Below are 113,936 nucleotides of genomic sequence, written 5' to 3' on the forward strand. Positions count from 1 at the left end.
GCTCGAAGGCCAGGGCGGCGAACTCGGCGATGTCCTCCAGGGTGATGATCTGGAGGGGCTCGTCCGGCGGGAAGATGTGCCGGTGGACACCGTCGGCGAGCCCGTCCAGGCCGATGCCGGGCGCGACCCCGAGGTAGTTCGTCATGAACCGCACCGGGCGCAGCACGGTCACCAGGGGGATGCGTTCGCGCAGGTACTGCTCGACGCGGCGCTTGGCCGGGGCCGCGAACGCGCTGCCGGTGGTCGACGCGACGCCGGTGAACACCACTTGGCGGACTCCCGTGGCCGCTGCCGCGTCGGCCAGGGCCCGGCCGCGGGTGAACTCCGGTTCCGGGTCGCCGCCGGCCGGGCCGTAGGTGACCGGTGGCACCGCGAACAGAGCGGTGGCGCCCTCCAGGGCCGGTGCCAGGCCGGCCGGTTCGTCGAGGTCCGCGAGGGCCAGTTCGGCTCCCGCGTGCGCGAGTGCGACGGCGGCGGGCGCCGCGGTGTCCCGCACCAGCGCGCGTACCGGACGTCCGGCGGCCAGCAGGCGGCGCGCGGTGGCGCCGCCCTGCTTGCCGGTCGCCCCGGTCACGGCGACGAGGCCGTCGGCGGGGGGCCGGGCCGGACCGGCGATGGAACGGACGGGTTCGGCGGTCATGTCGTTCTCCTCCTTCTTCCCCGGGCGCCGGTTGCCGCGGACAGGTGCGGCAGACTCGACAGGTGCGGCAGGTCCAATGGGTCCATGGGGCCATGGGTCCAACGGGTTCATGGGTTCGACAGGTTCAAGTGATGTGACACGTATGACAGATGTGACACGTATGACAGGTGTGGCGGATCAGGAGCGTCAGGGACGAGCCTGGTCCGACAGGTGAGCGCACCGGGGAGCATCTGGAAAACTCCAACCCGTTTGGGGCGGGCGCACAAGGGGTTTCGTGACATGACCACAGTGATCAGCGGCGGTGACCGGGCCGATGCCCGACGCAACCGGGCCAGGGTGCTGGCCGCCGCGGGGAAGGCGTTCGCCGAGCGCGGGCTCGACGTCCCGCTCGGCGAGATCGCGCGCCGGGCGGGCGTCGGCGCGGGCACGGTCTACCGGCACTTCCCGAGCAAACAGGCCCTGCTGGAGGCGGTGTTCGTACAGCATCTGAACGACCTGGTCGCCTCCGGTGAACGGCGGATGGCCCGGCTCGCGCCCACCGAGGCGTTCTTCACGTTTCTGCTGGACGTGGTCGAGAGGACGCACGGGCGTGGGCACCTGTGCGATGTGGTGGCCGCCGACGCGAGCTGGCCCCGCCCGGTGCTCGCGGCGTCCGCGCTGCGCTTCCGGCAGGTGCTGACCGCGCTGCTCCACGCCGCGCAGCGGGCCGGTGGTGTCCGGGCCGGGATCGCTCCCGACGATGTCGTCTCCCTCACCGTGGGGTGCGCCGCGATGCTCGCGGCCCGCCGGGACCGGCCGGCCGGTCTCGTGCTCGTCCGGCTGACCCTGGACGGTCTGCGGCCGTCCTCCGACGTCACGGAACCGGCCGAGTTCCGTGACGCCTCCGGGGTCCGCCGGGCGGCCGCCGCGTCCTGCGAGGAGTGCGGCGCCGCGCTCACGGTCCGGCCCACCGGCCGCCCGGTCCGCTACTGCGGCGCCACGTGCCGTCAGCGGGCCCGGCGCCGACGCCTCGCGGACTGAGCACCGATCGCCGGGCCAGGGCCCGAACGGAGCGAACAGACTGAACGGAGCTGCTCGGCGGACGAGTTGGCGCGGCCGGACGCGGGACCCGTCCCGTGTCCGGCCGGACCGGGATGGCTATGCTCTTACGGGGGGTTCGATGCGAGCATGGTTCGACACCGAGGGTGTGCCGCCCGCGGATCGTCTGGCGGCCCTGGACGAGTTGTTCGTCGGCAGCGACCATCCGATGAGTGTGCGCAGTCCGGACGCGGCGGGGTTCCGCGCCTCGATCAGGGCAGTCGATCTCGCCGCGGTGAACGTGGTCGACATGGCGATCTCGTCGTCGGAGGTCCTGCGGACCGCCCGGATGGTCCGGCAGGCCGATCCCGGGCTGCTGTGCGTCGTGATGGGGACGACGGGTCGGCTGGTGCTCCACCAGGGCGGACGGGAAGCGGTTCTCGGGGCGTCCGACCTCGCGCTCTACGACAGCTCGCGCCCCTTCGGCCTGCGCATCGGCGCGGACGGCGGACAGGCCGCACTGATCCGGGCGCACATCCCCACGGCGCTGCTGGGCAAGTCGGCCGGAAAACTCGGTGAGCTGACCGCCCGGCCCCTCTCCGGGCGCGGCGGATTCGCCGGGCTGCTCGGGCACTTCCTCACCGGGCTCCGTGATGATTCCGCCGTGCACGGCCCCAACGACCTCGCCCGGCTCGCCGTGATCGCCGAGGACCTGCTGCGGGCGCTGGTCGCTCATCACCTCGACGCGGACGCGGGTCTGCTCGAAGAGCCCCGGCAGGGAGGGCTGCTGCCGCGGGTCGAGGCGTTCGTCCAGCGGAACCTGCACGACCCGGAGCTGTCGCCGCGCGTCATCGCCGACGCCCTCCACCTCTCGGTGGGCTATCTGCACCGCCTGTTCAGCGACCGCGAGACCACTGTCGCCGCCTGGGTCCGCCAGTTGCGCCTCGAACGCGCCCGCCGCGATCTGCGCGACGCGGACCTGCGGGACGTGCCGGTCCGCCAGATCGCGGAGCGCTGGGGGTTCAAGGACCACTCGACGTTCACCCGGAGCTTCCGCGCCGCCTACGGCATGCCACCGCGGGACTACCGGCACGGCCTCCCGACCGCCGCCTCCTGAGAGGTGGACGGCCATCGCCCCGGCCCCTCCCGGGACATGGACGGCCACCGCCCCGGGCCCTCCCGGGACGTACGGAACCGGCCGCGGGCCGGGGGGAGCCGGACCGCGGCCGCTGCCGTGCCGTACGGGGTGCGCGTGCGGACGAACGTCAGCGCACCGGCTGCAACTTGTAGGTGAAGGTGCTGATGCCCCCGCAGTCGGCCGGGCCTCCGGTGCGGCCGAGGCTGAAGTAGGACCAGAAGGTGATGGAGGACTTGCCGTCCAGCGGCACCGTCTTGTTGATCGCGTACGTCTCGCTGCGGTCGTGGGTGTCGCCGGGCACGTCACCCGAAGCCGCCTTCGCCCACACCGACTTGTTGTTGCCCCGCAGCAGGTACTGCTCGCCCACGTACGAGGTGACGCCCGCCCGGTAGTACACCTGGATGCTCTTGACCACGATGCTGGTCGCCGTGACGTTGCCGAGCGTCCAGGTCGCGTGCCCCTGGATCCAGGCGTTGTCGAGGCAGCCCTTCAGCTCGGTCTGGTCCAGTTCGGTGTGGCCGGTGTACACCGTTCGCGTACCGCTGCCGATCTTCACCTTGTTGACGAACCCCGGGATGTCCTCGGCGTGTGCCGTGCCGGTGCTCATCATCATGACGAGGACCGCGGTGCCCGCGGCCAGCGCCGCCGACGTGGCCCGCTTCTTCATCATCCGTTCCCCCGTACTCGGTTCGGGCGCCCGCCGGGTGCGGGCCGCCTCCACCGCCGACGCTACGACCGGCCCCCGGGCGTCCGCCTTGACCTCGGGTGTCCTGCCCTTGCCGCTGCGTGCTACGCCGACTCCCGTACGCCGATGGTGTGTTCGCGGGAGGCCAGCAGGCCGGCGGCGAGCTGGACGGCCAGTACGGCTCCCAGGGCGAGCAGGGGTGTCGTCCAGCCGCCGGTGAGGCTGTGGACCGCGCCGAGGCCGAAGGGACCCAGCGCGGCGACGAGGTAACCCGTGCCCTGGGCGAGGGTGGACAGCGCGGAGGCGTGCGCGGCGTCGGGTGTGCACCAGACGATGAGGCTGAGCGCCAGGCTGATCGCGGCGCCCTGGCCGAGGCCGAGCAGGGTCATCCACAGATAGGCCAGGGAGACCGGGGCGGTGGCGAGGCCCGCGTAGGCCACCGCGCACACGACGACCGTGGCGACCACGGCCGGGGCGCGGCCCGCGGGGCGCCTGCCGAGCGCGGGGGTGAGCAGGGAGGCGACGATGCCCGGGAAGGTGGAGAAGGAGAGCATCCAGCCGGACCGGCCGTCGGACATGCCCGAGTCCTGGAGCAGGGACGGTATCCAGGACAGCAGCGCGTAGTAGCCGAGGCTCTGGGTGCCCATGAAGACGGTCACGGCCCAGGCGGTCCGGTCGTGGACCAGTGCGCGCAGGCCGGGCCCGCGCAGGCCCGTCGCGCCCGTGGCGGGCGCCCCTGCCCCGGCGGGCGCGTCGCCGCCGGGGGCGAGCCGGTGATCGGCGGCCTGGGCGGCGCGGCGGCTGCCGGTCTGCGGCAGCCAGAGCAGGAACGCGGCGAGGGCCGGCAGCGCCCACAGCGCGAGTGTGTGGCGCCAGCCGGTCCCCAGGGCGTTCTCCAGCGGGACGGTCAGTCCGGAGGCCGCCGCCGCGCCGACGAACAGGGCGGTCGTGTAGAGGCCCATCATCAGGCCCGAGCGGTGGGCGAAGTCGTGCTTGATCAGACCGGGCATCAGCACGTTGGCGACGGCGATCGAGGCTCCGGCGACCACGGTCCCGGTGAACAGCGCGGCGGTGGACGGCTGGAGCCGGACCAGTACGCCCGCCGTGAGCAGCAGCATCGTCGCGCCCAGCAGCCGGTGCATGCCCCACCGGCGGACCAGCGCGGGGGTGGCGAAGGCGAAGCCGCCGAAGCACAGGACCGGGATGGTGGTGAGCGCGCCGGCGGCCGTGGACGACAGCGGCTGGCCGTGCTCGATGCCGTCCAGGACGGGGCCGACGCTCGCAATGGCGATCCGCAGATTGAGCGCGGCCAGCAGCAGTCCCGCCGCCAGCAGCACCGGGCCGCCACGACGGACGCGGCCGTCCGGGGCGGCGGCCGGGGCGGCGGGCGCAGCGGTCCTTACGGCCGGGGCGGTCGCGGTCGCGGTCACAGCGGCGGCCGGTGCGGCGGGCCGGGACGCGGATCCGGGTGCGGGTGCGGATCCGGAGGTGATTCCGGGGTCGGGGTTCGAGGGCTGTTCGTGCATGGGACCAGTTCACCCGCGACCGCGATCAGCGGTCGACCGTTATTCTGCTTCATTATGCCGATTTTCCGCCAAGACGCCGGGGGGCAGACCCACGACGGAGAGCAGACCCACGACCTGGAGCACCGGGAGCGCACCCCGGTCCACCGTCACGCCCAGGGCCACCTGATCTACCCGGCGCGCGGAGTGCTGTCCGCCTCCGTGTCCGGGCAGACCTGGATCATCCCGGCCAACCGCACCGCCTGGATCCCCGCGCACGTCGACCACTACCACCGGGCGCACGGCCGTACCGACATGCGGGTCGTCTTCGTCACCGCGTCGCTCGCGGTGCAGCTCCCGGACCGGGCGGCCGTCCTGTCGACCACGGCGCTGGCCCGCGAGGCGCTGCTGGCGCTCACCGGTCCGGACGCCGTACCGCGTTCCCGGGAGGCACGGGACCGGCTGCGGCATGTGGTGGTGGACGAACTGGGTCCGGCGCCCGAGGAGCCGCTGCATCTGCCCGAGCCGCAGGACCCGCGCCTGCGCGAACTGGCGCGGATCATGGAGGAGGACCCGGCGACCACGGCCACGCTCGCCGAACTGGGGCGGCTCATCGGGGTCGGTGAGCGGACCCTGAGCCGGCTCTTCCGCGAGGAGATGAGCACCGGGTTCACCCGCTGGCGCACCCAACTCCGCGTCCACCGCGCCCTGGTGATGCTCACCGGGGGCGCGGGCGTGCTGGAGACCGCGCATGCCTGCGGCTGGTCCAACCCGAGCACGTTCATCAACAGCTTCACCGCCCTGGTGGGCCAGACCCCGGGCCGGTACCGCCGCAACCTGCCCCAGGCGTGAGGGGGTGCGCCGCTCCCGCGCGCGGGGTCACGGGTGCAGCACGAGCCGTCCGCGGAGCCCGCCGCTCTCCAGCCGCCGGTGCGCCTCCGCGGCCCGGGACAGCGGCAGGCGGTCCGCGATGCGCGGGCGCCAGGCGGTGCCGGTGAGCAGCCGGACGACGCCGTCCGCGGCGGCGGCGAGGTCGGTGGTGGAGGCGTTGCTGAGGGCGAAGCCGACGATGCTCGCGTCCCGGGTGTAGAGCCGGCCGACCGGCAGCGCCGGTGTCCGGTCCATACCGGCCATCGCCACCAGACGTCCGCCGTGCGCGAGCAGGCCGACGGCGTCGGCGAGTCCGCCGCGCCCGGAGGTGTCGAGGTGGACGTCGAAGCCGCCGGGCGCGGCCCGGCGCAGCCGGTCGGCGAGGTCCGGGGCCCGGTGGTCGACGACCTCGGCGGCGCCGAGGTCCCTCAGCCGGTCGTGGTCGCCGGGCCGGGCGGTGCTCACCACCCGCGCCCCGGCCCCGGCAGCGAGGGCCACGGCGGCGGATCCGACGTTGCCGCCCCCGCCGCCGACGTACACGTGCTGCCCGGCGCTCAGCCGCCCGTGCCGGAACAGGGCGAGCCAGGCGGTGGCCGCCGGGTGGGCCGCCGCCACCAGGTCGTCCGGGGCGATGCCGTCCGGTGCCGGGTAGAGGCGGTCGGCGGCGACCACAGCGTACTCCGCGAAGGACCCCTGACGGCCCGCGTGCCCGAGGCTGTTGCACCACACCGCCTGCCCGGGGGTGTGTCCGGCCGCGCCGGGGCCGATGGCGGCGACCTCGCCGACCAGGTCGCGGCCGATCACGAAGGGCGTCGGCATCGGGGTCGGGTAGGCCCCGGACCGTACGAAGGTGTCCACCGGGTCGGCGGCCACGGCACGGACGCGTACCAGGACGTCGGTGGGTCCGGGGACCGGCACGGGCAGGGTGCCCCAGCGGATGGAACCGGCGGGGCCGGGGCCCGGCACATGGGCCGCGCGCATGGCGTCGGGCAGGGCCATTGAGGGGGCAACTCCCTTGCACTGATGGGTTGTCGGGGCCGGATTCCGGCCGGGGCCGTCCGCGGCCGGGGACGCACCGTCAGGGTGCGGGCAGGGCGGACGGCGAGTGCTGCCCGGCGGGGCGCGGCAGCGGCGTTCCGTCCACGTACAGGTCGACGTGCTCGTTGTAGAACGCCACCAGACCGGCGATGCGGTGCACCTGGACCGTGGGGAAGTCGTAGGCCCAGGCGATGTCCTCGCGGGTCCCGGCGGGGCCGTCGAAGGACCAGTAGCCGCTCGTCGTGCCCTTGTAGGGGCAGGCGGTCACCGTGCCGGAGGCACGCAGCCGGGTCCAGTCGATGTGCGTGCGGTCGAGGTAGTACCGGGTCGGCAGGCCCGTCTCGAAGAGCTTCACGCACTGCGGCGCGTCGGCCAGCAGCACCCCGTCCCGTGCCACCCGCACGGCGCTGGACGAACGCAGCGCGTCCACACGGGAGTAGGGGCTGCGCGGATGGACGAAGACGGGCTCGTCCTCCTCGAACCACGCGTCCAGCGCGTCCCACTCGAAGCGTACGGTGCCGTGCAGCGCCCCGGGTGCGCCGTCCTGCCACACCCATGCCGCGCCGTCGCGCACCTCGGAGCCGACCCGCAGCGCATGGCGCCGCGCGGGACCGGCGCCCAGGGTCTCGGTGCGGTGCTCGTCGATCAGCACCCCGTCGGCCAGATCCTCGACGGGGATGCTGAACTGCGGGTATGCGGGCCACTCCCACACGTACACGGCGCGCCGGGTGTCGAAGACGGTGCGGCCGCCGACCAGGGCCCGGACCCGCCGGGGCACGGGTTCGACATGCCCGGCCGGCACGATCAGGGCGGGATACGACACGCTTTCCTCTGCCATGGGACACCTCTGTCGACTCGTTCCGCACGCCTTAAGCGGCCGCGGGTCCGGCGCCGGGCGCGGGTGCGGGAGCGCCGGGCCGGGCCGGGGTTCCGGTCTGCCGTCCGCATGCTACCGACCCTGACCGGACATACCATCCCGGAACGGTCTCGCGTCCTGCCCCCTTGCCCCAAGTGGCGCGGGTCCGGCCGACCGTATTCCGGCGGCCGGACCCGCGCTCCTGGGCTTCCCGGCGCCGGGCCGGGACGTGTCAGCCGAGGCCCAGCGAGAAGACGTGCAGGTTGCCGTCCTTCGGCAGGGTCACCGACTTGAGCTGCTTGCCGTCGGGGATCTCGTAGGGGCGGGTGGCGAAGACGTACACCGGCTCGCCCTTGCCGTGCGGGGTGTTGCGGTACTCCGTCCTGGCCACCACCGTGTTGCCGTACACGGGGTCGGAGCCGCCGCCCGGCTTGGTCCAGTCGCCGAAGGCGAGGCCGGTCTGCGCCGTGGTGCCGTCGGTGAAGGTGAGCGTGGCGGTGCCCTGGTGGTCGCCGTTGGTGGCCGAGCCGACGAAGACGAGCCGCCGGGCGCCGCCGGTGTCGGCGGCGATGTCGAGCGTCTGGCCGTCCGCCACCGCGTTGTCGGGGCGCCCGGCGGGCGGGCCGGGCCACACGAAGCGGGTCCCGGACGCCTCCACCCGCTGCCCTCCGACGAGTCCGGCGGCGGCCAGCGCCTCACGGGAGTAACTGTTGCCCGCGCCGTCGAAGTCGCCTTCGGCCGGGTTGCCGTCGGCTGCGACGCCGGTGCCCGTGTACGCACCGGCGAGCGCCGCGCTCACACCGCCCTCCGGGGCGACGAGGACGATCGCGGTGCTGCGCACCGGCTCCGTGCCGCGGCCGCCGGTGACGGTCAACGGCACGGCGTAGTAGCCCTGTTGTGTGCCCGCCGCGGCCTTGACCGTGAGCTGTGCGGTGCCCGAGCCGGTGCCGGGGGCGAGCCGGATCCGCCGGTCGCCGGAGACCGTCAGCCCGGCCGGGGCCTTCGCCGTGACGGTCAGGGTGCGGTCGGTGCCGCCCAGCCGCTGTCCGTGCACGGTGAGCGTGCCGCCCTTGCCGCCCGGCGCGACGACGGCCTGGGTGGGCGTCGCGGAGGCCAGGAAGGCGTGTTCGCCGGTGCGGTAGGACGGCGGCGCCGCGTTCGCGCCGGTCGCCCAGGAGGTGTCGGGCTTCGCGGCCAGCGTGAAGTCCAGGCGGCCGCCCTCGCGCACCACCGAGCGCGGCAGGTAGGTGCGGTCCCAGGTGCGTCCGTCCAGCCGCAGCCCGTGCACGTAGGGGGTGCCCGCGGCGGCCCGGGGCGCGCGGATGTCCAGGTCGCGGCCGGTGCCGGGCAGGTCGAGCAGCACCCGCGGGAACAGCGGGCTGTGCACGGTCAGGTCGGCGGTGCCCGGGGTGGCCGGGTAGAGGCCGAGCGCGGCCCAGACGTACCAGGAGGACTGGGCGCCGAGGTCGTCGTTGCCGGGTTCGCCGTCCGGGGTGGGGCTGAAGAGGGTGGTGGCGATCTCGCGCACGTGCTGCTGGGTCTTCCAGGGCTGCCCGAGGTGGTTGTAGACCCAGGGGACGCCGAAGTCGACCTCGTTGCCCGCCCACATGTACGGCTGGTTCGGTCCCGCGTTGAGCTGGGTGAAGAAGGTGTCCAGGCGGGCGGCGGCGGCCGTGCGTCCGCCCATCGCCTCGATCAGGCCCGCGGTGTTCTGCGGCACCAGCCAGTTGTACTGGGCGGCGTTGCCCTCGTCGAAGCCGTCCTGCCCGAACGTGCCCTGCGGCGGCGGCCGGTAGCCCGGCCCGTCCTGGAAGCGGCCGTCGGCGCCGCGCGGCGACAGATAGCCGGTGGCGGGGTTGAGGATGTTCTGCCAGTTCTGGCCGCGCCGGGTGAAGGTGCGGGCCGTGGCCTTGTCGCCCGCGGCGGCGGCGAGCTGGGCGATGGCGAAGTCGTCGATCGCCCATTCCAGGGTGACCGAGGCGCCGACGCGCGAGTGGTCGCCGCGCACCGCGTCGTTGTCGGCGTAGCCGCGCTCCATGTACGCCTCGACGCCCGGCCGTTCCTGGTAGGCGCCCGGGGTGTGGTCCACCGAGGTCGCGCCCTTGACCAGGTACGTGAGCGCGCTCTTGAGGTCGAAGTCGCGGGCCCCGTAGGCGTAGAGGCTGGCGATGAACGGGACGGAGCTGTCGCCGGTCATCTGCCCGGTGTAGCCGTTGGCGACGGGCCAGCGCGGCCACCAGCCGCCCTGTTCGGCGTCGTGCACGAGGGACTGCGCCATGTCACCGGCCTGCCGGGGGAACAGCATGGCCTGGAGCGGGGCGAGGCTGCGGTAGGTGTCCCAGTCGGAGAAGTTGGCGTACTGGGTGTGTCCTGACGGCAGGGTGCGGATCTCGTCGTCGAAGCCGATGTAGCGGCCGTCGGCGTCGTTGAAGGTGTTGGGGTGCAGCAGTGAGTGGTAGAGGAAGGTGTAGAACATCTTCCGCTCGTCCGTGGTGCCGCCGCCGACGCGGATCTTGCGCAGGGCCTGCGTCCACTGGTCCCGGGTGCGGGCGCGGACGTCGCTCAGGCTCCAACCGGGCATCTCGGCGGCCATGTTGGCCTGCGCTCCGGCGACCGAGACGTAGGACATGGAGACCTTGGCGCGGACCGTGCGCCCCTGGCTGGTGTCGAAGGTCAGGTAGGCCCCGGCCTTGGGGGCGTTCGCCGTGTCGGCGCCGGCGGTCACCGAGGTGCCGTCCCAGGTGCCGTGGGCGACGAAGGGGCGGTCGAAGGTGATGGCGTAGTGCAGGGTGTACTCGTTGCCCTTGCCGCAGAAGTTGCCGGTGGTCACCGAACCGCTGACCTGCCGGTCGCCGGTGACCGCGAGGTCGGCCTTCCTGGCGCCGGCCAGGCTGCCGCCGCCCTTGACCAGCACCTGGGCCTGGGTGCTGCCGCCGGTGGCGGCGGGGAAGGTGAAGGCGGCGAGGCCGGTGCGGGTGGTGGCGGTGAGTTCGGTGCGCACCGGTGCGTCGCCGCCGGTGGTCACGGCGTAGTAACCGGCCTCGGCCCGCTCGTCGGTGTGGGTGAACGGTTCGGTGCGGTCCCACGGGGCGGATCCGACGGCGCCCGCGACAGGCAGCAGCGGCACATCGCCGAAGGCGGTGCAGCCGACCGAGGCGTGGTCGAGGCTGAAGCCCTTGATCTTTCCGCTGTGGTACTGGTAACCGGCGTACGAGCCCTCGGTGTCGGGCGAGAACTGCATCATGCCGAACGGGGCCGCCGGACCGGGGAAGTTGTTGATCTCCCCCACCGACTCGCCGCCCCGGCCGGTGCCGATGAGCGGGTCGACGTAGGCGGCGGGATCGGAGACCAGCGCGGTCTCCCCGGCACCTCGCGACATGGACAACGTTGTCATATCGTCGGAGGAAGCGGACGCTCCCGCACCCGCGACCAGCGCCGCCGCGACCACGGCGACGACTGCCGACTGCCTTCTCTTGTGTCTCACATGCGACTCCTGTGCAACGACGTCCGAGCCACCACACGGTCGGTCATGACCGCGCCGGGGTCAAGAGCCGTGCCGCAACCGGTGTGCGGAGCGGCACGGCGGTGGCCCGTTCGGACGCACGCGAGAGCCGTACGCCGGTCAGGGCCTCCCCCGCCCCCGCTGCTCCCCCGGCTCCAGCAACTTGTCGCGGAGGGCGTTGAGTTGGTGGGAGTGTTCGACGGCCGAGGTGTCGTCCAGGGTGGTGAGGGCGAGGACCAGGACGTCGGCGAGGACCAGGCCGGTCAGTGACTCGTTGGTGGTGCCGGTGGGGGTGTAGGGGGCGAGCAGGACCGCCTCGGCGCGGTCGGCGAACGCCTCGCTCAGTTCGTCGGTGATGAACACGACGCGGGCGCCGACCGCGCGGGCGCGTTCGACCAGCACGGTGAGTTCGGCGAGCGGGCGGCCCGGCTGGAAGACGACGACCGCGTCGCCCCGGCCGAGCGGGAGCAGCGCGTCGGCGAGGGCGAAGCCGGTGTCGCCGGCGAAGCGGGCCCGGCGCCCGATCCGGCCGAGCGCGCGGGCGAGGTGGCGGGCGGCGAGTTCGCAGGCGGCGACGCCGTAGCAGAACACCTCGCGGGCCTCGGCGAGCACGGTGACGGCCCGGCCGAGCGCCTCGGTGTCGACGAGCCCGCGGCACTGGTCGAGGCGTTCGCGGGTCTCGTCGAAGACGTCGTTGCAGATCTTGTCGAGGTCCTTGCCGACGTGGGCGATGCGCTGGGCGAGCCGGACGTCGGGGGCCTGGGCGGCGGTGAAGTCGGCGGCCAGTTCCCGCTTGAGGGCCGGGAGTCCGGCGTAGCCGAGGCGCTGGAGGGCGCGGACGACGGTGGCGTTGCTGGTGCCGCTGGCCGTGCCCAGTTCCTGGGTGCTGGCGAACATCACCTGCTCGACGGGGGTGCTGATCAGGTACTGCGCGACGGTCCGCTCGGAGGCGGGCAGCTCGTCCCACAGGTCGCGGACGGTGGCGCGGAGGCGGGTGAGGCCCCCGGGGGCGGCACTGCCCGCTCGTGAAATATCCATTACGCCTCTTGACTCCTACGGTACCGGCGTTACGCTGCTGAACAATTCATTCCGAGGACACCGAACTTCGGAACAGATGTTACAGCGCCTTCGTCCGGGCGCCCCCTCACCCAACCGCTCCGCCGCCCTGTCCTCCCCTGCCCCGTCCCTGTGCCACCCCCGTCCCCGCCCCCCGCCCCCCTTCGTCCCACCCCACGCCCTGCCGAGGAGCCTCCCCATGAAACGCAGCCTTCCGGTCGTCGAGATCTCCGGGACCCCGTCCCAGCGGGGCCGGCAGTACGGAGAGGCCGTCACCGAGCAGTTGCGGACCGCCCTCGGCTACTACGCGGAGGCGTTCGGCGCCTCCTCCGGTCTGACCTGGGACCAGGTCACCGCGCGCGCCGCCCGCTGGCTCGAGCCCGTCCGCGCCCACGCCCCCGACCTGGTGGAGGAGATGCAGGGCATCGCCGACGGCGCCGGTGTCGGCCTGCTGGACGTGCTCGCGCTCAACGCCCGCGGCGAGGTCATCTACGACGACTCCTTCGCCCGGATGCGGGCCCAAGGCGCCGCACCGGAGGAACCCGCCGAGGGCTGCACCTCCTTCGCCGCCTACGGCCCCGCCAGCGGCGACGGCCATGTGTGGGCCGGACAGAACTGGGACTGGCGGGCGGGCGTCGGCGAAACCGTCGTCATGCTGCGCGTCGTCCAGCCGCCCAAGCCCACCCTGATCATGCAGGTGGAGGCCGGGCAGATCGGCCGCCAGGGCGCCAACTCCGCCGGGATCGCGCTCAACGCCAACGGCCTCGGCGGCCGGTTCGACGACGCCGTGGGACTGCCGCAGACCGTGATCCGGCGCACCGTCCTCGACCAGTCGAGCATCACCGACGCGCTGGACGTGCTGTGCACCGCCCGTGCCCACATCGCCAGCAACGCCCTGCTGACCTGCCGGGAGGGCTTCGCCATCGACGTGGAGACCACCCCCGCCGGGCACGGCTGGCTGTACCCGTCGGACGGGCTGCTCGTGCACGGCAACCACTACCAGGCGGGGGTGCCCGCCCGGCTGGCCGCCACCGGCTACCGGCCGCTGTCCCCCGACTCCCTCGTCCGGGTGCCGCGCGCCGAGGAGGGGCTGCGGCTGCTGCGCGAGGCCGCCGCCCCGGAGGAGTCCCGCAAGCTGATCAAGCAGGCGATGTCGGACCACCTCGGCTTCCCGGAGTCGCTGTGCACCCACGCCGATCCGCGCAAGCCCCCGGTCAGGCACTGGTCGACGCTGGTCTCCTCCTGCGTGGACCTGACCGCGGGCGACTACCACGTCACGGCCGGCACCCCCTGCGACCGCGAGTACCAGCACCTCCCCTGGAACCTCTACGACGGCCCCCACGCCTCCGCCTGAACCCCTTGTGAAACCCCTCCCCTTAGCCTCAGCCCCGTCCAGGAGCCCGCCATGAAGCTCACGTCCCGTCTCGCGCCCCTCGGCATCGCCGGCGCGCTGACCCTCACCGCCGCCTGTGCCGGCGCCGACACCGGATCGTCCGAGAAGGCCGCCGGGGTCGACGTCTCCAGGCTCAAGCTCACTCCCACCACCGCACGCGCCGCCGGAGCCGTCGACTCGGTGAACTGGCTGCTGGAGGACGAGCCCGACTCCCTCGACCTCGACACCCAGGGCGGCAGCGCCGGACGCACCGTCCTCAGCAACGTCTGCGAGCGCCTCTACCAGCTCCAGCCCGACATGTCCGTACAGCCGTCCCTGGTGGCGAAGGAGACCAGACCCGACGCCAGGACGCTCGTGCTGACCCTGCGCGACGGCGTCACCTTCCACGACGGCTCCACCATGACCGCCGACGACGTCCTGTTCTCCCTGCGCCGCCACGCCGCCCCGGAGATGGAGCAGTCCGACGAGTTCGAGAACGTCAGCGCGATGGCGAAGACCGGCGCCCGCGAGATCACCGTCCGCTTCAAGCAGCCCGACGCCCTGTTCACCAAGGCCCTCGCGGGCGACGCGGGGCTCGTCTACGACAAGGAGCAGGTGGAGAAGGCCGGGAAGGACTTCGGCACCCCCGGGCAGAAGGACGCGTGCTCGGGGCCGTACGAACTGTCCTCCTGGAAGTCCGGCGACTCCCTCACCCTCACCCGCTACGACGGCTACCACGGCGAGAAGCCGCTGACCGGACGGGTCGTCTTCCGGTGGGCCGAGGACAGCGCCATGGTCAACGCGCTCAGCACCCACGCCGCCGACGGCGCCTACCTCGACACCGTCAGCACGGCCGCCGCCCTCCTCGGCAAGCCCGGCCTGAAGCAGTACTACGGGCCGAGCACGGCCACCCTCGCCCTGATCCCCACCGAACGCGGCGGACTCGCCGACCCCGACATCCGCCGGGCCCTCTCGCTCGCCCTGGACCGCACCGGCATCGCCAGATCCGGCTACGGCGGACTGGTCGAACCCTGGGCCACCCCGGTCGGCTCCGGCGCCTGGGGCTACGAGAAGGCCACCTTCGAGGCCGCGCAGAAGCAGCTCACCGACGCCCCCGCCGAGCCCGACCTCGCCGCCGCCAAGGAATTGGTCAAGAAGGCGAGGACCAAGCCCGACAGCCCGATCGTGATCGGCACCGACAGCACCCAGGGGCGGCTCGTCATCGCCAACGCCGTCCGCGCCGCCCTCACCCAGCTCGGCCTCAAGGCCCGGATCAAGACCGTCCCGAGCGCCACCTACGGGGAGTTCTACGGCGACAAGGAGGCCCGCTCCGGCATCGACGTCCTGGTCGCCGACTGGTACATCTCCAAGAGCGACCCGCTCGGCTTCTACGACAACGGGCTCTCCACCAGCTCCAACAACTGGGTGGGGTACAAGAGTTCCGACTACGACGCCGAGGTGGAGCGGGCGCTGCGCACCATCGACGACGCCGAACGCGCCGCGCTGGTCGTCGACATCCAGAAGCGGTTCAGCCGGGCGGCGGTGTGGATCCCCGTCGCGCAGATGCCGACCGTCCTCGTCCTGAACGGCGACCTCACCGGACCGCCCGCCTCGATGGCGTACCTCTACTCGCCCTGGGCCGCCCGCCTCGGCGCGAAGAAGGGCTGAACCGCCATGCTCACCGCTGTGCTGCGGCGGACCGGACGGCGGCTCGCGGGTCTCGCGGCCACCCTCCTCGCGGCCTCGTTCGTGATCTTCGCCGCCGTCTACGCCGCCCCCGGCGACCCCGCCGTCTTCCTGGCCGGGGGCCGCGACAAACTCACCCCGGAGCGGCTGGCCACCGTACGCGCCCAGTACCACCTGGACGAACCGCTCGTCGTCCAGTACGGGCGCTGGCTGCTGGACTGCCTCCACCTCGACCTCGGCCGCTCCTTCCAGTACGGCGACCAGGTCTCCGACCTGCTGGCCGCCCGCTTCCCCACCACCTTGTTCCTCGTCGCCTACGCCACCGTGCTGTTCGTGGTGCTCGGCGTGGGCGCCGGTGTCCTCGCGGCGGTGCGGCGCGGCACCTGGGTCGACTCGGCCGTGGTCGGCGCCACCACCCTCACCGCGTCCGTGCCCTCCTTCGTCGGCGGCATCGCCCTGGTCGCCCTGTTCGGTGTGCGGCTCGGCTGGTTCCCGGTGACCGGCGGCGGCGAGGGCTTCACCGGCAGCGTCCACCACCTCACGCTGCCCGCCGTCGCCATGGCCCTCGGCGCGCTCGCCGTGATCAGCCGGGTCACCCGGCAGGCCATGACCGACGCGGGCGCCGCCGAACACGTGGCGGTGGCACGGGCGGCGGGCCTGCCCGAACGGGAGATCGTCCGCCGGCATGTGCTGCGCAACGCCCTCGGCCCCATCGTCACCATGTGCGGCCTGGTCACCGCGGGCATGCTCGCCGGGACCGTCGCCATCGAGACCGTCTTCGGGATCAGCGGCATCGGCTCGCTGCTGGTCGGCGCCATCAACAGCCACGACTTCCCCGTGGCCCAGGCCGTCCTGCTGCTGATGGTCACCTCCTACGTCGTCGTCACCACCGCCGTGGACCTCGCGCACCCGCTGCTCGACCCGCGCCTGAAAGCCATGAGGAGCACCGCATGACCGCCGCCGTCCCCGCCGGCGTCCTCCTCCCCGGGCCCCGGCGCCCCCGCCGCCCCTGGGGCGTGAGCGTCGCCGGGACCTTCCTCGGACTCGTCGTCCTGGCCGCCGCCCTCGCCCCGCTGCTCGCGCCCTACGCGCCCGACGCCGTCGACCTGTCGTCCTCGCTGGTCGGCACCACCGGCGCGCACCCGCTCGGCACCGACGCCTCGGGACAGGACCTGCTCTCCCGGGTGCTGTACGGCGCCCGGACCAGCCTGCTCGCACCGCTGCTGCTGCTCCTGCTCGCCGCCGTCCTCGGCGTCACCCTGGGCACGCTCGCCGCCTGGCGCGGCGGCTGGACGGACGCGCTGGTCTCCCGGATCACCGACGTCATGTACGCCTTCCCCGGGCTGCTGTTCGTCGTCCTGATCATCGCCGTGTTCGGCACCGGGATGACCACGTCCGTGGTCGCCCTCGGGCTGGCCTTCGCCCCGACCATCGCCAAGTACACCCGCAGCGTGGCCCTCGCCGAGCGGTCCAAGTCGTACATCGACGCCTACCGCGTCCAGGGTATGGGCGGGCCGCGCATCTGCGTGTCGTACCTGGTGCCCAACCTCGCCCGCTCGATCGTCGGATACCTCGTCGTCCTGTTCGGCGAGGCGCTGATGAGCCTCGCCACCCTCAGCTACCTCGGCTTCGGCGCCCAGCCGCCCAGCTCCGACTGGGGGCTGATGGTGCAGGAGGGCCAGGCCGCCATCGTCCAAGGTGCCCTGCTGCCCGCACTCGTGCCGGGCACCGCCGTCGCCGCCGTCGTGGTGGCCTTCAACGTGGTCGGCGTCTGGGCCGCCGACCGGCTCGGCGCCAGGAGGTAACCCCCGTGCTGCTCGACATCGAGAACCTCACCCTGACCCTGCCCGGCACCGCCCGGCCGCTGCTGGCCGACGTCCGCCTCAGGGTCGGCGCCGGGGAGGTCGTCGGCCTCGTCGGAGAGTCCGGCTCCGGCAAGTCCACCACCGCCAAGGCCGTGCTGGGCCTGCACCCCGAGGACGCGCACGCCGAGGGGCAGGTCCGGGTCAACGGCACCGACGTGCTGTCGCTGACCGGCGCGCGGCTGCGCGAACACCGCTCCCGCAGCGTCGCCATGGTCCACCAGGACCCGCGCTCGGCCCTCAACCCCGTACGCCGCATCGGCGACTTCCTGCTCGAACGGCTCGCCCGCACCGGCCGCCGGGACAAGCGCGCCGACCGCGAGCGCGCCGTCGAACTCCTCGGCGCCGTCGGCCTGCCGGACCCCGCCGGGCAACTGCGCCGGCACCCCCACGAACTCTCCGGCGGCATGCTGCAACGTGTCGTCATCGCGGGCGCGCTCGCCGCCGAACCGGAGCTGCTCCTCGCCGACGAGGCCACCAGCGCCCTGGACGTCACCACCCAGGCCGACATCCTCGCCCTGCTGCGCACCCTGCGCGAACAGCGCGGACTGGGACTGCTGTTCATCACGCACGACCTGCATCTGGCCGCCGCCTACTGCGACCGCGTGTACGTCATGTACGCGGGCCGCGTGGTGGAGGAGCAGCGCGGCGGCAGGCTGTTCGCCGACGCCCGGCACCCCTACACCCAGGGCCTGCTGGCCTGCTCACCCGAACTGGGCGACACGAAGCGGGCGTTGCGCCCGATCCCCGGCCGCCCGCCGTCCCTCGCCGACGCGTTCCCCGGCTGCCCGTTCACCGCGCGCTGCCCGCACACCGAGCCCGACTGCGAGACCTGGCGGCCGGAGCCGGTGGCGGTGGCCGGCGGCGGTACGGCGGCCTGCCGACGCCTCCTCCTCCAGAGCACCGGGAGCGCCCGATGACCCATGCCACCACGACGGCGCCCGACACCGTCCCGCTGCTCGCCGTGGCCGGTCTGCGCAAGACCTACCGGCTGCCCGGCGGCGGCCGGCTCACCGCCGCCGACGACGTGTCCTTCACGGTGCCCCGGGGCGGATCGCTCGGGATCGTGGGCGAGTCGGGATCGGGCAAGAGCACCGTCGCCCGCACCCTCGTCGGGCTGGTGCGGCCCGACCGGGGCACGGTCGCGGTGGACGGCGCGGACCGCACACCGGGCCGCCGTGGGCGCGCCCGGCGCGACCGGCTCGTGCGGGCCCGGGAGATCCAGATGGTGTTCCAGGACCCGTACGTCTCGCTCGACCCGCGCCTGACGGCACGTCAATGTCTGCGCGTGGCACTGCGGTTGCACGGCCATCCCGCGGAGGATCCGCACATCGAGTCCCTGCTCGACCAGGTCGGGCTCGGCTCCCGGGAGGCGGACGCCCGGCCGCACGCGCTCTCCGGCGGCCAGCGCCAGCGCCTCGCCATCGCACGGGCGCTCGCCGTGCGGCCGCGGATCCTGGTCCTGGACGAGGCGGTCGCCGCGCTCGACGTCTCCGTCCAGGCGCAGATCCTCCAGCTCCTCGCCGAGATCCGGCGGGACACCGGTGTCGCCCTCGTCTTCGTCAGCCACGACCTGTCCGTGGTGCAGCACATCACCGACGAGACGCTGGTGATGCGCCGCGGCACGGTGGTGGAACAGGGTCCGACCGGCCGCGTCCTGACCGATCCGGAGCACGCGTACACGCGGCTGCTGCTGGCCTCCGTACCGCGCGAGGGCTGGGACCCGGCGGCGGCGTCCGGGGCCGGGCGGACCGCGGTGCCGGTGCCCGAGGTGTGATCCGCCGGGTGCCGGGCGGTGCGGGCGGCCGGACCCGCACGCGCCGCCCGACCGGACATTCCCCTTCACCCGGGCGGCGCGGAATCATGAAAAACCGTTTCGGCGCATCGGGCGGCACGGGCGGCACTCCAGATATGTTCCGCCCCAGGAGGCCGAACAAAAGATATCCAGCCGAAATCGCGAAAGTTCCCCTTTAAGCGACCGATACATTTACCATCGAGCGAGTGTGCTCGGGTGACGAGGGGGGGACCTGATGGCACCGTTCGTGACCCAGCATGTCCTGTTCCAGGGCGGACAGGTGGACGGCCCTTCGCTGCCCGCGGGTACGCGGCGGAACGCCGAGCTGCTGGCGAAGGCGCTGACCGGGCCCGATGCCGCCGGAGTGGATCCGGACACCTGCCACACGGTCGTCCCCCGGTCCGGCGCGGACGCCCTCGGCCAGGTCGCGGACAACGCGGCCTCGGGGGACGGGCTGCTGGTCTACTGGACAGGGCACTGCCGTCTCGGTCCGGAGGGCCGGCTGCACCTGGCCCTGGACCCGGGCGACGGCCGCCCCACCGAATGGCTGCCCGCCCGCGAACTGGTGAGCACCATGACCCGGTCGCCCGGCCGGGACCGGCTGCTGATCCTGGACACCTGCCTGGTCCCGGGCGCGGCGGAGAGCGTGCGCCGCAAGCTGCTCCAGCGTGAGATCGACCGGTTGAGCAGGGACCGTGTCGCGGTGCTCTCGTCCATCGGCACCTCGCCGTTCGCGTTCGCCGCCGACAGCCACACGCCGTCCGTCTTCACCCAGCATCTGGCCTCGCTGCTGCGGGCGGAGCCCCACGAGCGCCGCGCGCGCATGCGCCTGCCGGAGCTGTACCGGCTGCTGGCGGCGGCCATGCGCGGCAGCGGCTATCTGCGGCCCATGCTGCGCAACGCACAGGGATTCAGCCGGCCGCTGATCCCCTCCGCCCTGCTGGGCCACGCGCAGGGGCGGCCGGACCTGCTGCCGGCCCGGCGGCACTCCGCGGAGCTGGACCAGGTCCTCTCCCGTTACGCCCTGGCCATCGGGGGCCGGCTGCGGCAGACCGCCGGCCCCTGGGACACACCCGCGTACGAGCCGAGCGCCGACGCCGAGACGGTGTACCGGGCCCTGCTGCGCAGCCACTGCGGCTTCACCCGTGACAGCGCCTCGCTGCTCAGGGCCCCGACGTCGCGGCAGCACCTCTTCGACGCGGTGGACGAACTCGTCGAACACGGCCGGAACATGGTCCTGGTCTATCTGGCCTGCCACGGCACGGTGAGAAGTTCCGGCACGGTGCTCGATCTGGCCCTGGAACTGCTGGACGGGGAGACCGTCCTGGCCAGCGATCTGGTGGGGGAGTTACGCAAGACCCGGGCCGAGAAGGTGATGATGATGTTCGACGTCTGCTCGTCGTCCCCGTCGTCGCCTCCGGCCCCGCTCGCCGAGCACTTCGCGCCGCAGGAGCCACGGCCCGGCTTCAGCAGACTCCTCGTGGAGTGGGACACCTCCGCGCAACTCGGCGCGGCGGAGCCGGAGTTCCTGACCGGGACGGACACCGAGGACGACGACCGGTACCCCGTGCCGTGGATGGCCGACCGCCTCCGGGGCAGCGTGGCCCCCTCCGCCGGGAACTGGCGTTTCGACTTCCCCGGCGCCGCCATCACCTGTCTGGACGACGCCGGGCCCGTACGGACCTGGGCGAGCCTCCTGCGGGACAGCATCCCCGGCGATCTGCCCACCCAGCCCGGGGAGGCGCTCTCCTCGATCCTCGACCCCGTACTGCTGGACGAACCCGAGGGCGGCACGGACGAGTCCGGCACACCGCGGTCCCCGGACGCCGGTGTACGGCTGCCGCGCGCACCGCGGCCCCCCGCTCCGGCCCCCGCCCCCTCGCCCGCCGCCGGCCGCCAGGAGTCCGGATCCGGCGGCGAGGGCCCCGCGCCCCGGCGCGGACCGGTGCACCGGGGCCACCGGGCCCGGCTGCGGGTCGCCGAGGGCTCCATGCCGCTGCGGGTCGGACGGCGCTTCCGGGTGACGTTCAACTACCAGCCGGACGGCAGGGACTGGGTCCCCCGGCCGGACGACGCCACCGACGACAACCCCCTCGACCTCACGCTGCGCATAGGAGCCGGCTCGGCGAAGGTCAGCCCGTCCGTCATCCACACCCGGCTGACGGACGACCGCGGAACTCCGCCGGAGGACTTCCGGATCACTCCCCGTACCGCCGAACCGCTGACGCTGCGCATCGACGTGGTGCGCAGTGCCGACGGGGCCGTGATCCAGCGCATCAAGAGCACGCTGGATGTCACCGACGGGGACGGTGCGGAACACTGAACATGCCATCTGACGTCGAACTCGATTTTGAGCTGGACGACGCGTACGAGAACCTTGAGCGACTCCCGCGGTCGCACCCGGGGCGGTTACAGGAAAGAACCATATTCCTGGAATTCGAGGCGACACACGGCGGATACAGTGTGCGGGCCCACGGGCCCGCGCTGCCCTACGACGGCAACGCGCCGTACAAGGGACTCCTGAAGTGCAGCCAGCGGGACGTGGCGGCGGGCGTCGCGAACCTGCACGACCAGTGGGCAGAGAAGGTCGTGCGGCGAAGGGTCGCCGGCCGCTACGTCTACGACGGCTTCCCCGCCCAGACCGTCGGCGCGCGGGACGCGGAGAGCGAACTCGCCACGGTCTGCACCGAACTGGCCCTTGCGGGGCAGTCGTTGTACCGGCTGCTGTTCCGCAAGGGGGACAACGGCCTGAAGCGCCTGGAAGAGGCCCTGGCCCAGGCCCTGCGCAGCGGCCCGCAGACCATCACCGTCACCTCCGAGGACCTCTTCGTCCCGTGGGGCATGCTCTATCTGCACCCCGATCCCGGCGCGCTCCTGAACGCCGGTGCTCCGGGCCAGTGGACCGGCTTCCTCGGCTACACGCACATCGTGGAGCACAACCTCGGCTGCGTCCCGGACTACGACCCCTTCATCCACTACGGGACGGAGCGGCCGAGGGCCAGTCTGCACTTCGACACCCGGCTGGAGAACAGGGACCAGCCGGACACCTGCCCGCTCCAGCCGGTGCGCAACGTCGTCGAGACCCATGCCGACTGCCAGGAGCACCACACGAAGCCGCAGACCTCCGCGTCGCTGATCGCACGGGACTCGGACCACCACGTACTCGTCTTCGGCGCGCACGGCACCGGGGTCCGTACCGACCGCAGAGGGGAGCATCAGGCCAAGGTCGTCCTCAGCGACAACGAGCCCATCTACGCCGACGACATACACGACTGGGCCTGCGACCGGAGCGAACGGCTGAGCAACCCGTTGTGTTTCATGATGGTCTGCGAGGGCGGCCGCGTCGGCATGTACTTCCAGGAGGGCCTGGCGCGACCGTTCTTCGAACTCGGCGTGGGGTGTGTCATCGGCCCGCAGATAGAGGTCAGTACACAGTTCGCCAGCCGTTTCACCTGCCGGTTCTTCGAGGAGTTCTTCAAGGGCGAGTGCGCGGCCCCGGTGATGCGCCATCTCACCCAGGAGTTCATCTCCCAGCACGCCACGCCGCTCGGTCTGGCGTTCACCCTGGTACGGGGTATCGACAGCCGCCTGATAGCCGAGACGGGGAGCCCATGACCGGCGCCGGACCGCAGTGGAACGTGATCGACCTGGACGCGGACGGGCATCTGCTGCGGCCCGGCGGCCGTGGCCGCGTCACCGCCGACGACGTACCCGGGCATCTGGAGCAGCGGCTGGGACTGCGCGAGGACACCACCGACATCTTCCTCTACGTCCACGGCTGGCGGACCTCAGCCGAGCGGGCCGAGGCCGACGCCCGGAGGCTGTTCTCCCTGGTCGAGTCGGTGTGGGACGAGCAGCCCGGCGCGTATCCGCGCATCGACGGCTTCCGCCCGCAGTTCGTGTGCGTACGCTGGCCGTCGGCCGACAGGCGGCTGCCGCTGGACTACCGCACGATCCGCGACCGCACGGCGTCGATGTCCCTGGACGGCCAGGTGCCGCGGATTCTGGGAGCCGTGCTCGGGTACTTCAACGACCACCGGGACATGCCCGAGCCCGGCCCGGACGTCCTGACCGGCTCCTATGGGCAGTATCTGCACTGCGTGGGCCACTCCTTCGGCAGCCGCTTCCTGCTGCACGGCATCCTGGAGGCGACCGAACGCCTGGCCCGGGGCGGCCCCGACACCCTCGCCTGGGACTGGGGGGACAGCGCCTACCCGTGGACCCTGGACAGCCTCACCCTCTTCCAGGCGGCGCTGCCCGCCGACGCCTTCGCACGGGAGCCGTACAGCGCGATCCTCGGGCCGAGCGTGCTCAACGCGCCGGTCGCGATGACCTACTCCCCCTCCGACACGGCCCTCGGCTTCTACCACCGCCGCAGCGAGAAGCAGAACGCCGTCGGGCACCTCGGGGCGACCGCCCCGGCCGGGCAGATCGGACGGCTGACCGTCCACGGCGTCGGCACCCCGTATGTGTTCCCCGAGGGCAAGCGGCTCGTGAACATCGACGCCACGAAGCTGTTCGTCGAGGGCAACCGCGTCACGGGCGGCGCCCATTCGGACTTCTACCGGCCGGAGTCCGCGCACCTCCTGCTCTCGCTGGCGGACGCCGCGCGCTGAGCCGGGAGGGGCGGGCCCCGGCCGGTGCCGGGCCGCCGGGGACGCCGTGCGGTGTCAGCGGGCGCTGCCCAGCGTCCGGTCGTCCTCGGCGCCCTGGAGCATCAGGGTGGTCTCCTCGATACGGCGGAAGCGTCCGTCGGCGGCGAGTTCGGCGAACAGATAGACCTCCATGGCCACGGCCGAGCCGTCCTTCTTGGTGATGTGCACCGTGTGCCGGTCGGCGTAGCGGGTGCCGTCGCGCAGCTCCTCGTGCACCTCGACGCGGCCGCCGTCGACGACGGTGCGCAGGTGGGTGATGTGGTCGAGGAATGCGGCGCGGTCGGCCCAGTCGCCGTCGGTGCGCTGCCGGTAGTCGGGGGTGAAGTGCCGCCCGGCCGCCTCCTCCACGGTGAGGCCGGGGGTGAGGAGCAGGTCGGTGAGTGCGGTGCGGATGTCGGTGCGGGACATGGGTCCACCTTTCCAGAATGCGTGCGCCGCGCACGCTCTTAAGAGGACCCTAGCACCAGAAGCGTGCACCGCGCACGCTATTGTTCCGAGGGTGGAGAACCGAGTGGGACAAGAGATCGCCGACGCGCTCGGCGTGCTGCTCAGACGTACGACGCGCACGAAGCTGCACGGCCGGCTGACCGAGGGCATGGGCGAGGCGCTGGACGAGCTGACGTATCCGGTGCTCAGCGCGCTGGCCCGGACCGGGCCGCGCAGCGCGGCCGACCTGGCGTCGGAGGTCGGTCTCGACCGCTCCGGCGTCACCCGGCGCGCGTCCCGTCTGGAGGCGGCCGGACTCGTCCGCCGGGAGCCGGATCCCGCCGACCGCCGCGCCTCGCTCCTGGTCCTCACCGAGGAGGGCGAACGGACCGTGGGCGAGCTGCGCGAGCGCCTGGTCCGGCACATCGCGCGCAGCCTCGACTCCTGGCCGCCCGAGGAGGCCGAGACCTTCGCCCGCCAGTTGCGCCGCTTCACCGCGGAGGGGCCGTTCTCCTGACGGCCCGTACTCCCGGGAGCCCAGGAGGTCCGGGCGTGCCCGACAGCCCGGACACGGGAGGACCGGACACAGGACCGGGCACAGGACCGGCCCGCCCGACGCGTACGGCGTCGGACGGGCCGGGGAGGGCCGCAAAGGACAGGGGAAGGGACGAGGAAGGGACGGCAGTGGGATCGGGGGCCGGGTGTGCCCGGCCCCCGGGCGGATCAGGCGTCGGCGATCGGGCCGGTGCCCAGACGGATGTGGTCGATGGCCCAGAACCAGTTGTTGCCCGCGTTGAAGACGCGGAAGTTCGCCTTCACCGAGGTGGCGCCGGCCGGGACCGGGCAGGAGAGCGTGACGAGGCGGTTCTCCTGGTCCTTGCCCAGGTTGGTGTTGCCCGTGGCGGCGCTGCTGTAGTGCAGCAGCTGCACCTTCTCGCCGGAGTCGAACTCGACGGTGACCTCGGCCTCCTGCGGGCTCTCCTGCCGGTAGTGGGAGTCGAAGCCGAGGTGCAGGGTGGCGGTGCCCGCGGGCAGGGCCACCGCCGGGCTGGTCAGCGTCGAGTCGAAGCGGCCCCGGCCGGACGGGCTGCCGGTGTCGTCCCAGTCGTCGGGGTCGGCGACGGCGACGACGCCGAGCGAGCGGCTGAACGCGGGCCGGTCCTGCCCGCCGGGGAACCAGAACTGCTTGGACAGGAAGGTCCAGCCCTGGAGTTCCCGGGTGCCCTGCGGCATGCCGGGCGCGTTGGTGACCGTCCAGCCCTTGGGCGCGGTCGGGGTCCAGCCGAGCAGTCCGGGCCGGCTCAGGTCGGCGGCGGGTGCCAGCGCGGGAGCGAGGGACTCGAAGTCCTCCGCGAGCAGGTACCCGGTCAGGACGGGGCCGGTCCGCAGGGGCAGGGACGCCGACACCTGCGTGTCGGTGCCGCGCAGCTTCGCCTTCACGGCCGCCGTGAGCGTGCCGGAGGCGCGGGCCGCGGTGGCGGGGGCGGTCACGTCCCAGCTCAGGGTCGCCGACGAGCGGGCCGGTACCGAGGTGGGCGCGGTGCCCCGGACGGTGGCGCTCCAGCCCGCGGGAAGTGCCGGGGTGGCGGCCAGACCGGTGAGCGGGGTGCCGCCGGCGTTGGTGACGGTGGCGGTCACCGTGGTGGGGCGGCCCGGCGAGAGCACGGTGCCGTCGGTGCCCGGCGAGGCGGCGGGCCCGGCGAGCGTGACGCTCATGGCGGGGGCGACCGCCGTCCGCACCCGTGCGTCGGCCCACCTGAGCAGGCCACCGCCCTCCGCGTGCGCGGCGACGGCCAGCCGGCCCGCGGTGGCCGTGTCGGAGGGCGTGACGGTGAAGCGCACCTCGGCCGACTCCCCGCCCGCGAGCCGCCTGGGGGCCGTACCGGTCTGCTTCACCGACCAGCCGGAGGGGGCGAGCAGCGCGACGGAGAGCGTGTCGAGCCGGCCCCGGTCCTGGTTGCGTACGGTGACGACGACCTCGGTCGGGTTCCCCTGGGTGAACGGCGTGTCCAGGGGCGGCAGCGCGGCGGGCAGGCCGATCGACGCGGACAGCGCGGGGGCGGTGCCGGTCGCCGGGTCGGTGACACCGGGCTCGCCGTCCGCCAGCCGTCCGGTCATCCGGCGCAGGAAGGCCGGGTCGTCCCGGTCCAGGACGGCGATGTCGTACCAGCCGTGGTCCGCGAGGCGGAGCCGGACACCGCGGGACCTGCCGGGCGCGAGGGTGACGGTGTGCACCGCGCCGCCGTGCCGGTGGGCGTAGACCGACTCGCCGACGAGCAGGGTGCGGGTGCGGGAGGAGGAGTTGGTGCAGACGATCTCCGCCTGTCCGGCGGCCGGGTGCTCCACGAGGTACGCGTCGGCGCCCACGCCCGTCCCGCGCAGCTCCCAGGTGGACCAGCCGGGGCCGCGGACCTGGAGGTCGTAGCCGTCGGCGCCGTACTCCACCGTGGTGTCGGTGCTCCTGCGGGCGGCCACCGTCCAGGTGCTCGGGGCGCTGCCGTCACCGGGATAGGCGGTGAACGGGGCGGCCACGGTGCCCTGGTTGCCCAGGTGCAGGCGCAGCCCGGAGCGGGTGAGGGAGGTCCGCAGCGAGAGCCGGTAGGGCAGGGGGCGCGTCCGGCGCGTGCCCTCCTCCTGCCGGGGCAGCGCCTGCTCCTTGGGCGGTACGGGGTTCCAGCGGCCGACGGCGGCGGGCACCGGTCCGGGCTGCTCGACCTGGGGCTGGCGTTGGCCGCGGTGGAAGTCGAAGGCGGAGGTCAGGTCGCCGAACACGCTGCGGCGCCAGTCGCTGATGTTGGGCTCGTGGACGCCGGTCCACTTCTCCAGGAAGCGGATGACGGAGGTGTGGTCGAACGCCTCCGAGCTGACGAACCCGCCCACGGTCCACGGCGACACGACGGTCATGGGCACGCGCGGGCCGGGGCCGACGGGGTTGCCGTTGAACCAGTCGTCGCCGTTGCCGGAGGCCGGCTTGGGCGCGACGGGGGCGGGCACGTGGTCGAAGTAGCCGTCGTTCTCGTCGAAGTTGATGAACAGCGCCGTCTTCGACCAGGTCTTCGGGTCGCTCGCGATGGCGTCGAGGAGGTCGTAGACGAGGTTGGCGCTGCCGACCGGGGTGGAGCTGCTGGGGTGTTCGGACAGCGCCGCGGTCGGCACCACCCAGCTGACCTTCGGCAGGGTGCCCGCCTTGATGTCGGACCGGATGCGGTCGACGAGCGTGTCCGGCTCGGAACGGTAGGCGCCGCGCCGGAAGAGCCGCCGCTCGGCCTCGGTCAGCGCGTCGACGCCCCGCTGGAACTCGGCCAGCGCGGTCGTGCGCTGTGCGACGGTCATGCCCGGAAGGCTGTCGTAGAACTGCTCGGTGGTGGCGTACTTGCCGGTGACCTTGGCGAGGATCTTGCGGCCGATCTCCTTCCACGGCCGGAAGTACTCCACCGCGTTGTCGGTGAAGTTGTCCCACTCCTGGTAGATCTGCCAGGAGACACCGGCGGCCTCCAGACGCTCGGGGTACGTCGTCCAGTCGTAGCCGGCGTGGTTGTAGTCGTAGGCCGCGTTGGTGACGGCGCGGTTGACGCCGTCCGGCTCGTAGCCGGTCTTGCCGGACCACAGGTAGAGGCGGTTGGGGTTGGTCGAGCCGTAGACGGAGCAGAAGTAGGAGTCGCAGATGGTGAAGCGGTCGGCCAGTTCGTACTGGAGCGGGATGTCCTGCCGGTCGTAGAAGGCCATGGTGCTCTGCGTCTTGGCGGCGACCCAGTCGTTCCACCAGCCCTTGCCGCGGGCCTGGTTGGCGTCGGAGAAGCCGTGCGCGAGCGATCCCAGGTACTGGATGTCGCTCTCCTTGCGGCCCGCGTCGACCGCCGCCCGGCGCGCGGAGAACGGCAGCACCTTGCCGCCCTGGGCGCGCGGCTGCTCGAAGACGCTGTCCCCGCTGGGCAGGCGCAGCGGCGTACGGTCGCCGAAGCCGCGCACGCCCTTGAGCGTTCCGTAGTAGTTGTCGAAGGAACGATTCTCCTGCATCAGGACGATCACATGCTCGATGGCACGCAGGCCGCCCCGGGGCATGGGCGCGGCCATCGCCTGGTGCAGGGACGGGGGCAGGAGGGAGAGCGCGGCACCACCGGAGAGTGCGCCGAGGACCTTGCGGCGGGAAACATCAGACATGCGCGGAAGGCTAGATCGCCAATACCGCACCGCATAACCATGCGCGGCAGGATTTCTCCGACCGTTCAGTCAGCGACATCAGATGTTCGCCTGCCGCACCCGGTCCGGGGGAAGCGGCGGCGCCGGGTCCGGGGCACCGTGCGGCCGGTCGGGGGCGGAGCCGTGGCCGGGGGCGGGGTCCAGGTCGAGGAGGGGGCGCAGGGCGCCGAGAACCGCGCCGACGCAGACGTCGCGCACCTGCTCACGGGTACAGGTCTCCTGGGTGAGCCAGTCGACGCACAGGACCCGGACGAAGACCAGCCAGCTCTTCAGGACGCCGGACACGGCCGCGCGGGCGCCCTCGTCCGCGAGCGGGAGCACGGCGAGCAGCCGCGCCCGGAGCGCGTCCAGCTCGTCCGTCATGATCGTCTGGATCACCGGATCGCCCGCGAGGACCCGGTTGGCGGCGAGGACCGCGTTGCGGTTGGCCACGAAGTAGTCGAGGTGGACGTCCATGCCCTGGACGAGCTGTTCCGCCAGGGAGTCGGCGGGGTCGAGCCGGGTCTGCGCGAGCAGCCGGTCCGCCGCCTGCCGGTACACGGCCGCGAACAGGGCGTGCTTGCTGGGGAAATGGCGGTACAGCAGGGCGCGGGAGACACCCGCCTCGGCGGCGACCTGCTCCATCGGCACATCGTCGTACGGGTGCGCGGCGAAGAGCCGCGCGCCGACGGAGAGGAGCTGGGCGCGGCGGGCGTCGGGCGTGAGGCGCTGGCGAGGGGACACGCGCGCAGCTTAGTTGACACACGTCTACTAGTGCACCCACTGTAGGAGCCGCACGCCGACCGGATTCCACCGCGACGACGGGGAGGCCCCCGATGGCCAGGACTCTGCGCGTACTCACCCGGCTGATGGGCTGGGCCTGTGTGGCGATCGGCCTGTATCACGTGGCCCTCGGCAACGCGGCGATCCCCGGGGCCGGTTCGGCGGGGGCGACGGTCGACAGCTGGGGCCGGTTCATGGGATCCAGTTTCGTCGGCTACGGACTGGCCTGGCTGTGGGCGGCGCGGCAGCGTCCGATCCCCGCCCAGGCGGTGCGATGGCTGGCCGGTGTGTTCCTGCTGGGCGGCGCGGGCCGACTGCTCTCGCTCGCCGTGGACGGCCGCCCGCAGTGGTTCCAGCTCGTCCTGACGGTGCCCGAACTCGGCCTGCCGCCGGTGTTCTTCTGGCTGGCGGCGGCGGAGGAACGCGAGCTGAGGGACGCCGCTCCGGCGGGGGCCGAACCGGCGTGAAGCGGCGGCGGGGGCCGGAGGGGGCGGCGTACCGCTCCCTCCCCCGGCGCAGGGTTGCCGGGACGCCACGATGCCGGGACGCTGGGTGACCGGGTGAACGGGTGAGCGGACCGCCTCGCCGCACAGCCCGAGGTGAACCGGTGTAGCTCCAGCAGGAGTTGGCCGCGCTGTCGCTCCGGATGATCTGCGGGTTCGCGCTCGGCGGCGCGGACGCCGGTACGGACGCGGACCGTGTCGTCGCCGCGTTCGAGGAGGTGCTGACCGAGTACCCCGGCCGGCTCTACGGGGCAATGTGATCGGGGCGCTCGCCGAGGCGGGGGAGAGTCCGGCGCGGATCCGGGACACCGTGAGGGTGACGCTGCTCGCCGCCCACCACACCACCGGTGTCGCCGTCTCCTGGACGCCGCACCTGCTGGGCCGCCACCCCGAGGTGGCCGACCGCGTCGGTGCCGAGCTGGACCGGGTGCTCGGCGGGCGCGCCGCGCCCGGCTACGGCGACTTGCGGCGGCTCACGTATCTCGGCATGGTGCCGAAGGAGTCGATGCGCCTGTTCCCGCCCGGCCCGTACGGCGCGCGCGAGGCCACCGGGGACCTGGCCGTCGGGCCGTACGCGATCCCGGCGGGGACGGCGGTGTTCCTGCCGTTCTGGGCGGTGCACCTGAACGCCGCGTACTGGCCCGAGCCGGAGCGGTTCGATCCCGGACGGTTCGCGCCCGGCGCGGCGGCCGGGCGCCCGCGGCTCGCCCACATCCCCTTCGGCTTCGGCCCGCGCGGCTGCGAGGGCGCCGCCCTGGCCACGGTGGAGGCCCGGCTCGTCCTGGCCGTCCTCCTCGCCCGCCTGCGCTTCTCCCCCGCACCGGGACACGAGGTGACCCCGGAGGAACGGTTCGTCCTGTAGGCACGGGACGGGATCCGGATGACGGTACGGCCGCGGGGCCGGTGACCGGCCGTCCGCGGGACCGATGACCGGTCGTCCGCGGGCCGTTCAGGTCGCCGCGGCCTGCGGGGAGCCGGTACGGGCACGGAACGCCGCCGCCACGGAGTCGGTGAGGGTGACCATGGAGCAGGTGTCGGCCAGCCACTGGACGGCCATCGCGTGGTGGGCGGCGGTGCGGTCGGCCACGGCGTCGGCGACGACCACGGGGCGCAGGTCCTGCATCCAGGCGTCGGCCGCGGTGAGCAGGACGTCCGTGCGTGCCGTCGCGCCGACGACCACCAACTGGTCGCGTCCCAGCTCCTTCAGTCGCGACCGCAGCCGGGTCCCGGCGAACGCGCTGTAGCGCTTGGCGGTCAGGACCGTGTCGCCGGTCTGCGGCTGGAGCACCTCGACGACCGCGCGCGCCTCCGCCGCGGCGAACTCGTCCTCCGGCGGGACCGGATCCGGCCGGGCGGCGGCCCGTACGCCTTTCCCGCCCACCTGTCTGCCGGGCGCCGCGGTCACATAGAGGACGGGCACTCCGCCGGAGCGCGCGCAGTGCACCAATCTGCCTATGTTGGCGACGAGTTCACCGACCGGCGCGGTGTCGCGCAGGGCGCGCAGGACGGGCTTCTGCATGTGCTCCACGAGGAGCGCCGAGCGGTGCGGATCGATGGTCCAGCAGGGGCTGTCGTCCGGCACCGGCACCGCGTCGGGCATGCGGTACGGGACGACACTCGACGACGTCATGTCTCGGCCTTTCGGCTCAGGCCGGCATCCGGCCGGTGTGGGAGATGCGGCGCGAGGCCGCGAGCAGGGCGTGGATCTGGGTCCCGACGTGGTCGATGTGCCGTACCGGGGTCCGGAACGGCACACGGGCGTCGCGGTGGGTGCGCCGGTACTCCAGGCGCAGGGTCAGGCCGTAGCGGTCGACGGCCAGCGGGAGCACCCGCCGCACACCGCCCTCGGGGCGCGGGCGGACGAGCCGCAGCAGGCGGGGCACCAAGTCGGCGTGCTCGTCGACGAGATGGGTCAGCATGCCCGCCTCGCACAGCGCCAGCGGGTCGAGTTCGGTCGTCTCCAGCTCCGGGAGCGTCACGTACGAGCGTCCGGCGGCGTCCTCCAGGACGGCCTGCCCGAACTCCATGCAGGTGCTCTCGGTGGCTTCGGCGTCGTACGGGGCGCCCAGCACTCCGGTCAGCGTGACCCGGGCGCGCAGCCGGTCCCGCACGGGCGTGGGGGCGATGTCGGTGAGTTCGAGCCGGACCGGGACCCGCGTGCCGGTCGAGGCGCCGCCGCTCTCGCACGGGGCGTGGAGGTGGAAGTGCCCCATGGCGCCGAGGCCGTCCAGCCGGCGCACCTCGTGGCCGCGTCCGTCGCTGACCACGGTCATCGAGTGGGCGGCGGCCAGGATCGAGCGTACGCGCTCGGCGGCTGACGGCGCGCCGGCACGGCTGAGGAAGTGACGCATCCGGAGTCCTCCGCAACGAATAACTTAGGTTTGCCTAACCTAACCTACCGCACCTTGATCCCGAGGACCAGCGGCATCCCGTACCGGGGCGGCCCGAGGGACGCGCGACCTCCCCTCTCTTGACATGAGCGAGACAATGCGACGAGCGAAGCGGCACAGCCCGGTGCCCCGGTGCCCCGGTGCCCCGGCACGGAGAACGAGAAGACCGCAAAGGCCGCAGAGACATCGGAGAACACGGAGAAGAGGCGGACATGACCCTGTTCGGAAGAAGGCGTACGGCGGCGGGACTGTCGCTCGCCGCCACGCTGCTCACCGCGGCACCCGCGGCGGCCACCGGAACCACCGCACCCGCCCCGGCGGCAGCCACCGCCGGTACGGCAGCGGCCGTCTGCGACCTCTACTGCGACGCCCGCGACCCCTCCGCCGCCATCTCGGAACGCGTCCCGGTGAGCAGCTCGCTCTACGGCCGCAGCATCCGTCTCCACCTCTCCGACAACGATGTCATGGGCTGGGCCTCGATCGACACGGGCGATCCCGGTGACGAGGTCTGGCTCGACCGCAGCTTCGACGGCGGCAGGTCATGGTCCTCCGGAAGCAAGCTCGGCGACACCCGGACACCGGACGGGTCACGTGGCTGGCGGACCCTGATGTACAACGTCGACGACTGGAACACCGCCGGGGTCGGGGCGCTGCGCGCCTGCGGCAAGGCCGGTGACCGGGCGGAGATCGCCTGCACGGCCTGGGCCCGGGTGGACCGCAACGCCTGGAGCCGGGGGACCGCGGCGGCGACGGCGCTGATGATGTCCTACGACCGCGGCACCGGGCTCTTCGGCGGCAACGGCTGGTGGACCGCCGCCAACGCGCTCACCGCCATCATCGACAACGCCCGGGTCAGCGGTATGCCCAGCTACAAGTACGCCATCGCCACCACCTACGACAAGAACCTCCGTGCCCAGGGCGGCGACTTCACCAACGACTATCTGGACGACACCGGTTGGTGGGGGCTCGCCTGGATCGCGGCGTACGACGCGACCGGTGACGGCCGCTACCTCGCCACCGCGCGCGCCGACGCGGACCACATGAACGCCTCCTGGTCGGGCGTGTGCGGGGGCGGGGTCCTGTGGAACAGGACCAAGACCTACAAGAACGCCATCACCAACGAGCTGTTCCTCCAGCTCAACGCGGCGCTCCACAACCGGATCCCCGGGGACACCGCCTATCTGGAGCGCGCGCAGCGGGAGTGGTCGTGGTTCCGGCAGAGCGGGATGATCAACAAGGACCACCTGATCAACGACGGTCTCACCGACGCGTGCGCCAACAACGGGCAGACCACGTGGACCTACAACCAGGGCGTCGTCCTCGGCGGCCTCACCGAGCTGTTCCGGGCGACCGGCGACAGCGGTCTGCTGAGCACGGCCCGTGAACTCGCCGACGCCTCCACCTCCCGGCTGGCGACCGACGGCGTCCTGCGCGAGCCCGGTGAGTCCGACGGCTGCACCGGCGACGGCCCGTCGTTCAAGGGCGCCTACGTCCGCGGACTCGGCAGGCTGGACGCCCAGTTGACCGACCACCCCTACGCCGCGACGCTCGACCGGTGGGCGGACGCGGCGTACGCCAAGGACCGCAACTCCCTCGACCAGTACGGCCCGCACTGGAACGGCGGGGCGGGCACCACCGACTACGGGTGCCAGCAGAGCGTCCTCGATCTGCTCAACGCCGCAGGGCAGTAGGCGCGCGCCGACAGTGGCCGAGAGGGCGGATGGCCGGGAAGGCGGGTGCCCGGACCGGGCATGCCGGTCACCGCGCGGCGTACGCGTCCATGAACATGTCCAGCAGTCCGTCGACCGCGCTCTCGTCGACCGGCAGCGGCGTCAGCAGGTGGCGGTAGTACAGCGCCCCGCACAGCACCTCGGCGGCGAACGTCAGATCCGCGTCCGCGCGCAGTTCGCCGTCGCGCTGGGCGCGGGTGATCCGCTCCAGGGTGCGCTGTTCGGCGGTGCGCAGGAACCGCTCGTACAGCGTCGCCCGCAGCGCGGGGTCGGACTGGGCCTCGGCGATGACCGCGCGGTAGACCTGTCCGATCGGCGGATCGGCGAGGGCGGCGGTGGAGCGCAGGAACTGCTCGCGCAGGTCGGAGCGGATCTCACCGGTGTCGCCGTAGTCCAGGTCCGTCATCCAGGCGCGGTGGAGCGCGTCGAGGAGCAGCGCCGCCTTGCCCGGCCAGCGGCGGTAGACCGTGTGCTTGCCGACCCCGGCCCGGCGGGCGATGGCCTCGATGCTCAGGCCCGCGTACCCGACCTCCGCGGCCAGGTCGAGCGTCACCTGGAGCAGCGCTTCGGTGCGGGCGGCGCCCCGGCGCCGGGGGGCCGGGGGTTCGGTCGCCATGGGTCCGACTTTAACGGCACGCGTCATGCCGTTGACAGGCCCTCGTCCGAGGCCACAGGATGACGGTTCGTACGATCGGCACGCCCCGTGCCGATCTGATCGACCCGACCGATCCGGGCGGGCTGACCGATCCGGGCGGCCCGACCGTTCCGAGCGCACCGGACCGCGACCGGTCCGAGACCGAGGGGACCTCTCCGCATGCCCGTACCCGCCGACCCGACGATTCTCCACCCGATGCCGGGACAGCCGCGGGTGGTGCTGCTCAAACCGCTGGTGAAGTCCCCGCTGATCGAGGTCGGGGAGTACTCCTACTACGACGACCCGGACGACGCCACCGCGTTCGAGACGCGCAACGTGCTCTACCACTACGGGCCGGAGAAGCTGATCATCGGCAGGTTCTGCGCGCTGGGCACGGGGGTGCGGTTCCTCATGAACGGCGCCAACCACCGCATGGACGGCCCCTCGACCTTCCCCTTCCCCACCATGGGCGGCTCCTGGGCGGACCACTTCGACCTGCTCACCGGCCTGCCCGAACGGGGGGACACCGTCGTCGGCAACGACGTCTGGTTCGGCCACGGCGCCACCGTGCTGCCCGGTGTGCGGATCGGGCACGGCGCGATCGTCGCCGCCGGCGCGGTGGTCACCGCCGACGTCCCGGACTACGGCATCGTCGGCGGCAACCCGGCCCGCCTCATCCGCACCCGCTACGACGACCGCGACGTCGCCCGGCTGCTGGCGGTGGCCTGGTGGGACTGGCCCGCCGAACACATCACCGCACAGGTGCGGACGATCATGTCGGGCAGCATCGACGAGCTGGAGGCCGCCGCACCACGCCAGTGACCTGCGCGGCAGTGTGGCGATGCGGTGGTGCGGCGATGCGGCGGGGGCTCGCCGGATTCACCGGGAGCGAGCGCCCCCGGTGAATCCGGCCGGGGGCCGAGGTCAGCAGGTGCCCACTGCGGGGGCGAACGGCCCGCCCAGGGCCGCCCATTGCAGGAGCATGATGGTCTTGGCGTCGGCGATCCGCCCGTCGCGGGTCATGGCGAGCGCTTCGGTGAAGGGCAGTTCGAGGACTTCGATGTCCTCGCCCTCCGCCTCCACGCCGCCGCCCGTCCCGGTGCGGTCGGCCGGGGTGTAGGGAGCGGCGAAGAAGTGGAGGCGTTCGGTGACGGAGCCCGGACTCATGTAGGCGTCGAGGACATGGGTGAGCGGGCCGAGGGCGACGCCGAGTTCCTCGGCGGCCTCACGCCGTACGGCGGTGAGCGGATCGTCCGCGTCGAGCAGTCCCGCGGCCGCTTCGACGAGCACGCCGTCCGGATGGCCGTTGACGTAGGCCGGGTAGCGGAACTGGCGGACGAGCAGGACCCGGCCGCGTGCGGTGTCGTACGGCAGGACGACGGCGCCGTTGCCGCGGTCGTAGGTCTCGCGCGTCTGGGTCTCCCAACGCCCGTCGCGGCGGCGGTAGTCGAAGGTGGTGCGCCGCAGGACGTGCCAGCCCTGCGAGGTGAGTTCGACGTCGCGGACCACGACGCCGGGGTTGCGGTCCAGGTCGCGTCCGGCCCGGTCCAGACCGGTGCGGCCGCGGTGGTCGGGCATGTCGATGCCGGGGCGGGGCACGGGGAGCGGATGGGGCGTCGCTTGGTCGGTCATGACGCGCTACAGTACATGCAGAAACGTGCATGAACAGGAGAGAACGCGAATGCTGGCTGCCGAACGACGCGACCATCTGCTCGGTCTGCTCGCCCGCGAGGGCAAGATCGTCGCCAAGGACGTCGCGGCCGGGCTGGGGATCTCCGAGGACAGCGTGCGGCGCGATCTGCGCGACCTCGCGGCCGAGGGGCTGTGCCAGCGGGTCTACGGCGGCGCGCTGCCGGTCTCCCCGGCGGTGGCCGACTACACCGCCCGCCAGTCGGTGACCCCGGACGGCAAGCGCAAGGTGGCCTCGGTCGCCGCCGCCCTGGTGCCGCCGGGCGGCGCGCTGATCCTCGACGGCGGCACCACCGCCCTCGCCGTCGCCCGCGCGCTCCCCCGGGATCTCGCCTGCACCGTGATCACCCACAGTCCGACGATCGCCGCGGCCCTGCTCGACCATCCGCAGGCGGAGCTGTTCCTGCTCGGCGGGCGCGTCTTCAAGCACTCGGCGGTCGCCTGCGGCGCCGCCGCGGTCGAGGCCGCGCAGAACGTCTCCGCCGACCTCTGCCTGCTCGGCGTCACCGGCGTGCACCCCGAGGCGGGGCTGACCACCGGCGACGCCGAGGAGGCGGCGATGAAGCGCGCCCTCGCCGCACGGGCCGCCGAGACCTACGTCCTCGCGTCCTCCGAGAAGATCGGCACGGCCTCGCGGTTCCGCGTGCTGCCCTGGACCGCGATCACCGGCCTGATCACCGACGCCGACCCCCACGACACGGTCCTCTCCCGGCTCAGGACGCTCGGCGTGGACATCACGACGACCGGCTGACCCCGCGCACCGGACACGCGACCGGCCACGCTCCGCCCCGTGAGCGGACCTGTGCTGGTGGTGGAACGGCCTCCTTCCTGCGAACCTGGGCCCGGCGGCCCGGTTTCCGGCTCCTGAAGCAGCCCGACCGGGCCCGGCCGGGCCGAACTCCGGTGGGGCGGCGGCCCGCCGGCCCGGCCGTGCGACCGGGTGCGGCGGAACGCCGGGCGGAGGCGGGTCAACCTTCCCCGGCTCCGCACCGTCGATCACTGTGGGACCCGGCGGGGCGGCCGACGGCAGGCTCGCCGGATCCGCACGCGTCGCACCACGCGTCGGACACGGGGGAACGAATGCTGCGGATACATTTCACGGACGCCGACTACGCGACCGTCCGGCTGCGTGAGGGCCCGGATGCCATGTGGGAGACCCTGCTGAGTCTCCATGCCCTGCAACAGCCCGACGAGGCCGTGGAGTTCGGGCGCTGGCGGGCGGAGGTGGCCAGGGAGCTGGACCCGGTGGCCGCCGACAGCCTCTTCCCGCTCGCGCCGCCGGTCGGCTACTCGCCGGACTTCCTCACCCCGGCCGGGGCCGAGGGCTTCGGACCCGGTCTGGAACGGGTGCTGGCGACACCGGTCCGGCGCATGGTGCGCGAACTCGGCCGGCTCCGTCCCGCGCGGGCGTCGGCGTCGTACGTACGCGGTCTCGCCGCCGCCGAGTCCAAGCCGCTCCTGCGGCTGCGGGACGCGCTGCACCACTACCACACGACGGCTCTCGCCCCCTACTGGCCGCACATCCGGCAGAGCGTCGGGGCCGAGGCCGCGCTGCGGCTGCGGGTGCGCGAGGAGCGCGGGGTGCGGGAGCTGCTGCGGGGCGTCCACCCGGCCGTCCGGTTGCAGGGGGACGTCCTGCGGGTGCCGTATCCCGGCCCGGACCGCGATGTCCGCCTCGGCGGCCGGGGGCTGCTGCTGGTCCCGTCCTTCTTCTGCCGCAACCGCCCCATCTGCCTGCGCGACCCGGAGCTGCCCCCGGTCCTCGTCCACCCCTTCGCCCGCGAGGCGGAGTGGCGTACGCCCACACGCGGCGGCGGCAGCCGGCCCACCCGCGCCCAACTCGCCGCGCTCACCGCCCTGCTGGGGCGCACCCGCACCCGTGCCCTCGCGGAGATCGGCGCCGGGTGCACCACGGGCGAGCTGGCCCGGCGGCTGCGCATCTCCGCGGCGGCCGCCAGCGAGCAGGCCACCGCGCTGCGCCGGGCGGGCCTGGTGTCGACCGTGCGCAGCGGGCGCACCGCCCAGCACGCCCTGACCGTCCTCGGCTCGGATCTGCTGCACCAGCGGCACCGGCCGCCCCACCCGCACGACCCTTCGGCCACAGCCGAACCATAGGAAAGCCGGTTGAGCGTCCGCCGCCGTGCCGGGACAGTGACCCCGGGGCTGCTCCTGACGAGACGGGACAGCGTGTCGTACGGGGGGTTCCATGCGCGCGAGCGTCATACGCGTCGGCCGGGTCCGGGCGGCGGTGCTCGCCGTGCTGGCCTCGCTGTTCGTCGCCGGGGCGGGGCAGGCGGCGGCGGACGACCTGCCGCCGCTGCCGTTGGGCAGCAACTGCAACCTGGTCAGTGAGACCAAGGCCGGTCCCGGCACCATGGACTTCAGACCGACCGCCCTGCAACCGACGCGTATCGAGGCGCCCGGCGGCACGGCCAAGACGAGCGTGACGGGTACCCGCACCGAAAGCATGACGACCACGGCCACGATCAGCGTGAGCGCCAAGCTCTCGGTCGCCGAGGTCGAGGCGTCGGCCTCGACCGGGCACACGGCCCAACAGAGCCTCACCTACGGGACCGAGGTCCAGCAGAACGTCTCCGTGCGGCCGGGGCAGTACGCCCTGGTCTCCTACGGCGTCTACTCCTGGAAGACCACGTACGCACGGACGTACACGATCCCCGGGTGCAACAAGGACGCCAGTGCCCTCCCCTGGTTCGCGGACTACTCCTACATGTGGGTCCCGATGTACGCCGGCTGGAAGATCGAGTACTTCCCGCCGAACGGTTCGGGCAGCAGCGGCGGCAACCCGCCCAGTCCGGTCACCGTGCCGACCAAGCCGCAACTGGTGACGTCGGTGTACGGGCTGCCCGACGGCACCGTGCTCAACACCAACGACACCCACCGCGTCTACAAGATGGCCGGCGGCGCCCCGATCTGGCAGTCCACCTGCGACGGCGGGCTGTGCCCCGACGCCAGGCCCACCACGCAGGCGGTCATCGACGCCGGTCCCGCGGCGCCGTCGGACGGTGCCACCGTGCAGGACCAGCAAGGTCAGATCTTCAGGTTCGTCGGCGGCGCGCCCATCCACATGGCCACCTGCGACGGCAGCGGCTGCGGCACCCCCGTCAAGGTCTCCACCTGGAGCGTGGCCGCACTCGACCACATGCGGCCCGTACCGGCCGACGGCGCCACCGCCCAGGACCAGCAGGGCCAGATCTTCAGGTTCGCCGGTGGCGCACCCATCCACATGGCCACCTGCGACGGCAGCGGCTGCGGCACCCCCGTCAAGGTCTCCACCTGGAGCATCGCCACACTGGAGCACATGCGGCCGTATCCCATGGACGGCGCCACCGTGCAGGACCAGCAGGGCCAGATCTTCAGGTTCGCCGGCGGCGCACCCATCCACATGGCCACGTGTGACGGCAGCGGCTGCGGCAGCCCGGTCAAGGTGTCCACCTGGAGTGTGGCGACGCTGGACCACATGAACCCGGCGCCGGTGGACGGTTCCACCGTGCAGGACCAGCAAGGACAGATCTTCAAGTTCGCCGGCGGCGCACCCATCCACATGGCCACCTGCGACGGCAGCGGCTGCGGCACCCCCGTCAAGGTCTCCACCTGGAGCATCGCCACACTGGAGCACATGCGGCCGTATCCCATGGACGGGACGACGATTCGGGACCAGCAGGGGCAGATCTTCAAGTTCGTCGGCGGCGCGCCGGTCCACATGGCCACCTGCGACCCGGGCTGCGGTGCTCCGGTCCCGGTGTCCACCTGGAGCGTCTCCCATCTGGACCACATGCTGGCGGTGCCGATGGACGGATCGACCGTGTCCACCGAGAACGGGACCGTCTACAAGTTCGCCGCCGGGTACCCGTTCCGGCTGTCGGGCTGCTCCTCGGACTGCGGCTTCCCGGTGCCGGTCACCCAGTGGAGCGTGGACCACCGCGAGCACATGGCCGACAGGCCGGTGGACGGCATCAGCCTCGTCGCGGCGGACACCGGCACGCTCTACCGGACCAGCGGCGGGTTCACCGACCCGGTGGGACCGTGCCCGCAGACCAGCGGCTGCCAGTGGGCGCCGCGTGTCGACCAGTCCTCGGTGGAGTTCCTCACCGACCCCAGCGCCAACCACGGCCCGCTGTACGGCCAGCTCACCCGGTACGTCAACGGCAGCGGCGACCACTACAGCGCCACCGGTTCCGTGCCGCCCGGCTACCGCGCGGAGGGTCCGCTCGGCCAGCTCGACCTGGTGCAGGAGCCGGACACCCACCCGCTGTACGCCTGCCAGAACGGCGCGGAGGAGTTCAGCTCGGTCCGGGACGACTGCGAGGGCTCGCCCCGCATCGCCCTGCTCGGCCACCTCTACGACTCCCCCGCCCCCGACGGGCCGCCGATGCTCGCGGTGTACCGCTGCAAGGACGGCACCGCCGGGGAGCACTTCGACTCCACCGACCCGAAGTGCGAGGGCAAGGTCCAGGAGAGCCTGCTCGGCTACACCATCGGCTACGGGGCGCTGACCCGGTACGTGCACCAGGGCGCGCCCAGCGACCACTGGACCACCACCCGGGCGGCCGGGGCCGGTTACCGGCCCGAGATCGCCATGGGCATGGTGTCCCTGGTCGGCGGCCCCGGCACCCGTGCCCTGTACAGCTGCCGCAGCGGGAGCGACGAGTTCACCTCGCTCCAGGCCGACTGCGAGGGCGCGACGAAGCTCGCCGGGATCGGCTGGGCCTGGGAGACGCCGGTCGCGGGTGTGCCGAGCCTGCCGCTGTACCGCTGCCGGATCGCGGGCGGCGAGCACTTCGTCTCGCACGACGCGAAGTGCGAGGGCATGCAGCAGGAGACACTGCTCGGCTACGTGGTGGCGCGGGCCGCCGTGACCCGCAGCATCCGGGGCACCGACCACGCCGAGGGCACGGCGGGCCTGTCCGCCGGATACCGGGCGGAGGCCGTGCACGGATACCTGTCCCTGGTCGCCGAGCCGGGCACCAAGGCGCTGTACCAGTGCCGAGCGGGCGGGGACGACTTCACCTCGCTCGACTCCGGGTGCGAGGGCCAGACCGTGCAGGGCACCCTGGGCTACGTCTGGAGCGAGCCGCCCGCCGGGCGGCCCAGCACACCGGTGTACCGCTGCAACACCGGCGGCGGGGACCACTTCGACTCGGTGCGCGAGGACTGCGAGGGACAGCACAGCGAAGGGCTCCAGGGCTATCTGCTGACCACGCCCTGACCACGCCCTGCCCCGGCCCTCCGCCGACCACTCCCCAGCCGGGGGGACCCGCAAAGGAGGACCCGCACCTTCACTGCACCTGTCCGACACCGACCGGCCGTCGTACGACAAGGAGACCGCGATGAGACGTGGGGCACACGCCCGGTGGACCTGGCCGGCCGTCCTGTGCGCGCTCGTCCTGCTGCTCGCCCCGGGCAGCGGGACGGCCGCGGCCGAGCCGCACTCCCCTGGGGCGCCGCTCGCGTACCCCGAGCGCGGCGACTACCGGATCAAGGCCGTCCAGCCCGACGACTGGCCGGACAAGGACGAGATCGCGGGCAACAACACCGGCGGCGTCGCCATGAACCTGGTGTGGGCGCAGTGGCAGCCCACCGTGCAGTCCCCGCCGTGCTCCACCGGCCAACAGCAGTACGACGGCCAGTGCTTCACCGTGCCCGCGCGCCTGGACGACGACATCCGCGACTGGACCGAACGCGGTCTCGTCGTCACCGGCGTCGTCTACGGGACACCGGCCTGGGCCCGGACCGGCAGGACGTGCGTACCCTCGGCACCGGGCATGGAGATCTTCTGCGCCCCGGACCGCGCGAGCGACTACGCCCGTTTCGCGGGCATGCTCGCCCAGCGGTACGACGGCCTGCACGGTCACGGCCGGGTCGCCGACTTCGTCGTCGGCAACGAGGTCAACACCAACACCTGGTTCAACATCGGCTGCGGCCACGGCACTCCGTGCGACACCACCGCGTGGCTCGACGAGATCGCCGCCCTCTACGACACGGCCTACGACCGCATCGGCGCCGAACAGCCCACCGCCCGCGCCTATCTGTCGCTCGACCACTCCTTCGGCAGCGCGCTGGACGCCCCCGCGGCGGCGGAGCCCGTCCTGTCCGGCATGACCGTGCTGCGCGGCCTGGCCGCCCGCGCCGGAACCCGGCACTGGCGGGTTGCCATGCACCCCTACCCGCGTGACCTGCGCAGTCCCGTGTTCGGCCCCGATGACACGCCGTACGTGACCTACGGCACGCTCGGCCATCTCGTGGGCTGGCTGCGCCAGAACTTCCCGGCGAACACCGCGGCCTGGTCGGACGTGCAGCTGACCGAGAGCGGCATCACCTCGGCGGGATCCTCCTCGCCGGAGCGGCAGGCGCAGGCCGTGTGCGACTCCTTCCGGGACGTGCTCGGCACGCCCGGCATCACCAACTACGTCTACCACCGCATGCTCGACAACCCCACCGAGACCGCGGCCGGGCTCGCCCTCGGGCTGCGCGCCCCCGACGGCAGCGCGAAGCCCGCGTGGCGGACCTGGGCCCTGGCCAACCGCGCCGACCTGACACCCGCCCAGTTGTCCTGCGGTTTCGAGGATCTGCCGTACACCCGCCTGGTCCGCGCCCACTCCCCGACCCGCGGCCACTGGGCCTCCACACGTGGGCTGCCCGCCGGGTTCACCGCCGAGAACGCCTGGCGGCTGCTGCGCCACGAGGCGTCCGGCACCCGTCCGCTGTTCGAGTGCCGGGTCGGCGGGCACAACATGGTCAGCACGGAGGCCGGCTGCGAGGGCCAGGAGCCGCTCGGCCCGCTCGGCTACGCGGGTACGGCGCCCGCGCCGGGCACCGTCGCCCTCTACCGGTGCCGGGTCCCGTCCACCGGCGACCACTTCGTCTCCGAACAGTCCGCCTGCGAGGGCCAGTTGACCGAGGGCCTGCTCGGCTACGCCTGGCGGACCTGAGCCGGGCGCCGGGCGGGCCTGAGCCGGGCGGGCCGGGCGCGGGCCGGACGCGGGCAGCCGCGCGCCGCTCCCCGGCTCGCTGACGTACCGTCAGGGCCGCGGCGTCAGCACCTTCGGCCAGTCCAGGCCGCGCACCTTGGCGTCGAGGCCGCCGTCGCAGTACATCAACGTGCCCACGCAGTAACCCGACTTGTCGGAGAGCAGGAAGAGCACCAGTTCGGCGACCTCTTCCGGGCGGCCCGCCCTGGCGGCCGGGACGGACGCGAGGAACGCCTCGATACCGGCGGCGATCCGCGGGTCCTTGCGGCCCGCCCGGGTCATGGGGGTGTCGATGAAGCCCGGTGCGATGGCGTTGAGGCGGATGCCGTCCGCGATGTGGTCGGCGGCGCGGGTGCGCGTGTAGTACGCGATGGCCGCCTTGGTGGCCGGGTAGGTGAGGACACCGCCGTCGTCGGGCAGCTCGTCGGCGAGGGTCCGGGCGGCGTTCTCGTCCCCCGCCAGGCAGGCCGCGGCGAGTTCGGGGCTCCAGCCGGGCTGCGTGGTCATGGAGTTGGAGGAGGCGAGCACCACGGAGGACTGGCCCGCGGCGGCCAGGGCCGGGCGCAGCCCCTCCAACAGGCCGATGGCACCGAAGTAGTTGACGGAGACCAGCAGGCTCGCGGGGCGCCCGGCGCCACCGGAGATCCCGGCGAACGGCACGAAGCCGTCGAGCCGTCCGTCCGCGAGGCGGGTGACCTCGGCCGCCGCGGCGGTCCGGCCCTCCGGGGTGCCGAGGTCTGCCTCCACGTCGGTGCCGCGCAGGTCGACGCCGATGACCCGGTGCCCCTGCTCGGTGAGCCGGGCTGCGATGGAGGCGCCCATACCGGAGGCGGCTCCGGTGACGGCGATGGTTCCCATGAGGTCTTTCTCCAGGGGTTCAGGTCGTTCAGGTCGTTCAGGTGGACAGGTGGAGCAGGTGGGCAGGTGGATCAGGTCGTCGGGGGCGGGGCTGTGCTCGGGGCAGGCGGGCGTACGGTTCAGCGGAGTCAGCGGAGTTTCACGGATCCGCCGTCGGCCATCACGGTCTGCCCGGTCATGTACCGGGAGTCGTCCCCGGCGAGGAAGCCGACGACGGGGGCGACGTCCCGGTCGGGATCGCCGAAGCGGCCGAGCGGCACCGCGGCGGCGGACCGGGCGTACTGCTCGGGGTGGGCCTCGGCCCACTGGGCCACCCCGGCCGTCAGGGCCATCGGGCAGACCACGTTGACCCGGATGCCGTACGGCGCCCATTCGTTGGCGGCCACCCGGCTCAGTCCGCGGATCGCCTCCTTCGCCGCCGCGTACGACGCCTGGTTGGGCTGGCCGTTGAGACCGGCGCCGGAACCGAAGTTGACGACGGACGCGTGGGCGGACTTCTTCAGCTCCGGCAGTGCGGCGAGCATGAAGTTGCGGGTCGCGTACAGACCGGTGTCCATCGCGAGGTCCCAGTCGTCGTCCGTCTGCTCCTCGAACGGCTTCTGGCGCGACACGCTCGCGTTGTTGACCAGGACGTCCAGCGCGCCGAAACGTTCGACGGCGGTGGCCACGGCCGTGTCGGCGACCCTCCGGTCGGACACGTCGCCCCGCAGGAAGACCACGGCGTCGCCCAGTTCCTCCGCGACCGCCCGCCCGGCCTCCTCCTGGAGGTCGACGACGACGACCCGGGCGCCGCGCGCGGCGAACAGCCTCGTGACGGCGGAGCCGATACCGGACGCGCCTCCGGTGACGATGGCCGACCTGCCCAGGAGAGCGGGGGAAGTCATGGTGCGATTCCTTTCACGGGTGCGGCTCGTCGGGACGGCGGCCGCGGGGAGCAGCGGGGCGCTCGCGTGCGGGCGGTGCTCAGCCGGGGAGCTGGGCCCGGCGGCCGGGGGCGGCGGACGACTGCATGGTCATCCCGCCGTCGACGACGAGGAGTTGGCCGGTGAGGTAGCGGGACTCGTCGGAGGCGAGGAACACCATGGTGTGGCCGATGTCCTCGGGGGATCCGAGGTAGGGCAGCGCGTTGCCGTTCCTCAGGCTCTCGATGACGCTGTCGGGGAGGTTGTTCTCCAGGGCGGGGGTCATGACCGCGCCGGGGGCGATGGCGTTGCAGCGCACGTTCTGCGGGCCGTACTGCACGGCGATGGACTTGGTGATGCTGACCACGGCCGCCTTGACCGCACCGTAGGACGTCTGGAGGACGTCGCCGACCAGGGCGGCGACGGAGGCGGTGTTGATGACCGAGCCGCCGCCCGCGCGGATCATGTGCGGGATCGCGTACCGGGCGCCGAGCAGCGTGCTGGTCACGTTGCGGGCGACGGCCCGGTGGAACTCCTCCATGTCCATGCGCAGCAGGTCCAGATCGGTGCGCGGGTTGGTGCCGCCCACGTGGTTGCAGAGCACGTGGAGGGCGCCGAACTCCTTGACGGTCGCGGCGGTCATGTCCGCGATCGAGCCCTCTTCGGTGACGTCCACCGTGACGGGCAGCGCCCGGCCGCCGGCCTGCTCGACGAGCGCGGCGGTCTCCTCGGCGGCCGCGGTGTCGAAGTCGGCGACCACGACCCGCGCGCCCTCCCGGCCCATGAGCTGTGCGGCGGCACGGCCGATGCCGCTGCCCGCGCCGGTGATGACCGCGACCTTGTCCTGGAGACGTTCCATGGGGTTACTTCCTTTGCTGTGCGGGGAGTTGCGGCGGGTCAGCGGGGAGCGCCGACGGCCGGGGCCGGGGCGGTGTCCTGCCCTGCGGCGGGGCGGTGGGCCCGGGGGATGAGGAGGGTGAGGCCGATACCGGCGACGGCGGCGAGCATCGCCACGACGTACGTCATGCGGAAGCCGTGCTCGGACGGCACGGAGACCGGGCCGACGCGCGTGGTCATGGCGGCGAGCATCGCGGCCATCACCGCGCTCGACGAGGACGTGCCGACCGAGCGCATCAGGGAGTTGAGGCCGTTGGCGGACGCGGTCTCGGTCACGGGGACGGCGCCCATGATCAGTGCCGGGCTGGCCGCGTAGGCGATGCCCACGCCCGCGCTGACGATCATCGACATGACGACGATCTGCCAGACCTCCGCCATGAGGCCGAGGCCGACGCCGTAGCCGAGACCGATCACGCACAGGCCGGTCAGCAGCGTCACACGGGCGCCGTGGCGGGCGGTGATCCGGGCCGAGAGCGGCGCGAAGGCCATCATGACCAGGCCGCTGGGCGCCAGCGCCAGACCGGCCGCGAGCACGGACTGGCCCAGGCCGTAGCCGGTGGCGGAGGGCGACTGGAGCAGTTGCGGCAGGACCAGCGACGTCGCGTACATGGCGAAGCCGACCATGAGGGAGGCCAGGTTGGTGAAGAGCACCGGGCGGCGGGCGGCGACCCGCAGGTCGACCAGCGGCTGCGCCACGCGCAGTTCGTAGACGCCCCAGAGCAGCAGGACCGCCGCACCGCCGGCCAGCAGGCCGAGGACGGATCCGCTGGTCCAGCCCCAGGTGCCGCCCTTGGTGGCGGCCAGCAGCAGGCACACCAGACCGGTGGCGAGTCCGATCGCGCCCGGGACGTCGAAGCGGCCCGGGGACTGGTTCGGCGACTCCCGCAGCAGCAGCGCCACGAGTGCGAGGCAGAGCACCCCGAGTGCGGCCGCGACCCAGAACAGGACGTGCCAGTCGGCGTACTGGACGATGGCGGCCGACACCGGCAGGCCGACGGCGCCGCCGACCCCGAGGGCGGCGCTGACCAGGGCGATCGAGCCGCCGACCCGGTCGGCGGGCAGGATGTCCCGCAGGAAGCTGATGCCGACCGGTATGACGCCGGTGGCCAGGCCCTGGAGCGCCCGTCCCGTGACCACCGGGACCAGGCTGTCGGACACGGCGCACAGCACGGATCCGACGACGACCAGGACCAGGCTCGCGATGATGATCCGGCGTTTGCCGTACATGTCACCGAGGCGCCCGGCGATCGGGGTGACCACGGCCGCGGCCAGGAGCGTGGCGGTGACCGCCCAGGAGGCGTCGGAGGCGCCGGTGTGCAGCAGCTCGGGCAGCCTCGGGATGATCGGCACGATGAAGGTCTGCATCAGCGAGATCACGACGCAGCTCAGGGTGATCACGGCGGTGACCGCGCCTGCCCCCGCGGAGCGGACGGTGGTGATGGGCACGAGGCACTTCCTTGGCTGAGAAGGGGCTCACGGACGGTGACGGTGTGGGCGGCGGCACGGAACGCCATCACCTGAGGGATGCGGTGGTTCCGGGGCCCGCGCGACGCCCGCGGCACACCAGGAGCCCGCCGGGCCTTGTGTATGTTACATACACACCATGGCCGGTGCAATGACCGCAAGGACCACGGGCCACGGGCCACGGGCAAGAGCCGGGGACCACGGGCCAAGGGCCGGGGAAGGGACTGCCGCGGCGGGTGGATCACGACAGGGGACACTGGTGGGGCGGAACCAGAGAAAGGGAACACGGCACACATGACGGAGCCGAACGAGCAGGAGCGCCGCCTGGGCGACCTGGAACGGGAACTGACCCTGTTGTCCCGGCATTTCATCGCCTCGCGTGGCCCACGCATCGGCCAGAGCCTCGACCGCTCGGCCTACGTTCTGCTCACACGACTGGAGACGGGCGAACCGCTCACGCTCAAGGAGCTGGCACACACCTTCCAGGCCGATGTGTCCACCATCAACCGGCAGATGAGCGCCATGCTGCGGCACGGCCTCGTCGAGCGCATCGAGGCCACCGCCAAGGGGGGCGCGCGCACGTTCCGCCCGACCCCGCTCGGCCTGGAGCGGCTGGCGGCGGACCGGGCGATCAGCCGGGCCGGGGCCGCCCGGCTGATCGAGGCGGCGGGCTGGAGCCCCGAGCGCACCCAGCAGTTCCTCACCCTGATGATCGAGTTCAACCACGGGATCGAGCAGCTCGAAGGGCTCGCGTGGGACCACGGGGGCGGGACGGGCGGCTCCTCGCCCCGTACGGCCGGGTAGCGCGGGAGCGGTCCGATGCGGGGGCCCCTCGTGGGCCGGGGCCGAAGCCGGGGACGGGGTCGCGCTCCGCACCGGACCGTACGGGCGATACGGACGCTCCAGACGGTACGGGCGGGCGCGCCGGTACCGTCCGGGCGGCCGCTCAGCTCACTTGTCCGCCAGCTGCCCGGCGAACTGCGCCAGCTGGTCCTTGACCCAGGGGTCGTACACCGCGAGCCGGTGGGCGGCCGCCGGATCGAACAGGCGCAGCTGGTCCAGGATCCACCGGTCGATGTGGCGGTGCGGGGCCGACCGCTGGGCGGCCGCCGCGTGGGCGGTCGTCACCGGTCCCGGGCCGGGGCATCCGGCGGGCTGCGAGGTGGCCGCCGTCGCGGAGCCCGCGCCGGCCATGAAGACGCCTGAGGCCGCCACGGCGGCGATACCTGTGGTCACGAGGCGTCGCATCGGCTTGTTCACGGTCGCTCCTCCAGTTTCACTCGGCGGCGGTTCCAAAGCGGAATGAACCGATCCGGTTGGTGTCTCTACCCGTCCCGGCGCGCGCTACACGGATCCGGCCCCCACGGGTCCGGGCAGCCCGGTGTCTCGGCAGGTCAGCGGCTCGGCGGCCCGGTGGCCCGGCAGCTCAGCGGCCCGGCGGGCGATGGCCGGGGCGGGGGGCCCGCGGCCCGGCCGGCTGCCGGAAAGGGCACGCGACGATGGCCCCGGAGTCCGGGTGCGCGGCCTCCGCGTCCCTTGTCCCGCGTCCCGGACGGGCCCCGACAATGGGTCCCTCCCGGACACGGGCGTACGACACGAGACCGAGGAGTGTGCGAGCGGATGCAGGCGCGGGACCAGAGGACGAGCACTCCCGGGACCAGGCAGCCGCAGCCGCTGCCCAGGGCCGCGCGGGCGGAGGAAGCGGCCCGCGCCGCCGCACGGGCGCCGGGCGGACTGTCCCCGGCGGACGTCACGTCGTTGCAGCGTTCGGCGGGCAACGGCGCGGTGACGCGCGCCCTCGACGAGCAGCGGCACACCCACGGGCCCTCCTGTGGCCACGGGGAGTCCGGCGGCCGCGCGGGGTCCGAAGGCCGCGCGGGCGGCAGCGGTCCGGCCGTCGTGCAGCGCCGCAAGCCGTCGCAGGACGCGCCCAAAGAGCACTTCGCGGCCAAGGCCCAGGACCATCCCGAATGGCCGGTGTTCCGCGGACTGATGACGGCGGGCGGCTTCCCGCCGGACGTGGTGGAGAGCGCCTGGCAACTGCTGCTCGGCGGAGTCTCCGAGCAGGAACGGCTGAACACCGGCTCCGCCGACCCGTCCCTCGACCCGGCCGAACGGCGCGCGTACCGGGCCTCGAACACCTGGTACCGCGAACTCGTCGACCTCGTCGGCGACCATCTGCGGATCACCACGCCCACCATGGCGCTGTGGTCCGGCGGCTTCGACGTCAGCGTCTACGCGCAGTCGAAGGGGCATACGTCCCTGGAGTTCACCCGGCTCGGGAAAGTGGTGGACCAACTGGAGCTGCACGCCGACTGGAAGCTCCAGGCGCCGCTGTGGAACGTCCTCTCCCGCGCGTTCGTCGAGCGCGCGACGGGACCCGTCCACGTGTTCCTGCGGGCCTACTCCCCCGACAGCGTCCTGATCGCCCAGGAGATCCCGCAACTGCGCGTCATCCAGAAGGTCAATCCCGCCGTCACCGTGCTGTGGCACCCGCTGTACACCACGGCGGACGGCAAGATCAGGGAGATCTCCGAGGATCTGCGGCTCACCGACGACGCCTCGTACCGCAGCCGCGACAAGTGTGTGGCCCTGATGTACCAGTACCTGCTCCGTTTCCACGACGAGAAGAACACCAAGGCGTCCGTGGCGCACAAGGAGATGCACGAACTCCTGGAGAAGAACGTCAATCCGAAGGCGGACGCGGAGTAGCGGGCCGGGCCGCTCCGTGCGCCCCGGGGTGGAGAGGGAGGAGCGGTCGATCTCCACCCTCCTTTCCACCCGTGGGTCCAGGTGCGGCGGGCCTGTTCGCAGCAGTCTTGAGGGCATGACGACAACAGAGTGGATCACCGACATCGCCCTCATCCTCATCGTCTTCCGGCAGTTGCGGGAGGGCCGGCTCGACCACAAGACCTTCCTGATCCCGCTCGGGATCGTGGCCTTCGTCGCCTACTCGTATCTGGACACCCTGCCCACCGGGGGCAACGACCTGGTGCTGATCGGGGCCCTGATGGGGGCGGGCGCCGTGCTCGGCGTCGCCGGCGGCGTCTACACCCGGATACGGACGGTCGGCGAGCACGCCCTGATCAAGGCCGGTGCGGTGTCGGCGATCCTGTGGGTGGTGGGCATGGGGGCCCGGATGGGGTTCCAGCTGTGGGTCGAGCACGGCGGCGGCGCCGACGACGTCGCCCGGTTCAGCCTCGCCCACCACATCACGAGCCAGGACGCCTGGGTGACGGCGTTCGTGCTGATGGCCGTCACCGAAGTGGTCACCCGGGTCGCCACGATCTTCCTGCGCAGCCGCGCCGTGACCGCGCCCCGTGCCGTGCCCGCCTACGAGCACAGTGCCTGATCATGCGGCCCGCGAGCATGCAGTATGTTCGGCCCGTGACCGCAGCAGCGCAGGGCGCCCCGCCTCCCGGAACGGCAGCGGACCGGGAGGCGGGCCGCCCGCGGTCGCTCCCCGGCCAGGACCCGTACATGCAGTGGCTGCTGACCCTTTCGGTCGTCATCGGGGGGATCCTGACCGTGCGGCCCGTGGGCCTCGACGGCCGGGGGCTGGCCGTCGCCGTCCTCCTCGTGCTCAACTCCGCGGCCCTGCTGGCCCGGCACCTGCCGGAGCACATGGTCCCCCCGCGGTTCGCCCTCCTCTGGCTGGGATCCGGCGTCGTCGCGGCGGTCGCCCTGCTCGGCGTCAGCCGCACCGGCACCGGCTATCTCTTCGCCTTCTTCCTCTGCGGTCACATCGGCTACCGGCTGGAGACCAGGGCGGCCCTCACGCTCGCCGGGACGTGCAGTCTGCTCTGCGGTGCCGTCCTGTTCCTCCGTCTCGGCCCGGGGCACGCCCCGGTGCCCTGGGCCCTCGGCCTCGCCACCGGCGCGCCGGTGCTGATCGGCATCATCAACCGCGGTCAGAACCGGTCCGTGCGGGCGGTGATCGAGGCGGCGGAGTCGGCCGAGCGCGCCGCACGGGCCGAGGCCCGCACCGCCGTCCTGACCGAGCGCGGCCGGATCGCCCGGGACGTGCACGACGTCCTGGCGCACTCGCTGGCCGCGATCAACATGCAGCTGGAGCTGGTGGACGCGCTGATCGAGACCGGTGACCTGGAGAAGGTCAGGGAGGCCAACGACACGGCGCACGGCCTGGTCAAGGAGAGCCTGAAGCAGGCCCAGTGGACCGTGCACGCGCTGCGCGAGGACGCGCTGCCGCTGCGGGAGACGCTGAGCGCGATGGTCGAGTCGTCGGGCCACCGCGACGCGCTCACGGTCACCGGCACCGTCCGTACGGTGCCGGCCCAGGTGACGCAGAATCTGCTGCGGATCGCCCAGGAGGCGCTGACCAACGCCGCCCGGCACGCTCCCGGGGGCGAGGTGGAGGTGGAGTTGGCGTTCGCCGCCTCCTCCACCACACTGAGGATCCGCAACCGCCCCGCCACCCGTCCGGTGAACGCGGGGGCCGGCAGCGGGATGGGACTGATCGGAATGCGCGAACGCGTCGCCCTGCTGGGCGGGACCGTCACCGCCGGGCCGGTCACCGAGGGACCGCACCAGGGCGGCTGGCAGGTGGAGGCAGTGATCCCGGGATGAGCGAAATGACCGACGTGGAGCGGCGGTTGAGAGTGATCGTCGCCGACGACCAGGCCGCCGTGCGGGAGCCGCTCGCCGCGGTGCTCGGGCTGTCCGAGGACATCGACGTCGTCGCGGTCGCCGCGAACGGCCGCGAGGTGCTGACGGCCGCCGCCGCCGGACCCGTGGACGTGGTGCTGATGGACCTGAGGATGCCCGGGATGGACGGCATCGAGGCGACCCGGCGGCTGGGCGAGGAGCATCCGGAGGTGGCGGTGGTCGTGCTGACCACCTTCGCCGACGACGACTCGATCCTGGGCGCGCTGGGCGCGGGAGCCCGCGGCTATCTGACGAAGAACGCGGGGCGCCTGGACATCACCCGGGCGATCCGGGCGGCCGCCGCCGGTCAGTCCGTGCTCGACCGCGAGGTCCAGGACCGGCTGGTCGCCACCGTCCGGGTCAAGGCACCGGCGCCGGGACCGGCCCTCCCCGAGGATCTCACCCCCCGCGAGCGCGAGGTGCTCGCGCTGATCGGCCGGGGCCTGCCCAACCGGGGCATCGCCGAGAAGCTCTTCATCAGCGAGGCCACGGTCAAGACCCACATCAACAACCTGTTCGCCAAAGCGGGGATACGCGACCGGGCGGACGCCGTACGGCGCGCTCTGGACGCGGGCCTGGCCTGACCGGGTCCGCCCGCGGCAGCCCGGCGCCGGACGCCCCGCGGCGGGCGGGTCAGCCGACCACCAGGACGATCTTCCCGCGGGTGCGGCCGGTCTCGCCGGAGCGGTGGGCCTGGGCGACCTCGTCGAGCGGGAAGGTCCGTACGGCGGGGAGCGCGAAGCGGCCGGTCCCGATCAGCTCGCCGATCCCGGCGAGCGCGTGCAGGGCGCGGCCGTCGTCCCCCCGGCTGAAGGTCACTCCGTGCGTCCGGGCTCCGGCGAAGTCGGCGAGCGTGACGACGCGCCGCGGGTCACCGGTGAGCCCGATGAGGTCGGGCAGCACCCCGCTCCCGGCCACGTCGAGCGCCAGGTCGACCCCGTCGGGCGCGAGCGCGCGCACCCGCTCGGCGAGGCCCTCGCCGTAGGAGACGGGTTCGGCGCCCAGCGCACGCACCTGGTCGTGGTGGGCCGGACCGGCCGTGCCGATCACCCGGGCGCCGCGCGCCACCGCCAGTTGGACGGCCGCGGCGCCGACGCTTCCCGAGGCACCGTTCACGAGCAGCAGCCGCCCGGCGGTCACGCCGAGCCGGTCGAGTCCGCGCGTGGCCGTCTCGACGGCGGCCGGGAGCGCGGCGGCACCGGCGAAGCCGACCGACCGCGGGATCGGTGCCCAGTGCGCCAGGACCGCCAGTTCGGCCTGGGCGCCCGCCTCCGCGCAGAAGCCGAACACCCGGTCGCCGACGGCCACGCCCGTGACGCCCTCGCCGATCTCGTCCACCACGCCCGCCGCCTCGTACCCCAGTACCTGCGGCAGCCCCTCGTCCATCAGGCCCGCGCGCTTCTTCCAGTCGCTCGCGTTGACCCCGGCCGCGCGCACGGCGATGCGGATCCGGCCGGGGCCCGGAAGCGGATCGGGGAGTTCCACGATCTCCAGGACCTCCGGACCGCCGAACCGACTGAAACGGACTGCCTTCATCATGTGCTCCGATCTGACCGGCGGACCGGCGTAAGCTGCTTCACGAACAGCGTACGTCACGAACGGCGTTCTTCACGAACAGTGTTCGTACCGCCCAGCGAAAGGTCCGCCCCGATGCCTCCCACCGGCCGCCGCCGCTCGACCCGTGACCGCCCGGCGAAAGCGCCCCTCAGCGAGCGGGCGGTCGTCGACGCGGCCCTGGAGATCCTGAGGTCGCAGGGGCTGTCCGCCGTGTCGATGCGGCGGGTCGCGGCCGCCCTGGACACCGGTCCCGCCTCGCTCTACGTCTATGTCCCGCACCGCGAGGGCCTGCTCCGGGCCATGCAGGACCGCGTCTTCGCGCAGGTCGGACTGGAGACGGCCGTGGACGCCGCGCGCTGGCGTGTGCAGCTGCACGCGCTGCTGGACCGGATGCGCGACACGCTGGCCGCACACCCCGGGATCGCCCTGGCGGCCATCGCCGAACCGCCCACGTCCGAGGCGGCCCTGCGGCTGCTGGAGAACCTGCTGGGCATCCTGCTCGCGGGCGGACTCGCCCCGCAGGACGCCGCGTGGGCCGCCGACACCCTCGCGACGCTGGTGAACCACGCCGCCATCGAGGCCGACGCCCGCGACGGCGGCCACCCGGACCGGGCCGCCGGCCTCCGGCGGCACTTCGCCGCCCAGTCGCCCGACCGGTTCCCCCTGGTCACCGCCCATGCCGCACAGCTCGTCTCCGGCGATCCCGACGAGCGCTTCCATGTCGCCGTGGACGCCGTCGTCGACGGCATGCTCGCCAGAACGGCACGGCGCTGAACCGGCCGGAGAACCGGAAGCGCGCGGCGTGCGTGTTGTGTGGGTGATCAGTGGTGCGGTCCGGGCGGTGGGACGGGAACGGGGAGCGGAGCCGGTGCGATGACCGAAGTGGCGGAGGAAGCACGGGACTCCGGGGCCGGGAGCGCCGGTCCGGGGCTGTGGCGGCAGCGGGACTTCCTGCTGCTGTGGAGCGGGCAGACGGTCAGTGAGACGGGGTCGGCGGTCACCCAGGTCGCCCTGCCCCTGCTCGCGGTCGTGGCGCTGCGGGCGAGCACGTTCGAGGTCGGGCTGCTGACCGCGGCCACCACGCTGGCGTTCGCGGTGATCGCGCTGCCCGCGGGCGCGCTGGTGGACGGCGCCGCCAAGCGCACCGTCATGCTCGTCTGCAATGTCCTGCGCCTGGTGATCATCGGCACGGTTCCGGTGGCGGCGGCGTTCGGTGTGCTGACGATGGCGCAGCTGTACGTGGTCGCGGTGGCGGCGGGTGTGTGCTCGGTGTTCTTCGATGTCGCGTACCAGAGTTATGTGCCCTCCCTCGTCCCCGCCGCACGGCTGATGGACGCCAACGGCAAGCTCGGGACCACACAGGCGTTCGCGCAGCTCGGCGGGCCGGGTCTGGGCGGCGGGCTGGTCGGGCTGGTCGGCGCGGCGGGGGCGATGACGGCCGACGCGCTCTCCTACGCGGTCTCGGCGGCGTCGCTCCTCGGGATCAGGACCCGGGAGGAGCCGCCGCCCGCGCGTCCGGCGGACGAGACGCTGCGGCGCCGGATCGCCGAGGGGCTGAAGTTCGTCCTCGGGCACGGCATCCTGCGCAAGGTCGTGGCGTGCACGGGCACCGCGAACCTGTTCTCCGGGATGAGCACGGCGCTGGCGATGGTCTTCCTCGTCCGGGTGCTGCACGTGCGTCCCGCGCTGACCGGGCTGGTGCTGGCGGGCGCGGCCGTCGGCGGGGTCGTCGGCGGCGTGTTCGCCGGACGGCTCGCCGAGCGGATCGGCTCGGCGCGGATCATCTGGGTGTCGATGCTGGTGTTCAGCGCGCCGCAGGTGATCGCGGCGGCCGCCTGGCGCGGCTGGGGCGTGGTGCTGTTCGCGGCGGGCTGGGCGGTCACGGGATTCTCCGCGATGGTGTACAACATCGCGCAGCTCAGCTACCGGCAGTCGGTGACACCGCCGGAGCTGATGGGCCGGATGAACGCGGCCGTCCGCTGGGTCGTGTGGGGCACGCTGCCGGTCGGCGGCGTCCTCGGCGGGCTGCTCGGCACGCTGATCGGGGTGCGCCCGGCGCTCTGGGTGGCGTTCGCCGGGTCCTGGGCGGCCGGGTGGTTCGTGTTCTTCTCCCCGCTCCGCCGCCTGCGCGACGTCCCGCCGCCGGAGCCCGTGTCCGCTCCGGCGGCGACGAGCTGAGGACGGCCGCGTTCACCGGCACACCCGCACCCCCCCAACCGCACCCTCGCGCGTCGGGTACGCGCCGGTGCGGTCCGTCCGAGTGGGTCGCCGGGCGTCCACGGCACGGTGCCCGGGGTAGCGGTGCCGTGCGGCGCATCCTGGGGCCCCGCCCCGCAGGAGAGGCCCGTGAGTGACTCCAGCCGCCGTATGACGCCGAGGCCGGTCCCCGTCGCGGGCGAGGCCCTTCCCGCGCCCGGGGTCATCGGCATCGGGCTCGCCGCGGTGCTGACGTTCGCGCTGGCCCAGGGCTCGTGGCAGTGGTTCGCCACCTTCATCGGGGTGACACTCCTCGCCGTGGTGCACGCCTTCCAGGTCCGGGGGGAGTGGCGACCGGGGTTCCGTTCGGCGTACCTGCGCGGTCTGATCGCGTACGCCCTGGTCGTCGGGCTGTGCGTGGCCGTCGCCCTCGCACCGCTGCTGCAACGGGCGGCCTGGCTGTTCCCGATGCCGGGCACCCGCGCCGAGTGCGCTCTGATGGGGCGGTACGGAGCCCTCCAGGCGAAGGCCGCGCTGGGAGGGCTGGCCGGAGGTGACGGCGCCGCCCTGGCGTACGCACAGGGTGTCCAAGCCCGCACGGCGGTCGCCGAGTGCCTGTCGGCCACAACGACCCTGTGGCTGCCGGTGTACGGGGTGGGGGCGGCGGTGCTGCTGGGCGCCGCCGCGTGGTTCCGCGACCGGACACGGGCCCGGCGGGCCGCCGCCGGACGTTGAAGTCGCCTTGAAGTCGCCTTCCTGCGCCGCCGGTTCAGCGTCGGCACCGGGCGAGGCCGACCGCCCCGGCCCGCCCGGACGCGGCCCGGACGCTGCCTTCCGCTCCGCCGCCTCCCCGGCCGCCGCGGGCCTGCGCGCACGACACGGCACGCTCGTACAACCAAAGTGCGTGGTCGGTGGTCGGACTGTCCGGGGCGCAAGGGCCGACGCCCCGTTCCGTGCACACAGGAGGAGCGTCTCTTGCTCTCGTCACACACCGGCCGGCGCCGTCTCGGCGCCGCCGTCGCCACCGTTCTCGCCGCCACACTCGCCGCGGGAGCGCTGACCGCCGCCCCGGCGGCAGCGACGGACGCTCCCGTCGCGGCGGCGGGGCCGGACGCCCTGCTCCCGATGGTGCCCGTCACCAGACTGGTGGCCGCCGGTCCGCAGGGCTTCCTGACGTACCTTCCGCACAGCGATCCCCTGGGAAGACTCCGCTGGGTCCGGTACGAGGACGGAGCCACGCGCGACACGCTCTACGACGCGATCGGGGGAGTGGCCCACGCCACCGGGGACACGATCGTCACCGCCAGCGAGATAAGGGGGACCAAGGTGCTGGACGTCTCCACCGGCACCTCGTTCGGCCTGCGTCCGGTCGACGACGGCCTCGACAGCCTCTACGGGGGATACGCGGACGGCGCGCTCTTCGTCCGCGGGGGCACCAGGCTGTGGCTGGAGACGAAGGACGGGGCCGACCGTCCCGTGCGCGGCATGCCGGAGAAAGCCTCGTACACCCTGGTGGTGGCGGGCGACGCCACGCACGGCCTGGTCACCGTCACCACCGCGGAGAGCGGGCGGCGTATCGGTGTCATCGACCTGACCGACGCCACGCTCACCTTCCCCTACCCGTCCCAGGCACGGCACCCGGTGGTGCTCGGGAACCGGCTGGCCTGGCTGGAGGACGACCCCGCGACCCGTACGCTCCGGGTCGTCGTCCGCGACCGGACCACCGGCACCGACACGGTCGTCCCGGTGCCCGGGGTCGCGGCGGGCACGGACCTGGACATCGGCCTGCTCGGCGACTGGGTGACCTACGGGACGGCGGCCCTGCGCATCGGGACCGGCGAGAAGGTCGCACTCCTCGACCGCGCCGACAACGTGTCCGCCGTCCCGGACGGCTCGGCGCAGATCGTGGAGGGCCGCAGATCCGCCGACGGCGACGGCTTCTTCCGCGTCTCGATCGGCGCGCAGGGGCGGCCGGTCGTGCGGCTGCTCGCGCACGCGGGCACCCCCACCTCCGCCCTGCACGACTTCGACTTCGACGGCCGCCCCGACCTGCTGGGCCGCGACGCCTCGGGCGTGCTGTGGCGGGACAGCGCCGGGGACGGACTCCAGCGGGCGCGGATCGGCGGCGGCTGGCAGATCTACGACAAGATCGAGGCCGTCGGCGACGTCGCGGGGAGCGAGAGCCCGCGTTTCCTGCCCGAGCTGGTCGCCCGTGACAAGGACGGGGTGCTCTGGCTGTACTCGGGCCAGGAGAGCGGCAACTTCGACCAGCGCGTGCGGGTCGGGCCGGGCTGGCAGACGTACACCCATCTCAGCGGCGGCAGCGACCTCGACGGCGACGGCCGTCCCGATGTCGTCGCCGTCGACAGGTCCGGCCTGCTCTGGCTCTACCGCAGCACCGGCGAGACGTCCCGCCCCTTCGAGGCCCGCAAGCGCATCGGGCACGGCTGGGACATCTACAACCAGCTCAGCGCCGTGGGCGACCTCGCCGGAGGCCCCGCGGGCGACCTCGTCGCCCGCGACAAGGACGGCGTCCTGTGGCTCTACCTCGGCAAGGGCGACGGCACCTACGCGCAGCGCACCCGGATCGGCGGCGGCTGGCAGGTCTACTCCCAGCTCATGGGCGCCGGTGACGTCGACCACGACGGCCATGCCGACCTGTTCGCCCACGTTCCCGGCACAAAGACCGTCTACCTCTACTCCGGCACCGGTGACTGGCGGCGCCCCTTCGAGGCCCGCACTGTCTCCGACGCCCACACGGGCAACGCGTACAACCACATGAGCTGAGGCAGGCCCCGGACGGGACTCGGGCAGAGGGCAGAGAGCGCGGCCGGTCGACCGGCCGCAGAGGAGAAAGACTCGTTGACACCGCATTCCCTCGCGTTCTACCTGGACGTCATCGCGTCCGGAACGGTCCTCGGCGCCGGGCCGACGGACAGCCCCGACCAGGTCACCGCGATCCTGGGAACCGACTTCGCCGAGAACACCCACGGCAGCGGGAGCATGTGGCGCGACTACGGCATGGTCGAGTTCTTCTGGCAGCGGGAATCGCGCCGTCACCCCTGGGAGGGCCACCACTTCACCGTGCAGGTGCATCGGCTCTCCCGGGGCGGCGGTGTCGTCAACCGCGTGCTGCGCGAACGGTACGGGCGCTTCGGCCGGCATGTCCCCTTCGCCAAGCTGGAGCGGCTCGCGGCCGCGCGCGGTGTGCGGCTGGAGGACGTCCCGAACCCCAACACGCCGACCCACACTCTGCATTGGCAGCCCGCCTCCCAGGTGTCCGTCCTGACACACCGGTCGCCGGTGCCGGGAAACCGCGGGCGCGGCGGCGCGCGCCGCGGCGACGTCCACGCCCTCTCGTCGTCGATGACTGCCGGACAGGTGGCGTTGTACACGTCGCTCCACGGCGGCCGGGACGCGCGGCGCGGGCGGCCGGTCGGCTCGTAGGCGTCGGACGGGTCCGGGCGCGTCGGCGCTGCCGCGTCCACGCCCCGCGGGCGCCTCGGTGTGTCCCCCGCACCGCTCGCCGGAACAGCGGCTACGCAGGCCCGGCGGCCGCCTCGCCGTGTGCCGCGTCCCGCCGCTGTTCGAGCGCGTAACGGCGGGCCAGGGCGTGGAAGGCTTCCTTCGGTTCCCAGTGCCAGTCGGAGGCGGGGTCGAACGGGTGGTCCTGGACGGTCCTGGTGATCGAGTAGCTCGCCATGTCCAGGTCGTGCAGCGGGTCGCCGGGGCGGTGCGGGGCGTCGGGGGTCACGAACTCGAACGCCATCGCCGCGTGGAGGCCCACCGACGAGAAGACGTCGAGGAGTTGCGTGAGGTACGCGGCCTGGGTGCGCTCGCTGCGGACCAGGTGGCCCTTGATCTCCTCGGGCTGCTTGCCGTGGTCGACCACGTCCCAGCCCATACCGGCGGTCTCGGGCGCGCCGACGTAGGCGCAGGTGCCGAACTCGGTGACGGCCAGCGGTTTGCCCCACCGCCGATAGCGCCTCAACTCCCGTACGTAGGAGGTACGGTCGGGAAAGCAGGAGTAGTAGTCGATGCCGACGATGTCGAAGAGCCGCCAGTCGACCTCGTCCTCCTGGGCCGCCGCATAGCTCAGCGGGCCGTGGAACACGGAACGGCCCACCGCCGCGGCCCGCTCGGTGAACCGGTCCAGACGACGCTGCATCGCGACGGGGTCCACCGTGCCCTCCTGGAGATTGCGGATCCGTTCGAAGACGTCGGCCCCCGGCACGATGCCCGGCACGAACAGCCAGAACTCGCAGCCCACGCTCAGTTCCACGGCGGCACCCTGCCGACGCAGTCCCTCCGCGAACCGGCCGGTCTCGGCGAGGTGGTCGAGGATGTCCCGCTCGGGCACGTCACCGAGGGTCGGCTGGAGCCAGATCCGCAGACCTCGTTCCGCGGCCTCGGCGGCCGTGGCCGTGAGGCGTTCGACGCCGTCGCCGGTGACGTCCACGGTGTCGGCGTGCAGCCGGTCGCGGATCGCCCGTATGTCCCTCCGCATCCGGGCCGTGCTGAACGCCGTGGCCGGTGTCCCGCCCTCGCCGGCGGTGTAGACGACACCGCGATGGCGCAGACCGGGCCGCGCCTCGGCCGCCCGCGACGCCTCGGCCGCCTTCCGCGCCTCGGCCGCCCCTGCGGCACCCGCCGGGAGCACGGCCGCGGCCAGCCCCGCGCAGGCCGCTCCGGTGAGAAACCGGGCCCGTGTGAGCCCCAGGTCCCTGTGCGTACGATCCTCTGGCTTCTGCATACGGCCACCCTGCCCACACCCACCGGACGACGCTGTCCGGCAACGGTCCATGGCAGGGGTCCGAAGGTCTACGGCCCGGCCTCCGACGGACCACTCCCCGGGGTCCACAGGTCTAGCCGTAGGTCTATGGGACAGGGCCTTTCGGTCCACGGCGCGGGGCCGTCGGTCCAGCGCACGTAGAGGCAGGTCAGGCCGTGCCGCTGAGTTCGAGCAGGTGCCGCACCGTGCCGACGGGATCCACCAGTTGGTGGAGGTGCTCGCCGGGGAGGTGGGCCACCCGCCAGCCGCGGGCTCGTGCCTCGGCGGCCTGCTCCTCGTACGGGGGGCCGAAGAGCAGGTAGGAGCACGGGTGGTCGTCCCAGCCGTCGGGGACCGGGATGTGCTGCTCGTAGTAGGACAGGGGCAGGGTGGGCTGCTCCTCGACGACCGTCCGCCGTACGGCCGGGTCGGGGAACATGGGCGCGACGTCCGCCTCGTCCCACCAGTCGGTCCAGCGCGGCAGCCTGCCGTCCACCGCCAACGGGCGCAGGAAGTCGAGGAGTTCGGGTGGGGCGACGGGGGTCGCGCCGGTCCGGGCCGGCAGTGCGGCGTCGACGAGGACCGAGGCGGTCACGGGGTGGTCGAGACCTGAGCGGACGGCCGGGAGGAACAGTCCCGCGTTGCTGTGCACCACGAGCACGACGGGAGTGCCGGCCGGTACCTCCCGCAGGTCGTCGCGGACGGCATCCGCCACACGGGGCCAGAAGGGCGGCGCACCGTCGCCGATGTGGAGCAGGGACGGCACTCGCACCCGGTGTCCGGCCGCTTCGAGGTGTCCGGCCACGGGCCGCCAGGTCGAGGGGCCCACGGAGGGGCTGTGCACGAGGACGAAGGTCGGCTGCATGCCATGATCCTGACGCCTGCTCCGGATCCGCGCACGGATCTCGGCTGACAGCAGAACAGCCGTGCGCGGGACGGTGATCCGGGGGTCCGCCACCCCGCCCACGACAGTTCACATTCTTAAGTCAAGGTGAAAGAAAAGCCCTTCCGCCTCCTTGACCGTGACATGACCACGCGGCACGCTTTCGGGAGAGCGCTCTCCCTCCCGGCGTTCTCCTTCTTGTTCTCCCCACTCCCCTCTCCAAGGAGACTGCCCGTGCCCGCAGTTCCCACGGTCGTGGCCCGCACGCCACGACGACACTCCCCACCGGCGCGCGGTCCCGTCGCCGCGGCGCTGGTCGCCGCGCTCGTCGGCGCCCTGCTCGTCCTGCTCCCGGCCACCGCGGCGCAGGCCGCTCCCGTACTGCTCTCGCAGGGCAGGACGGTGACGGCGTCCAGCCAGGAGAACTACGGGACTCCGGCCTCCGCCGCCGTCGACGGCGACCTCACCACCCGCTGGTCGAGCGCCGCCGCTGACCCGCAGTGGATCCAGGTCGACCTCGGCGCCCCGGCCGCCGTCAGCCAGGTGGTGCTGCGCTGGGAGACCGCCTACGCCAAGGCGTACCGCATAGAGCTGTCGACCGACGGCACCCACTGGAGCACGGCGTACTCCACCTCCGCCGGGACCGGCGGCACCGAGACGGCCGCCGTCTCGGGCACGGCCCGCTATGTGCGCGTCTACGGCACGACCCGGGCGACGCAGTACGGCTACTCGCTGTGGGAGTTCCAGGTGTACGGCGACACCGGCGACAGCGGTCCGACCCTGCCCGGGGGCGGTGACCTCGGCCCGAACGTGCACATCATCGACCCCTCGACCCCGGACATCCAGGGCCAGTTGGACACGGTGTTCAAGCAGCAGGAGTCGGCGCAGTTCGGCAGCGGGCGGCACGCGTTCCTCTTCAAGCCCGGCACCTACAACAACATCAACGCCCAACTCGGCTTCTACACGCAGATCGCCGGGCTGGGTCTGCGCCCCGACGACACGACCTTCAACGGGGACGTGACCGTCGACGCGGGCTGGTTCAACGGCAACGCCACGCAGAACTTCTGGCGTTCGGCGGAGAACCTGGCGCTCAACCCGGTCAACGGCACCGACCGCTGGGCGGTCGCCCAGGCGTCGTCCTTCCGCCGCATGCACGTCAGGGGCGGCCTCAACCTGGCGCCCGCGGGCTACGGTTGGGCCAGCGGCGGCTACATCGCGGACAGCAAGGTGGACGGGACCGTCGGGCCGTACTCCCAGCAGCAGTGGTACACCCGGGACAGCAGTGTCGGCGGCTGGACGAACGGCGTCTGGAACATGACGTTCTCCGGTGTGGAGGGCGCCCCCGCGACCAGCTTCCCGAACCCGCCGTACACGACGCTCGACACCACCCCGGTCTCCCGTGAGAAGCCGTTCCTGTACCTGGACGGCAACGAGATGAAGGTGTTCGCGCCCGCGCGGCGCACCAACGCGCGCGGCACCACCTGGTCGAACGGCACCCCGCAGGGCGAGTCGATCCCGCTGAGCAGGTTCTACGTGGTCAAGCCGGGCGCCACCGCGGCCACCCTGAACGCCGCGCTCGCCCAGGGCCTGAACCTGCTGTTCACGCCCGGTGTCTACCACGTCGACCAGACGATCCAGGTGAACCGGCCGGACACCATCGTGCTCGGTCTCGGCCTCGCCACCATCGTCCCGGACAACGGGGTGACGGCGCTGAAGGTCGCCGACGTCGACGGCGTCCGGCTGGCCGGTTTCCTCGTCGACGCCGGACCGGTCAACTCCCCCACGCTGCTGGAGATCGGCCCCTCGGGCGCCTCGGCGGACCACTCCGCGAACCCGACGACGCTCCAGGACGTCTACTTCCGCATCGGCGGCGCGGGTCCGGGCAAGGCGACCACCAGCCTGGTCGTCAACAGCGACGACACGGTCATCGACCACACCTGGGTGTGGCGCGCGGACCACGGCGACGGAGTGGGCTGGGAGACCAACCGGGCGGACTACGGGGTGCGCGTCGACGGCGACGACGTACTGGCCACCGGCCTGTTCGTCGAGCACTTCAACAAGTACGACGTCGAGTGGCGCGGCGAGCGCGGCCGGACGATCTTCTTCCAGAACGAGAAGGCGTACGACGCGCCGAACCAGGCCGCCGTGCAGAACGGCTCCGTCAAGGGGTACGCCGCCTACAAGGTGGACGACTCGGTCGGCACGCACGAGGCGTGGGGCGTGGGCAGTTACTGCAACTACACCGCGGATCCGGGCATCCGGCAGGACCACGGGTTCGAGGCGCCCGTGAAGCCGGGGGTGCGGTTCCATGACGCGCTCGTGGTCTCCCTGGGCGGCAACGGCCAGTACGAGCACGTCGTCAACAACACGGGTGCGGCGACCTCGGGCACCTCGACCGTGCCGTCCACCGTCGTCTCCTATCCCTGATCCTTCCCCTCCTTTCCCGTCCCTTCCTTTCCCGTCCCTTCCCATCCCTTTCCGTCCCGTCCTGCTCCATCCTGATCCGCCCTGATCCGCGGTCCCGGGCCGTACCGCCTCCGGTACGGCCCCGGGCCGCCCCCTGACCCTCCGGGCCGGTCACGACCGCCCCGCCGTCCAGCCCGGAGGGGCCATGCCGTGCCGCGCACCGACCCGCCGGGAGCCTCCGTGTCCAGACCACGCCGCTTCGCGCACATCCCGCCGCCCCGCCGCGCCGCCGTCCCCCTGCTCGCCCTCGGCGCCCTGCTGGCGTCCTCGCTCACCGTCGCGCTCGCGCCGGACGCCCGCGCGGCGGACACCCTGCTGTCCCAGGGGCGGCCCGCCACCGCCTCCTCGCAGGAGGGCGACGGCTACGCCGCCTCCGCCGCGGTGGACGGCGACCTCACCGGCACCCGGTGGGCCAGCGCCTGGAGCGACCCGCAGTGGCTCCAGGTCGACCTGGGCCGCCGGGCCGACCTCAGCCGGGCCGTCCTGACCTGGGAGAACGCCTACGGTAAGGACTACGAGATCCAGGCGTCCGACGACGGCACCGACTGGCGCACGCTGAAGAAGGTGACCGGCGGCGACGGCGGCACCGACGACCTCGCCCTGACCGGGTCCGGCCGCTATGTGCGGATGCAGGGGCTGGCCCGCTCCGGCGGCTACGGGTACTCGCTGTGGGAGTTCCAGGTCTACGGCTCGGCCGGGGGCACCGTGCCGCCGCCCGACACCGGTGCCGTGAAGGTGGAGGGCACCCGGGGCGACTGGCGGCTGACCGTGGGCGGCCGGCCGTTCACCGTCAAGGGGGTCACCTGGGGCCCGTCGGCCGCCGATGCGCCCAAGTACCTCCCGGACGTGAGGGAGATGGGCGCCAACACCATCCGCACCTGGGGCACCGACGGCTCCAGCAAGGCGCTCCTGGACGCCGCGGCGGCCCAGGGCCTCCATGTCATCAACGGCTTCTGGCTCCAGCCGGGCGGTGGTCCGGGCTCGGGCGGCTGTGTCGACTACGTGACCGATACGGCGTACAAGGACAACGCGCTCGCCGAGTTCGCCCGGTGGGTGGACGCCTACAAGAGCCATCCGGCGACACTGATGTGGAACGTCGGCAACGAATCCGTCCTCGGCCTCCAGAACTGCTACAGCGGCGACCGGCTGGAGGCGGAACGCAACGCGTACACCGGCTTCGTCGACGAGGTCGCGAAGAAGATCCACAGCATCGACCCGGACCACCCGGTCACCTCCACCGACGCGTGGACAGGCGCCTGGCCGTACTACGAGCGCAACGCGCCGGACCTCGATCTGTACGCGGTGAACGCCTACAGCGGCGTGTGCAAGGTGCGCCAGGACTGGACCGACGGCGGTTACAGCAAGCCGTACATCGTCACCGAGACCGGTCCGGCCGGTGAGTGGGAGGTGCCGGACGACGCCAACGGCGTCCCGGACGAGCCGACCGACGTACAGAAGGCGGACGGCTACACCCGCGCCTGGAACTGTGTGACGGACCATCAGGGAGTGGCCCTGGGCGCCACCTTGTTCCACTACGGCACCGAACACGACTTCGGCGGCATCTGGTTCGGCCTGGTGCCGGACGGGCTGCGGCGGCTGTCGTACTACGCGGTGAAGAAGGCGTACACCGGCTCGACGGCCGGGGACGACACTCCCCCGGTGATCAGCGGCATGACCGTCTCCCCGGCCTCCTCGGCACCGGCCGGCGGCGAGTTCACCGTGCACGCCGACGTCCGGGACCCGGACGGCGACCCGGTCACGTACCGGATCTTCCTCAGCGGCGCCTACGCGAACGGCGACAAGCGGCTCGTGGCGGCGAAGTGGCGCTCCACCGGGAACGGGACCTTCGCGGTGACCGCTCCGCAGGGGCTCGGGGTGTGGAAGGTCTACGTACAGGCCGAGGACGGGCACGGCAACGCGGGCATCGAGACCCGGTCCGTCAGGGTCGTCGCCCCGCCCGTGAGCGGCACCGACCTGGCGCTGGACCGGCCGGTGACCGCCTCCTCCTTCCAGCCGTCCTACGGCGACTGCCCCTGCACACCGGACCTGGCCGTGGACGGCCGCGCCGACACCCGCTGGGCCAGCGACTGGAGCGATCCGCAGTGGTTCCAGGTCGATCTGGGCGCGTCCCGGTCCTTCCGCACCCTCCAGCTCGTCTGGGACCCCGCCTACGCCCGCTCCTACGAGGTACGGGTCTCCGACGACGGCAGCGCCTGGCGGACGGTGTACTCCACCACCGCCGGTGACGGCGACGCCGACACCCTCGACGTGGCGGCCACCGCCCGGTACGTGCGCCTGGAACTGACGGCGCGCGGCACGGACTGGGGCTACTCCCTGCACGAACTGGGGATCTACGGCTGACGGCCGGGACCGGACCGCCGCACCACAGCCCCCCTCGCCACCGAACACACGGAACACACGGGATACACGGGACACACCGAACACACCGACGCACCGAACGCACCACCCGCGCGGCACATGTGTGGGCGCGGGCCCTCTTCCCACCTCACGGGCAGGAGACTTCCATGAGATCGAGCCCGAAACGGCTTCCCGCGCTCCTTGTGGGGACCGCCCTCGTCGCCAGTGCCCTCGGGGCCGCCACCCTCGCCCACGCGGGCACCGGGGACGGCACGGACGGCCGCGGTGCGCCCGTCGTGGCGGCCGCCGCGCACAGCGGGCACACGACGGCCGTCTCGACCCGGGCGTCCGCCGACGACCCGGACGGCGACGGCTACATCCCGGCCGTGCCGCAGGTCACCGGGGTCACGCCGTCCTCGGCGGACCCGCCGCACCGCTACTTCCACGAGTTCCAGGCCAACTGCTCGGTCACGCACACCGCTCCGGACGACCCGATCGTCTTCCCGGGCCAGCCGGGCAAGTCCCACGACCACACGTTCATGGGCAACACCTCGACCGACGCGTACAGCACCACCGCCTCCCTGGACGGCGGCGCCACCACCTGCAAGGCGCCCGGTGACGCCTCGGGCTACTGGATGCCCTCGCTGTTCGCGGGCGACCGGAAGATCCTGCCGGTCGGACCGCAGACGATCTACTACAAGTCCGGGGTCACCGACTACACCAGTGTGCGTCCCTTCCCCAAGGGGCTGCGGTTCCTGGTGGGCGATCCGATGCAGAGCGCCGCCGACTTCCGCGGGCACCCCGGCTTCGTGGAGGGATGGGAGTGCGGTGACAGCTACTTCAACACCGACTTCCCCGCGAGCTGCCCGGACCGGGCCGATGTACAGCTCAACATCCGTTTCCAGGCGCCCAGTTGCTGGGACGGAAAGTATCTCGACACCCCGGACCACAGGAGTCACCTGGCCTATCCGGTCGTGAAGCCCGGTACCAACGACAACGTCTGCCCCGCCGATCACCCGGTGGCCGTGCCGATGATCGAGTTCAAGATGGCGTTCCCGGTCAACGGTGATCTGAGCCAGGTGCGCCTGGCCAGTGGCCGCGGGTACTCCTTCCACTACGACTTCTTCAACGCCTGGGACGACGCCACGCTGCGGGCGCTGGTCACCCACTGCGTCGTGGGCGGCCTCCAGTGCGACGCCCGCGGCTACGACCAGACGCATCCGGAGGCGGGCGCGGCCCTCGGCGAGGACTACCGGCTGCCCTGACCGCTGCCGGGGCGCGCTGCGCGCAACGGGCCGGTGTTCAGGCGGACTCGCGCACGACCAGCTCGGGCGCGAGGACGACGGACACCGGCTCGGTGCGCTCCCCGCGCACCCGCTCGTCCAGCAGCCGGGCCATCTCGGCGGCCATCCGCTCGACCGGCTGGCGGACCGTGGTCAGCGGCGGGACGCAGGACAGGGCGATCGCGGAGTCGTCGAAGCCGATCACCGCGATGTCCTGGGGCACGCGTGTGCCGCGCTCGGCGAGCAGCCGGCAGGCGCCCTGGGCCATGAGGTCGTTGGCCGCGAACACCCCGTCCGTCCCGGGGTGCCGGTCGAGCAGCAGGGCCGTCGCCGCGATGCCGCTGTCGAGCGTGAAGCCGCCTTCGACGACGGGGACGCGCGGGTGTCCGGCGCGGGCCAGCGTCTCGCGGAACCCGGCGAGGCGCTCCCGGCTCGCCGGGACGTCGAGCGGCCCGGCCACGGTGGCGGGCCGGTGGCAGCCGCGCGCCAGGAGGTGCTGGGCGGCGAGCCGTCCGCCGTGCCGGTGGTCCAGGTCCACATGGCTGAGCGCGACCGGGCGGGCCGGGCGGGCGAACAGCACGGCGGGCAGGCCCGCTTCGGCCAGCAGCGCGGGCAGCGGGTCGTCGGGGTGGGTGGAGACGACGAGTGCGCCGTCCGCGCGGCCCTGGCGGAGGTAGGTGAGCACTTCCCGCCGGTCCTCGGCCGTCTCGGCGAACATCAGCACCGGGTGCATCGAGCGGGGGCGCAGGAAGCCGACGGCTCCCGCCACCACCCGTCCGAAGAAGGGATCGGTGAAGGCCCGGGCGGCGAAGGCCTCTTGACTGTCCTGCGGGGAGTCGCCCGCGCCGGAGACGACGAGCGCCACGGTCTCCGCCCGGCGGGTCACCAGGGCGCGGGCGGCCCGGTTGGGGGCGTAGCCGGTGCGCTCCACGGCCCGGTGCACCAGCTCCTGGATCGCGGGGTCCACGTTGCGGACGCCGTTGACGACCCGGGAGACCGTCGCCCGTGACACACCCGCCTCCCGGGCGACATCCTCCAAGGTCGGGGGCTGATTGCTCATGTCCGCACCTTAACGGCCCGGCGGCACCGGGCCCGAGGGAAGCCGCCTCCGCCCAACAGGAGGCAACAGAGCCGGACAGTTGAGCGCGGATCAAGGCGCGGAGAAGCAACAAATATTGACGCAATCGACCAGTGCGCGTACCTTCCCGCCAAGGCGGCGAGCGACGTGAACCCGGCCGCCGTCCGGGCAGGTTGAGCTCCATCCCCCCTCTCCCCACCTCACGGGAGCACACCATGCGCAGAGCACGTTCCCCTCATGTGCACGACGTTCCGCGCCCCACCGCGGGACCGGCGGCGGCCCTCCGCCCGCCGAGGCATCTGCTGTCCGCCCTGGCGGCCCTGGCCCTCGTCCTCGGTGCCCTGATCGGACTGCCCGCCGTGTCGCAGGCGGCGGGGTCGCTGCCGTGCGACATCTACGGCGCCGCGGGCACCCCGTGCGTCGCCGCGCACAGCACGACGCGCGCCCTGCTGTCGTCCTACGCGGGCCCGCTCTACCAGGTCACGCGGGCCTCGGACGGGGCCAGGGCCGACGTGGGCCCGCTGGCGCCCGGCGGCTACGCCGACGCCTCCCGGCAGGACACGTTCTGCCGGAACACCACGTGCCGCATCACGAAGGTCTACGACCAGACCGCGCGGCACAACGACCTCACGCCCGGTCCGGCCGGGACCGCCGGCATGGGCGCCGACCGCGGGGCCGACGCCGGCGAGATCGCGGTGACGGCCGGCGGGCACAAGGTGTACGGCATCTGGATCTCCCCGGGCGTCGGCTACCGCTACACCGGGGTGGCCTCCGGGGTGGCGGTCGACGGCCGCCCCGAGGGCGCCTACATGGTGGCCAGCGGCACGCACGTCGGCTCCGACTGCTGCTTCGACTACGGCAACGCGGAGCGCACCCCGGCCGACACCGGCAACGGCCACATGGACGCCGTGTCGATCGCGACCACCTGCTACTTCGCGCCGTGCACCGGTTCGGGACCGTGGGTCGAGGCCGACCTGGAGAACGGCATGTTCCAGGGCGGCGACGGCTCCAACACGGCCAACCGCGGCAACAGCAGCGCCTTCGTCACCGCCGTGCTCAAGAACGACGGGCAGACCAAGTACGCGCTGAAGGGCGGCGATTCGCGGTCCGGGCCGCTGACCACGTGGTGGGACGGCGGACTGCCCACCCGCGGCGGCTACCGGCCCATGCAGCAGGAGGGCGGCATCATCCTGGGCACCGGCGGCGACAACAGCAACTGGAACCGGGGCACCTTCTTCGAGGGCGTCATGGTCGCCGGGTATCCCACCGACGCCGCCGAGAACGCCGTCCAGGCGAACATCGTCTCCGTCGGCTACGACGGCGCGACGGACGTGCCCAACGGCCCGCAGGGCACGATCACCGGGCCGGGCGGCACGTGCGTGGACGTCACCGCGGACGACACCGGGGGCAACGGCGCCGCCGTGGACCTGTGGGACTGCCAGCGGTGGGCCGAGGACCAGCACTGGCAGCACAACGCGGACGGTTCGCTGAGCACGATCGGCCGCTGCCTGGACATCAAGGGCAACGGCACGGCCAACGGCACCGAGGTCGAACTGTGGGACTGCAACGGCGTCGGCGGCCAGAACTGGCAGCAACGCACGGACGGTTCGCTCTTCAACCCCCAGTCCGGCCGCTGCCTCGACACCCCGAACGGCACCACCGCCAACGGCACGCACCTGCGCATCTGGGACTGCAACGGCGCGCCCGCGCAGAAGTTCTCCGTCGACGGCGGCGCCCCGGTCGCCTCCCCCGGCGGCAAGTGCCTCGACGTGGCGTCCGACGACAGCGGCGGCAACGGCGCGGCCGTCCAGCTGTGGGACTGCCAGTCCTACGCCGTCGACCAGCACTGGTACCACGACGCGGGCGGCTCGCTGCGCACCCTCGGCCGCTGCCTCGACATCAACGGCAACGGCACGGCCAACGGCACCGAGGTCGAACTGTGGGACTGCAACGGCGTCGGCGGCCAGAACTGGCAGCAACGCACGGACGGTTCACTCTTCAACCCCCAGTCCGGCCGCTGCCTCGACACCCCGAACGGCACCACCGCCAACGGCACGCACCTGCGCATCTGGGACTGCAACGGCTCCGCCGCGCAGCGGTTCACGACGGGCTGAGGCCCACGGCGGACCGAGGCCCCCGCCGCGCCGCTGCGGGACGTACGGCCTCAGTCCGTCGACGGCACCCGGTCCGCACGCGGCCGCGCCCACAGGCCGGGCAGCCGGGCGTGCTCCTCGGGGCCGGACAGCCCCGCGTCCAGGGCCAGCAGGGAGAGCAGCCGCACCGGACGCCCGGCGGTCGCCGCCGCCTCCAGCCTGTGGTGGCCGTCGAGGAGGAAGTGCGTCAGGCCCCAGTGCCGGTAGTGGTCGGCGGGCGAGCCGGAGCCGGGTTCGCACACGTCCAGCGTCGAGACCGCCACGGCCGCCGGGACCGTGCCCCGGCCCATGCGTTCGACGTACTGCTCGACACGCTCCCGCTCGTTCCACGGCGGGGGCACCATCGGCACGACGAACTCGTAGAAATGGGCGGACGCGTCGACCGGCGTCTCGAAGGTCCGGTAGTACGGCGTGTGCGGGTACTCCGGGAGGCCCCAGAACTGGTCGACCCCCCACGTGGCCACCTGCTCGTCGCTGAAGTAGTCGCCCTCCCGGCCGGGCACGACGAGCCGGGGCTCCACGCTCAGCAGCACCGGCACGTACGTGCCCGCGGGCAGCAGCGCGCCGAAGCGATCGACGAGGTCCTCGTCGATCCGGTCCTCCGTGCCTGCCGGAGCGGCCGGAGCGCCGGTCGGCGACTCCCGCTCGCTCTCCATCGAGAACGTCTGCCGGGAGCCGTCCAGCCGACGGAACAGCAACGGGCAGGTCCCGCACCAGAAGCTGAGCTCGAAGGCGGGATCCCCGTCGACCGCCAGCACCCTGCGGCCGGGCCGGTTCGCGGCCTCCCGCCGCTCCTCCGTGAAGTTCAGCCGCGCCGTGGACTCCGGTACGCCGAGCCCGCGTGGCTCGCCCCACTCGATCAGCACGGGTACCGCACTCCGCGGCTCGGACCGGAGAGAGGGGCGGAGGCGGTGCGTGGTGGACGCGGCAGGGTCACCGTTGTCTCCATGAGGTGAGGGGAGTTCGTACGAGAGCCGGGAGTCCCGGGGGGGCGGGTCCGGTCAGTGGGGACGGCGGCGGACGACGTCGGCGAGGACCGTGGTCACCAGTTTGCGGACGGTGTCCGCGGCCGGCGGGTCCGGGGCTCGGTCGCGGTCCGCGAAGAGGAGGTGGCCGCCGCCGACCAGGGAGAGGGTGAGCGAGTCGATGTCGGCGTCGGCCGCGATACGGCCCCGCGCGCGCTCGTCGGCGAGGTAGGCGGAGACCGCGGCGGTGACCTGGGCGAGGACGGCGAGGCCGCCTCCGGGTCTGGCCTGCCGCAGCCGCGCGCGCAACTCGTCCCGGAACGTGATGAGCGGGATGATCGCCACCGGGACCGGTCCGAAGAGCGTGGTCAGCGCGGCGGTGAGGTTGTCGGCCACGGTGCCGGTGCCGACGGCCTCGCGCAGCGTGCGGGACCGCGCCTCCAGTTGTGCGGCGCGGTCGAGGACCAGCTCGGTGAGGAAGCCGTCGAAGTCGCTGAAGTGCCGGTGCAGGACGCCTTTGGCGCAGTCCGCCTCGTCGGTGACGGCCCGGCTGGTCAGCCCGTTCGGGCCGTCCCGCAGCAGCACGCGTTCGGCGGCGTCGAACAACTGCTGTCGCGCGTCGCGCAGATGTACTCCGGTCGGCACCGGCGGATCCTCTCGTGGGCCGGATTCCCGGCACCGCTTGGCGAGTGGGCGCCTGCCCACTAAAGTGAACGCATGCCCACTCTACCGCGAGAACTCCCCGAGCCGGAGCAGTCGCACCAGGCCCGGCGCACGGCCGAGTCGTTCGGCGCGGACGCGTCGCGCTACGACCGGGCCCGCCCCGGCTACCCCGCCGACCTGGTGGCACGCATCGTCACCGGGAGCCCGGGACCCGATGTGCTCGACGTCGGCTGCGGCACCGGCATCGCGGCCCGCCAGTTCCAGGCGGCCGGCTGCGCCGTGCTCGGCGTCGAGCCGGACGCCCGGATGGCCGCTCTCGCGCACTCCCGCGGCCTGCCGGTCGAGGTGGCGGCCTTCGAGGACTGGGAACCGGCCGGCCGGCGCTTCGACGCCGTGACCGCCGCCCAGTCGTGGCACTGGGTGGACCCGGTCGCCGGTGCCGCGAAGGCGGCCCGGGTGCTGCGCCCCGGCGGACTCCTGGCGGTCTTCGGGCATGTCTTCGAACCGCCCGCCGAGGTGGCCGAGCCGTTCGCCGCGGCTCTGCGCCGGGTGGCGCCCGACGCCCCGTTCAGCGCTCAGCCGGCCCGGCGTCCGCTGGAGCTGTATCAGGAGGGGTACGCGCGGACCGCCGAACAGATCCGCGCGACCGGCCGGTTCGGCGACCCGGAGCAGTGGCGCTTCGACTGGGAGCGGCCCTACACGCGCGACCAGTGGCTCGACCTGCTCCCCACCACCGGTGGCCTCACCCGGCTCGACCCCGGCCGACTGGCCGAGATCCTGGGCGCGGTGGGCCACGCCGTCGACGCCCTCGGCGGCGGCTTCACGATGCGGTACACCACCCTGGCGGCCACCGCCGTACGCGCCGAAGGCACGTGACCCACCGGAGCCGCCCCCGGTCCGGCCCGGCCGCCGCACCCACGGCGACGGGAGTCCGGTCCGGTGGTGCCCGTCAGGTGTTCTCCGCCGCGGCCGCCGCCGCGGCGCGCAGGGCGGTGAGGAGCGGGGTGCCTTGCCGGGCGGTGGGCCAGGCGAGGACGGCGATGCTCGGCGGGGCGTCGGAGACGTCCAGGTAGGTGAGGCCGGGGCGGGGGTAGAGAGTGCGCGCGGCGGCCGGGACGAAGGCGATGACGTGCTGGTGGGCGACGGCGAACAGCAGCGCCTCGATGTCGGAGACGGTGACGCCGTAGCGGACACGGGTGCCGTCCGGGCGGGGGTTGACGGTCCAGTGGTCCCACCAGGCGCGCGGCACCTGCGGGGGCACGTCGGCGACGGTGTGCTGGGCGAGGTCGGCCAGGGTCACGGCGGAGCGGGCCGCCAGGGGGTCGTCGGCGGGCAGGCACACGACGCGGGGCTCGCGGGCCAGGACGACCCAGTCCAGCTCGGCCGGGAGCGGGAGCCGCAGGAAGGCGGCGTCCAGGGTGCCGTCCCGGAGCGCCTCGATCTGCTCGACGAAGTCGACACCGCGCACCTCGGCCTCCAGCGCGGGGTGCCGCGCGCGCAGCACCCGCAGCACGGACTGCGCGTAGGGCATCGCGGCCTCGCCCCCGATGGCGCCCAGCCGGATCCGCTGCGGAAGGTCCTGCCCGCGCAGCGCCCCCATGCGTGCGCGGGCCTCAAGTGCCGCTTCGGCACAGGGGATCAGGCCGCGGCCGGCGGCGGTGAGCCGGAACCGCCCCGAGCCGCCGCGCTCGGCGAGGACGGCGCCCAGACGGCTCTCCAGCGCCCGGATCTGCTTGCTGAACGCCGGCTGGGTCAGGTACGCCCGTGCGGCGGCCCGTCCGAAGTGCCGTTCCTGCACCAGCAGCAGGAACAGCCGCAGTTGATGGAAGGTGGGATCCCGGTCCGGCGCCGGGTCGGCGGGCTGCCGCCGCCCGGCACGCCGCTCTCCCCCGTGAGCTGGCGTCATGGACAACAGGTTATGGCCTGTGTCCCGGATTTTCATGGCCGCCGCCCTCCTCAGCGGGCGGCACGGAGGTGCAGGATCGGCGGCGTGCGCCCGGCGGCGCCGGGAGGAACCGACCGTTCCTCGGCAGGAGTCCGGCGCCGGCGACCGCGCGTCGCAGCGTGAGGCCGTGGGGCCGGGGACCCGTGGCGCGGCGGCGCCGTCGACGGGGGGCGCCGGACTCGGGGGACGGAACATGCTGCGTATTCACTTCACCGACGCGGATCTGGCGATGTTACGGGTGGCCGGACGGCCCGACCCGCTCTGGGAGACGGTCCTGGGCATGCAACAGCTCATGGGCGGCACCGGCGCGCCGGTGGCCTTCGCGGCGTGGCGGCGCCGGGCCGCACGGGAGATCGCCGAGCGGCGTCTCGGGCCCGCGGCGCGGCTGGTGTGCCGACTCGCCCCGCCCAGGGGGTACTTCCCCGACTTCCTGACCCCGCCGGAGGCGGGCGGCGGTCTCGCCGAGGGGCTCGACGCCGTGCGGGGCACGCCGCCGGCCAGGCTGCGCGCGGAGGTGATCCGGACGGGCCTGCTGCCGGAGCGGGGACCGCGCCGCCTGTCCTGGCTGCCCGGGTTGGTGGCGGGCGACCGGGAGCGGCTGGAGGAACTGGCGCAGGCGCTCCGGCTGTTGCACGACGCGCTGGTGGCACCGGCCTGGTCGGGCGTGGCACGCGGTGTGCACGCGGACCGGGCGGTCCGGGGCCGTGCGGTGCTGGACGGCGGCGCGCACCGGCTGCTCGGCTCGCTGCGCCCGTTCGCCGCCTGGGAACCGCCGGTGCTGCATGTGGCGTACCCGGTCGACATGGACCTCCGGCTGGGCGGGCGGGGGCTGCGGCTGGTGCCGTCCTGGTTCTGCTGGCGGATGCCGGTGGGCATGGCCGACCCGGACCTGCCGCCCGTCCTCGTCCACCCCGTGGAGCATCCGCTGACGGCCGCCGTCGGCCAGTGCCGCCGTCCCGCGGCACTGGCGGCGCTGCTGGGGCGTACGCGCTGGCAGGTCCTCGGTGCGCTGCGCGGCCCGGCCACCACCGGGGAACTCGCCCGGCTGCTGGGGGTCTCCCCGGCCTCCGCGAGCACGCACGCGAAGACGCTGCGGGAGGCGCGGCTGGTGGTCAGCCACCGTGTCGGGGGTTCGACCCTGCACCGCCTCACGCCGCTGGGCGCGGCCCTCCTGGAGGGCGATGTGCCGAGCACTCCCCCGGACTGACCCGGTCTGGACCGGACTGGACTGGACCAGACTGGACCGACCCGGACGGGCCGGGGCGTCTCGCGCGGGGCAGGTGCGTCCGCCGGTCGGTCAGGATCCGCCGGGGCCGTCAGGATCCGTCGGGCAGCGGGCGGTCAGGAGCCGTCGGGCAGCAGGCACAGGCCCGTCAGCGGGTGGCGCCCGGCGAGGATCTCGCGGGGCGGGCGCCCGGCGGCGGGTCCGTCCGGCAGGGGTACGGCGTGCAGTCGGCCGCCGAGGTCGGAGACGTAGGCGATGCCCTCCCGGGCGTCGACGGCGAGGCCGATCGCCTCGGCGAAGCCGTCGGCGAGGATCTCGGGGCGCTGTCCCGGCTCGCCCGGTGCCGGGAGGGGCGCGCGGTTGAGCGTGTTGCCCGCGGGCGCCGCGCCGCGGTCGGTCCAGTACAGCAGATCGCCGTCGAGGTGCAGGTCGATCGGTTCGGGCAGGCCGTCCCAGAGCACCTCGATGTCGGAGCGGTGCCCGGCGCTCTGCCCGGCCGGGATCTCCAGCCCGGCCCGCAGGATCCGGCCCCTGCCGCCCTTGGCCGGTCCCTTCTGGGTCCAGTACAGGTGCCCGCGGGCGGGGTCGACGGCGACGCCGACGCACTCGCCCATGATGCCGTCCGCCGCGGGGTTGACGACGAGGTCGGTCAGCCCGCCGCCGTCCACCCGGACGCTGCTGATCCGGTGGCCCTCGCGGTCGCCCCAGTAGAGCCTGTCCGCGCCGTCGCAGGCCAGCTGCTTGCCGGTCGTCATCGCCCCGGCCGGGACGAGGTCGCGCGGGGTGCCGCCGTCCAGGCTCAGCGCGTGGAGGCCGCCGTTGCGGCGGGAGAAGTCCTGGCCGGCCTCGCCCGGCGCGGCGGGGTCGGTCAGCGGGGCGCCCATGGTGGTCCAGTAGACGATGCCGTCGTGCACCACGATGCCGTCCGGGGCGGCGCCCGCGTCGTCGAGGAGGGGGTGCACCCGGCCGTCCGGAACGCTGATCCGCAGCACCTTTCCGGGTATCACCTGGAGCGCCAGTAGTTCTTGCGGCACGGTGGTCGTCCTTGTTCTCGGGGTTCTCGGGGTTCTCGGGGCTGCCGGGGCTGACTGTCCTGCGGTCGTGCTCGTACGGCCCTGCTCGTACGGTCCTGCTCCTGCTCAGTGCCCGGTGCCGGGGGCCGACCCGGTGCCCGGGGCGGTCCAGCCCAGCGGTTCCAGGACGGCGCGGGTGCGCCCGTCACGCAGGGCGGCGAGGTGTTCGTAGGCCGCCTCGCCGGTGCCGTACGCCTCTTCCACGGCGTCGAGGACCTCGCCCTGCCGGGCCGGGTCGGCGCTGCCGGTCTCGAAGGTCAGCTGGGAGCCGACGTGCGCGGCGAGATGGCGCATGCCGCCGGAGCCGCCGCCCAGGACACCGCTCTCGAACGGGCCGACGGTGGCCCAGCGCAGCCCGAGCGAGGCCCGGACCAGGTCGTCGAGGTCGCGGACGTCGATGACGCCCTGCTGCACCAGGTATACGGCCTGGTCGTTGAAGACCTTCTGGAGGCGGTTGCCGACGAACCCGGGGATCTCCTTCTTCAGCCGTACGGGCAGCTTGCCCAGCAGGCGGTAGACCTCGCTCGCCCGGTCCACCGCGGCCTCGGACGTCCGCGGCCCCGGCACCACCTCGACGAGCGGCATCAGCTCCGGCGGGTTGAAGGGGTGGCCGACGACGATCCGGCCGGCCGCCGGGTTGCCCCGGGCGATCGCCGAGGGCAGCAGCGAGGAGGAGGACGAGGCGAGCACCACGTCGTCGCGCGTGTGCGCGGCCAGCGTGGCGAACATCTGCTCCTTGATCTCGATGCGCTCGGGACCGGCCTCCTGCACGAAGTCGGCGCCGGTCGCCGCGGCGGCCAGGTCGGCGGTGGCCGTCACCGGCAGGTCCGCCAGCTCGCGCGCCACCAGGTCCGCCAGGTCGGGGCGCGGATCGCTGACGCGGACCTCCCAGCCGGCCGCGCCGAACAGGCGGGCCCAGGAGACGCCGATGACACCGGCGCCGACGATCGTCACGACTGCCATGCAGATCACCCCAGGGGAGGGAGAGCGGGACCGGCTCGGGGCGCGGTGCGGCGGCGGCCCCGTCTCTCAGGGAAGGCGACGGGGTGGGGGGCGGCAATCCGGTCGGGCCGAACGGGTCCGGCCGGCCTCCGCGCTCCGGCGGTCGGGTCGGGATCCAGTCGACACCCGAAAGGTCAGGTCTGTCCAATATATGATCGGATAGTGAACGATAGGGCAGACGATATGAAGTTCGCTCCGGCGGACCGGACGAACCTCTCGCGCCGGATGCTGGAGCAGTTCCTGGCGGTGGCACGGGAGAAGCACTTCGGCCGGGCGGCCGAACTGCTCGGCATGAGCCAGCCGCCGCTCAGCCAGTCGGTCCAGCGGCTGGAGCGGACGCTGGGGGTGCGCCTGCTGGACCGCGGCTCGGGCGGGGTGCGGCTGACCGCGGCCGGTACGGTGTTCGCCGCCGACGCCCGGCGGCTGCTCGATCTCCAGACCGCGGTGGTCGAGCGGGCCCGCCGGGTCGCGAGCGGTCTGGAGGGGGACGTGCGGGTCGGCTACGTCAGCCTCCTCAGCCACCTCTACCTGCCCACGATGCTGCGGACGGCGGCCGAACGCCTGCCCGGACTGCGGATCCAGCTCCAGCACGGCTCCTCGCAGGGGGTGGCCGAGCGGGTCCGCAGCGGATCGCTCGACCTCGGGTTCCTGCGCGACCCGGCGCGGCTCGCCGACGACCTCGTCAGCCGGGTGATCGCCACCGAACGGCTCGCCGCCGCGGTGCCGTACGACCACCGGCTGGCCGGCGGCGACGGTGTCGCCCTGGCCCGGCTGCGCGAGGAGGACTTCGTGCTGCCCGACCCGGACGCGCTGCCCGTCCTCGCCGAACAGCTCCGACTCGCCTGCCAGCAGGCCGGGTTCACCCCGCGCGCGGTGGCGGTCGCCGACGACCTCAGCGGTCTGTTCAGCTATGTCGCCGCCGGTCTGTGCGTGAGTCTGCTCCCGGAGGACCTGCGCCGTCTCACCGTGCCGGGCGTGAGCTTCGTCCCGCTGCGGGAGCCCGCCGTCCGCCTGGACACCACCGTGTACGCGGTGCACCGCTCCGACGCCGATCCGGCGGTACTGCGCCTGCTGGACATGATCACCGGACTGCCCCTCGCCGCGGAGGGGGCGTGAGTCCGGGCCGCCGGGAAACACGCGCCGTATGGCGAAACTTCCCCTTCCCGGCCGGGAGCACGAGCACGGCGAGCACGACGAAGGCGAGCACGACGAACCGGAACCGGGCCCCGGCCCCGAGGTGGAGCGGGCCGCGCCGGACACGCCGACGCGCCTGCCGAGGCGGGCCTGGACCGCCGCGCTCAGAGGCAGTGTGAGGGAGTTCAGGGACGACGAACTGGCCGACCGCGCGGCGGCGTTGACGTACTACGGGGTGCTGTCGCTCTTTCCCGCCCTGCTCGTCCTGGTCTCGCTGCTGGGGGTGACCGGACGGACGACGGTCGACCGGCTGCTGGACGAGCTGCGGCAGCTCACTCCGGGGCCCGCCCGGGACACCGTCATCCGGGCCGTGGAGCAGTTGCAGGGGCAGGCCGGCACCGGTTCCCTCGTGGCCGTGGCCGGTCTGGTGCTCGCCGTGTGGTCCGCGTCCGGCTATGTGGCCGCGTTCATCCGGGCGGCCAACGCCGTCTACGACATGCCCGAGGGACGGCCGCTGTGGAAGATCCTGCCGCTCCGGCTCGGTCTGACGGTGGTGCTCATGACGCTCGCCGCGGCCAGTGCCGTGATCGTGGTGTTCACCGGCGGTCTCGCCCGCCGGGCCGGTGCCGTGATCGGGGCGGGCGACACCGCGCTGACGCTGTGGTCCGTGGCCAAGTGGCCCGTCCTCGTCCTGCTGGTCGTCCTCATGCTCGCACTCCTGTACTGGGCCGCCCCGAACGCCGAGGTGAAGGGCTTCCGCTGGGTCTCCCCCGGCAGCTTCCTCGCCCTGCTGATCTGGGCGGGCGCCTCGGCGGGCTTCGCGTGCTACGTCTCCGGCTTCGCCTCGTACAACCGGACGTACGGCGCCATGGGCGGTGTCATCGTCTTCCTGGTCTGGCTGTGGATCGGCAACCTCGCCGTCCTGCTCGGCCTGGAGTTCGACGCCGAGACGGTGCGGCAGCGGGCCATCGCGGGCGGGCTGCCGCCCGAGACCGAGCCGTACACCCAGCCGCGCGACACCAGCACCTGGGACGAGGACGACCTGCCCGCCTGAACCGCGGCGCCGACGGCCGATGAGTTCCGGGCCCCGCCGAAGTCTGCCCCGTACGGGCAGAACACACACCGGCTTGTGAGGGGACCATGACCAGCACCGACAAACTGCCACCCGTCGTCGACGCCGCGATCTGGCGAGAGCGGCTGGCGGCGCTCCGCGCGAGGGAGAAGGCCGCGACACGGGAACTCGACGCCATCGCGGCCGAGCGCCGCCGCCTGCCGATGGTGGCGCTGCCCGAGTACACCCTGCGGGGCGCGGAGGGTCCCGTGCGGCTGGCGGACATCTTCGAGGGCCGCAGGCAGCTGATCGTGTACCACCACATGTGGTTCCCCGGCGAGGAGTGGCAGTGCCCCGGGTGCACGGGTTTCACCTCGCAGTACACCCGGCTGGACTTCCTGGACGCCTACGACGCGCGCTTCGTCGTCGTCACCCAGGGCCCGATCGACGAGGCGATGGCGTACAAGCGGCGCGTCGGCAACCGGATGACCTGGTACTCGACCGCGGACAGCCCCTTCGGCGCCGACATGGGCGCGCCGCCCGGGGGCGGATTCGCGGTCAATGTGTTCCTCCGCGACGGAGACACCGTCCACCGCACCTGGCACACCGACGGCCGGGGCACCGAGCAGCTCAGCCACACCTTCCCGCTCATCGACCTCCTCCCCTACGGGCGGCAGGAGGAGTGGCAGGACTCGCCCCCCGGCTGGCCCCGGTCGCCCGCCTACAGCCGGTGGATGCGCTCCGAACAGATCGCCGCGCTCTACGGCCCGGAGTGAGCGCCGCGCGCACGGCTCCCGGCGGCCGTGCGCGTGCCCCGGTAACAGGAAGTGGCCGGGTACGGTGTCCGAGCCTGTTCCGCTCCCCGGGTCAGGGCGTCAGGACGGACCTGCCGAACACCTCGCCCGCGTCCAGCATCCGGTGCGCCGATGCCGCCCGGTCCAGCGGCAGCACCTGGTGGACGACCGTGCGCAGCGCCCCGTGCGCAGCGTCGGCGAACTGCGCCGCGCGCACGGCCTGCCGGTCGGGTCCGGGCACACTGTCGGAGCTGAGGGTGGCGAAGGTCAGCGATCTGCGGAAGGCGGCCATCAGCCGCGTGCCGAAGTCCGCGGGCGGCGGCCCGCCGACGACGCCCACCGCCACGAACCGCCCGTTCTCGCTCAACCGGTCCAGGAACAGAGGGAGTCGCGGTCCGCCGACGATGTCGACGATCACGTCGAAGGACGACAGGGCGGTGTCCGGAGCGCCGGGCAGGGCCTGGCCCCGGCGGTCGAGGACATGGGTCGCGCCCAGCTCCCGCAGCCGGGCTCCGCGCCGGGCGGAGGAGGTGGTGACCGCCACCGCGCCCGCGTCGGCCCGCGCCGCGAGCTGGACCGCCGTGATGCCGATGCTGCCCGCCGCGCCGCGGACGAGGACCGTCTCGCCGGGCGCGAGCCGGGCCCGGTCGAGGGCGAAGTGCGCGGCCACCCCGGAGCCGCCGAGTGTCACCGCGTCCACGCAGGTCAGACCGTCGGGCAGCGGAAGGACGTTCTCGACGGCGGTGACGGCCTGCTCGGCGTACCCACCGGACAGGCCGGTGAACGCCCACACCCGCCGGCCGGTCCACGAGGCGTCGACGCCCTCTCCCACATCGGTGACCGTGCCCGCCACCTCGCTGCCGAGGTGATGGCCCTCCCGGAAGCCGTACCCGGCGAGCGTCCCCCGGCGGATCACGGCGTCCACGCCGCCCACCCCGATCGCCTCCGTGGCGATCCGCACCTGCCCGGCGGCGGGGACGGGCACGGGCAGGTCGACGACCTCCAGACCGTCCGGGTCTCCGAACGTCCTGATCACAACGGCCTTCATCACGAACTCCTCTGGTTCCGAGCGGCAGGGGAAGCGGCAGGAGGGCGTCCGCGCTGCCGGAAAGTGCGGGACGTACGGAACGTAACGGGCGGGCCCGGCCGGCTGGTTAAAGTGAGAGACGATGACCGGTCGTCTGCCTCACCTCGCGCGCTCCGACGCCCGTGACAACCGGGTCCGCATCCTGGAGGCCGCCCGCGCGGTGTTCGGCGAGGAGGGCCTGGGCGCGCCCGTGCGCGCGGTCGCCCGGCGAGCGGGCGTCGGCGCGGCCACGCTGTACCGGCACTTCCCCACCAAGCGGGACCTGGTCACGGCGGCCTTCGCCGACCAGCGGCGGGCCTGCCGCACGGTGGTCCGTGACGCCCTCGCGGACGCGGACCCGTGGCACGGCTTCCGGGACCTGGTCGAGCGGATCTGCGAACTCCACGCGCACAGCCGGGGGTTCGCCGACGCCTTCATGACGGCGTACCCCGGAACCATGGACTTCGCCGCCGACCGCGAGCGGGCGCTGCGCGCGGTCGCCGGGCTGGCCCGCCGCGCCCAGGAGGCCGGGCGGCTGCGGCCCGGTTTCGTCGTGGACGACCTGGTGCTGATGCTCATGGCCCACCGGGGCGTCCAGGACGTCCCGGTGGCCGCCCGGCAGGCCGCCTCCCGCCGCTTCGCCGCGTATGTGATCGAGGCGTTCCGTGCCGTACCGGAGCCGGTGCCGGGGGCGGTGCCTGGGGCGCACGCGGCCCTGCCGCCGGCCCCGCGTCTGCGGTCCCCCGAAGGCCCGGGCACCTGAGCCCGTCGTACGCCGGACGGCCGGCGCCCCGAACGGAAGCGGGCCGGAGGCGGGCGGGGCGCCGGGTGGCGCCGTCTGCGCGATGCTGGAGGGGGAGGCACCGCGCCCGCAGCGAGCCCGTCGAAGGGAGTGACCGATGGCGGACCCCGAGCAGGCCGCCCGTGCGGCTCCGATCCGGGTCTTCCTGCTGGACGACCACGAGGTGGTACGGCGCGGGGTGCGCGACCTGCTGAACGACGAGCCGGACGTCGAGGTGACCGGCGAGGCCGCCACCGCGGCGCAGGCCCTGGCGCGGGTGCCCGCGCTGCGCCCGGACGTGGCGGTGCTGGACGTGCGGCTGCCGGACGGGGACGGGGTGCGGGTCTGCCGCGAGCTGCGGTCCCGGATGCCGGAGCTGGCCTGTCTGATGCTGACCTCGTTCGACGACGAGGAGGCGCTGCTCGACTCGATCATGGCGGGTGCCTCCGGCTATGTGCTGAAGCAGATCCGGGGCGCGGACCTGGTCTCGGCGGTGCGCACGGTGGCGCGCGGCCAGTCGCTGCTGGACCCCAGTGCCACCGCGCGCCTGATGGACCGGCTGCGCGGCGGCCCGCGGGAGGAGCCGGAGGCGCTGTGCGGCCTCACCGGCCGGGAGCGGGAGATCCTGGCGCTGATCGGCGAGGGGCTCACCAACCGGCAGATCGGCCGGCAGCTGTATCTGGCGGAGAAGACGGTCAAGAACCACATCTCCCGGCTGCTGGCCAAGCTCGGTGTGGAACGGCGGGTCCAGGCCGCGGTGATCGCCACCCGGGCCGGGGACCGGGCCCACGGGGACGACCGCTGAGGGCCGGCGGTGGGACGCTCCGAGGAGTACGCGCACCCGTCCGGGGACGAGGACGCCCGGCTGCGGCTGCCGCAGCTGCGGCTGGACGAGCTGCTGGGCGAGCTCCAGGCCCGCCTGGACGCGGCGCGCGGCACCCTCGACCGGGTGCACAGCCTGCTGGAGGCGGTCCTCTCCGTCGGCCGCGAGCTGGACCTCGGGCAGGTGCTGCGCGGTGTGGTGGAGGCGGCCGCGGCGCTGGTCGACGCCGAGTACGCCGCGCTGGGTGTGATCGGGCCGGACGGACGCTCCCTCTCGGCGTTCCACACGGTCGGGGTGGACGAGGAGCTGATCGCCCGGATCGGCCCGTTCCCGCAGGGCAAGGGGATCCTCGGGGAGCTGATCCGCGAGCCGCGGCCGCTGCGGCTGGCGAAGCTCTCCGAGCACCCGTCGTCGTACGGCTTCCCGGCGCACCATCCGCCGATGGACGCCTTCCTCCCGGTCCCGGTCCGGGTGCGCGACCGGGTCTACGGGAATCTGTATCTGACGCAGAAGCGCGGCGGGGTGCCGTTCGACGAGGAGGACGAGTCGGTCCTGTCGACGCTGGCGGTGGCGGCCGGGGTGGCCATCGACAACGCGCGGCTGTACGAGGAGTCCCGGCTGCGCGAGCGCTGGCTGCGGGCGAACGCCGAGATCACCCGGGCGCTGCTGTCCGGGGCCGCGCAGGTGGAGGTGTTGCGGCTGATCGCCGAGCGGGCGCGGGAGATCACCGGTTCGGTGCTCGCCGCGATGTCCGTGCCGGTGCGGGACACCGAGGCGCTCACCGTGGAGCTGGCCATCGGGCGGCACGCCGGGGCGCACCGCGGTCTGGTGCTGCCGGTGCGGGGCACCCTCACCGGGGCGGCCTTCGCGAGCGGCGCGGTGGTGAGCAGCCCGGACGCCGCCCATGACGCGCGGGTCACCGCCGGGCCGCCGCGGTTCGGCGGGCTCGGGCCCGCCGTGGCCGTGCCGGTCGGGGGCGGCGGCCATGTGCGGGGCGTGGTGCTGCTCGCCCGGGAGGCGGGGGCCGAGGTCTTCTCGCCTCCGGAGCTGGAGACCCTGAAGGGGTTCGCCGGGCAGGCGGCGCTGGCGATGGAGCTGGCCGAGCACCGGCGGGACGCGGAGCAGATCGCCCTCCTGGAGGACCGCGACCGGATCGGGCGGGACCTGCACGATCTGGCGATCCAGCGGCTCTTCGCGACCGGGATGACCCTCCAGAGCGCGGAGCGGTTCATCGAGCACGAGGGGGCCCGGGAGCGGGTGGCGCGGGCCGTGGACGACCTGGACGAGACCATCAAGATCATCCGGTCGTCGATCTTCGGGCTGCGCAGGCACGACGAGGAGGCGGCGCCGGGGCTGCGGGCGCGCGCCGTCCGGGTGGTCGACGACGCCGCCCGGGTGCTGGGCTTCGCGCCCAGTGTGCGGATGGAGGGGCTGCTCGACACCCATGTGCCGGACGAGACCGCCGAGCAGGTGGTCGCCGTGCTGTCCGAGGCGCTGACCAACGTCGCCCGGCACGCCCGCGCCCACCGGGCCGAGGTCGCTCTGGAGACGGACGGCAGCACCGTACGGATCACCGTCACCGACGACGGTGTGGGCATCCCGCCCGACGCCCCCCGCAGCGGCCTGGACAACCTCCGCGCCCGCGCCCGGCGACTGGGCGGCACCCTCCGCCTGACCACCCCGCGCACCGGCGGCACCGCGCTGGTCTGGCAGGCACCGGTGAGCCGCCGCCGGGAGTAGACCGCACGGCGCGGCGGACGGCCGGTCGGCACCGCGCGCGGGGACGTGTGGCCCCTGCCCGCCGGACCCCGGGCCGCGCATGCTCGGAGGTGGACCTGCCCGGGTGCCGCCGGTCCCGCGCGGACGGCGGGCGGCGGCCGGACCGTGTACGGGAGTGTGAGCGCGATGGACCTTCCCCTGGTCGTCGGGGTGGACGGCTCCGAGCCCGCGCTGCGGGCCGTGGACTGGGCGGCCGACGAGGCCGTGCTGCGCGGGCTGCCGCTGCGGGTGGTGTACGCCTCGCTCTGGGAGCGCTACGAGGGCTCCGCGCTCGCCCGGGATCTCGGCAAGCCGGACGCGCGGGTGGCGGCCGAGGACGTCGTCCGGGCCGGGGCGCACCGCGCGCGGGCGCGGCAGCCGGACCTGGCGGTCGGCCTGGCCGCCCTGCCCGAGGCACCGGAGTACGCGCTGCTGCGGGAAGCCCGCAACGCCGCCGCCCTGGTCGTGGGCAGCCGGGGCCGGGGCGGTGTGAGCGGGCTGCTGCTCGGCTCGGTCGGCCTCTACGTCGCCGCGCACGCCGACTGCCCCGTCGTCGTGGTCCGCCCCGGCGGCGACGACCAGGCCCGTACGGCGGTGTCCGGCCGTGTCGTCGTCGGGATCGGCGACGAACCCGCCGCCGAGGTGCCGTTCGCCGCCCGGGAGGCCGCGCTGCGCGGCGCCGTGCTGGAGGCCGTACGGGCCTGGCGGTGCCCCGCGCCCGAGCCGGCCGCCCATCCGTTGCTCACCGGCGGGCCGGAGCGCGCGTACGGGGAGGCGGAGGAAGAGGCGGCGGCGGAGGTCCTGGAGGAGGCGCTGCGGGAGGTGCCCCCGCGGGTGGAGGTGCGGCGCCGCACGGCGGAGGGGCCCGCGCACAAGGTGCTGCTCGGGGCGTCGCGGACGGCCGGCCTGCTGGTGGTCGGCGCCCGGCGCCGGCCGGGCCGCCTCGGGCTCCAGCTCGGCCGCGTCGCGCACACCCTGCTGCACCACGCGCTGTGCCCGGTGGCCGTCGTACCGCACCGCGCCTGAACGCCTGAACGCCTGCGCGCGGTCCGCACCGGTCGGCGCCGGGATGGGGGCCGTTGGGCCCAAGCGCCGGGCGCGGCGCGGTGGGGACGCTGGTCGTGCCGGACGGTCCCGGCGGACGGGACCCGGCGGCGTCGACCCCTGACGGAAAGTCGACCCCTGACGGAGAGAGGGTGAGGGCCGGTATGAAGGGCTATGTCTTCCACGGTCCCGGGCAGGCCGCCTGGGAGGAGGTTCCCGACCCCGGTGTCCGGGAGCCCACGGACGCCGTGGTGCGGGTGGACACGGTCACGATCTGCGGGACGGACCTGCACATCCTGGGGGGCGATGTGCCCGAGGTGCGCCCGGGGACCGTGCTGGGGCACGAAGCCGTCGGGGAGGTCGTGGAGGCCGGGCCCGAGGCGCGCACCGTACGGCCGGGCGAGCGGGTGCTGGTCTCCTGCGTCACCGCCTGCGGGCGCTGCCGCTACTGCCGCGAGGGCGTCTACGGCCAGTGCCTGGGCGGCGGCGGCTGGATCCTCGGCCATCTGATCGACGGCACCCAGGCGCAGTACGTGCGGGTGCCCTTCGCCGATCTGTCCCTGCACCCGCTGCCCGCCGCGGTGACCGACACCGAGGCGGTGCTGCTGGCGGACATCTTCCCCACCGCCTACGAGGTGGGTGTGCTGAACGGGCGGGTGCGGCCCGGGGACACCGTGGTCGTGGTCGGCGCCGGGCCCGTCGGCCTGGCCGTCGTCGCCACCGCGCGCCTGTTCGCGCCCGAACGCGTCATCGTGGCCGACCTGTCCCCCGCGCGCCTGGAGGCGGCCCGGAAACTGGGCGCCGAGGCGGTCGCGGACGCCCGCGAGGACCCGGGGCAACTGGTCGCCGACCTCACCGGCGGGCTGGGCGCCGACGTGGCCGTGGAGGCGGTGGGCGTCCCGGAGACGTTCGAGATGTGCACGCGCATGGTGCGGCCTGGCGGCCATGTGGCCAATGTGGGGGTGCACGGCAGGCCGGCGACCCTGCACCTCGAAGAGCTGTGGATCAAGGACGTGACCATCACCACCGGTCTGGTCGACACCAGCTCCACGCCCACGCTGCTCCGGATGACCGCCGCCGGGCGGCTGCCCGCCGCGCAGTTCGTCACCCATACGTTCCCGCTGGACCGGATGGAGGAGGCGTACGACGTCTTCGCCCACGCCGCCGAGACCGGCGCGCTCAAGGTCGTCCTCGGCGGGCCGCCGCCGCGCGAGGTCGTGCCCGTGCCGCCGACGGCGGCGGACTGAACCGGCCACCGGGACGACCGGACACCGGGACACGGACACGGACACGGACACGGCGGCGGACCGCGCCATGGAACCGAACGACGGCTTCCGCGAACTCGGCCGGCAGGAGTGCCTGCGGCTGCTGGCCACGGCCCCGGTGGGCCGGGTCGTGCACACCCGGCACGCCCTGCCCGCCGTGCTGCCGGTGAACTTCCGCCTGGACGACGAGGGTGCGGTGCTGCTGTGCACGTCCGCCGCCTCGGAGCTGGCCCGCGCGGTCGACGGCGCGGTGGTCGCCTTCGAGGCCGACGAGGTGGACCCGGTGGCGCGCTCCGGCTGGAGCGTCGTCGTCACCGGGCCCGCCGCCGTGGTGAGCGACTTCGACCGGTTCCGGCGCCTGGTCCGGGACGGGCCGCTGTCCTGGGCCCCGTCGCCGCGCGAGGTGTTCATCCGGATCGCGCCGGAACTGGTCACGGGCCGCGAACTGGTCGGCGGGCGCAGCCTGTACGGCCTGGACCCGTTCTTCTGACCCCGCGCCGACCCGGTGCAGTCCGCTCTAGCCGTCCGCCCGGCCCGCCCGGCCGGTGAGGTCGTACTCCACGTCGACCACGCCCTCCACCGCGCGCACCAGCCGGGCCGCGACGGGGACCATGGAGGTGTCGCGGACGCGTCCCGTCAGGGTCACCACGCCGTCCTCGACCCGGACGCCGATCGCCTCGCCCGTGGGACGGCAGGACGTCCAGGCGCACCTCCTCGGCGATGTCGTCGTCCGAGCGCAGGAACACCTTCAGCAGGTCGGCGCGGCTCACCACGCCTTCGAGCAGGCCCTCGGCGTCGACGACGGGCAGCCGTTTGACCCCGCGCCGGGCCATGACGCGGGCCGCCTCGGCGAGCGTGGCGTCGGCGTGGACGGTCACGGCCGGGGCGCTCATCAGCTCCCCGGCGGTCAGCGCCCCGGCCTTGGCCAGGTCGGGCAGGCGGCGCAGCTGGGTGAACCGGTCCGGGTCGCTGTCGCGGAACTCCTCCTTGGGCAGCAGATCGGCCTCGGAGACGACGCCGATGACCCGGCCCTCGCCCGCCAGCACCGGGAGAGCGCTCACCCTCCACTGCCCCATGAGGCCGACGACGTCCTTGAACGGGGCGTCACGCCCCACGGCCACGACGGTGTGCGTCATGACCTCGCTGACGGTACGGGGTCCGCGCCGCATGGTCTCCTCCTCGCTCGGTGAACCGCCCGCGCGCGGGTGGGCGTCACCGTTCTCCGCTGCCGTACGGGGCGTACAGGTCCAGGAGCCGGACGCGGGCGGCGTGCAGCCGCCGGGCGGCCACCTGGCCCACCCAGCAGGCGACGGCCCGGCCGAACTCCGGGTCCCGCTCGCACAGGGACCGCACGGCGGCCGCGTCGAACTCCCAGGCCCGCACCGGGCTCGCGGCCTCGGCGCCCAGGTGCCAGACGTACGGCGGGAAGTGCCAGGACCAGCCGACCAGTTCGCCGTGGCCCAGGGTCTCGACGACGGCGGCGCGGCGGCCCGGGACGTGCAGGTCGAGGGCGACGGTCCCGGTCCGCACGATCCAGAACCGGTCGGCGTGCTGCCCCTCCTCGAAGAGCCGGCTGCCCGTCGCGAACGAGACGTCGTGGGCCAGGGACATCAGCCGCTCGCGGTGGCCGGCCGGCAGCGCCGCGGTGAGTGTGGTGGAGGTCATCGGTCACGCTCCTGCCTCGGTGCCGCCGTCCGGGGGGCGGCCTGTCTTCAGGGTGCTCCCGCACCGGGCGGGGCGCCACGGGCCGCCCGGTCCCCCTGGTGGGCCCAACGTCCCGCGCCAGGGCCGAACCGCCCTCGCGCGGGGGCGGGGCGGGTGCGACGGTGACAAGGGGACCCCCTTGCCGCAGCGGGCGGCATACCGGCGGGAGACGGTGGTGGCGATGGAATTGCCTCTGGTCGTGGGCGTGGACGGTTCGGGTCCGAGCCTGGCGGCGGTCGACTGGGCGGTGGACGAGGCGGCCCGGCACGGTCTGCCGCTGCGGCTGGTGCACGCCTCCCTGTGGGAGCGCTACGAGGGCGCCGTGCCCTCCGGGAGCACCGAGCGGCCCTCCGAGCAGGTGCTCGCCGAGTACGTGCTCGGCTCCGCCGCCGAGCGGGCCCGGCTGCGCGGCCCGGAGGTGAAGGTGTCCGGCGACATCCTTCCCGAGGACGCGGCCACCGCCCTGCTGGAAGCGGGCGACGACGCGGCGGCCGTGGTGATCGGCTCCCGGGGGCGCGGCGAGCTGAAGGGCCTGCTGCTCGGGTCGGTGGGGCTCGCGGTGGCCGGACGCGCGCGCTGCCCGGTGATCGTGGTCCGCGGCGACCCGGCCGGGCTGTCCGGCGCGCACGGGCGGATCCTGCTCGGCGCGGGCGGGCCCGGCACCGGCGGCGAGGCGGCGCGGTTCGCCGTGCGCGAGGCGCGGGTCCGAGGCTGCGTCCTGGACGTCGTACGGGCCTGGCGCAGCCCCGCGCGCGGGCCGGCCGAGGTCCGGGACGGCGCCGGGGACGAGGAGGAGCGGGCCGCCGCCGTACTCGAAGCGGCGCTGGCCGCGGGAGAGCCGGAGACCTCGCCGGAGCTGCTGGTGCGCCGGGCGACGGCCGAGGGGCCCGCGCACCGGGTGCTGGTGGACCGTTCGGCCGCCGCGGACCTGGTGGTCGTGGGCGCGCGGCGCAGGAGCGGCCGCTTCGGGCTCCAACTGGGCCGTACGGCCCACGCGTTGCTGCACCACGCGCGGTGCCCGGTGGCGGTGGTGCCGCAGCGGGCGGGCGCGGCGGAGTACGGGGAGGAGTGACCCTCCGCCTCCGCCTCCGTCCCGGGGCGCGCCCCCGGCCGCCGCCTCAGACCGCGGCCAGCGCCTCGGTGGGCGGCAGCCCGGAGGCGCGTACGGCCGGGTAGAGCCCGGCGGCCGCGCCGACGACGACCGCGCCGAGCACCCCGCCGGTCAGAGCGAGCGGCGGGAACACCACGGGCCAGGACTGGTACAGGGCGTACCCGCCCGCGCCCAGCGCGCCGAGCAGCGTCCCGGCGCAGCCGCCCAGCGCGGACAGGGCGACCGACTCGGCGAGGAACTGCCCTCTGATCTGGCGGCGGCTGGCGCCCAGGGCGCGGCGCAGCCCGATCTCACGGCGCCGCTCCAGCACCGAGACGACCATGGTGTTGGCCACGCCGACCCCGCCGACGAGGAGGGCGACGCCCGCGAGTCCGAGCAGCAGCACGGAGAGCGTCCGCTCGGTGGCCCGCTTGGCGGCCAGGACGTCCGAGGGGCGGCTGACCTGGACGAGGCCGGGCAACTGCGGGTGGACGGTGGCGGGCAGCACGGCGCGTACGTTCTCGATCTGCGACTCGACGGCCGTGACGTAGACGACGGTGGGGTGGCCGTCGAAGCCGAACTGCTCGCGGGCCGCCTCCCAGCCGATCAGGACGGTGCTGTCCAGGTCGGGGGCGAGCGGCAGCGGTGCGAGGATGCCGACGACGGTGAACCAGCGCCCGCCGATGTAGACCTGCCCGGCCTCCTTGCCGGGGCGCACCCGGTCGTAGCCGAGGCGCGAGGCGGCGTGCGCGCCCAGGACCACGGTCGGGAAGCGGGCCGTGGTCGCGGTGAGGAACGCTCCCGAGCCGACCTTCCCGTGGACCGCAGCGAGCAGACCGGTGCGGGCGGCCAGGACGCTGATCCCGGGGGCGTCGGCCGGGTCGGCGCGGTCGGAGCGCAGCACCGTCTCGTGCAGGTTGGCCACGGCACTGGCGTGGGTGACCGGGCCGATGCGGGCGGCCATGGCGTCGGCGCTCTCGGGGAGGACCACGGGCGGATCGGCGTTCGTCTGCGGGGCGACGCGGAGCATGTTCGTACCGAGCGCGGACAACTGGTTGGACAGGGCCTGCCTGCTGGAGGCGGGCACGGCGGTGACGACGACGAGCGTCGCGATGCCCAGGGAGATGCCGAGCGCGGACAGCGCCGCCCGGGGGCCGCGGGTGCGGATGCCGAGCAGGCCGAGCCGGAGGATGTCGGTGAACGCCAGCCGGACCGGGCGCGGTCCGCGGTTCCGCGCGGTGCGGTTCCGTGGTGTGCGGGGCCGCGGTGTACGGGTCTTCGCTCTGCGGCTCATGCGGTGCTCACCTCGCGGGTGTCGGCCGTGACGCGTCCGTCGCGCAGTTCCACCCTGCGGGGCAGCCGGGCGGCGATGTCGCGGTCGTGGGTGATGACGGCGATGGTCGTGCCCTGGGCGTTGAGTTCGGTGAGCAGGTCGAGGACGGCCTCGCCGTTGGCCGCGTCCAGGGCGCCGGTGGGTTCGTCGGCGAGCACCAGCGCGGGCCGGTTGACCAGCGCGCGGGCGATGGCGACGCGTTGCCGCTCGCCGCCGGAGAGCTGCTGCGGCAGATGGGAGCCGCGGTGTGCCAGGCCGACCCGGGCCAGGGCCTCCCGGGCGAGCGGGCGGCGGCTGCGGCGCGGGACACCCGCGTAGAGCAGTCCGGTGGCGACGTTCTCGGTGGCGTCCAGTCCGTCGGTGAGGTGGAAGTGCTGGAAGACGAAGCCCAGCAGGCGGGCGCGGAGCGCGGACAGGCGGCGGTCGCCCAGGGTGCGGACGTCGTGTCCGACGACCCGGACGGTGCCGGTCGTCGGCCGGTCCAGGGTGCCCATGATGTGCAGCAGCGTCGACTTGCCGGACCCGGACGGGCCGACGATGGCGAGGAGTTCGCCCTCGTCCACGCGGAGCGACACATGGTCGAGCGCGGTGACGTCGCCGGGGTGGTGTCGGGTGACGTCGTCGACGAGGAGGACCGGACAGCCGGTGCGGAGGACCCCGGGCGTGCGGGGGCCGGTACCGGTGGCGGGCGTGGCGGGCGTGCTCATGAGGCCGTCACCACCTTGCTGCCCTCGGTCACTCCCTTGCCGCTCACCTCGACCTGCCCGCCCGCGAACATGCCGGTGGTCACCGCGATCAGGGTGCCGTCCGGGCGCTGCACCGCGTATCCGCCCTCCTTCAGGGCGACCAGCGCGCTCACGGGGACGGCGAGGACGCCCTTGCGGGTGACGGTGTCGAACCTGACCTGTACGGCCGCCGCGTCGAGGCTCTGCACGTCCTTCGCGTGGTCCGGGACCACGGTCACATCGAGGGTGGCCGGTCCGGTCTGCGCCTGCGCGCCGTCCGTGCCGCCCTGGACGGTCCGGCCGAGCGCGGTGACCCTGCCGCGGACCGTCCTGCCGTCGGGCAGGGTGATCCCCGCCCGGGTGCCGGCCTTGACGGTGGCCACGTCGGTGGCGGCGACCGGCACGGTCACGGACTTGGCGGCGGCCGTGTAGGCGAACAGCGGGGAGTCGGCCGGGTCGCCGGGCTGTGCCTGGACCGTGTCGACGCGCACCGCCCCGGGCAGGACGACGGCGCGGCCGGGGACGAGGGTGCCCGTGGCCTGCTGTCCGGTGTCGTGCTGCCACCGCTTGAGGGCGGCGGCGAGGGCCGGGGTGAACAGCGCGCCCTCGTCACCGGTGCCACTCGGCGCGGTCGCCGCGGACCCGATGTCGTAGCCGAGCGCGACGAGGTTGTCGGCGAGCACGCTCACGTCGTGGCCGCGCACGCCCGTCTTGTCCAGGGTGCGGAAGAAGGGGGTGTCGCCGAAGAAGACCGGTACGGGCCGGTCGTCGATCCGGTACAGCGCCTTGCCCCTGGCCGCGCGGGCACCCGGCTTCGGCACCGCCGTGACGGTGCCCTGGCCGGTGCCCTTGAGCACGTGCGGCTTGCCGTGGCCGAGGGTGCCCGGCAGGGTGCGGCTGTCGGAGAGGTCGGTCCTGGTGACCGTGGCGGTGTGCGGCGGCGCGGGCGCCGCGGCCGCGGTGTCCCGGCCCGCGTGGGTGTTGCTCCAGGCCACCGCGCCGGTACCGGCGGCCCCGGCGACCAGCAGGGCGCTCAGCGTGACGGCGACCTTAGTCCTTCTTGCCACCGAATTCCTCCATCGTGCATTTCTTGTCGACCGTGTCCTGCTCGGTCTGGCTCAGCGTGGAATCGCCGTCGTAGGTCCAGCCGGAGTTGTCGGGCAGCGCGGTGACCTTGAGGCCGTGCCGGTTCAGGCACTTGACGTAGGCCCGGTACTGGTCGTCGAAGTGCGGATTCGTCTCGCGTTCCAACTCGGGCGGCTGGAGGGGAAGTTTGTTCTTGCACGCCCGCTCGGCCGCTTTCGCGGTGGGGCTGTTGTCCGTGTCGTCGATGGAGTCCGGGCCGCGTACGGTGATCATCTTGTGGCCGTGGTCCTTGAGGCACGCGGCGTAGTAGTGCCAGTAGCGGTCCCGCTCCTCGTCCGTGCTGTCCAGGCGCAGTTGGGGGCGGCCGGCGTCCGGGTCGGACGGTGTGGCGCCCGCGCCGGAACCCGCCTTCGGCGTACCGGCCGGGGCGCCGCTCTCCAGGGACGCCACGCCCTTGTGGGCCGAGCCGCCCCGGTCGTCGGAGCCGCCCGGACCGCCCCCGCCGCCGCAGCCGGTGAGCAGCAGGAAGCCCGCGAGGAGGACGGCGGCGCCGGGCAGGCAACGGCGGCGGCCGCGGAGGTCGAGGTGGGTCATGGGGCCCATGCTCGGCGCGATGTGTCGGGAAGCCGTCAGGAACCGTTGCCGGTGCCGTGCGCCCCGCGGCGGCGCCCCGCACCGCCGCACCGGCCGCCCGGCCACCGGCCGGACACACCGCCCGGACACCGCCCGGTCACCGGCCGCGCACCCCGTCCGGACGCCGACCGGATGCCGACAACTCCCCCACCGGAACAGGACGGTCGCGGCACATCCGCGCCCTACCGTCCTGGCCGTCAAGCCCCCTATCGACAGGAGAGCGATCTCATGGCATCGCGCCCTCTGCTGCGCGCCGTCGCCGTCGCCGCGCTGTGCGCCGGCCTGCTCGGCACCGCTCCCGCCGGTGCGGCCCCGGCCCCTCGTACCGCCCCGGACCCGCCGGTCGTCACCGCGCGTGCCGTCATGCCGTATCTGGAGGAGTTCCAGGCCATCGCCGACCGCAACGGCGGCAACCGGGCGCACGGCACCCCGGGTTACCGGGAGTCCGTCGCGTATGTGCGGCGGGTGCTGGAGCGGGCGGGCTACCGGACCGTCCTCCAGCCGTTCACGCACGACGGTGCCACCGGCTACAACCTGATCGCCGACCTGCCGGGCGGCGACACCCGCGACACCCTCATGCTGGGCGCGCACCTGGACAGCGTCACGGCCGGTCCCGGCATCAACGACAACGGGTCCGGCTCGGCCGCCGTCCTCGCCACCGCGGTCGCCGTGGCCCGCGCCCACCCGCGCACCGAACGGCACCTCCGGTTCGCCTGGTGGGGCGCGGAGGAGGGCGGCCTGTTCGGCTCGGCGCACTATGTGAACAGGCTCTCTCCCGCCCAGCGTTCCGCCATCGGCAGCTATCTCAACTTCGACCAGGCCGGTTCCCGGCACATCACGACCTGGCTGGTCACCCATGATCCGGCCGGGGCCGCCGGGGCGGTGGAGGCCACCGACGCGTTCGAGGCGTACTTCGCGGCCCGCTCGGTCCCCACCTTCGACATCGGGAACACCGGCTCGGACGACCAGTCGTTCGCCGCCGCCGGCATCCCCATGGCCGGTTTCACCACCGGCATCTCCGACTGCATCCACAGCGCCTGCGACGACATCCACAACGTGGACCCGGACGTGCTGGCGCTCAGCACGAACGCCGTGCTCGACGTGGCCTGGCACCTCGCCCTCACCAAGGACCGCCGATGAAGCGCCGTCTCGTCCCCCCGCTCGCCGCGCTCGCCCTGTGCGTGCTCACCTCCCTGGCGCCCGCCTCCGCGGCCGACGGCGGGTCCGGTGTGGGCGACCCCTACTACCCCGACGACGGCAACTCCGGGTACGACGTGGCCCAGTACGACGTGCGTGTCGTCTACGACCCGGCCCGCCCCGACCACCTGGACGGCGACACCACGGTCACCGCGCGCGCCCTGGAGGACCTGGACCGCTTCCATCTGGACCTGACCGGTTTCGACGTCTCCTCGGTGACCGTCGACGGGGTGGCGGCCCGCGCCGTGGCGCGCGAGGGCGCGCACGAACTCGTCGTCACCCCGGCCCGGCGGCTGCGCAAGGGCGCCCCCTTCTCCGTGCGCGTACGGTACGCGGGCAAGCCGGTCGGGGAGGGCTGGATCCCGCTGACCGACGGCGGGGTGTCGGTCGTCGGTGAACCGCACGCCGCCTCGGCCTGGTACCCGGCGAACGACCATCCGTCCGACAAGGCGACCTTCCGGCTGACGGCGACCGTCCCGGACGGCTGGACCGCCGTCGGCAACGGGCGGCCGGGACCGGTGACCTCGGACGGCGCGGGGCACCGCACCTTCCGCTGGTACGAGGACCGGCCGCTGGTCACCTACGCCAGCACCCTGGCCGTCGACCGGTTCACGGTGCACACCGACCGGCTGGCCGACGGGACGCCGGTGATCAACGCGATCGGGCCCGGCACGATCGTGGACGCGGAGTCCGAGGCGCTCCAGAAGAAGATCCTGGACCTCTTCTCCGCCCGGTTCGGCCCGTACCCGTTCTCCTCGGCGGGAGCCATCGTCACCTCGCAACGTGCCGCGACCGCACCCGAATTGGAGACGCAGAGCCGTCCGACGTACGACGTGGGCCTGTTCGACGTGGCGATGGCGCACGAGCTGGCCCACCAGTGGTTCGGCGACAGCGTGTCGTTCAAGGACTGGCGGGACGGCTGCCTCGCCGAGTGCTTCGCCTCGTACGCCCAGTGGCTCTGGTACGAGCACCAGGAGGGCGACGACATCGACCACGACTACTACGGCCCGCAGGTCGAGGAGCACCGCGCCGACCCGGAGTTCTGGCGCGTCCCGCTGTACGACCCCGGTGCCGGGCGGGAGCTGGACGCCGCCCTGTACGAACGGGGGCCGCTGATGCTGCACGCCCTGCGGCGCACGGTGGGTGACGACGTGTTCTTCCGGACCCTGCGGCAGTGGCAGTCCGCGCACCGCTACGGCAACGCGTCCTGGCCGCAGTTCGAGGCCCTGGCGGGCCAGGTGTCCCACCAGGACCTGCGCGGCTTCTTCGCGGCGTGGGCGCACAGCACCGTGATCCCGCCGGACCGGTACCTGTATCCGGGCGGCCTGTCCCCGGCGCCGCCATCCGCCGCGCACCCGCACACCTGATCAGCCGTCCCGGTCCCCGGTCTCCCGGGGACCGGCCGGCAGCCGCAGCGAGAAGACCGATCCGGCGCCGGGCACGCTGGACGCGTGCGCGGTGCCGCCGTGCGCCTCGGCGAGTTTGCGGACGATGGACAGGCCGAGGCCGCTGCCGCCGCTCTGTCTGCTGCGGGACTTGTCCGCGCGCCAGAACCGGTCGAAGACCTTGGGCAGATCCTCGGCGCCGATACCGGCCCCGGTGTCCTCGACGGCGAACACCGCCTCGGCGCCGTCCAGGTGGACGGACAGCGTGACCGTGCCTCCGGCGGGTGTGTGCCGTACGGCGTTGGAGACCAGGTTCCCGACCGCCTGGCGCAGCCGCACGGGATCGGCGCGCAGGGTGTGCCCCTGCCCGGTCCGCACCCGCAGCTCCACACCGGCGGCAGCGGCTCCGGCCCGGTGGGCGCGGGCGACCTGGGCGAGCAGCGCGGCCGTGTCGACGTCCTCCGGGTGCAGCCGGAGCGCGCCCGCGTCGGCCGCGGCGAGGTCGCGCAGGTCGTCGATGATGTGCTGGAGGAGCATCGCCTCCTCCAGCAGGGAGGAGACGACGCCCTCGTCGGCGGGGACCACCCCGTCCTCGACGGCCTCCAGCCAGCCCCGGACGTTGCCGAGCGGTCCGCGCAGTTCATGGGCCACATCGCTGACCAACGCCCGCCGCATCTCCTCCAGTTGCTGTCGTCTGCTCGACATCAGGTTGAACGCGGCGGCCAGTCGGCCGAACTCGTCGCCGCCGCTCACCTCGACGCGTGCGCTCCGGTCGCCCTCCGCCATCCGCTGGGCGGCGCCGGTCAGCGCGCGCAGCGGCTTCACCATGCGGGTGCCGACGAGGAACGTGACGGTCACGGTGACCAGCAGCACCGCGACGGCGGCACCGGCGATCCGGGTGCGGTTGGCGCCGGAGAGGTCGAAGAAGGTGGCGATCTTCTGGTCGGGCGCGGTCGCGAAGAGCAGTGCGGGCGAGGCCACATAGGGGGCGAGCTGTTCGCGGCGCGCGGTGGTGAGGCAGGTCGTCACCGCCCGGCTGTCGGGGGCGCCGCGGGCGCCGGCGGCCGTCCAGGTGAGGTCGGCGGCGAGCCGGACGCGCGCGGCGTGACGGCCGGTGAGGCAGTCGTTGACGAGCCGGCTGAGCTGGGCGAGTGCCGTGGCCTCGGTGGGTGTGAGCCGGTTCAGGCTGTTCGCCGCACAGCGGTCGCTCGTGCCGAGGTCCCGGCCGTCGAACGCGACCTCGGGCCGTCCGTTCGGCTGCCGGGTGATCTCGATGCCGGACAGCTGTCCGGTGGAGCGTACGCAGGCGGCCACGCGGCCCGCGACGGCGTCCAGTCCGGCCTTCTCCGCGCGGGGCAGCCGGAAGGGGCCGACGGCGCGCGGATCGATGCCGTCGGACCGGGTGCCGTCGCGGCGCGCGGCGAGCGCGCTGTCCACGGCCAGCGGGTCCACGGTCGCCGAGGCCGTCGCGGGCAGCGATCCGGCCGCTCTGCGGCTGCCGTCCCCGGAATCGGCGAGGACGCGGCGGTTCTGGTCGGTGAGGGTGATCCGGCGGCCGGTCTGCCGGGCCAGGGTGTGGACCGCGGGCCCGGCCCCGTTCCAGTCGGTGTGGGTGGCCGCGTAGCCGACGAGCGCGTCGTAGATGCGGGCGTCGTCGGCGAGGACCTGGCCGTGTTCGCGGCCGATGGCGACGGCGGTGAGGCTGGCGACCAGCCAGGCCGTCGCGGCGATCGAGCACAGCGAGACCAGCGCGGAGAGCACCAGCAGCCGCGCCCGCAGGCTGCGGCGCAGCGGTATGTCACCGCGCACGGGAGCCTGTTCCGCGGTCGGCGGGGGGCGCGGAGCGGGCGGCGCGGGGGTCGGCCGGGGTCTCGTCGCGGATGTCGGCGATCTTGTAGCCGACGCCGTAGACCGTGAGCAGCCGCTCAGGACGGGCGGGGTCGCGCTCTATCTTGCGCCGCAGGTTCATGACGTGCCCGTCGACCGTCCGTGTGGTGACATACCGGTCGATGCCGTGCAGGCGTTCCAGGACCTGTTTCCTGGTGAACACCCGGCCGGGCGCCGACACCAGCATCTCCAGCACCCGGAACTCGCCGGGTGTGCAGACGATCGCGCGGCCGTCCACCCGGACCTCGAAGCGGGCCGGGTCGACCACCAGCGAGCCGACCACGAACACGGGCGCGGGCGCGGTGGCACCGGCAGCCGTGGCCGGGGCGCTGCCAGGGGCGGCCGTGCGGCCGGTCCGTCTGAGCAGGGTGCGGACGCGGGCGACCAGTTCGCGCGGGCTGCACGGCTTGGTCATGTAGTCGTCCGCGCCGAGGTCGAGGGCGAGCAGCAGGTCGTCCTCCTCCGCGCGGGCGGTGAGCATCAGGACCGGGACGTCGGACTCGGCGCGCAGCACCCGGCACACGTCCAGGCCGTCGGTGCGGGGCATCATCCAGTCCAGCACCAGGAGGTCGGGCATCCGCCGCCGGGCCTCCTCCAGAGCGGCCCGCCCGTCGTGGACGACACCGACCGTGTGGCCCTCCCTCTCCAGGTAGCGCCGGATGAGATCGGTCTGCTTGGGGTCGTCGTCGGCGAGCAGCACATACGCACACATGTGGCCATCGTAGGAAGGGCGCGGCGGCGCGGACCCGCCGTCGCGGCGGAACGCGGCCCGCGGCACCGGACCAGGACAGGAACCCGACGACTTCCTGACATTCGGGCGCGGGCCCGGCGGGAGGCGCGGCTTGTAGCATGGGCGCGGAGCGGAGGGAACAGCGATGCAGGCCGACGACGACAGGTCCGCTCCGGACTTCCCCGGTTCCCCCGGTTCCGCTCCGGACTCCCCCCGTTCCGCTCCGGACTCGTCCGGCTCCTCCCTCGACCGGGCCGCCAGGGACTTCGTCGCGGCCCGGCGGCAGCTCTTCGGCATCGCCTACCGGGTGCTGGGCAGCGCGGCGGAGGCCGAGGACGTCGTCCAGGAGGCGTGGGTGCGGTGGCAGAACACCGACCGTTCCGGCGTCCGCGAGCCGTCGGCGTTCCTGACCACGGTGACCACCCGGCTCGCCGTCGACGTCGCCCGGTCGGCCCGGGTACGGCGTGAGTCCTACGTCGGCCCCTGGCTCCCCGAGCCGGTCGACACCCGCTCCGATCCGCAGCTGGGCGCGGAGCGCGCCGAGGCCGTGGAACTGGCGGTGCTGCTCCTGCTGGAGAAGCTCAACCCGGTGGAACGGGCCGCCTATGTGCTGCGGGAGGCGTTCGACTATCCGTACCGGCGGATCGCGGACATCCTGGAGACCAGCGAGCCCCACACCCGCCAACTGGTGAGCCGGGCCCGCGGGCATCTGGCCGACGGCCGCCGGAAGCCCGCCGGACCGGCCGCGCACCGGCGGCTGCTGGAGGTGTTTCTCGGCGCGGCGCGGACGGGCGACATGGCGCTCCTGGAGGACGTGCTCACCGCGGACGTCGTCAGCTGCTCGGACGGCGGCGGGGTGCGCGGGGCATCGCGGATCCCGGTCGTGGGACGCACACGTGTCGCCAGGTACCTCGCGGCCTTCGCGCCGCGCTTCTGGCCCGCGGCGCAGGTCCGCTGGACGGAGGCCAACGCCCGCCCGGCCGTGCTGGTCTCGTTCGACGGCCAGCCCGCGGCGCTGCTGTCCGTGGAGGTGTCGGAGCGGGGCATCGAGCGGATCATGTGGGTGATGAACCCGGCCAAGCTGCTGCCGTACGCGGCGTCGCTCGGCGGCGGCGAGGACTGACACGCCGGGCCGCCGAGGTGTCAGGGGCCGGGGTGTGCGATCCGCAGCAGGCGGGGTGCCCGCGCCGCGGGTTCGGGCAGGCGCAGCGGCAGCCGCCCGGGGGTGATGCTGCCGAGCAGGGTGGCGTGGCGGGCGCCGGTGGCCGAAGGGAGGGTGCCGGGCAGGCCGTTGACCGTGAGGTAGCCGAGGACCGCGAAGGCCAGGGCCTCCTTCGCCGCGGAGGGCAGGCCGAGGGCGTCGCTGGGGCGCAGCGGTACGCCGGGCAGTTCCCCGGCGATCAGGCGCAGCAGGACCGGGTTGCGGGTGCCGCCGCCGGAGACGTGGAGGCTGGTGACACCGTGGGCGCGGCAGGCGTCGGCGACGGTGACGGCGGTCAGCCGGGTCAGGGTGGCCAGGACGTCGTCGGCCCGCGGGGTGGGCACCGCCGCCAGCGCCCGCCGCAGGTACGGCAGATGGAAGTGCTCCTTGCCGGTGCTCTTCGGGGCGGGCCTGCGGTAGTAGGGGTCGTCCAGGAGGACGCGCAGCAGACCGGCGCTGGTGCGTCCGGCGGCGGCGCGGCGCCCGTCCTCGTCGTACGCGGCGGCGCCGCCGGTGAAGTGGCGTACGGCGGCGTCGAGCAGGGCGTTGGCCGGGCCGGTGTCGAAGGCGAGCGGATCGGCGCCGGGCGCGACGACGGTGATGTTGGCGATGCCGCCCAGGTTCAGGGCGGCGGGGGTGCCGGGCAGGGCGCGCAGCAGCAGCGTGTCGGTCAGGCCGACCAGGGGCGCGCCCTGCCCGCCCGCGGCGACGTCCCTGCTCCGCAGCCCGGAGACGACGGGCAGGCCGCTGGCCTCGGCGATCCAGGCGGCCTCGCCGAGTTGGAGGGTGCCGCGCACGGTGCCGTCCTCGACCCAGTGGTGGAGGGTCTGGCCGTGCGAGACGACGAGGTCGGCGCGGCCGTCGCACAGCTCGCGCAGGGCGCGTACGGCGGCCCCGGCGAACGCCTGGCCGATGCCGGTGTCCAGGGCGCAGATCGCCCGGGTGGTCGTGGCGGCGGGCGGCAGGGTGGCGGCGATCAGGTCCCGCAGCGGTTCGGGGTAGGGGACGGCGAACTGGCCGAGGGGCCGCAGGACCAGGGTGTCGCCGTCCAGGGCGAGGTCCGCGGCGGCGGCGTCCACGGCGTCGTGGGAGGTGCCGGACATCAGGCCGATCACCCGCACGGCGCCTCCCGGTGGATGCCTGGGCGGGCGGGCCGCGAGGCGAGTGCGGGTGGGGGTACGGGCGCGGGTGCGGGCGCGGGTGGGGATCCGGGTGGGGATCCGGGTGCGGGCTGTGGCACGGCTTCTCCTCGGGTGGCGGGCGCGTCTCCCGGACCTCGGCCGAGACGCCGGATTCGCGGCCGGTCTCAGACGGTCCTGACCGGTCCTGACCGGTCCTGACCGGTCGCGGCCGGTCGCGTTCAGTCGCGGTCGGCGGCGGTCGTGAAGCGGTCGGTGCCGGGCCCCGGTCCGCCGGTCCCGGCGGTCCCGGCGGTTCCGGCCGTGCGGTCGGGGGCCCGGGGTGCGCGGTGGAGCAGGCTCAGCGCGCCGCCGACGGCCAGGGTGACCGCCACGCCGAGCGGCACCAGCCACTGCGCGGCGAGCGCGGTCGGCACGGTGGTGGTGCCGCTGGGGACGTCGATCCGCACCTCGCGCACGACGTACGTCATCACGCCGACCGTCACCAGGAACGCCACGACGGAGTCGGTCTCGCCCGCGCGCCGGACGAGCCGGCCGAGCAGGAAGGCGCCGAGCAGGGCGCCGTAGGTGTACCCGGCGATGGTGAGCCCGGTGAGGTACACATTGCCGGTCCCGGTGCTGAAGGCGCAGGCGAAGACGGCCATGAGCACCGCCCACAGGAGCGTCGCCGCGCGGGCGAGCCGGAGCAGGGCCGCCTCGGAGGGGGCGCGGCGGCAGAAGCTGTGCAGGAGGTCGGCGACCGTCGAGTCGGCCATGGAGTTCAGCGCCGAGGACAGCGAGCCCATCGCGGCGCCGAGGATGCCGGCCACCAGCAGTCCGGAGATCACCACGGGCAGCCCGTGCAGGATGAAGTCGGGGTAGAGGTCGTCGGTGCCGCCCAGTCCCAGTTGCCGGGCGCTGCGGCCCTGGTGGTACGACCACAGCAGCGCGCCGACCAGGGAGAAGGCGGCGAACTGGATCGTGACGAAGATCCCGGAGGCGATCATGGCCCGGCGGCCGTCGCTCAGGGAGCGGGTGGCCAGGACGCGCTGGACGATGAGCTGGTCGCAGCCGTGGCTGGCCATGGCGAACAGGGCGCCGCCGACGATGGCCGTGGGCAGGGCGAAGGGGCTGGTGAGGATGTGTGCCGGGCCGAAGTCGGGGTCGAAGAGCCGGAACCGGCCCGCGTGCAGGGCACCGGCGAAGCCCGCGCCGCCGACCCGGGCGGACAGCACCGCGACGGCGAGGAGCGCGCCGCCCAGGTAGAGGGTCATCTGGAGGGCGTCGGTCCAGATGACCGCCTTGATGCCACCGAGGTAGGTGTAGACGACGGTGATCGCGGTGAGGACGACGATGATCGTGCGGTAGCCCGGGTGCACGCCGAACTCGTCGAGCAGCAGCCGGATCGGGATGGCGGAGGCGAACAGCCGTACGCCCTCGGCGAGCAGCCGGGTGCCGATGAAGGTCACCGAGGCGAGCCCCTGGAGCCGCCGGCCGAATCTGCTCCCGAGGTACTGGTAGGCGCTGACGAAGCCGCCGCGCTGGTAGAGGGGGATCAGCACGGCGGCCACGACGACGCGTCCGACGACGTAGCCGAGCGCGAGTTCGACGTTGCCGAAGTCCTGTCCGCCGTAGGCGCCGCCGGGCACGCTGATCACGGTGAGCACGCTGGTCTCGGTGGCCACGACCGAGAAGGAGACGGTCCACCAGGGCAGCCGGCCCGCGCCGACGAAGTAGTCCTTCGCGGACGTCTGACGGCCGGCCAGCCGCAGTCCGGTCACCGCGACGGCGATCAGGTAGAGGACGACGACCACGAGGTCGAGTCGGCGCACGCGCCCTCCTCCGGCATCCGGTGCTGCGCTGGTCCCCCACTCATACCGCCGCCGTCAGCGCTTGTCAGCGCACGACGTGCGCACGGCCGGAATCCGCCCTGCCGGGCGGCCGTCATTCCTTGTCCATCTCCTCCACGGAACCTCCTGGATCTTGGTGTGGAATTCACTGTCCACACCGCACCGAGAAGGCTCTGACCTGTTCGAACACCCAGAAAGCGGGTCGTCGGCGCCCTGAAGTGGACAGAGGGGGAACCGAAACTGTCCGATCGTCAAGTGGGCTCGCCCGAAAGGATATTGATAGTGACCGGACTGCTAAGATCATCGGACTTATCAGTAGGCTGGACGCGAAGTCATGCACGCGTCACTGGGGACAGTCCTGCGACTCATGGAGGAGAAGCCGTTGGCCTGCGAGTGAGGCCCGCAGCGCGGCGCGAGGCCCGCGACCGTGGCCACCGCCGCACGGCCCACACGACCCCCCGCGATGCGACTTGAAGAGAGTCTCATGACGTCATGGATGACGGATCCGCTGTTGTGGATCCTGGTAGTAGTACTGATCGCCGCGGTCTCCGCGGTGATGCGCGCCCGGAGAACCAACATGGCGCTCCGCAGGCAGAACGCCGAGCTGCGCTCGGACAAGATCCAGCTCGAAGCCGAACGGCACAGCCTGCACGCCCACAACGCGACCCTGCGCTCCGAACAGGAACGCGCCCTCGCGGAGGTGCGCAGCGACGCCGAGTCGGAGACGAAGGACGTGCTCCGGGCGTGGATGCGGACCTTGCAGGTGCTCGCGGACGAACAGCAGCGCTCCATCAGCGACCTGGCCCGCCTGAAGTACGGCGACGACCCGCAGATCCTCGCCGACTTCATGACGATCGACCACACCAACTCGCAGTTCGGCCGCCGGGCCCAGGGCATCGCGGCCCTGTGCGGCGGCTGGCTCGGCCGCCGTGAGAGCGCCGCAGGCGTCTACGACGTGGCCCGCAGCGCCCAGGGCCGGATCAAGCACTTCGACCGGGTGCAGATCCACAGCCAGGTGAACGTCGCGGTCGCCAGCACCGCCGTGGAGCCCGTCGCGGTCGTCCTGGCGGAGCTGCTGGACAACGCGACCAACTACTCCGCCCCCGGCACCCCCGTCGAGGTCAACATCCAGGCCGTGCCGACCGGTGTGTGCCTGATCGTCGACGACGCCGGTCTCGGCATCAGCCAGGAGGAGAAGGACCGCGCCGCCGCGCTCCTGAACGCGCAGGGGCCCGTCTCGATCACCAGCCTCGGCAGCCCGCCGAGGGTCGGCTTCGCCGTCGCCGGTGTGCTCGCGGCCCGGTACGGCTTCCGGGTCTCCGTCGATTCCGTCTCGCCGTACGGCGGCGTCCGCGCGGTCGTCCTCCTCCCGGAGAGTCTGTTGACCCACGACGCGCCCGCGCCCCAGGAAGAGCCTGCCGCCGCCGCGCAGGAGGCGCCGCAGCACATCGACCGCGGACCGGCACCGGTCCCGATCATCGGGAAGACGGCGGGCGGGCTGCCCAAGCGCCGGCGCGCGGTCTCGGTGCTGCCGCAGCCGGCCTCCGCGGACCAGGAGGGCAGGCCGCAGGAGCAGAGCAGCCAGGCGACCGCGGCGCGCATCGGCGCTTTCGCACGCGGGACCCTCATCGGGCGGGACACCACCACCACGGAAGGACCTGAAGACCAGTGATCCCCGATCTGTCCTGGGTACTGAACGACGTCCTGAGCGTGACGGGCGCCCGTCACGCGATCCTCGTCTCCGCCGACGGCCTCCTCATGGAGCGCTCCAGCGAGATCGGCCGCGACGAGGCCGAGCGGCACGCGGCCGCCATGAGTTCGATGCAGTCGCTCAGCCGGGCCGTCGCCGGGTTCGTGGAGGGCGGCCGCGGGGTCTGGAAGGAGACCCTGATGGGCTACGACGGCGGCTGGATCTTCCTCAGCGCGGCCGGCAACGGCGCGTACCTGGCCGTCTCCACGGCGCTGGACGTCGACATGGAGCTGATGTCCATCCGGATGCAGCAGCAGGTGCAGGCCATGGGCAGGGCGCTGAGCACACAGCCGCGTCAGAGCGCTGGTGCTGAGGCATGACGGCGCACGGCGAGGAAGCTCCGGTCTCCAGCGAACTCGTCCGCTCCTATGTCATCACCGGCGGCCGGCAACTGCCCTCCGCGGACGCCCTCTCGCTGCACACACTCGTCACGCTGGCGCCCGACCGGCAACTGCCCCTGAACGCCAAGCCGGAGGTCCGCGCCATCTGGGAGCTGTGCGCGGGCGGCTATCTGTCCGTGGCCGAGGTGGCGGCGTACCTGAGTCTGCCGGTGGGCGTGACCCGGCTCCTGCTGACGGATTTAGCCGATCAAGGGCACTTGCTCCGCCGTGCCGCTCCACCCCCCGCCCAGGCCGCCGACAGAGCGCTCATCGAAAAGGTGCTGCATGGACTCCAAACACGCCTCGCCTGAGCCCAGTTACGTCTCAGGCGCGGTGACGACCACCGCGAAGATCCTCGTGGTGGGCCACTTCGCCGTGGGCAAGACGACGTTCATCGGCTCGCTCTCCGAGATCAGCCCGCTGCGCACCGAGGAGCGGATGACCCAGGCGTCCGCCCACGTGGACGATCTGCGCGGCGCCCCGGACAAGGTGACGACCACCGTCGCCCTGGACTTCGGCCGGCTCACCCTCGACGAGGTCGTGCTGTATCTGTTCGGCACGCCCGGCCAGCAGCGGTTCATGCAGCTGTGGGAGGACATGGCCCGGGGCGCGCTCGGGGCGCTGATCCTGGTGGACCCGGTGCGCCTGGTCGACTCGTTCCCGGTCATCGAACTGGTCGAGCAGTACGGCCTGGAGTACGCGGTCGCGGTCAACTCGTTCACGCCGGACGACCAGTACCCGGAGGAGGAGATCCGCGAGGCGCTCGATCTGCTGCCGGACACGCCCGTCTCGTACTGCGACGCCCGCAGCCGGGAGTCCGCGGGCCGTGCGCTGATCACCCTCGTGCAGCACCTCCTCTCCCGTGCGGCCTGCTCTCCGGCCTACTCGTCCGCGCGGTAGGCCCCGCCCCGCACGGCCGTCCGGAACACAAAGGATCCGAAGAACCATGGAATTTCAACCGTCCTCCGCCGCGCCGGGCACCCCACCGCGCTGCCCCATGCACGGCCACGACTTCGCCGCCGACCCGCACAGCGCCTACGACGCGATGCGCGCCGCCGGGCCCGCGGCCCCGGTCGAACTCGCCCCGGGCGTGGAGGCCACCCTCGTCGTCGACTACCAGGCGGCCCGCACCGTCCTCCAGAACACCACGAGCTTCAGCCGGGACCCGCGCCGCTGGAAGGCCCTCAACGAGGGCCGTATCGCGCTGGACAACCCGGTGCTGCCGATGATGGCGTACCGGCCCAACTGCCTGTTCACCGACGGCTCGTTCCACCTCAGGCTGCGCAAGGCCGTCACCGACAGCCTGGACCGGCTCAACATCGGCCGGATCCGGCGCGACGTCGAGCCCATCGCGGCCTTCCTGATCGACCGGTTCAGCGAGCGGGGCCGCGCCGACCTGCTCAACGACTACGCGAAGCTGCTGCCGCTGCTGCTGTTCAACCGGCTCTTCGGCTGCCCGGCCGGGATCGGCGACCGGCTCACCAGCTCGATGTCGGCGATCTTCGACGGCCGGGACGCGCTCAAGGCCAACGAGGAACTCACCGCCTGCCTCATGGAGCTGATCGCGCTCAAGCGGCGCGAGCCCGGCGACGACGTCACCTCCTGGCTCATCCAGCACCCCGCCGGACTGACCGACGAGGAGCTGAAGGACCAGCTCGTCATGCTGATGGGCGCCGGGGTCGAGCCGGAGCGCAACCTGATCGGCAACGCCCTGCTCCTGCTGCTGACCCGCGGCTCCTCCACCCGGGGCGCCGGAATGCTGATCGAGGAGGCGCTGGACCACGTCCTGTGGAACAACCCGCCCATCGCCAACTACGCCACCCACTACCCGGTGCACGACGTCGACCTCGGCGGGGTGCACGTCGAGGCCGGCACCCCGCTGGTGATCAGCTTCGGCGGCGCCAACAACGACCCCTCGCTGCGCACGGCCCGGCAGTCGCTGAGCAAGGGCGGCCACCTCGCCTGGGGCACCGGCCCGCACGCCTGCCCGGCGAAGTCCCCGGCGACCGTGATCGCGCTGGCCGCGATCGAGGCGGTCCTCAACGCGCTGCCCGACCTGGCGCTCGACGTCCCGGCGGAGCAACTCCACTGGCGTCCGGGGCCGTTCCACCGCGCCCTGGCCGAACTGCCGGTCCGCTTCACCCCCACCCCCGGCACCCGGGTGGCCGCGCTCCAGCCGGCCGCCGGTCCGGCCGCCCGGCCCCTGCCCGAACCGCCCCGCGCACCCGCCGCCCCGGCGGCCCGGGACACGGGCCGGGCCGCGAAGAAGGGATTTTGGTCCACTTTCCTGGACATCTTCCGGGTCTAGGACAACGACATGTGACAGGAACAACACACTGGGGCGCATGAGTACGGGTGGGGCAGGGGTAGTTTCCGGCCGTATCCGTAACGCTCAGCCCGGCCGAAGGAGCTATGTGTGACTGCTGTCGCGGGCACAGACGGCAGAACCGTCGACCGTCGCGCCGTCATCTCGGTCCTCCGGCGTCTGCGCTCTCCCCAGGGGCAGACCGACCCGCTCCCCCTCTGGGCGGAACTGCGCGCCATGGGCGACGTGGTGCCCGCCCCGTGGGGCGGGTACCTCGTCACCGGCTTCGAGGCGTGCAGCCAGGTCCTGCGCGGCAGGACCTGGCTGGTGCCCGACCTCGCCTGGCAGGACCGGCTGCCCGATCCCGGCCGGTGGCAGGCCCCCGCCACCCGCGAGATGAGCCACGCCCTGTCCCGGCTCAACGCACCGGCCCACACCTGCCGTCGGCGCAGCCTCGGCAACCTCTTCGACCGCCAGACCCTCGCCGCGATGCAGCCGGACATCGAGGGACATGTCGCCGCGCTCCTCGACGTCCTGGCGGAGCGGCTGCGCACCCACGGCGAGGCCGACCTGGTCACCTGCGCCGCCGAGCTGTTGCCCGTACGGACCGTCGGGCACTGGCTGGGCATCCCGGCCGAGCACCACGCGCGCATCCTGGACTTCACCCACCGGCAGGTGCACGCCCAGGAGTTGCTGCCCACCGCGAAGCAACTGGCGGTCTCCGCCGAGGCCACGGCCGAGATGCGGGTCTTCTTCACCGACCTGATCAGGCAGCGCCGGGCCCGCCCCGGCAACGATGTCCTGTCCGGCTGGATCCGCCACTGGGACGCCCAACTGCCCGACGACCGGGCCGAGGCGGACCGCGTCCTCTACTACCTGGTCATGTTCATCACCATCGCGTCCCTGGAGACCACCGCGACCCTGCTCTCCGTCGCCGTCCGGCTGCTGCTGGCGGAACCCGGCCGGTGGGAGTGGCTGCGCGAGCGGCCCGAGCACATCGACGACGCCATCGACGAGGCGCTGCGCTACGACCCGCCGATCCACATCAACTCGCGGGTGGCCGGCGAGGACACGGTGCTGGCGGGCGTGCCCGTGGCCCGGGACACGATGGTCCACGTGCTGTACGGCGCCGCGAACCACGACCCCCGCCGCAACCCGGACCCCTCGGTCTTCGACATCCTCCGCGGGGGCCAGCACCTCACCTTCGGCGGCGGCGCCCACTACTGCCTCGGCGCGGCCCTCGCCCGCCTGGAGGCCCGTACCTTCCTGCGCCAACTGCTGAACCGATTCCCCACCCTGAAACTCGCCGACGGCCCCGTCTACGCCCCCCGGATGGTGTTCCGCCGCGTGACCTCCCTGAAAGTGACGACATGAGCGCCCTGCCCATACCCGTTCAGGCCCTCGGACCCGGCTGGGGCCCCAGGACGCTGCGGACGGACCGGCAGGGCGCCGTCCTGTCGGTGGAGCTGGCCGACCCGGACCGGGGCAACGCGGTCACCGAGGCCCTGCTCGACGAGCTGCTGGCCGTCCTCGACACCCGGGACCCGGAGGTCCGGGTGATCGTGCTGTCCGGGGCCGGTGCCGACTTCTGCCTGGGCGGCGACCGCACCGAGTACGCCGGGCAACTGGCCCAGGACCCCACCGGGGGCGGCGTCCGCGGTTCCGGCGCCAAGGCCCGCCGGGTCTGCGAGGCGCTCGCGCAGCATCCCGCCGTCACCATCGCCCGGGTCCAGGGCAAGGCCGTCGGCGCGGGCCTGGCGCTGGCCCTCGCCTGCGATCTGCGGGTCGGCGCCGAGGACGCGACGTTCCGGCTGCCCGAGCTGGCCCTCGGCCTGCCCACCGCCTGGGGCGGGCTGCTGCCCCGCCTGATCAGCGAGGTCGGCGCCGCGCGCGTGCGCGAACTCGTCCTCACCTGCCGGACCTTCGGCGCCCACGAGGCCCGGGACCTCTCGATCCTCCAGAAGGTCGTCCCGGAGGCGGACCTGGACGCGGCGGTACGCTCCTGGGCCGCCCCGGTAAGCCGCCGCCCGGCCGCCGCGCTGCGCGTCACCAAGCAGTTGTTCAACGCCTACGCCGGTGCGTCACGCCTGGCCGACATCACCGCGCTGGACGCGGAACTGATGGCCTCGGTGCTGGCCGAGCGGGCGTACACGGCCGCGCGGGGCGCGGCGGACGGCACCCACCGTTCCTGAGGGCCGCGCCGCACCGGCCGCCGCCCTGCCTCTCCGGTCGGCCGGCTCTGCCCCCGCGCACCTGGCCGCTCCGGGATATCTCGGCTAAGAAGAATCACCGGTTGCCGCCGCCGGGCGGAGCCGACCGGCGAACGGGAGGGGATCCGTGCAGCAACGGGAAGAGGCCAGGGCCGAAGGACACGGGACGCGGCCCCGGGGACGGAACCTGCCCCGGCCCGACAGACCGCCCGCGGGGGTCCTCGCGCTCCAGGCGAAGGCCGGGAACGGCGCCGTGGCGCAGTTGCTCCGGCAGGCGGGACACGGCGGCGCGGCGCCGGAGCAGCATGTGCACGGCGCCGGATGCGGCCATGAGCGGGCGGAGCGGCCCGCGGTGCAGCGGTCGGCCGTGCACGACGTGCTGCGGGGCGCGGGGCGCCCGCTGGACGACTCGGTCCGCGCCGACATGGAGACCCGGCTCGGGGCCGACTTCTCCGACGTACGGATCCACGACGACACGTCGGCCAGGGCGTCCGCCGCGGAACTCGGCGCCCGCGCCTACACCTCGGGCAGCCACATCGTCATCGGCGCGGACGGCACCGACCGGCACACACTGGCGCACGAGCTGACCCATGTGGTCCAGCAGCGCCGGGGCCCGGTCGCCGGGACCGACCACGGCGACGGGGTGAGCGTCTCCGATCCGTCCGACCGCTTCGAGCGGGAGGCCGAGGCGACGGCGGCCCGTGTCATGAGCCGCCCCGCCGGGCAGCCGGTGGCCGCCGGGCCGGAGTCCGCCGCACCGCGGACCACGGCGCCGGGCGGGCGGGCAGCGGGCCGGACGGCGGAGGAGGCGTCCGGGGCGGCCGTCCCCGCGCAGCGTCTGACCCGCGGCTCGCGCGGTGCGCGGCGCGGCCCCAGCGATCTCGAACTGGCCGAGGACCAGATCGAGGACCTGGCGAACCTGCCCGCCCTGTACGTCCCGGCGGAGACGTTCGGCCGGGACGGCAGCCTGCCGCCCACGCCGACCGCCGCGTACGCGGTCCCGCGCCGTGGCGACGTGGAGGTCCTGCGGACGCGGGACTCCGCGCTGCCCTCCGTCCGCCACCGCGATCCCGGCCCGCGGGAGAGCTGGCCGATGAAGTACCAGTCGGGCCAGTTCATCTACGAGATCGAGATGATCAACCGGCCGGACCGGCGGGGCACGACCCTCATCGACCCCGAGCGCTCCTTCCAGGTCGTCAAGCGCAAGCTGAAGATGCGCGACAGCGGCCACTCGGCGGGGCGCACCTACCGGTTCGACGAGCGCTGGTCGCCCAACCCGGAGTACTGGGGTCCCGTACCCGGGCCGCAGGCCGAGGTCGCCGCGCACGAGATGGGGCTGAGTTCCCGCAGCCGTCTCGCGCAGGAGGACATGCGGTTCTTCCGGCCCCTGCCGGCGCCGCGCAGCCAGCCGTTCGTGTTCCACGTCGCCGACGACCGCGTCGACCCGCACTTCCTGCACGCGGACGGCGCGCAGAAGGACCGCCGCAGGGACGTCACCGCGGCGGCCTTCGACCACACGGCCGCCAACGCCCACCCCGAGGACTACCGGCGCAAGTCCGTCTCGATGCTCTCGGCGCCTCCCCAGGTGGGCCGCGGCGACGCGGGCCGCAGCCCGCACCGCACCATGGGCGGCGTCCAGGCCCACGAGCTGATGGGCGCCGAAGGGCGCAAGGGCTCCTCCGGTCAGCGGCTGGCCTCGCACGAGTGGTGCCATCTGATCGGCGACGGCGACGGCGGCCCGGACATGCCGGAGAACCTGGTGATCGGCACCAACGCGGTCAACACCGAGCAGCTCGCCATGGAGACCGCGCTGCGCCCGCTGGTGCCGCGGCTGGCGGCCCTCGGCTATTCGATCCAGCTGGACGCGGAGGCGCTGGTCACCCCGTCGCCCGTCGAGGTGCCCGGTGTCCCCGGCGGCAGGTGGAACTCCGCCGAGTTCATCAGCTACCGCATCTCGCTCGTCCCGGTGGGCCGGATCAACTCCAGCCGCAAGCGGGAGATCCACCGGCAGGTCATGGACGGGCGGCGCGGCACCATCACCGAGCTGGAGTTCACCTATCTGCACAACACGGTGCGCTCGAAGCTGCGCCAGGCCGTCGCCGAGATCCACGCGGCCCAGCAGGAGCGCGAGGCGCGGGAGCAGGCGGCGGCGTACGGCGGTCAGGGGCGCTACGACCGCGACGACCGGTACGGCGGTTCCGACCGGTACGGCTCGGACCGGTACGGCCGGTCGGAACGGTACGACCGCGGGGACCGGTACGACGACGTGTACCAGTAGTGACGTCTCTAGTTACAGCCTCTAACGCTTTCTGTTGCACCTCACCCTCTAAATGACCTATAACAGTAAGGGAGGAGCCAGCCGCCGCCGGGCGGCACGGTCGATGGAGGTCGTCATGCATGCCGAGAAGCTGGTCGAGGTCGTTCTGCCGGGCGTCGTGGAACCCGAGGGACTGGAGATCCGGCGGGGCGAGGTGCCGGTCGCCGCTCCGGGCCGGGTCGTGATCCGCATGGAGGCCACCGGGGTCTCCTTCGCCGAGCAGCAGATGCGCCGGGGCCGCTACTACGACCAGCCGCCGTTCCCGTTCGTCCCCGGCTACGACCTGGTCGGCACGGTGGTGGCGGCCGGTGACGGCGTACCGTCCGCCCTGGTCGGGACCCGGGTGGCCGCGCTGCTCAAGGTCGGCGGCTGGGCCAGCCATGTGGCCGTCGACGCCGCCGACGTGGTGCCGGTGCCCGCGGGGCTCGACCCGGCGGAGGCGGAGACCGTGGTGATCAACGGCATCACCGCCTGGCAGATGCTGCACCGCAAGGCCCGGGTGCGCGCGGGCGGGACCGTGCTGGTGCACGGCGCCAACGGCGGCGTCGGCTCGGTCCTGGTCCAGCTCGCCGCCGCCGCGGGCGCGAAGGTGATCGGCACCGCCTCCGCCCGCCACCACGACGCGCTGCGGGCGAAGGGCGTCGTCCCCGTCGACTACCGCACCGAGGACGTCCCGGCCCGCGTCCGCGCCCTCGCCCCGGGCGGTGTGGACGCCGTCTTCGACCACGTGGGCGGCCCCGGCATCGTCGACTCCTGGCGGCTGCTCGCCCCCGGCGGCACCCTCGTCTCCTACGGCACCGCCTCGACCCGGGACGACGAGGGCTCCCAGCAGCTGCCCGTGCTGAAGCTGCTCGGCCGGGTGTGGCTGTGGAACGCGCTGCCCAACCGGCGGCACGCGTACTTCTACAACGTCTGGGCCGGCCGGTCCCTCGGCCGCGACCGCTTCCGCGCCCGGCTGCGCGCCGACCTCACCTCGGTGTTCAGGGCGCTGGAGCAGGGCGAGATCACCGCGCAGGTGGCCGCCCGGCTGCCGCTCGACCGGATCGCCGACGCGGTGCGGCTGGCGGAGTCCGGCACCGTCGCCGGAAAGGTCGTCCTCAACCCGTAGCCCCCGGGCGGGAGTTCCCGCGCGAGACCCCTGATCGCGGCCGCCCGCCGGGTAGATTGACGGCGAAGACGGCACGGCAGGCGGCGCTCGGGGGGAGCACGGAGATGGACAACGGCGCGGTCCTCGGGGGGCGTTACACCCTGCGCGAACGGATCGGCGCCGGAGGCATGGGCGTCGTGTGGCGGGCCACGGACGCGCGGCTCGACCGGCAGGTCGCCGTGAAGCTGCTGAGCGTACCGGCGGGCCTGACCGAGGCGGAACGGGCCCGGTTCCTCGGCATGTTCGTCCGCGAGGCGCGCGCCGCCGCGGCACTGGAGAGCTCGTACATCGTCCCCGTCTTCGACCACAGCGCGGACGGCGACACGCCGTATCTGGTGATGCCGCTGCTGTCGGGGCGCACCCTGCGCGAACTCCTCGACACCTACGGCCCGATGGAGCCCGCGCGGGCGGCGGAGACTGCGGCCCAGGTGTGCCGGGCCCTCGTGGCGGCCCACCGTGCGGGCGTCGTGCACCGCGACATCAAACCGCCCAACGTGATGGTCACCGCCGAAGGGACCGTCAAGGTACTGGACTTCGGCGTCGCGAAGTTCCTCGACGCCAGGACCGGTGCCGGACATCTGACCGCGACCACGGACGCGCCCGTGGGCACCCTGCACTACATGGCGCCCGAGCGGTTCACCCGCGGCGGGGACACGGGTGCGGGCGACCTGTACTCGCTGGGCTGCACGCTGTACGAGACGCTGACCGGGACCACGCCGTTCACGGGCGCCTCCGCGGCCGTCCTGATGTACAGCCATGTGCACGAGGAGG

At 73.6% G+C, this 113,936-nt stretch carries 97 protein-coding genes and 2 pseudogenes (2 of these 99 running past the window's edge); 60 read left to right on the plus strand and 39 right to left on the minus strand.

Annotated features, from left to right (window positions below; all coding sequences use genetic code 11):
• On the minus strand, positions 1-640 hold the 5' portion of the coding sequence (locus tag ACWDYF_RS11250; RefSeq protein WP_389465667.1) for an NmrA family NAD(P)-binding protein. 305 nt of this gene lie to the left of the window's left edge; 640 of the gene's 945 nt are visible here — the first part of the coding sequence; the start codon lies at positions 638-640; its stop codon lies beyond the left edge, outside the window.
• Positions 641-919: 279 nt separating this feature from the next.
• Between ACWDYF_RS11250 and ACWDYF_RS11255 the strand changes: the two genes are divergently transcribed.
• Both ACWDYF_RS11255 and ACWDYF_RS11260 read left to right on the plus strand, forming a co-directional pair.
• Positions 920-1,660 carry a TetR/AcrR family transcriptional regulator gene (locus ACWDYF_RS11255; RefSeq protein WP_381736886.1) on the plus strand — a complete coding sequence of 247 codons (741 nt, stop codon included), beginning with the start codon at positions 920-922 and terminating at the stop codon, positions 1,658-1,660.
• Positions 1,661-1,799: 139 nt separating this feature from the next.
• The gene (locus tag ACWDYF_RS11260) at positions 1,800-2,774 is read left to right on the plus strand and encodes a helix-turn-helix domain-containing protein (RefSeq protein WP_389465665.1); all 975 of its coding nucleotides are present in this window, start codon (positions 1,800-1,802) and stop codon (positions 2,772-2,774) included.
• A 148-nt stretch (positions 2,775-2,922) separates the two neighbouring features.
• Here ACWDYF_RS11260 and ACWDYF_RS11265 read toward each other — a convergent pair whose 3' ends face one another.
• Positions 2,923-3,465, minus strand: a complete 543-nt coding sequence (locus ACWDYF_RS11265) for a hypothetical protein (RefSeq protein ID WP_389465662.1) — start codon at positions 3,463-3,465, stop codon at positions 2,923-2,925.
• A gap of 119 nt (positions 3,466-3,584) precedes the next feature.
• The gene (locus tag ACWDYF_RS11270) at positions 3,585-5,006 is read right to left on the minus strand and encodes an MFS transporter (RefSeq protein WP_389465659.1); all 1,422 of its coding nucleotides are present in this window, start codon (positions 5,004-5,006) and stop codon (positions 3,585-3,587) included.
• A 54-nt stretch (positions 5,007-5,060) separates the two neighbouring features.
• Here ACWDYF_RS11270 and ACWDYF_RS11275 point away from each other — a divergent pair, with 54 nt between their 5' ends.
• Complete coding sequence (locus tag ACWDYF_RS11275; RefSeq protein ID WP_381736889.1) at positions 5,061-5,834, plus strand: AraC family transcriptional regulator; 774 nt, start codon at positions 5,061-5,063, stop codon at positions 5,832-5,834.
• A 27-nt stretch (positions 5,835-5,861) separates the two neighbouring features.
• Here the strand turns inward: ACWDYF_RS11275 and ACWDYF_RS11280 are convergent, their stop codons facing one another.
• The 4 genes from ACWDYF_RS11280 to ACWDYF_RS11295 all read right to left on the minus strand — a co-directional run bounded on the left by ACWDYF_RS11280 (position 5,862) and on the right by ACWDYF_RS11295 (position 12,286).
• Positions 5,862-6,851 carry an NADPH:quinone reductase gene (locus ACWDYF_RS11280; protein WP_389465655.1) on the minus strand — a complete coding sequence of 330 codons (990 nt, stop codon included), beginning with the start codon at positions 6,849-6,851 and terminating at the stop codon, positions 5,862-5,864.
• A 79-nt stretch (positions 6,852-6,930) separates the two neighbouring features.
• Positions 6,931-7,728, minus strand: coding sequence for a DUF427 domain-containing protein (locus tag ACWDYF_RS11285; RefSeq protein ID WP_389465651.1), 798 nt, complete (start codon positions 7,726-7,728; stop codon positions 6,931-6,933).
• Between the two features lie 250 nt (positions 7,729-7,978).
• A complete protein-coding gene (locus ACWDYF_RS11290; RefSeq protein WP_389465647.1) occupies positions 7,979-11,125 on the minus strand; it encodes a GH92 family glycosyl hydrolase in 3,147 nt (1,048 codons plus the stop codon).
• A gap of 243 nt (positions 11,126-11,368) precedes the next feature.
• The gene (locus ACWDYF_RS11295; protein WP_018565232.1) at positions 11,369-12,286 is read right to left on the minus strand and encodes a MurR/RpiR family transcriptional regulator; all 918 of its coding nucleotides are present in this window, start codon (positions 12,284-12,286) and stop codon (positions 11,369-11,371) included.
• Between the two features lie 217 nt (positions 12,287-12,503).
• Between ACWDYF_RS11295 and ACWDYF_RS11300 the strand changes: the two genes are divergently transcribed.
• From ACWDYF_RS11300 to ACWDYF_RS11340, 9 genes are all read left to right on the plus strand, one after another.
• A complete protein-coding gene (locus ACWDYF_RS11300; RefSeq protein WP_389465645.1) occupies positions 12,504-13,658 on the plus strand; it encodes a C45 family autoproteolytic acyltransferase/hydolase in 1,155 nt (384 codons plus the stop codon).
• A 51-nt stretch (positions 13,659-13,709) separates the two neighbouring features.
• Positions 13,710-15,344, plus strand: coding sequence for an ABC transporter substrate-binding protein (locus ACWDYF_RS11305; protein WP_389465643.1), 1,635 nt, complete (start codon positions 13,710-13,712; stop codon positions 15,342-15,344).
• A 6-nt stretch (positions 15,345-15,350) separates the two neighbouring features.
• Positions 15,351-16,316: an ABC transporter permease gene (locus tag ACWDYF_RS11310; RefSeq protein ID WP_018565235.1), complete on the plus strand. Its 966-nt coding sequence runs from the start codon at positions 15,351-15,353 to the stop codon at positions 16,314-16,316.
• Positions 16,313-17,167 carry an ABC transporter permease gene (locus ACWDYF_RS11315; RefSeq protein WP_018565236.1) on the plus strand — a complete coding sequence of 285 codons (855 nt, stop codon included), beginning with the start codon at positions 16,313-16,315 and terminating at the stop codon, positions 17,165-17,167. Before ACWDYF_RS11310 ends, ACWDYF_RS11315 begins: the two co-directional genes overlap by 4 nt.
• Before the next feature lie 5 nt (positions 17,168-17,172).
• Entirely contained in the window at positions 17,173-18,144 is a 972-nt protein-coding gene (locus ACWDYF_RS11320; protein WP_389465639.1) for an ABC transporter ATP-binding protein, read from the plus strand.
• Entirely contained in the window at positions 18,141-19,001 is an 861-nt protein-coding gene (locus ACWDYF_RS11325; RefSeq protein WP_389465636.1) for an ABC transporter ATP-binding protein, read from the plus strand. The genes ACWDYF_RS11320 and ACWDYF_RS11325 overlap by 4 nt, the downstream gene beginning before the upstream one ends.
• A 253-nt stretch (positions 19,002-19,254) precedes the next feature.
• Positions 19,255-21,342, plus strand: a complete 2,088-nt coding sequence (locus ACWDYF_RS11330) for a hypothetical protein (RefSeq protein ID WP_389465634.1) — start codon at positions 19,255-19,257, stop codon at positions 21,340-21,342.
• A 140-nt stretch (positions 21,343-21,482) separates the two neighbouring features.
• Complete coding sequence (locus ACWDYF_RS11335; RefSeq protein WP_389465631.1) at positions 21,483-22,634, plus strand: CHAT domain-containing protein; 1,152 nt, start codon at positions 21,483-21,485, stop codon at positions 22,632-22,634.
• Entirely contained in the window at positions 22,631-23,635 is a 1,005-nt protein-coding gene (locus tag ACWDYF_RS11340; RefSeq protein ID WP_389465628.1) for a hypothetical protein, read from the plus strand. The genes ACWDYF_RS11335 and ACWDYF_RS11340 overlap by 4 nt, the downstream gene beginning before the upstream one ends.
• A 54-nt stretch (positions 23,636-23,689) precedes the next feature.
• Here ACWDYF_RS11340 and ACWDYF_RS11345 read toward each other — a convergent pair whose 3' ends face one another.
• Entirely contained in the window at positions 23,690-24,082 is a 393-nt protein-coding gene (locus ACWDYF_RS11345; RefSeq protein WP_389465625.1) for a nuclear transport factor 2 family protein, read from the minus strand.
• A 91-nt stretch (positions 24,083-24,173) separates the two neighbouring features.
• Here ACWDYF_RS11345 and ACWDYF_RS11350 point away from each other — a divergent pair, with 91 nt between their 5' ends.
• On the plus strand, positions 24,174-24,617 hold the full coding sequence (locus tag ACWDYF_RS11350) for a MarR family winged helix-turn-helix transcriptional regulator (protein ID WP_168720747.1): 444 nt from the start codon (positions 24,174-24,176) through the stop codon (positions 24,615-24,617).
• Positions 24,618-24,823: 206 nt separating this feature from the next.
• Here ACWDYF_RS11350 and ACWDYF_RS11355 read toward each other — a convergent pair whose 3' ends face one another.
• Together ACWDYF_RS11355 and ACWDYF_RS11360 are read right to left on the minus strand one after the other, a co-directional pair.
• Positions 24,824-28,261, minus strand: coding sequence for a phosphocholine-specific phospholipase C (locus tag ACWDYF_RS11355; RefSeq protein WP_389465622.1), 3,438 nt, complete (start codon positions 28,259-28,261; stop codon positions 24,824-24,826).
• Positions 28,262-28,339: 78 nt separating this feature from the next.
• Positions 28,340-29,023, minus strand: a complete 684-nt coding sequence (locus ACWDYF_RS11360) for a TetR/AcrR family transcriptional regulator (RefSeq protein WP_389465619.1) — start codon at positions 29,021-29,023, stop codon at positions 28,340-28,342.
• 92 nt (positions 29,024-29,115) lie between these two features.
• Between ACWDYF_RS11360 and ACWDYF_RS11365 the strand changes: the two genes are divergently transcribed.
• Positions 29,116-29,529 (plus strand): DUF4345 domain-containing protein, encoded by a 414-nt coding sequence (locus tag ACWDYF_RS11365; protein ID WP_389465616.1) that lies wholly within the window; start codon positions 29,116-29,118, stop codon positions 29,527-29,529.
• Positions 29,530-29,675: 146 nt separating this feature from the next.
• Positions 29,676-30,427, plus strand: a pseudogene (locus tag ACWDYF_RS11370) (cytochrome P450); the annotation flags it as partial.
• 87 nt (positions 30,428-30,514) lie between these two features.
• Here the strand turns inward: ACWDYF_RS11370 and ACWDYF_RS11375 are convergent.
• Positions 30,515-31,195: an isochorismatase family protein gene (locus ACWDYF_RS11375; protein ID WP_389465614.1), complete on the minus strand. Its 681-nt coding sequence runs from the start codon at positions 31,193-31,195 to the stop codon at positions 30,515-30,517.
• Positions 31,196-31,211: 16 nt separating this feature from the next.
• The gene (locus ACWDYF_RS11380; RefSeq protein WP_381742301.1) at positions 31,212-31,916 is read right to left on the minus strand and encodes a DUF2470 domain-containing protein; all 705 of its coding nucleotides are present in this window, start codon (positions 31,914-31,916) and stop codon (positions 31,212-31,214) included.
• 251 nt (positions 31,917-32,167) lie between these two features.
• Here ACWDYF_RS11380 and ACWDYF_RS11385 point away from each other — a divergent pair, with 251 nt between their 5' ends.
• On the plus strand, positions 32,168-33,646 hold the full coding sequence (locus tag ACWDYF_RS11385; RefSeq protein ID WP_389465610.1) for a glycoside hydrolase family 76 protein: 1,479 nt from the start codon (positions 32,168-32,170) through the stop codon (positions 33,644-33,646).
• A gap of 67 nt (positions 33,647-33,713) precedes the next feature.
• On the opposite strand, the gene ACWDYF_RS11390 is transcribed toward ACWDYF_RS11385, so the two are convergent.
• Positions 33,714-34,301 (minus strand): TetR/AcrR family transcriptional regulator, encoded by a 588-nt coding sequence (locus ACWDYF_RS11390; protein ID WP_018565251.1) that lies wholly within the window; start codon positions 34,299-34,301, stop codon positions 33,714-33,716.
• 198 nt (positions 34,302-34,499) lie between these two features.
• Between ACWDYF_RS11390 and ACWDYF_RS11395 the strand changes: the two genes are divergently transcribed.
• The gene (locus tag ACWDYF_RS11395; protein ID WP_389465607.1) at positions 34,500-35,141 is read left to right on the plus strand and encodes a CatB-related O-acetyltransferase; all 642 of its coding nucleotides are present in this window, start codon (positions 34,500-34,502) and stop codon (positions 35,139-35,141) included.
• Between the two features lie 102 nt (positions 35,142-35,243).
• Here the strand turns inward: ACWDYF_RS11395 and ACWDYF_RS11400 are convergent, their stop codons facing one another.
• Positions 35,244-35,951 carry an NUDIX domain-containing protein gene (locus ACWDYF_RS11400; protein ID WP_389465604.1) on the minus strand — a complete coding sequence of 236 codons (708 nt, stop codon included), beginning with the start codon at positions 35,949-35,951 and terminating at the stop codon, positions 35,244-35,246.
• Between the two features lie 49 nt (positions 35,952-36,000).
• On the opposite strand from ACWDYF_RS11400, the gene ACWDYF_RS11405 reads away from it, so the two are divergent.
• From ACWDYF_RS11405 to ACWDYF_RS11420, 4 genes are all read left to right on the plus strand, one after another.
• Complete coding sequence (locus ACWDYF_RS11405; RefSeq protein ID WP_389465602.1) at positions 36,001-36,759, plus strand: DeoR/GlpR family DNA-binding transcription regulator; 759 nt, start codon at positions 36,001-36,003, stop codon at positions 36,757-36,759.
• Positions 36,760-37,088: 329 nt separating this feature from the next.
• A complete protein-coding gene (locus ACWDYF_RS11410; protein ID WP_389465600.1) occupies positions 37,089-38,123 on the plus strand; it encodes a transcriptional regulator in 1,035 nt (344 codons plus the stop codon).
• 91 nt (positions 38,124-38,214) lie between these two features.
• Positions 38,215-41,235, plus strand: coding sequence for a hypothetical protein (locus ACWDYF_RS11415; RefSeq protein ID WP_389465597.1), 3,021 nt, complete (start codon positions 38,215-38,217; stop codon positions 41,233-41,235).
• A gap of 121 nt (positions 41,236-41,356) precedes the next feature.
• Positions 41,357-42,958: a DUF5722 domain-containing protein gene (locus ACWDYF_RS11420; RefSeq protein ID WP_389465592.1), complete on the plus strand. Its 1,602-nt coding sequence runs from the start codon at positions 41,357-41,359 to the stop codon at positions 42,956-42,958.
• A 90-nt stretch (positions 42,959-43,048) separates the two neighbouring features.
• Here ACWDYF_RS11420 and ACWDYF_RS11425 read toward each other — a convergent pair whose 3' ends face one another.
• From ACWDYF_RS11425 to ACWDYF_RS11440, 4 genes are all read right to left on the minus strand, one after another.
• Positions 43,049-43,855: an SDR family oxidoreductase gene (locus ACWDYF_RS11425; protein WP_389465587.1), complete on the minus strand. Its 807-nt coding sequence runs from the start codon at positions 43,853-43,855 to the stop codon at positions 43,049-43,051.
• 128 nt (positions 43,856-43,983) lie between these two features.
• Complete coding sequence (locus ACWDYF_RS11430; protein WP_381742283.1) at positions 43,984-44,739, minus strand: SDR family NAD(P)-dependent oxidoreductase; 756 nt, start codon at positions 44,737-44,739, stop codon at positions 43,984-43,986.
• A gap of 79 nt (positions 44,740-44,818) precedes the next feature.
• Positions 44,819-45,616, minus strand: coding sequence for an SDR family NAD(P)-dependent oxidoreductase (locus ACWDYF_RS11435; RefSeq protein WP_381742281.1), 798 nt, complete (start codon positions 45,614-45,616; stop codon positions 44,819-44,821).
• 38 nt (positions 45,617-45,654) lie between these two features.
• Positions 45,655-47,100, minus strand: coding sequence for an MFS transporter (locus tag ACWDYF_RS11440; protein ID WP_018565262.1), 1,446 nt, complete (start codon positions 47,098-47,100; stop codon positions 45,655-45,657).
• A 312-nt stretch (positions 47,101-47,412) separates the two neighbouring features.
• Between ACWDYF_RS11440 and ACWDYF_RS11445 the strand changes: the two genes are divergently transcribed.
• Positions 47,413-47,922: a MarR family winged helix-turn-helix transcriptional regulator gene (locus ACWDYF_RS11445; protein ID WP_381742277.1), complete on the plus strand. Its 510-nt coding sequence runs from the start codon at positions 47,413-47,415 to the stop codon at positions 47,920-47,922.
• 147 nt (positions 47,923-48,069) lie between these two features.
• Here ACWDYF_RS11445 and ACWDYF_RS11450 read toward each other — a convergent pair whose 3' ends face one another.
• On the minus strand, positions 48,070-48,378 hold the full coding sequence (locus ACWDYF_RS11450) for a hypothetical protein (protein ID WP_381742276.1): 309 nt from the start codon (positions 48,376-48,378) through the stop codon (positions 48,070-48,072).
• Between the two features lie 360 nt (positions 48,379-48,738).
• Between ACWDYF_RS11450 and ACWDYF_RS11455 the strand changes: the two genes are divergently transcribed.
• From ACWDYF_RS11455 to ACWDYF_RS11470, 4 genes are all read left to right on the plus strand, one after another.
• Complete coding sequence (locus ACWDYF_RS11455; protein ID WP_389465581.1) at positions 48,739-49,830, plus strand: hypothetical protein; 1,092 nt, start codon at positions 48,739-48,741, stop codon at positions 49,828-49,830.
• A 115-nt stretch (positions 49,831-49,945) separates the two neighbouring features.
• Entirely contained in the window at positions 49,946-50,470 is a 525-nt protein-coding gene (locus tag ACWDYF_RS11460) for a hypothetical protein (protein WP_381742272.1), read from the plus strand.
• Between the two features lie 17 nt (positions 50,471-50,487).
• Positions 50,488-51,705 carry a sensor histidine kinase gene (locus tag ACWDYF_RS11465; protein WP_389465578.1) on the plus strand — a complete coding sequence of 406 codons (1,218 nt, stop codon included), beginning with the start codon at positions 50,488-50,490 and terminating at the stop codon, positions 51,703-51,705.
• Positions 51,702-52,367 carry a response regulator transcription factor gene (locus tag ACWDYF_RS11470; protein ID WP_381742271.1) on the plus strand — a complete coding sequence of 222 codons (666 nt, stop codon included), beginning with the start codon at positions 51,702-51,704 and terminating at the stop codon, positions 52,365-52,367. The genes ACWDYF_RS11465 and ACWDYF_RS11470 overlap by 4 nt, the downstream gene beginning before the upstream one ends.
• A gap of 49 nt (positions 52,368-52,416) precedes the next feature.
• Here the strand turns inward: ACWDYF_RS11470 and ACWDYF_RS11475 are convergent, their stop codons facing one another.
• Complete coding sequence (locus ACWDYF_RS11475) at positions 52,417-53,319, minus strand: NADP-dependent oxidoreductase (protein ID WP_389465737.1); 903 nt, start codon at positions 53,317-53,319, stop codon at positions 52,417-52,419.
• A gap of 114 nt (positions 53,320-53,433) precedes the next feature.
• On the opposite strand from ACWDYF_RS11475, the gene ACWDYF_RS11480 reads away from it, so the two are divergent.
• The 5 genes from ACWDYF_RS11480 (at position 53,434) to ACWDYF_RS11500 (ending at position 58,983) form a co-directional block, all read left to right on the plus strand.
• A complete protein-coding gene (locus tag ACWDYF_RS11480; protein WP_389465576.1) occupies positions 53,434-54,114 on the plus strand; it encodes a TetR/AcrR family transcriptional regulator in 681 nt (226 codons plus the stop codon).
• 99 nt (positions 54,115-54,213) lie between these two features.
• Positions 54,214-55,518 (plus strand): MFS transporter, encoded by a 1,305-nt coding sequence (locus ACWDYF_RS11485; protein ID WP_389465573.1) that lies wholly within the window; start codon positions 54,214-54,216, stop codon positions 55,516-55,518.
• A 168-nt stretch (positions 55,519-55,686) separates the two neighbouring features.
• On the plus strand, positions 55,687-56,271 hold the full coding sequence (locus ACWDYF_RS11490) for a hypothetical protein (RefSeq protein WP_389465570.1): 585 nt from the start codon (positions 55,687-55,689) through the stop codon (positions 56,269-56,271).
• A gap of 240 nt (positions 56,272-56,511) precedes the next feature.
• On the plus strand, positions 56,512-58,323 hold the full coding sequence (locus ACWDYF_RS11495) for an FG-GAP repeat domain-containing protein (RefSeq protein ID WP_389465567.1): 1,812 nt from the start codon (positions 56,512-56,514) through the stop codon (positions 58,321-58,323).
• Between the two features lie 75 nt (positions 58,324-58,398).
• Positions 58,399-58,983, plus strand: coding sequence for a hypothetical protein (locus ACWDYF_RS11500; protein ID WP_389465564.1), 585 nt, complete (start codon positions 58,399-58,401; stop codon positions 58,981-58,983).
• 91 nt (positions 58,984-59,074) lie between these two features.
• Here the strand turns inward: ACWDYF_RS11500 and ACWDYF_RS11505 are convergent, their stop codons facing one another.
• Both ACWDYF_RS11505 and ACWDYF_RS11510 read right to left on the minus strand, forming a co-directional pair.
• Positions 59,075-60,289, minus strand: a complete 1,215-nt coding sequence (locus ACWDYF_RS11505) for an abortive phage infection protein (RefSeq protein WP_389465562.1) — start codon at positions 60,287-60,289, stop codon at positions 59,075-59,077.
• Between the two features lie 187 nt (positions 60,290-60,476).
• Positions 60,477-61,172 carry an alpha/beta fold hydrolase gene (locus ACWDYF_RS11510; RefSeq protein ID WP_389465560.1) on the minus strand — a complete coding sequence of 232 codons (696 nt, stop codon included), beginning with the start codon at positions 61,170-61,172 and terminating at the stop codon, positions 60,477-60,479.
• Positions 61,173-61,445: 273 nt separating this feature from the next.
• Here ACWDYF_RS11510 and ACWDYF_RS11515 point away from each other — a divergent pair, with 273 nt between their 5' ends.
• From ACWDYF_RS11515 to ACWDYF_RS11525, 3 genes are all read left to right on the plus strand, one after another.
• Complete coding sequence (locus ACWDYF_RS11515; RefSeq protein ID WP_389465734.1) at positions 61,446-63,617, plus strand: discoidin domain-containing protein; 2,172 nt, start codon at positions 61,446-61,448, stop codon at positions 63,615-63,617.
• A 246-nt stretch (positions 63,618-63,863) separates the two neighbouring features.
• Positions 63,864-66,017: a discoidin domain-containing protein gene (locus ACWDYF_RS11520; RefSeq protein ID WP_389465732.1), complete on the plus strand. Its 2,154-nt coding sequence runs from the start codon at positions 63,864-63,866 to the stop codon at positions 66,015-66,017.
• Between the two features lie 164 nt (positions 66,018-66,181).
• The gene (locus tag ACWDYF_RS11525) at positions 66,182-67,279 is read left to right on the plus strand and encodes a DUF1996 domain-containing protein (protein ID WP_389465557.1); all 1,098 of its coding nucleotides are present in this window, start codon (positions 66,182-66,184) and stop codon (positions 67,277-67,279) included.
• Between the two features lie 37 nt (positions 67,280-67,316).
• Here the strand turns inward: ACWDYF_RS11525 and ACWDYF_RS11530 are convergent, their stop codons facing one another.
• Complete coding sequence (locus ACWDYF_RS11530; RefSeq protein ID WP_389465555.1) at positions 67,317-68,357, minus strand: LacI family DNA-binding transcriptional regulator; 1,041 nt, start codon at positions 68,355-68,357, stop codon at positions 67,317-67,319.
• A gap of 233 nt (positions 68,358-68,590) precedes the next feature.
• Here ACWDYF_RS11530 and ACWDYF_RS11535 point away from each other — a divergent pair, with 233 nt between their 5' ends.
• Positions 68,591-70,489, plus strand: coding sequence for an arabinofuranosidase catalytic domain-containing protein (locus ACWDYF_RS11535; RefSeq protein WP_389465552.1), 1,899 nt, complete (start codon positions 68,591-68,593; stop codon positions 70,487-70,489).
• A gap of 50 nt (positions 70,490-70,539) precedes the next feature.
• Here the strand turns inward: ACWDYF_RS11535 and ACWDYF_RS11540 are convergent, their stop codons facing one another.
• Together ACWDYF_RS11540 and ACWDYF_RS11545 are read right to left on the minus strand one after the other, a co-directional pair.
• A complete protein-coding gene (locus tag ACWDYF_RS11540) occupies positions 70,540-71,394 on the minus strand; it encodes a hypothetical protein (RefSeq protein ID WP_389465549.1) in 855 nt (284 codons plus the stop codon).
• 135 nt (positions 71,395-71,529) lie between these two features.
• Positions 71,530-72,138: a TetR/AcrR family transcriptional regulator gene (locus ACWDYF_RS11545; RefSeq protein ID WP_381742251.1), complete on the minus strand. Its 609-nt coding sequence runs from the start codon at positions 72,136-72,138 to the stop codon at positions 71,530-71,532.
• 72 nt (positions 72,139-72,210) lie between these two features.
• On the opposite strand from ACWDYF_RS11545, the gene ACWDYF_RS11550 reads away from it, so the two are divergent.
• Positions 72,211-73,032 carry a class I SAM-dependent methyltransferase gene (locus ACWDYF_RS11550; RefSeq protein WP_389465545.1) on the plus strand — a complete coding sequence of 274 codons (822 nt, stop codon included), beginning with the start codon at positions 72,211-72,213 and terminating at the stop codon, positions 73,030-73,032.
• Positions 73,033-73,105: 73 nt separating this feature from the next.
• Here ACWDYF_RS11550 and ACWDYF_RS11555 read toward each other — a convergent pair whose 3' ends face one another.
• A complete protein-coding gene (locus ACWDYF_RS11555) occupies positions 73,106-74,062 on the minus strand; it encodes a LysR family transcriptional regulator (protein WP_389465542.1) in 957 nt (318 codons plus the stop codon).
• Positions 74,063-74,294: 232 nt separating this feature from the next.
• Between ACWDYF_RS11555 and ACWDYF_RS11560 the strand changes: the two genes are divergently transcribed.
• A complete protein-coding gene (locus ACWDYF_RS11560; protein ID WP_389465539.1) occupies positions 74,295-75,308 on the plus strand; it encodes an ArsR/SmtB family transcription factor in 1,014 nt (337 codons plus the stop codon).
• 134 nt (positions 75,309-75,442) lie between these two features.
• Here the strand turns inward: ACWDYF_RS11560 and ACWDYF_RS11565 are convergent, their stop codons facing one another.
• Together ACWDYF_RS11565 and ACWDYF_RS11570 are read right to left on the minus strand one after the other, a co-directional pair.
• Positions 75,443-76,360: a hypothetical protein gene (locus tag ACWDYF_RS11565; RefSeq protein WP_389465537.1), complete on the minus strand. Its 918-nt coding sequence runs from the start codon at positions 76,358-76,360 to the stop codon at positions 75,443-75,445.
• Positions 76,361-76,465: 105 nt separating this feature from the next.
• Complete coding sequence (locus ACWDYF_RS11570; protein WP_389465534.1) at positions 76,466-77,362, minus strand: 3-hydroxyacyl-CoA dehydrogenase NAD-binding domain-containing protein; 897 nt, start codon at positions 77,360-77,362, stop codon at positions 76,466-76,468.
• Between the two features lie 222 nt (positions 77,363-77,584).
• On the opposite strand from ACWDYF_RS11570, the gene ACWDYF_RS11575 reads away from it, so the two are divergent.
• From ACWDYF_RS11575 to ACWDYF_RS11585, 3 genes are all read left to right on the plus strand, one after another.
• Positions 77,585-78,517 (plus strand): LysR substrate-binding domain-containing protein, encoded by a 933-nt coding sequence (locus ACWDYF_RS11575; protein WP_389465530.1) that lies wholly within the window; start codon positions 77,585-77,587, stop codon positions 78,515-78,517.
• 28 nt (positions 78,518-78,545) lie between these two features.
• On the plus strand, positions 78,546-79,589 hold the full coding sequence (locus ACWDYF_RS11580) for a YihY/virulence factor BrkB family protein (protein WP_389465526.1): 1,044 nt from the start codon (positions 78,546-78,548) through the stop codon (positions 79,587-79,589).
• A gap of 86 nt (positions 79,590-79,675) precedes the next feature.
• The gene (locus ACWDYF_RS11585) at positions 79,676-80,362 is read left to right on the plus strand and encodes a DUF899 domain-containing protein (protein ID WP_389465523.1); all 687 of its coding nucleotides are present in this window, start codon (positions 79,676-79,678) and stop codon (positions 80,360-80,362) included.
• Between the two features lie 91 nt (positions 80,363-80,453).
• On the opposite strand, the gene ACWDYF_RS11590 is transcribed toward ACWDYF_RS11585, so the two are convergent.
• Entirely contained in the window at positions 80,454-81,428 is a 975-nt protein-coding gene (locus ACWDYF_RS11590; protein ID WP_389465521.1) for a zinc-dependent alcohol dehydrogenase family protein, read from the minus strand.
• 121 nt (positions 81,429-81,549) lie between these two features.
• On the opposite strand from ACWDYF_RS11590, the gene ACWDYF_RS11595 reads away from it, so the two are divergent.
• The 6 genes from ACWDYF_RS11595 (at position 81,550) to ACWDYF_RS11620 (ending at position 87,607) form a co-directional block, all read left to right on the plus strand.
• On the plus strand, positions 81,550-82,209 hold the full coding sequence (locus ACWDYF_RS11595) for a TetR/AcrR family transcriptional regulator (protein ID WP_389465518.1): 660 nt from the start codon (positions 81,550-81,552) through the stop codon (positions 82,207-82,209).
• Positions 82,210-82,345: 136 nt separating this feature from the next.
• On the plus strand, positions 82,346-83,032 hold the full coding sequence (locus ACWDYF_RS11600) for a response regulator (RefSeq protein WP_389465515.1): 687 nt from the start codon (positions 82,346-82,348) through the stop codon (positions 83,030-83,032).
• 9 nt (positions 83,033-83,041) lie between these two features.
• Entirely contained in the window at positions 83,042-84,790 is a 1,749-nt protein-coding gene (locus tag ACWDYF_RS11605; protein ID WP_389465513.1) for a GAF domain-containing sensor histidine kinase, read from the plus strand.
• A 165-nt stretch (positions 84,791-84,955) separates the two neighbouring features.
• Positions 84,956-85,834 (plus strand): universal stress protein, encoded by an 879-nt coding sequence (locus ACWDYF_RS11610; RefSeq protein WP_389465510.1) that lies wholly within the window; start codon positions 84,956-84,958, stop codon positions 85,832-85,834.
• Positions 85,835-86,016: 182 nt separating this feature from the next.
• Positions 86,017-87,099 carry a zinc-binding dehydrogenase gene (locus tag ACWDYF_RS11615; protein WP_389465728.1) on the plus strand — a complete coding sequence of 361 codons (1,083 nt, stop codon included), beginning with the start codon at positions 86,017-86,019 and terminating at the stop codon, positions 87,097-87,099.
• A 67-nt stretch (positions 87,100-87,166) separates the two neighbouring features.
• Positions 87,167-87,607, plus strand: coding sequence for a pyridoxamine 5'-phosphate oxidase family protein (locus ACWDYF_RS11620; RefSeq protein WP_389465507.1), 441 nt, complete (start codon positions 87,167-87,169; stop codon positions 87,605-87,607).
• Positions 87,608-87,634: 27 nt separating this feature from the next.
• On the opposite strand, the pseudogene ACWDYF_RS11625 reads toward ACWDYF_RS11620, so the two are convergent.
• Both ACWDYF_RS11625 and ACWDYF_RS11630 read right to left on the minus strand, forming a co-directional pair.
• Positions 87,635-88,286: pseudogene (locus ACWDYF_RS11625) on the minus strand (CBS domain-containing protein).
• A gap of 43 nt (positions 88,287-88,329) precedes the next feature.
• Positions 88,330-88,782, minus strand: a complete 453-nt coding sequence (locus tag ACWDYF_RS11630) for a Crp/Fnr family transcriptional regulator (RefSeq protein WP_381742223.1) — start codon at positions 88,780-88,782, stop codon at positions 88,330-88,332.
• Between the two features lie 220 nt (positions 88,783-89,002).
• Between ACWDYF_RS11630 and ACWDYF_RS11635 the strand changes: the two genes are divergently transcribed.
• The gene (locus tag ACWDYF_RS11635) at positions 89,003-89,893 is read left to right on the plus strand and encodes a universal stress protein (RefSeq protein WP_389465502.1); all 891 of its coding nucleotides are present in this window, start codon (positions 89,003-89,005) and stop codon (positions 89,891-89,893) included.
• Positions 89,894-89,939: 46 nt separating this feature from the next.
• Here the strand turns inward: ACWDYF_RS11635 and ACWDYF_RS11640 are convergent, their stop codons facing one another.
• Genes ACWDYF_RS11640 through ACWDYF_RS11655 form a run of 4 tightly spaced genes read right to left on the minus strand, consistent with a single transcriptional unit; the run spans position 89,940 to position 93,649 of the window.
• Positions 89,940-91,205: an ABC transporter permease gene (locus tag ACWDYF_RS11640; protein WP_389465499.1), complete on the minus strand. Its 1,266-nt coding sequence runs from the start codon at positions 91,203-91,205 to the stop codon at positions 89,940-89,942.
• Entirely contained in the window at positions 91,202-91,951 is a 750-nt protein-coding gene (locus ACWDYF_RS11645; protein ID WP_389465496.1) for an ABC transporter ATP-binding protein, read from the minus strand. Before ACWDYF_RS11645 ends, ACWDYF_RS11640 begins: the two co-directional genes overlap by 4 nt.
• Positions 91,948-93,036 (minus strand): efflux RND transporter periplasmic adaptor subunit, encoded by a 1,089-nt coding sequence (locus tag ACWDYF_RS11650; protein ID WP_389465493.1) that lies wholly within the window; start codon positions 93,034-93,036, stop codon positions 91,948-91,950. Before ACWDYF_RS11650 ends, ACWDYF_RS11645 begins: the two co-directional genes overlap by 4 nt.
• Entirely contained in the window at positions 93,020-93,649 is a 630-nt protein-coding gene (locus ACWDYF_RS11655; protein ID WP_389465490.1) for a hypothetical protein, read from the minus strand. The genes ACWDYF_RS11650 and ACWDYF_RS11655 overlap by 17 nt, the downstream gene beginning before the upstream one ends.
• Before the next feature lie 267 nt (positions 93,650-93,916).
• Here ACWDYF_RS11655 and ACWDYF_RS11660 point away from each other — a divergent pair, with 267 nt between their 5' ends.
• Complete coding sequence (locus ACWDYF_RS11660) at positions 93,917-94,828, plus strand: M20/M25/M40 family metallo-hydrolase (protein ID WP_389465487.1); 912 nt, start codon at positions 93,917-93,919, stop codon at positions 94,826-94,828.
• On the plus strand, positions 94,825-96,252 hold the full coding sequence (locus tag ACWDYF_RS11665; protein WP_389465484.1) for a M1 family metallopeptidase: 1,428 nt from the start codon (positions 94,825-94,827) through the stop codon (positions 96,250-96,252). The genes ACWDYF_RS11660 and ACWDYF_RS11665 overlap by 4 nt, the downstream gene beginning before the upstream one ends.
• On the opposite strand, the gene ACWDYF_RS11670 is transcribed toward ACWDYF_RS11665, so the two are convergent.
• Both ACWDYF_RS11670 and ACWDYF_RS11675 read right to left on the minus strand, forming a co-directional pair.
• The gene (locus ACWDYF_RS11670; RefSeq protein ID WP_389465481.1) at positions 96,253-98,079 is read right to left on the minus strand and encodes a sensor histidine kinase; all 1,827 of its coding nucleotides are present in this window, start codon (positions 98,077-98,079) and stop codon (positions 96,253-96,255) included. It lies immediately after the preceding gene.
• Positions 98,069-98,869 (minus strand): response regulator transcription factor, encoded by an 801-nt coding sequence (locus ACWDYF_RS11675; protein WP_389465478.1) that lies wholly within the window; start codon positions 98,867-98,869, stop codon positions 98,069-98,071. The genes ACWDYF_RS11670 and ACWDYF_RS11675 overlap by 11 nt, the downstream gene beginning before the upstream one ends.
• A gap of 163 nt (positions 98,870-99,032) precedes the next feature.
• Here ACWDYF_RS11675 and ACWDYF_RS11680 point away from each other — a divergent pair, with 163 nt between their 5' ends.
• Positions 99,033-100,010 carry an RNA polymerase sigma-70 factor gene (locus ACWDYF_RS11680; RefSeq protein ID WP_389465476.1) on the plus strand — a complete coding sequence of 326 codons (978 nt, stop codon included), beginning with the start codon at positions 99,033-99,035 and terminating at the stop codon, positions 100,008-100,010.
• Between the two features lie 20 nt (positions 100,011-100,030).
• On the opposite strand, the gene ACWDYF_RS11685 is transcribed toward ACWDYF_RS11680, so the two are convergent.
• Both ACWDYF_RS11685 and ACWDYF_RS11690 read right to left on the minus strand, forming a co-directional pair.
• Positions 100,031-101,209, minus strand: coding sequence for an anhydro-N-acetylmuramic acid kinase (locus ACWDYF_RS11685; protein ID WP_389465473.1), 1,179 nt, complete (start codon positions 101,207-101,209; stop codon positions 100,031-100,033).
• 239 nt (positions 101,210-101,448) lie between these two features.
• On the minus strand, positions 101,449-103,038 hold the full coding sequence (locus tag ACWDYF_RS11690; protein ID WP_389465470.1) for a sodium:solute symporter: 1,590 nt from the start codon (positions 103,036-103,038) through the stop codon (positions 101,449-101,451).
• Between the two features lie 502 nt (positions 103,039-103,540).
• Between ACWDYF_RS11690 and ACWDYF_RS11695 the strand changes: the two genes are divergently transcribed.
• From ACWDYF_RS11695 to ACWDYF_RS11740, 10 genes are all read left to right on the plus strand, one after another.
• Entirely contained in the window at positions 103,541-104,728 is a 1,188-nt protein-coding gene (locus ACWDYF_RS11695; RefSeq protein WP_389465468.1) for an ATP-binding protein, read from the plus strand.
• Complete coding sequence (locus ACWDYF_RS11700) at positions 104,725-105,126, plus strand: roadblock/LC7 domain-containing protein (RefSeq protein ID WP_168720687.1); 402 nt, start codon at positions 104,725-104,727, stop codon at positions 105,124-105,126. The genes ACWDYF_RS11695 and ACWDYF_RS11700 overlap by 4 nt, the downstream gene beginning before the upstream one ends.
• Positions 105,123-105,497 (plus strand): DUF742 domain-containing protein, encoded by a 375-nt coding sequence (locus tag ACWDYF_RS11705; protein WP_018565314.1) that lies wholly within the window; start codon positions 105,123-105,125, stop codon positions 105,495-105,497. Before ACWDYF_RS11700 ends, ACWDYF_RS11705 begins: the two co-directional genes overlap by 4 nt.
• Positions 105,472-106,086: a GTP-binding protein gene (locus tag ACWDYF_RS11710; protein WP_026252116.1), complete on the plus strand. Its 615-nt coding sequence runs from the start codon at positions 105,472-105,474 to the stop codon at positions 106,084-106,086. Before ACWDYF_RS11705 ends, ACWDYF_RS11710 begins: the two co-directional genes overlap by 26 nt.
• Before the next feature lie 97 nt (positions 106,087-106,183).
• The gene (locus ACWDYF_RS11715; protein WP_381742374.1) at positions 106,184-107,494 is read left to right on the plus strand and encodes a cytochrome P450 family protein; all 1,311 of its coding nucleotides are present in this window, start codon (positions 106,184-106,186) and stop codon (positions 107,492-107,494) included.
• Positions 107,495-107,602: 108 nt separating this feature from the next.
• Entirely contained in the window at positions 107,603-108,865 is a 1,263-nt protein-coding gene (locus ACWDYF_RS11720) for a cytochrome P450 (RefSeq protein WP_389465463.1), read from the plus strand.
• On the plus strand, positions 108,862-109,683 hold the full coding sequence (locus tag ACWDYF_RS11725) for an enoyl-CoA hydratase/isomerase family protein (RefSeq protein WP_389465459.1): 822 nt from the start codon (positions 108,862-108,864) through the stop codon (positions 109,681-109,683). Before ACWDYF_RS11720 ends, ACWDYF_RS11725 begins: the two co-directional genes overlap by 4 nt.
• 145 nt (positions 109,684-109,828) lie before the next feature.
• Positions 109,829-111,979, plus strand: coding sequence for an eCIS core domain-containing protein (locus tag ACWDYF_RS11730; RefSeq protein WP_389465455.1), 2,151 nt, complete (start codon positions 109,829-109,831; stop codon positions 111,977-111,979).
• 115 nt (positions 111,980-112,094) lie between these two features.
• Positions 112,095-113,126 (plus strand): medium chain dehydrogenase/reductase family protein, encoded by a 1,032-nt coding sequence (locus ACWDYF_RS11735; protein WP_389465452.1) that lies wholly within the window; start codon positions 112,095-112,097, stop codon positions 113,124-113,126.
• A gap of 104 nt (positions 113,127-113,230) precedes the next feature.
• Positions 113,231-113,936, plus strand: partial view of a protein kinase domain-containing protein gene (locus ACWDYF_RS11740; protein ID WP_389465449.1) — the beginning only. It continues 1,985 nt past the right edge of the window; only the first 706 of its 2,691 coding nucleotides appear in the window; it begins with the start codon at positions 113,231-113,233; the stop codon falls past the right edge of the window.

Source organism: Streptomyces sp. NPDC003284, from assembly GCF_053589675.1.

Coding starts and splice junctions, on each gene's coding strand:
- ACWDYF_RS11255 (WP_381736886.1), top strand. CDS start 920: ATGACCACAGTGATCAGCGGCGGTGACCGGGCCGATGCCCGACGCAAC.
- ACWDYF_RS11260 (WP_389465665.1), top strand. CDS start 1,800: ATGCGAGCATGGTTCGACACCGAGGGTGTGCCGCCCGCGGATCGTCTG.
- ACWDYF_RS11265 (WP_389465662.1), bottom strand. CDS start 3,465: ATGATGAAGAAGCGGGCCACGTCGGCGGCGCTGGCCGCGGGCACCGCG.
- ACWDYF_RS11270 (WP_389465659.1), bottom strand. CDS start 5,006: ATGCACGAACAGCCCTCGAACCCCGACCCCGGAATCACCTCCGGATCC.
- ACWDYF_RS11275 (WP_381736889.1), top strand. CDS start 5,061: ATGCCGATTTTCCGCCAAGACGCCGGGGGGCAGACCCACGACGGAGAG.
- ACWDYF_RS11280 (WP_389465655.1), bottom strand. CDS start 6,851: ATGGCCCTGCCCGACGCCATGCGCGCGGCCCATGTGCCGGGCCCCGGC.
- ACWDYF_RS11285 (WP_389465651.1), bottom strand. CDS start 7,728: ATGGCAGAGGAAAGCGTGTCGTATCCCGCCCTGATCGTGCCGGCCGGG.
- ACWDYF_RS11290 (WP_389465647.1), bottom strand. CDS start 11,125: ATGTCGCGAGGTGCCGGGGAGACCGCGCTGGTCTCCGATCCCGCCGCC.
- ACWDYF_RS11295 (WP_018565232.1), bottom strand. CDS start 12,286: ATGGATATTTCACGAGCGGGCAGTGCCGCCCCCGGGGGCCTCACCCGC.
- ACWDYF_RS11300 (WP_389465645.1), top strand. CDS start 12,504: ATGAAACGCAGCCTTCCGGTCGTCGAGATCTCCGGGACCCCGTCCCAG.
- ACWDYF_RS11305 (WP_389465643.1), top strand. CDS start 13,710: ATGAAGCTCACGTCCCGTCTCGCGCCCCTCGGCATCGCCGGCGCGCTG.
- ACWDYF_RS11310 (WP_018565235.1), top strand. CDS start 15,351: ATGCTCACCGCTGTGCTGCGGCGGACCGGACGGCGGCTCGCGGGTCTC.
- ACWDYF_RS11315 (WP_018565236.1), top strand. CDS start 16,313: ATGACCGCCGCCGTCCCCGCCGGCGTCCTCCTCCCCGGGCCCCGGCGC.
- ACWDYF_RS11325 (WP_389465636.1), top strand. CDS start 18,141: ATGACCCATGCCACCACGACGGCGCCCGACACCGTCCCGCTGCTCGCC.
- ACWDYF_RS11330 (WP_389465634.1), top strand. CDS start 19,255: ATGGCACCGTTCGTGACCCAGCATGTCCTGTTCCAGGGCGGACAGGTG.
- ACWDYF_RS11340 (WP_389465628.1), top strand. CDS start 22,631: ATGACCGGCGCCGGACCGCAGTGGAACGTGATCGACCTGGACGCGGAC.
- ACWDYF_RS11345 (WP_389465625.1), bottom strand. CDS start 24,082: ATGTCCCGCACCGACATCCGCACCGCACTCACCGACCTGCTCCTCACC.
- ACWDYF_RS11355 (WP_389465622.1), bottom strand. CDS start 28,261: ATGTCTGATGTTTCCCGCCGCAAGGTCCTCGGCGCACTCTCCGGTGGT.
- ACWDYF_RS11365 (WP_389465616.1), top strand. CDS start 29,116: ATGGCCAGGACTCTGCGCGTACTCACCCGGCTGATGGGCTGGGCCTGT.
- ACWDYF_RS11375 (WP_389465614.1), bottom strand. CDS start 31,195: ATGACGTCGTCGAGTGTCGTCCCGTACCGCATGCCCGACGCGGTGCCG.
- ACWDYF_RS11380 (WP_381742301.1), bottom strand. CDS start 31,916: ATGCGTCACTTCCTCAGCCGTGCCGGCGCGCCGTCAGCCGCCGAGCGC.
- ACWDYF_RS11385 (WP_389465610.1), top strand. CDS start 32,168: ATGACCCTGTTCGGAAGAAGGCGTACGGCGGCGGGACTGTCGCTCGCC.
- ACWDYF_RS11390 (WP_018565251.1), bottom strand. CDS start 34,301: ATGGCGACCGAACCCCCGGCCCCCCGGCGCCGGGGCGCCGCCCGCACC.
- ACWDYF_RS11395 (WP_389465607.1), top strand. CDS start 34,500: ATGCCCGTACCCGCCGACCCGACGATTCTCCACCCGATGCCGGGACAG.
- ACWDYF_RS11400 (WP_389465604.1), bottom strand. CDS start 35,951: ATGACCGACCAAGCGACGCCCCATCCGCTCCCCGTGCCCCGCCCCGGC.
- ACWDYF_RS11405 (WP_389465602.1), top strand. CDS start 36,001: ATGCTGGCTGCCGAACGACGCGACCATCTGCTCGGTCTGCTCGCCCGC.
- ACWDYF_RS11410 (WP_389465600.1), top strand. CDS start 37,089: ATGCTGCGGATACATTTCACGGACGCCGACTACGCGACCGTCCGGCTG.
- ACWDYF_RS11415 (WP_389465597.1), top strand. CDS start 38,215: ATGCGCGCGAGCGTCATACGCGTCGGCCGGGTCCGGGCGGCGGTGCTC.
- ACWDYF_RS11420 (WP_389465592.1), top strand. CDS start 41,357: ATGAGACGTGGGGCACACGCCCGGTGGACCTGGCCGGCCGTCCTGTGC.
- ACWDYF_RS11425 (WP_389465587.1), bottom strand. CDS start 43,855: ATGGGAACCATCGCCGTCACCGGAGCCGCCTCCGGTATGGGCGCCTCC.
- ACWDYF_RS11430 (WP_381742283.1), bottom strand. CDS start 44,739: ATGACTTCCCCCGCTCTCCTGGGCAGGTCGGCCATCGTCACCGGAGGC.
- ACWDYF_RS11435 (WP_381742281.1), bottom strand. CDS start 45,616: ATGGAACGTCTCCAGGACAAGGTCGCGGTCATCACCGGCGCGGGCAGC.
- ACWDYF_RS11445 (WP_381742277.1), top strand. CDS start 47,413: ATGACGGAGCCGAACGAGCAGGAGCGCCGCCTGGGCGACCTGGAACGG.
- ACWDYF_RS11455 (WP_389465581.1), top strand. CDS start 48,739: ATGCAGGCGCGGGACCAGAGGACGAGCACTCCCGGGACCAGGCAGCCG.
- ACWDYF_RS11460 (WP_381742272.1), top strand. CDS start 49,946: ATGACGACAACAGAGTGGATCACCGACATCGCCCTCATCCTCATCGTC.
- ACWDYF_RS11465 (WP_389465578.1), top strand. CDS start 50,488: ATGCAGTATGTTCGGCCCGTGACCGCAGCAGCGCAGGGCGCCCCGCCT.
- ACWDYF_RS11470 (WP_381742271.1), top strand. CDS start 51,702: ATGAGCGAAATGACCGACGTGGAGCGGCGGTTGAGAGTGATCGTCGCC.
- ACWDYF_RS11475 (WP_389465737.1), bottom strand. CDS start 53,319: ATGAAGGCAGTCCGTTTCAGTCGGTTCGGCGGTCCGGAGGTCCTGGAG.
- ACWDYF_RS11480 (WP_389465576.1), top strand. CDS start 53,434: ATGCCTCCCACCGGCCGCCGCCGCTCGACCCGTGACCGCCCGGCGAAA.
- ACWDYF_RS11485 (WP_389465573.1), top strand. CDS start 54,214: ATGACCGAAGTGGCGGAGGAAGCACGGGACTCCGGGGCCGGGAGCGCC.
- ACWDYF_RS11505 (WP_389465562.1), bottom strand. CDS start 60,289: ATGCAGAAGCCAGAGGATCGTACGCACAGGGACCTGGGGCTCACACGG.
- ACWDYF_RS11510 (WP_389465560.1), bottom strand. CDS start 61,172: ATGCAGCCGACCTTCGTCCTCGTGCACAGCCCCTCCGTGGGCCCCTCG.
- ACWDYF_RS11525 (WP_389465557.1), top strand. CDS start 66,182: ATGAGATCGAGCCCGAAACGGCTTCCCGCGCTCCTTGTGGGGACCGCC.
- ACWDYF_RS11530 (WP_389465555.1), bottom strand. CDS start 68,357: ATGAGCAATCAGCCCCCGACCTTGGAGGATGTCGCCCGGGAGGCGGGT.
- ACWDYF_RS11535 (WP_389465552.1), top strand. CDS start 68,591: ATGCGCAGAGCACGTTCCCCTCATGTGCACGACGTTCCGCGCCCCACC.
- ACWDYF_RS11550 (WP_389465545.1), top strand. CDS start 72,211: ATGCCCACTCTACCGCGAGAACTCCCCGAGCCGGAGCAGTCGCACCAG.
- ACWDYF_RS11555 (WP_389465542.1), bottom strand. CDS start 74,062: ATGACGCCAGCTCACGGGGGAGAGCGGCGTGCCGGGCGGCGGCAGCCC.
- ACWDYF_RS11560 (WP_389465539.1), top strand. CDS start 74,295: ATGCTGCGTATTCACTTCACCGACGCGGATCTGGCGATGTTACGGGTG.
- ACWDYF_RS11570 (WP_389465534.1), bottom strand. CDS start 77,362: ATGGCAGTCGTGACGATCGTCGGCGCCGGTGTCATCGGCGTCTCCTGG.
- ACWDYF_RS11575 (WP_389465530.1), top strand. CDS start 77,585: ATGAAGTTCGCTCCGGCGGACCGGACGAACCTCTCGCGCCGGATGCTG.
- ACWDYF_RS11580 (WP_389465526.1), top strand. CDS start 78,546: ATGGCGAAACTTCCCCTTCCCGGCCGGGAGCACGAGCACGGCGAGCAC.
- ACWDYF_RS11585 (WP_389465523.1), top strand. CDS start 79,676: ATGACCAGCACCGACAAACTGCCACCCGTCGTCGACGCCGCGATCTGG.
- ACWDYF_RS11590 (WP_389465521.1), bottom strand. CDS start 81,428: ATGAAGGCCGTTGTGATCAGGACGTTCGGAGACCCGGACGGTCTGGAG.
- ACWDYF_RS11595 (WP_389465518.1), top strand. CDS start 81,550: ATGACCGGTCGTCTGCCTCACCTCGCGCGCTCCGACGCCCGTGACAAC.
- ACWDYF_RS11600 (WP_389465515.1), top strand. CDS start 82,346: ATGGCGGACCCCGAGCAGGCCGCCCGTGCGGCTCCGATCCGGGTCTTC.
- ACWDYF_RS11610 (WP_389465510.1), top strand. CDS start 84,956: ATGGACCTTCCCCTGGTCGTCGGGGTGGACGGCTCCGAGCCCGCGCTG.
- ACWDYF_RS11615 (WP_389465728.1), top strand. CDS start 86,017: ATGAAGGGCTATGTCTTCCACGGTCCCGGGCAGGCCGCCTGGGAGGAG.
- ACWDYF_RS11620 (WP_389465507.1), top strand. CDS start 87,167: ATGGAACCGAACGACGGCTTCCGCGAACTCGGCCGGCAGGAGTGCCTG.
- ACWDYF_RS11630 (WP_381742223.1), bottom strand. CDS start 88,782: ATGACCTCCACCACACTCACCGCGGCGCTGCCGGCCGGCCACCGCGAG.
- ACWDYF_RS11635 (WP_389465502.1), top strand. CDS start 89,003: ATGGAATTGCCTCTGGTCGTGGGCGTGGACGGTTCGGGTCCGAGCCTG.
- ACWDYF_RS11640 (WP_389465499.1), bottom strand. CDS start 91,205: ATGAGCCGCAGAGCGAAGACCCGTACACCGCGGCCCCGCACACCACGG.
- ACWDYF_RS11645 (WP_389465496.1), bottom strand. CDS start 91,951: ATGAGCACGCCCGCCACGCCCGCCACCGGTACCGGCCCCCGCACGCCC.
- ACWDYF_RS11655 (WP_389465490.1), bottom strand. CDS start 93,649: ATGACCCACCTCGACCTCCGCGGCCGCCGCCGTTGCCTGCCCGGCGCC.
- ACWDYF_RS11660 (WP_389465487.1), top strand. CDS start 93,917: ATGGCATCGCGCCCTCTGCTGCGCGCCGTCGCCGTCGCCGCGCTGTGC.
- ACWDYF_RS11665 (WP_389465484.1), top strand. CDS start 94,825: ATGAAGCGCCGTCTCGTCCCCCCGCTCGCCGCGCTCGCCCTGTGCGTG.
- ACWDYF_RS11675 (WP_389465478.1), bottom strand. CDS start 98,869: ATGTGTGCGTATGTGCTGCTCGCCGACGACGACCCCAAGCAGACCGAT.
- ACWDYF_RS11680 (WP_389465476.1), top strand. CDS start 99,033: ATGCAGGCCGACGACGACAGGTCCGCTCCGGACTTCCCCGGTTCCCCC.
- ACWDYF_RS11695 (WP_389465468.1), top strand. CDS start 103,541: ATGACGTCATGGATGACGGATCCGCTGTTGTGGATCCTGGTAGTAGTA.
- ACWDYF_RS11705 (WP_018565314.1), top strand. CDS start 105,123: ATGACGGCGCACGGCGAGGAAGCTCCGGTCTCCAGCGAACTCGTCCGC.
- ACWDYF_RS11710 (WP_026252116.1), top strand. CDS start 105,472: ATGGACTCCAAACACGCCTCGCCTGAGCCCAGTTACGTCTCAGGCGCG.
- ACWDYF_RS11715 (WP_381742374.1), top strand. CDS start 106,184: ATGCACGGCCACGACTTCGCCGCCGACCCGCACAGCGCCTACGACGCG.
- ACWDYF_RS11725 (WP_389465459.1), top strand. CDS start 108,862: ATGAGCGCCCTGCCCATACCCGTTCAGGCCCTCGGACCCGGCTGGGGC.
- ACWDYF_RS11735 (WP_389465452.1), top strand. CDS start 112,095: ATGCATGCCGAGAAGCTGGTCGAGGTCGTTCTGCCGGGCGTCGTGGAA.